This is a genomic window from Xanthomonas sp. AM6 (assembly GCF_025665335.1).
Taxonomy (GTDB): Bacteria; Pseudomonadota; Gammaproteobacteria; order Xanthomonadales; family Xanthomonadaceae; genus Xanthomonas_A.
Window position 1 is genome coordinate 522,501 of sequence record NZ_CP106869.1, and the last position, 113,865, is coordinate 636,365.

Here is a 113,865-nt window from a genome sequence, read left to right on the forward strand (position 1 = left end):
GTTCGATCCCGACTGGCTCCACCACTGACAAGACTTTGGGTCTGTAGCTCAGGTGGTTAGAGCGCACCCCTGATAAGGGTGAGGTCGGTGGTTCGAGTCCTCCCAGACCCACCACTCTGAATGTACGAAGCACACTAAATTTAAGATGCGCCAGCAGTGAGGCTGGGGTATGTTCTTTTAAAATTTGTGACGTAGCGAGCGTTTGAGATCAACTATCTCGACGTGTCGTTGTGGCTAAGGCGGGGACTTCGAGTCCCTAGAAATTGAGTCGTTATAGTTCGCGTCCGGGCTTTGTACCCCCGGACTCAGCATAGCCTCGAGGCAACTTGAGGTTATATGGTCAAGCGAATAAGCGCACACGGTGGATGCCTTGGCGGTCAGAGGCGATGAAGGACGTGGCAGCCTGCGAAAAGTGTCGGGGAGCTGGCAACAAGCTTTGATCCGGCAATGTCCGAATGGGGAAACCCACTGCTTCGGCAGTATCCTGCAGTGAATACATAGCTGCTGGAAGCGAACCCGGTGAACTGAAATATCTAAGTAACCGGAGGAAAAGAAATCAACCGAGATTCCCTAAGTAGTGACGAGCGAACGGGGACTAGCCCTTAAGCTGGTATGGTTCTAGAAAAACAACCTGGAAAGGTTGGCCATAGAAGGTGATAGCCCTGTATTTAAAAGGGCCATTCCAGTGAAGACGAGTAGGGCGGGGCACGTGAAACCCTGTCTGAATATGGGGGGACCATCCTCCAAGGCTAAATACTCCTGACCGACCGATAGTGAACCAGTACCGTGAGGGAAAGGCGAAAAGAACCCCGGAGAGGGGAGTGAAATAGATCCTGAAACCGTGTGCGTACAAGCAGTAGGAGCTCGCAAGAGTGACTGCGTACCTTTTGTATAATGGGTCAGCGACTTACTGTTCGTGGCAAGCTTAACCGTATAGGGGAGGCGAAGGGAAACCGAGTCTGATAAGGGCGCATAGTCGCGGGCAGTAGACCCGAAACCGGGTGATCTAGTCATGCCCAGGGTGAAGGTCAGGTAACACTGACTGGAGGCCCGAACCCACTCCCGTTGCAAAGGTAGGGGATGAGGTGTGATTAGGAGTGAAAAGCTAATCGAACCCGGAGATAGCTGGTTCTCCTCGAAAGCTATTTAGGTAGCGCCTCGGACGAATACTGCTGGGGGTAGAGCACTGTTATGGCTAGGGGGTCATCGCGACTTACCAAACCATTGCAAACTCCGAATACCAGTACGTACTATCCGGGAGACACACGGCGGGTGCTAACGTCCGTCGTGAAAAGGGAAACAACCCAGACCCACAGCTAAGGTCCCAAATTCACTGCTAAGTGGAAAACGATGTGGAAAGGCACAGACAGCCAGGAGGTTGGCTTAGAAGCAGCCACCCTTTAAAGAAAGCGTAATAGCTCACTGGTCGAGTCGGTCTGCGCGGAAGATTTAACGGGGCTAAGCAGTGAACCGAAGCTTGGGGTGCATCGCGATAAGCGATGCGCGGTAGAGGAGCGTTCCGTAAGCCTGCGAAGGTGGATTGAGAAGTCCGCTGGAGGTATCGGAAGTGCGAATGCTGACATGAGTAACGATAATGCGGGTGAAAAACCCGCACGCCGAAAGCCCAAGGTTTCCTTGCGCAACGTTAATCGGCGCAGGGTGAGTCGGCCCCTAAGGCGAGGGCGAAAGCCGTAGTCGATGGGAAGCAGGTTAATATTCCTGCACCTCGCGTAAGTGCGATGGAGGGACGGAGAAGGTTAGGTGTACCGGGCGTTGGTTGTCCCGGGGAAAGGCGGTAGGTTTGGATCTTTGGCAAATCCGGGATCCTTTAAGACCGAGCACCGAGACGAGTCTTTTAGACGAAGTCACTGATACCACGCTTCCAGGAAAAGCTCCTAAGCTTCAGCTTACGCAGACCGTACCGTAAACCGACACAGGTGGGTAGGATGAGAATTCTCAGGCGCTTGAGAGAACTCGGGTGAAGGAACTAGGCAACATGGCACCGTAACTTCGGGAGAAGGTGCACCCTTTTTGGTGGCTCATGCGAGCTATAGCTGAAGAGGGTCGCAGAAACCAGGCCGCTGCGACTGTTTATCAAAAACACAGCACTCTGCAAACACGAAAGTGGACGTATAGGGTGTGACGCCTGCCCGGTGCTGGAAGGTTAATTGATGGGGTCAGCCGCAAGGCGAAGCTCTTGATCGAAGCCCCAGTAAACGGCGGCCGTAACTATAACGGTCCTAAGGTAGCGAAATTCCTTGTCGGGTAAGTTCCGACCTGCACGAATGGCGTAACGACAGCGGCGCTGTCTCCACCCGAGACTCAGTGAAATTGAAATCGCTGTGAAGATGCAGCGTTCCCGTGGCAAGACGGAAAGACCCCGTGAACCTTTACTATAGCTTTACACTGAACGTTGAGTTCGTCTGTGTAGGATAGGTGGGAGGCTATGAAACCATGGCGCTAGCTGTGGTGGAGCCATCCTTGAAATACCACCCTGTCGTGCTTGACGTTCTAACCTAGGTCCGTAATCCGGATCGGGGACCGTGTATGGTGGGTAGTTTGACTGGGGCGGTCTCCTCCTAAAGAGTAACGGAGGAGCACGAAGGTACGCTCAGCGCGGTCGGACATCGCGCACTGTGTGCAAAGGCATAAGCGTGCTTGACTGCAAGATCGACGGATCAAGCAGGTACGAAAGTAGGTCTTAGTGATCCGGTGGTTCTGTATGGAAGGGCCATCGCTCAACGGATAAAAGGTACTCCGGGGATAACAGGCTGATACCGCCCAAGAGTTCATATCGACGGCGGTGTTTGGCACCTCGATGTCGGCTCATCACATCCTGGGGCTGTAGTCGGTCCCAAGGGTATGGCTGTTCGCCATTTAAAGTGGTACGCGAGCTGGGTTCAGAACGTCGTGAGACAGTTCGGTCCCTATCTGCCATGGGCGTTGGAAGTTTGAGAGGGGCTGCTCCTAGTACGAGAGGACCGGAGTGGACGAACCTCTGGTGTTCCGGTTGTCACGCCAGTGGCATTGCCGGGTAGCTATGTTCGGAAGCGATAACCGCTGAAAGCATCTAAGCGGGAAGCGCGCCTCAAGATGAGACTTCCCGGGGCACAAGCCCCTTAAGGAACCATGTAGACTACGTGGTTGATAGGTCAGGTGTGTAAGTGCAGCAATGCATTGAGCTAACTGATACTAATGATCCGTGCGGCTTGACCATATAACCTCAAGGTGCTTCCAAGCATCCCTTAGCACGACACACGTCGATAGCTATCCAATCGCTCGCTACGTCACACCCTATGAGAGGCTGGCGCCAGTTGCCTTCTTCGACCACGCACATCCGTGCCCCGTCCGAAGCAAGCAACCCGGCGACACTCCAACCGTCTCCCTGGTGAAATTAGCGCTGTGGAACCACCCGATCCCATCCCGAACTCGGAAGTGAAACGCAGCTGCGCCGATGGTAGTGTGGCTCAAGCCATGCGAGAGTAGGTCATCGCCAGGGGCTTTACCCCAAATCCCCGTCCCTCCAAGGACGGGGATTTTTTATTGGCCGCCAGAAACCTCCACGAAAGCACAGCACAGGCGCACGCGCCGGCGCTCAGTCCGACTGCGCGCTCACCACGCTGCCGTCCGTCGGATCCGCGTACACCTCCACCCGCTGACCCGTCGACGTGTGCGCCTGCGCTTCCCACAGCCCATCCTCGTACTTGAGGTCGTGCACCTGCGAGTAACCTGACGCCGTCAGCGCCGCGCGCACCTCCGCTTCGCTCAGCTTCGACGGCACCCCTTCCGCATAGACACGGCCGCCGCGCGGGCCCACCCGCACCTCGCCGCGCTTGCCGTCGCCGCTCGTGCCCTCCGTCTTCCACAAGCCGTCCTCGAAGTGCAGCTTGTCCAGCTTGGTGTAGCCCTGCGCGCTCAGCAGCGCCTGTACCTGCGCCTGGGTCAGGGGGGCGCTCCCTGGGGTAGGGGCCGGCGATCTCGCTCAGCTTCGGCGGCGCCTGTTGCAGCGACTCCATCTGCGGCTCTGCTGCGTCAGCGGCGGATTACCGGGCCGGAGCCGGAGATTGCACAGCCCCACGTACACGAAGTTTGCGACTGCAGCGTCGTCGCACACCACTTGAACAGCAACATGCGAGCCACTTCCGGCATGGCAGTTGGCCAGCGGTGGTGCATGCAGCGAGCCTGCGCACCCTGCGGCAGTGAGCTCTAGGGCGATCCAGGCGCTTGCATGCGGCCCCAGTCTGCTTGGCGATCCGCTGGCGATGAGTCGCTTCGTTCCATCGACGATGCGTGCTTTTAATGCGGGTGGGCTTAGACTTTTTGCCCGCCATGCCAGCTTTCATGCCCGTTGCCGGCTACGACACCTCGGCGGCCGACAACCCGCACTCCTTTTCGCCCACCAAGAGAATCCCCATGAGCCAAGCCAATGGATACGCCGCCCTGGCGTCCGATCAGCCGCTGATCCCCTATGCGTTCCAGCGCCGCGCGAATGGACCGCACGATGTCAGCATCGAGATCCTCTACTGCGGCGTCTGCCATTCCGATCTGCATACGGTGCGCAATGAATGGCAGAACACGCAGTATCCCTCCGTGCCTGGCCATGAAATCGTCGGGCGTGTGACGGCGGTCGGCGACCAGGTCCAGGCCTTCAAGGTCGGCGACCTGGCCGGCGTCGGTTGCATGGTCGACAGCTGCCGGCATTGCGCGTCCTGCGCCGATGGCGAAGAGCAGTATTGCGAGAACGGCTTCGTCGGCACCTACAACGGCCCGATGTTCGGCGGCGAGAACACCTATGGCGGCTACTCCGACCATATCGTGGTCGACCAGAAGTACGTGCTGCAGATCCGCCATCCGGAAAAGGACCTGGCCGCGGTGGCGCCGCTGCTGTGTGCCGGCATCACCACGTATTCGCCGCTGAGCCACTGGAAGGCGGGGCCGGGCAAGAAGGTCGGCATCGTCGGGTTGGGTGGCCTTGGCCACATGGCCGTGAAGATCGCGCACGCGATGGGCGCGCATGTGGTGCTGTTCACGACCTCGGCGAACAAGAAGGACGACGCGCTGCGCCTGGGCGCCGACGAAGTGGTGGTGTCCAAGCTGCCGGAGGAGATGGCGGCGCACAGCAACAGCTTCGACTTCATCCTCAACACCGTCGCCGCCTCGCACGACCTGGATGCGTTCCTGACCCTGCTCAAGCGCGACGGCACCATGACCCTGGTCGGCGCACCGGCCGAGCCGCATCCGTCGCCGACGGTGTTCAACCTGATCCTGAAGCGCCGGCAGCTGGCGGGGTCGCTGATCGGCGGCATCCGCGAGACCCAGGAGATGCTCGATTTCTGCGCCAAACACGGCATCGTGTCGGACATCGAGACGATCGAGATGGCGCAGATCAACCAGGCCTACGAGCGCATGCTCAAGGGCGACGTGAAGTACCGTTTCGTCATCGACATGGCCAGCCTGGAGAAAGCCAAGCAGGCGGCCTGATCCGGGCCGCATGCGGGCGCCAGCCTGCGTGCGATGCCGATAGAGGCAACTAAAACGCGCCTGGACACGCGAGTGTCCGGGCGTTTTTATGCGCCTGCTTCAGTGCTTCGCCGCGCTGGGAATCCTTCCTTTGGCCGATTTCAGCTCGTGGGAGCGGCTTCAGTCGCGACTGAAGTCGCTCCTACAAGAAACAAGTGACAGGGCCGGGCGGCAGCGGCTGCCCGAGGTGCCGAAGCGCCTGGAGCGGAAACGACAACGGCGCCGCAGCGCCGTTGTCGTGGCCATTGCCGAGCGGACGTCAGCCGATCATTTGCCCGGCGCCGCCGATGCCGGCTTGGCGTCGCCCATCATCTTGTCGCGAGCCGCCTTGAACGGGTTGTCGGCATACCAGTTCGGCCATGCGTCGCCCGCAGCGAGTTCCTTGCCGACGCCGTAGACGGCCTGCAGGTCGTCCATCACGCCGTCGAGTTTCCAGCTGGCGGGATCGTACTGGTCGGCCGGCGTGTGGTAGCGGTGCTTGCCGTAGTCCTCGGCGGCGCGCTTGCCGGCATCGATGCCGCCGTCGATCAGGTCTTCGCCGCCGTCGATGTACAGCGCCGGCACGCCGGCCTTGGCGAAGTTGAAGTGATCGGAGCGGAAGTAGAAACCGCCCTGCGGCGCGGATTCGGCATGCAGTACGCGGCCTTGCGCGGCGGCGATCGGCTTGAGCAGGTCCTCCAGTTCGGAGCTGCCGAAGCCGTTGACCACCAGGTCCTTGGCGCGGCCGGCGACCGGCATGGCGTCGAGGTTGATGACGCCGGCGATCTTGTTCAGCGGGAAGGTCGGGTGGGCGACGTAGTACTTGGAGCCGAGCAGGCCCGACTCCTCCAGCGTCACCGCCAGGAACACCACCGAGCGCTCCGGCTTGGGCTGCTGGTGCGCGAACGCGTCGGCGACCTCGAGGATGCCGGCGACGCCGGTCGCGTTGTCGACCGCGCCGTTGTAGATGTTGTCGCCGGCTTCGCCCTCGTGCTTGCCGAGGTGATCCCAGTGCGCCATGTACAGCACCGCCTCGTCGGCGCGGCTGCCGCCGGGCAGCACGCCGACCACGTTGCGCGATTTCTTCTCGGAGATCGTGCTCTTCAGGTCCACCGACAATTTGGCCTTCAGCGGCACCGGCTTGAAGCCGCGCTTGCTCGCGTCCTTGTAGGCCTGCGCCAGGTCCAGCCCGGCGTCGGCGAACAGCTGCTTGGCGGTTTCGGCGGTGATCCAGCCCTGGGCCGGGATGCGCGGCTCCGGATCGTCCTTGGCCGGCAGGTCGTACTGCGCGCCGGACCAGGAGTTCTTCACCACGTCCCAGCCGTAGCTGGCGCCGGGCGTGTCGTGCACGATCAGCGCGGCGACCGCGCCCTTGCGCGCGGCTTCCTCGAACTTGTAGGTCCAGCGCCCGTAATAGGTCATGCGCTTGCCTTCGAACAGCGACCCGTCCTCGGTGTGGAAGCCGGGGTCGTTGACGAACATCACCACCGTCTTGCCCTTCCAGTCCTGGTCCGCGTAGTCGTTCCACTTCTGCTCCGGCGCGTCCACGCCGTAGCCAACGAACACCATGTCGCTGGCGTCGATCTTGACCTCGGTCTGGCCGGTGCGGGTGCCGATCACCATGTCGGTGCCGAACTTCAGTTCGCGCGGCTTGCCGTTCTGTTCCAGCTTCAGCGTGGTGTTCGGATCGGCGGTGGTCTCGGTCATCGCCACGTCCTGGAACCAGCTGTCGCCGTTGCCCGGCTGCAGGCCGATGCGCTGCATCTGGTCGCGGATGTAGGCGACGGTCTTGTCCTCGCCGGCAGTGCCGGGGCCGCGGCCTTCGAACGCATCGGAGGACAGCGTCTTGACCAGCTCGCCGAAGTCGGCCGGGGTGATCTCCGGAGCGAAGGCATGGGCCGCGGCGGCCACCGGCGCGGGCGGCGGCGGCGCGGCATCGGCGGCCGGGGCCGGCGTTTCGCGCTTGCACGCGGTCAGCGCGGCGGCCGCGGCCAGGCACAGCACAAGCTTGCGGGACATGGGGGCTCCTGGGGGTCTGAGGAAGCCCGATTCTATAGGCAAGTCCCGCGCGCGCGCCGCCGGCAGCAGCGCGGGTCGGCGCGGCGGCGGATCAGTTGTCCGGCGCGGTGTCGCCGTCGAACGATTGCGCGGTGGCGCCGGTGATCGGCCCGGTCTTGGCGCTGCGGTGCACGTACAGCGTCACTTCGCGTTCGAAACGCAGCGGCCCGTCGATCACCGCGCGCGGGCCGATGATGATGCGCGGCTTGCGCGCCGGCTTGAACGACATGCTGAAGCTGGGCTTGGTGATCTCGATGCCGCCGCTGATGTGCGAGTCGTGGCCGACGGTGACGTCGCCGTTGACCGTCTCGATGCCGCCTTGCAGTTGCGTGGCGACCAGGCCGATGCTGCCGTTGACGCTCTCCACGCCGCCGCCGACGCGGCCGCCGCGGTCGACGAAGATGCCGCCGTTGACCGTCTCGATGGAACCGGAGATCTGCGCCTGCTGGCCGACGCGGATGCCGCCGTTGACCGTGGACAGGGCCTTGGTCTGCGCGTTGTCGGCGATCTTGATGCCGCCGTTGACGGTTTCCACGTCGCCGACGGTCGCGCCCGATTCGATGGTGATGCCGCCGTTCACCGTCTCCAGGTCGCCGTACTGCTTGCCGGATTCGGCGGTGATGCTGCCGTTGACCTTGCTGATGCCTTCGGCCGCCGCGGCGGGGCCGGCGATCAGGGCCAGCGCCAACAGGACCGATAAATGCGTACGCTTCATCACCCACCTCCAGAACGCCGGCCAGTCGCGGCATCAATCGTGGGGCGATCACAACACGCTTCGCTACAATCCGCACCTGCCTGAAGTCATTGGACCCGCCCTTGCCCGCGACCGTTTCCGCTCCGTTGCGTCCCGACTCGCCCAGCGCGGCGGGGCGGCGCCCGCCCGGGCTTCGGCGCGCCGTGTTGTGCCGGTTGGCGGCGGCCGCGCTGCTGCTGTTCGCGGCGCCGGCGCTGGCGCAGAACCCGCGCGAGGCCGAGCGCCGGTTGGAGAAGGTGCGCAACGAACTGAAGAGCGTGGCCGAGGAGCGGCGCGAGCTGGAGGGCAAGCGCGGCGACGCCGCGCGCCAGCTGCGCGAGGCCGACGAAAAGGTGGCCACGACCGGGCGCAGCCTGGCGCAGACCCAGCAGGCGCTGCGCCAGCACCAGCAGACCCTGGCCGAACTGGAGCGCAAGCGCGACTCGCTGCGCGCCGGCCTGGTGCGGCAGCGTGCCGAACTGGCGCAGCTGCTGCGCGCGGCCTACGCGATCGGCGGCAATGCGCCGTTGAAGCTGCTGCTGGCCCAGGATCGGGTGGCCGATGCCAACCGGCTGCTGGCCTATCACCGCTATCTGCAGCGCGAGCGCGCGCAGCGCATCGCCACGCTGACCCACGAGCTGCAGGCGCTGGAACAGGTGCAGCGCGACCTGGCGGCGCAGCGGCAACAGCTGAGCGCCGCGCAGCGCCAGCAGCAGGAACAGGCGGCGGCGCTGCAACGCGACCGCAAGCAGCGCGCCAGCCTGGTCTCGGAGCTGGACCAGCGCTACCAGGACCGCAGCGAGCGCGAGAAGGCGCTGGGCCAGGACGCCAAGGCGCTGGAAACGCTGCTGGCCAATCTGCGCGCGGCGGCCGCGCGGGCCGAGGCCGAGCGCCGCGCGGCGGCCAAGCGCGCGGCCGCCGAGCAGGCCGCGCAGGCCAAGGCCGCGGCGAAGCACCCCTCGCGCGGCGGCAGCAAGGTGCCGCCCAAGGTGGTGGCTTCGGCGCCGGCGCTGAAGGTCGGCGGCCTGGGCTGGCCGCTGTCCGGCGACCTGATCGCGCGCTACGGCGGCAAGCTGCCCGACGGGCGCACCAGCAACGGCGTGCTGATCGCCGCGCCGGCCGGCAGCACCATCACCGCGGTGGCCGACGGCACGGTGGTGTTCTCCGACTGGATGACCGGTTACGGGATGATCCTGATCGTGGACCACGGCAACGGCTACATGAGCCTGTACGCCCACAACGACGCGCTGCTGCGCGACCCCGGCGCGCAGGTCAAGCGCGGCGACGCGGTGGCCAAGGTCGGCAATTCCGGCGGCCAGGGGCGCCCGGCGCTGTATTTCGAATTGCGCCGCAACGGCCAGCCGGTGGATCCCTCGTCGTGGTTGCAGCGCCGTTGAGCGCTGGCGAACTCGTCGCGGTGTGACCGGAGCCATTTCCACAGGAATTTTTGCGGGCTGGGTGGGTTCGCTGTGGGACAGGGGTTTCGGCCCCGGTGCGACCCGAAGACCATTCAACGCGGATTTAGCCCGCTTTCGCGCATAATCCGGACAGCTGCGCCGTGCGCGCGCAGGCCATCCCCAATCGGAGTGCTTCATGCGCGTAGTCCTGTCCGCTGCCCTGTTGCTTGCCCTGGCGCCGCTGCCGTCGATGGCGCAGAGCGCCGGCGAGCAGACGCCCACGGCCCCGGCGGCCAGCGCCGACGATCCGGACGCCACCGAATCGGCCACCTCGCGCGTGCCGCTGGACGAGATCCGGCGCTACGTGGCGGTGTACAACGCGGTGAAGGAAGCCTACGTCGATCCGGTCGACGACAAGAAACTGATGCAGTCGGCGATCCGCGGCCTGCTGCTGGACCTGGACCCGCACAGCACCTATTTCAGCAAGGAAGACGCCGAGGCCTTCGACGAACAGGCCACCGGCGCCTACGACGGCATCGGCGTGGAATTGCTGCAGCTGCCGGACAACACGCTCAAGGTGGTCGCGCCGATCGACGACACCCCGGCCGCGCGCGCCGGCGTGCGCTCGGGCGACATCATCGTGGCCATCGACGGCAAGCCGATCAGCGCGGTCAAGGCGATGGAGCCGTTGCGCGGCGAATCGGGCAGCAAGGTGGTGCTGACCATCGTCCGCGAGAAGGTGGACAAGCCGTTCGACGTGACCCTGATCCGGCAGACCATCCGCGTGGCCAGCGTGCGCAGCCGCATGCTCGAGCCGGGCTACGGCTACATCCGCATCAGCACCTTCCAGGCCGATACCGGCGCGGATTTCCACAAGCAGCTGCAGCAACTGCAGACCCAGGCCGGCGGCAAGCTGCGCGGCCTGGTGCTGGACCTGCGCAGCAACCCCGGCGGCCTGTTGACCGCGGCGGTGCAGGTGGCCGACGACGTGCTCGACAAGGGCACCATCGTGACCACCCGCGGGCGCATCTCGGTCAGCGATTCCAAGTTCGACGCCACCCCCGGCGACGTGCTCAACGGCGCGCCGATGGTCGCGCTGGTCGATGCCGGGTCGGCCAGCGCCTCGGAGGTGCTGGCCGGCGCGCTGCGCGACAACAAGCGCGCGCGCATCGTCGGCAGCCGCACCTTCGGCAAGGGCTCGGTGCAGACCGTGCTGCCGCTGGACAACGGCGACTCGGTCAAGCTGACCACGGCGCGCTACTACACGCCCAGCGGCAAGTCGATCCAGGCCAGCGGGATCGTGCCGGACGTGGTGCTGCGCCCGGAAGAGGGCAAGGACGACGCGGACACGCCGGCGGTGCTGGCCGACTACAGCGAAGCGACGCTGCCCGGCCACCTGCACGGCGACGACGAAGGCGCCGAAGGCTACAGCGCCGGCGACGTGCTGCCCGGCGATGCGCCGATCGCGCAGGCGCTGGCCGAACTGAAGCAGCCCGGCGCGGTGGCCAAGGCCGCGGCGGCCAAGCCGGCCAAGAAGGCCGCAACGCCGAAGCCGGCGGCTTCCACGCCGCCGGCCTTGAAACCGGCGGCACCGAAGACGGATACGCCGGCGGCCAAGCCGGCGACCGACGCAACGCCGGGGAACTGATCTCGCCCGCTCGCTGGCGCCAGCAAGGCGCCGCCCGCAGCCTGCAGGGGAGGCCGCTCCCTACGCGCGCCGGCCATGAAGCAAAGCGCGCGCATGGGCAAGGCGCGATGGTCGCCGCCATCGTGCCGTCGACGGTCTGACGTAACGACCATGGCGGACGATCACGCCGTGCGCAGCAGCGCGCGACCGGTCTCTCGGTTACCGCGCCTGCGGAGTGGCCAGGTGCTGCGGCGTGCCGGCGGCGAAGGCGAGGATGTTGTCGAATGCCGCGCCGAAATAGCGTTCGTAGCTGGACTGTTCGACATAGCCCAGGTGCGGGGTCGCCAGCACCCGCGGATGGCGCAGCAGCGGGTCGTCGCGATCCAGCAGCGGCTCGCTCTCGAACACGTCCAGCGCCGCCTGGCCGGGACGGCCGGCATCCAGCGCCGCGAGCAGCGCGCCGGGCGCGATCAGCTCGGCGCGGCTGGTGTTGACCAGCAACGCGTCGGACTTCATGCGCAGCAGATCGTGCCCGGTGATCGCATGGCGGGTGGCGTCGACCAGGCGCCGGTGCAGGCTCAGCACGTCGCTGCCGGCGAACAGCGCAGCGCGGTCGGCGGCGATCTCGAACCCATCGGCGCGCGCCTGCGCGCACGAGGTGTCGCCGCCCCACACCTGCACGCGCATGCCGAACGCGCGCGCGTAGCCGGCCACGCGCTGGCCGATCTTGCCGTAGCTCCAGATGCCCAGGGTCAGTCCGCACAGGGTGCGCCCCAGCTGCGCATCGCCGGTCGCCTGCCAGCGGCCGCCCTGCAACGCGGCGGTGTAGGCGGGAAGCCGCCGGCTCGCCGCCAGGATCAGCGTCCACGCCAGTTCCGCCGGCGCCACCGGCGAACCGACGCCTTCGGCCACGGCGACGCCGCGTGCGCTGCAGGCGGCCAGGTCGATGTGGTTGCCGACGCGGCCGGTCTGGCTGATCAGCCGCAGCCGCGGCATGCGCTCGAGCAATGCCGCATCGACGCGGGTGCGCTCGCGGATCAGGACCAAGGCTTCGGCGTCGGCCGCCTGTGCGGCGAACGCCGCGTCGTCGTCGCGGTGCAGCGCGGTGGCGACCTCGACGTGGTGGCCATGCAGGCGCTGGAAGCAGCGCAGGTGCCGGACCGCGTCCTGGTAATCGTCCGCGATCAGGATGCGCATCGGCTCAGCGCGGTTTGCCCGGCATCGGGAACGGGGTGATCACCTTTTCGCCGGTGGTCGCGTCGCGGATCGCCGACTGGCCCTTCTTCTCCACTTCCTCGATGCGCACGATGCTCTGCATCGGCAGGTGCAGCATCTTGGTGTCGCCGAATTCCTCGCGCAGGCGCTCTTCGGTGGGGTCGATGACCAGGCCGTCGTGCAGGTCGAACACCAGCGCGCCGATCTCGCTGAAGCCCCACAGGTGGCTGCTGCCCACGTGCTGCGCGTACAGCTCGTACACCTTGCCGTGGTTGAGGAACGTCACTTTGTACAGGGGCTTGGCCATGCGCGAAGTATAGAGCGCGCTGGCGCCGCGGCGTGGCGCTCAGAAGCCCTTGCGCTTGCGCAGGCGCCGCGCGATCGCCGCGCGCACGTACAGCCCGTAGGCCATGCCGAAGGCGAAGCCGGTCAGGTGCGCCGACCAGGCGACCATGCCGAACGCCGGGCCGATGTAGGCGAACACCACCTGCAGCGCCGCCCAGGTGCCGATCAGCAGCGAGGCCGGCGCGCGCACGAATTCCAGGAACAGCCCCAGCGGCAGCACCACGCCGAGCTTGGCGCGCGGGAACAGCGCCAGGTAGGTGCCGATCAGCGCCGATACCGCGCCGCTGGCGCCGATGATGACCCGGTCCGGGGTGCCGATCGCGAACACCGCGGCCAGGTTGGAGATGGCGCCGCCGCCGAGGAACAGCAGCAGGAAGCGCCACGGCCCCAGCACGCGCTCGGCCGGCAGGCCGAAGATCAGCAGGAACACCAGGTTGCCGAGCAGGTGCGACCAGTCCGCGTGCAGGAACAGCGCGGTGAACAGGCGCAGCACGCTGCCGTCCTGCACCGTCGCCAGCCAGTCGCGCGGGCTGGCCACCCCGGCCGAGAGCGCGCCCCAGTCCAGCCACAGCGTCGCGCGGGCCTGGTTGGGGCGGCTGATCGACCACAGGAACGCCAGCCACATCGCCGCGAACAGCAATGGCGTGGCCCAGCGCAGCGTGGTCCGGTCGCGGGAGGGAATGGAGACGAACATGCCTGTACCGGGGAACGCGGCCTGTAACGATACCGGCTCCCTTCGGCTGAACGCACGCCTACTCCGCCCGAAACTGAACGGGGCCTATTGTTATTGTTCGGTTAACGCAGCGGGGTATACTGCATACGGCGTCGTATGTCGGGAGGGGAATCCGGCGCGCAGTCCTGGCTTGCTCAGCCGGGGATGCGCAGGCGCGAACACAGACATTTTCGTCTTCCGGAGAGTGACAAGCCATGCAAAACGCAACCCAGTTCGTCCGTTTCACCGCCCTGGCCGTCGGCATCGTCGGCGCCCTGACCATCGGTCAGGCGCACGGCGCCGCGTTCCAGCTCAAGGAAAACAGCGCCAAGGGCCTGGGCCGCGCCTTCGCTGGCTCCGGCAGCGCCCCGGGCGATGCCTCGATCATCGCCAACAACCCGGCCGGCATGCGCCAGCTCGACGGCAAGGTGTTCCAGGCCGACGTCAGCGCCATCCAGTTCTCCGCCAAGTACGACGGCACCGGCACCTATGCCACCCGCGCGCCGATCTCCGGCGGCGACGGCGGCGACGCCGGCATGATCGCGCCGGTCCCGGCGGCGTATTTCCACCTGCCGTTCGGCGAGAACAACAACATGCACTTCGGCACCTCGCTGACCGTGCCGTTCGGCTTCAAGACCGAATACGACCGCGACTGGGTCGGCCGCTACAACGGCGTCAAGACCGAGCTGCAGGCGATCGACCTCAACCTCGCCTTCTCCTACGACGTGAACCCGTACGTGTCGTTCGGCGCGTCGGTGTTCGCCGAGCGCCTGGACATCGAACTGTCCAACGCCATCGACCTGGGCAGCGTGCTGGCCGGGCGTCGCGTGCCGGGCTTCGCGCCGGGCAGCGCCGACGGCTTCTCGCGCATCAAGGGCGACAGCACCGAGGTCGGCTACACCCTGGGCGGCCTGTTCAGCATCGACGAGAACACCCACATCGGCTTCAGCTACCGTTCGAAGGTCGAGCACAAGATCACCGATGGCGATGCCGACTTCACCACCCCGGCCAACGCCGCCACCGTGCTGGGCATCGCCGCGCCGGGCACCTTCGTCGATACGAAGGGCCGCGCCACGGTGACCCTGCCGGCCAGCGCGACCGCCAGCTTCACCCACAACATCAACGAGCAGTGGACGGTGATGGCCGACGTCACCCGCACCGCCTGGGGCAAGTTCGACCAGGTGACGGTGGACTTCGCGTCCAACCAGCCCGACAGCGTGCTGAACTTCGCCTACAACGACACCACCTTCGTCTCGATCGGTGCCGACTACCGCATGAGCGACACGCTGACCCTGCGCGGCGGCCTGGCCTACGACGAAACCCCGACCAGCAACGAGCACCGCGACGTGCGCGTGCCCGACGCGAGCCGCAAGTGGGTCTCGCTGGGTCTGAGCTGGCGTCCGTCCGAGCAGGCCGAGTACAGCTTCGGCTATACCCACCTGTTCACCAGCGATCCGAGCATCAACTCGACCACCGCCACCGGCAACACCCTGGTCGGCAGCTACGACGTGAGCGGCAACGTGCTGGCGGCGTCGGTGAACTACAAGTTCTGATCCGGCCGGTACTGCAGTGAACCGCCGCGGCGCTGGCCGCGGCGAATAGAAAAGCCCCGCTTCGGCGGGGCTTTTTTTGTTCTGCGGTCCGAATCCCAGCGTGTGCGGCTGATTGCTGGAGAGCCTGGTCGGGGCCCTCGCGACACGGCCTGTCTGGCCTGGGGTCAATGCATTGGCATGGCGGAAGGACGTATGCGGATGCGGCAACGGACTGTCGATCCGTCGCCAGGCAGGCTGAGCTGTCGTGTAGGAGCGGCTTCAGCCGCGACAGGCATTACCGGTAATGCCTGTCGCGGCTGAAGCCGCTCCTGCAGAAATGCCGCAGGAACCTCGCGGACGATCAGTCGCCCAAGGTCAGCAGCGACGCGTTGCCGCCTGCCGCGGTGGTGTTGACGGTCACCACCTTCTCGGTCGCGAAGCGCAGCAGGTAGTGCGGGCCGCCGGCCTTGGGGCCGGTGCCGGACAGGCCCTGGCCGCCGAACGGCTGCACGCCGACCACCGCGCCGATCTGGTTGCGGTTGACGTAGACGTTGCCGACCTGCACCCGCGCGGCGATGCGCTCGATGGTCTCGTCGATGCGCGAATGCACGCCCAGGGTCAGGCCGTAGCCGGTGGCGTTGATCTGGTCGATCACCGCGTCGAGCTGGTCGGCCTTCCAGCGGATCACGTGCAGCACCGGCCCGAACACCTCGCGCTGCAGCTGCGCCAGCGATTGCAGTTCGTAGGCGCGCGGGGCGAAGAAGCTGCCGTGCGCGGTGCCCTCGTCGCTGGCGGCCACCGCGATCAGGCGCGCTTCGCGGTCCATGCGCGCGGCGTGGTCGGTGAGCAGTTGCAGCGCGTCGGCGTCGATCACCGGGCCGACGTCGGTGGACAGCAGGCCCGGGTCGCCGATCTTCAGTTCGGCCATCGCGCCGGCGAGCATGGTCATCACCTTGTCGGCGATGTCGTCCTGCACGAACAGCACGCGCGCGGCCGAGCAGCGCTGGCCGGCGGAGATGAAGGCGCTGGAGATCGCGTCCTTGACCACCGCCTCGGGCAGCGACGAGGAGTCGGCGATGAACGCGTTCTGGCCGCCGGTCTCGGCGATCAGCACGCCGATCGCGGCGTCGCGCGCGGCCATGGCGCGGTTGATCGCGCGCGCGGTGTCGGTGGAACCGGTGAAGGCGACGCCGGCCACGCGCGGGTCGCGGGTCAGCGCGGCGCCGACGGTGGCGCCGTCGCCGGGCAGGAACTGCACCGCCGCCTCCGGCACGCCGGCCTCGTGCAACAGCTTCACCGCGGCATGGCCGATCAGGTTGGTCTGCTCGGCCGGCTTGGCGATGACGCTGTTGCCGGCGGCCAGCGCCGCGGCGACCTGGCCGAGGAAGATCGCCAGCGGGAAGTTCCACGGGCTGATGCACACGAACACGCCGCGGCCGTGCAGCTGCAGTTCGTTGGATTCGCCGGTCGGCCCGGGCAGGCGCTCGGGCGCGCCGAACTGGGCGCGCGCCTGGCCGGCGTAGTAGCGCAGGAAATCCACCGCCTCGCGCACTTCGGCCACGCCGTCGGGCAGGGTCTTGCCGGCTTCCTTGACGCACAGCGCGATGAACTCGGGCATGCGCGCTTCCAGCAGGTCGGCGGCGTGCTCAAGGATGGTGGCGCGGCTGGCGGCCGGAGTGCGGTTCCAGCCGGGCTGCGCGGCCACCGCGTTGGCCAGCGCCTTCTCCACGGTGGCGGCGTCGGCCGGCTGCCAGCGGCCCACGGTCTGGCGGCGGTCGGCGGGGTTGGTCACCGGCAGCGGCTCGCTGGCGATCACCGCGCCGGGCACCAGCGGCGCGGCCTGCCAGGGCTTGATCGCGGCGTTGAGCTGGTCGGCCAGCGCGCGCAGGTCGTTGTCGTTGGCGAGGTTGGCGCCCATGGAATTCTTCCTGTTGTGGTTCTGGCTGCGCAGCAGGTCGGCCGGCAGCGGGATCTTCGGGTGCGGGATGGAGGCGAACGCCGACACGGCCTCGACCGGATCGCGGATCAGGTCCTCGATCGCCACGTCCTCGTCGGTGATGCGGTTGACGAAGCTGGAGTTGGCGCCGTTCTCGAGCAGGCGCCGCACCAGGTACGGCAGCAGGTCCTCGTGCGAGCCGACCGGCGCGTACACGCGGCACGGCACGCCCAGGCGGTCGGCCGGGATCACCTCGGCGTACAGGTCGTCGCCCATGCCGTGCAGCTTCTGGTGCTCGTAGTCCTTGCCGCCGGCGATGGCGCGCACCGCGGCGATGGTCTGCGCGTTGTGGGTGGCGAACATCGGGTACAGCGCGTCGCTGTGCGCGAACATGCGCCTGGCGCAGGCCAGATAGGACACGTCGGTGTTCTGCTTGCGGGTGAACACCGGGTAGCCCGGGTGGCCCTCGACCTGCGCGCGCTTGATCTCCGCGTCCCAGTACGCGCCCTTGACCAGGCGTACCGGGATGCGGCGGCCGACGCGGCGCGCCAGGTCGGCGAGGAAGTCGATCGTGTACGGGGTGCGCTTCTGGTACGCCTGCACCGCCAGGCCGTAGCCTTCCCAGCCGTCCAGCGACGGATCGGAGAAGGTGGCCTCGATGATGTCCAGCGACAGCTCCAGGCGGTCGGCCTCCTCGGCGTCCACCGTGTAGCCGATGCCGTAGGACCGGGCCAGCTGCGCCAGCTCCAGCACGCCGGGCACCAGCTCGGCCATCACCCGCGCGCGCTTGGCGTGCTCGTAGCGCGGATACAGCGCCGACAGCTTGATCGAGATGCTGGGCGCGGCGAACACGTCGCTGCCCTTGTACGACCCGTTCGGGCCGCTGCGGCCGATCGCGTGGATCGCCTGGCGGTAGGCGTCGAGGTAGCGCTGCGCGTCCTTCATGGTCAGCGCGCCTTCGCCGAGCATGTCGAACGAATAGCGGTAGTGCGCGTTGTCGCCCTTCTTCGAGCGCGACAGCGCCTCGCCGATGGTGCGGCCCATCACGAACTGGTGGCCCATGATCTTCATCGCCTGGCGCACCGCCAGGCGGATCACCGGCTCGCCGACGCGGCCGATCAGGCGCTTGAACGCGCCGGCCACGTCGGCGCGGGTCAGGTCGTTGATCTGCACCAGCTTGCCGGTGAGCATCAGGCCCCAGGTGGAGGCGTTGACCAGCACCGAGTCGCTTTCGCCCATGTGCTTCTTCCAGTCCGCGTCGCCGAGCTTGTCGCGGATCAGCTTGTCGGCGGTCTCCTGGTCGGGGATGCGCAGCAGCGCCTCGGCCACGCACATCAGCAGCACGCCTTCCTCGCTGCCCAGGTCGTACTGGCGCATGAAGGCCTCGATCGCGCCCTGGTCCTGGGCGCGGGCGCGCACGCGGGTGACCAGGTCGGCGGCCAGCGCCTGCACCTTGGCCTGGTCGGCGGCGGGCAGGCGCGCCTGCTCGAGCAGTTCGCGCACGTGTTCGGCTTCGTCCTTCAGCCACGCGACGGTGATCGCGGCGCGCAACGCCTGGGGCGCGGGCGGAAGTTCGGGGGCAAGCAGCGGCGAGGGAGACGCGGACGGCATCGCCGGGGAGAGACCGGCGCCAGACAGAGCGTTCATGCAGGGAGGACCAGGGAAGATGCGCCCATTTTATGTCAGCGCCCGCTCGCGCAGCGCGTCGGCGACTGTGCGCGATCCCGCATCCGGTGCCGCGTCCGAACGCCTTTGGCCAGAATCTGGTTGCAATGCAGCATTTTTTATGATGAACCCGCGCTTGCCGGCACGCAGGCCCCGGGGCTACCATCGAAGCGTTACCCGCGGCTCGGCATGCGCGGCAGCTCGGAAGCGCGGTTCGACATGATCGAAATGTTTCCGTCTACGTCGGAGGGGTCGGGTACGCAGCTGCGGCTGCGACCGCCGCGGGCGCTCAGCGCCCGGCAATTCGTCGTGCTGTTCGCGGCGCTGGCCGGGGCGATGTGGGCGGTGGCGGTGTTGGGGTGGTTCGCCGGCAACGTGTTTGCGCCGGCGTTCGCCCTGTTGCACAGCATCGTGGTGGCGCTCGCGCTGCGCTGGTCCTGGCGCAGCGGCGAACGCGAAGAGGACATCCGGGTGGGTCCGGGCTGTGTGGAAGTGACCCGCACGAATGCAGGAACGCCGGCGTTCCGCGCCCATCCGCATTGGGTGCGGTTGCGGATCGAAGGCGACGACAGGGTGGTGCTGGCGTCCAGCGGCAAGCAGGTCCGGGTCGGCGAGTTCCTCGGCCCGGGCGAGCGCCGCGAGCTGGCGCAGACCCTGGAAGGCTTGCTGGCGGCCGCGACCGGCCGCAACCGATGACGCTCCAAGGGGTCTAGGCAATGAAGCAACGCGGCAGATGGAAGCAACAGGCGGTCAGGGGCGGGATGGCATTGGCGGCGGCGCTGGCCGCACCGCTGGCGTGGGCTCAATCGGCCGACCCCAAGCCGTGGCAATTGAACATGGGCCGCGGCGTCACCCAGAGCGCGCGCAATGCCTACGACGCGCACATGGTCGCGTTGTGGGTATGCGTGGTCATCGGCGTGCTGGTGTTCGGCGCGATGGCCTATGCGATGTTCAAGTTCCGCAAGTCCAAGGGCGCGGTCGCCGCGCAGTTCAGCCACAACACCAAGGCCGAAGTCGTCTGGACGGTGATCCCGGTGCTGATCCTGATCGTGATGGCGTGGCCGGCCACGGCCAAGCTGATCGCGATGTACGACACCCGCGATGCCGAGATGACGGTCAAGGTCACCGGCTACCAGTGGATGTGGCGCTACGAGTACCTGGGCGAGAACGTCGCCTTCACCAGCCGCCTGGAACGCGGCTCGGACCGCATGCGCCAGAGCGGCCAGGTGCCGACCCTGGAAAGCAATCCGCACTACCTGCTGGACGTGGACAACCGGCTGGTGCTGCCGGTGAACACCAAGGTGCGCTTCGTGATCACCGCCGACGACGTGATCCATGCCTGGTGGGTGCCGGCGCTGGGCTGGAAGCAGGACGCCATCCCCGGGATCATCAACGAGGCCTGGACCAGCATCGAGACCCCGGGCGTGTACCGCGGCCAGTGCGCCGAGCTGTGCGGCAAGGACCATGGCTTCATGCCGATCGTGGTCGAGGCGGTGTCCAAGCAGGACTTCCAGAAATGGCTGGCCTCGCGCAAGCCGGCCGCCGCCGCGCCGGCCGCGCCCGCACCGGCCGCTGCGCCTGCGCCGGCTGCGGCGCCGGCCACGCCGGCGGCCCCGGATGCGCCCGCGCCCGAGGCCACCGCGCCGGCCGCGCCGCCGCAGGCCGCGCTGCCCCGCCTTCGTTCCGGCTCGCACCTGACCGTGCAAGCCGCCTGATCTCCTGCATTCCTTTTTCGAGGTAGCCGCCATGGCCCATTCCGCAGTCGATCACCACGACGAGCACGGGCATCAGCAGAGCTTCGTGGAACGGTGGTTCTTCTCCACCAACCACAAGGACATCGGCACGCTGTACCTGCTTTTCAGCTTCACGATGTTCATCATCGGCGCGGCGATGAGCGTGGTGATCCGCGCGGAGCTGGCGCAACCGGGCCTGCAGTTCGTCAAGCCCGAGTTCTTCAACCAGATGACCACCGTGCACGCGCTGGTGATGATCTTCGGCGGGGTGATGCCGGCCTTCGTCGGCCTGGCCAACTGGATGATTCCGCTGCAGATCGGCGCGCCGGACATGGCCCTGCCGCGCATGAACAACTGGTCGTTCTGGCTGCTGCCGGTGGCCTTCACCCTGCTGCTGCTGACCCTGTTCCTGCCCGGCGGCGCGCCCGCCGGCGGCTGGACGCTGTACCCGCCGCTGTCGCTGCAGGGCGGCTACAACGTGGCCTTCAGCGTGTTCGCGATCCACGTCGCCGGCATCAGTTCGATCATGGGCGCGATCAACATCATCGCCACCGTGCTGAACATGCGCGCGCCGGGCATCGACCTGCTGAAGATGCCGATCTTCTGCTGGGCCTGGCTGATCACCGCGTTCCTGCTGATCGCGGTGATGCCGGTGCTGGCCGGCGCGGTGACCATGCTGCTGACCGACAAGTTCTTCGGCACCTCGTTCTTCAACGCGGCCGGCGGCGGCGACCCGGTGATGTACCAGCACATCTTCTGGTTCTTCGGCCATCCCGAGGTCTACATCATGATCCTGCCGGCGTTCGGCGTGATCAGCGAGATCATCCCGACCTTCAGCCGCAAGCCGCTGTTCGGCTACCAGGCGATGGTCTACGCGATCGCGGCGATCGCGTTCCTGAGCTTCATCGTCTGGGCCCACCACATGTTCACCGTGGGCATGCCGCTGGGCGGCGAGATCTACTTCATGTTCGCCACGATGCTGATCTCCATCCCCACCGGGGTGAAGGTGTTCAACTGGGTCAGCACCATGTGGGAGGGCTCGCTGACCTTCGAGGCGCCGATGCTGTGGGCGGTCTCGTTCGTCATCCTGTTCAGCATCGGCGGCTTCTCCGGGCTGATGCTGGCGATCGTGCCGGCCGACTTCCAGTACCACGACACCTATTTCGTGGTCGCGCACTTTCACTACGTGCTGGTCACCGGCGCGGTGTTCGCGCTGATCGCCGCGGTGTACTACTGGTGGCCGAAGTGGACCGGGCGCATGTACAACGAGGGCTGGGCCAAGTTCCACTTCTGGTGGACGATGCTGTTCGCCAACCTGCTGTTCTTCCCGCAGCACTTCCTCGGCCTGGCCGGCATGCCGCGGCGCATCCCCGACTACAACGTGGTGTTCGCCGACTGGAACCTGATCAGCTCGATCGGCGCGTTCGGCATGTTCGTCACCCCGTTCCTGATGGCCGGGATCCTGCTGGCGTCGCTGCGCAGCGGCGCGCGCGCCGAGGCGCGTTCGTGGGAAGGCGCGCGCGGCCTGGAGTGGACCGTGCCGTCGCCGGCGCCGGCACATACCTTCACCCTGCCGCCGGTGCTCAAGCCCGGCGACCTGGCCCACGACGACATCAGCCACTGATGACCGCACAGCCGCCGCTCGACGACCTGGCCCTGCGCCGCAAGCGCGCCGTGCGCACCGCGCTGGTGGTCGGCGCGGTCGCGCTGCTGATCTACGCCGGCTTCATCCTGTCCGGGGTGCTGGGCCGATGAACGCGCCGGCGCCTCGCGTGCACAGCAGCGCCGGGCTGTTCAAGCTGGTCGCCGTGGCGCTGGCGGTGTTCGTGCTGACCTTCTCGCTGGTGCCGCTGTACCGCATCGCCTGCGAGAAGGTGTTCGGCGTGCGCCTGGAGCGCGGGCCGGGTGAAGGTCCGCAGGCGGGCAAGCCGTTGCTCGGCAAGCGCACGGTGAAAGTGGAATTCGACGGCGGGGTGAACTCCAAGCTGCCGTGGTCGTTCCACCCGGAGCAGCTGACCATGGAGGTGGTGCCCGGCGAGCTCAACGAGGCGCTGTACTACGCGCGCAACGACGGCGAACGCGCGATCGTCGGCAGCGCGGTGCCGTCCGTGGCGCCTTCGCGCGCCTCCGGCTACTTCACCAAGACCGAGTGCTTCTGCTTCACCGCGCAGACCCTGCAGGCCGGCGAGAAGCGCGACATGCCGGTGCGCTTCATCGTCGACCCGAACCTGCCGCGCGACATCACCACCATCACCCTGTCGTATACCTTCTTCAAGAACGATGCGCTGAGCGCGGAACTGGGATCGCCGAAACTGGCCGGTTCCGTGCACGCAGCCCCTTGACCCGACCCGGAACGCCCGCCATGGCCCAGCCCAGCACCGACGCCACCGCCTATTACGTGCCCAGCCAGAGCCGCTGGCCGTTCATCGGCTCGATCGCGATGTTCGTGACCATGATCGGCGTGGCCAGTTGGCTCAACGACGCGGCCTGGGGCAAGTGGACCTTCTTCGCCGGCATCGCGATGCTGGTGGCGACCCTGTTCATGTGGTTCGGCGACGTGATCCGCGAGTCGATCGCCGGCCACTACAACCGCCAGGTCGACGTGTCCTTCCGCATGGGCATGGTCTGGTTCATCTTTTCCGAAGTGATGTTCTTCGGCGCGTTCTTCGGCGCGCTGTTCTACACCCGCACCTTCATCCTGCCGTGGCTGGGCGGCGAGGGCGACGGGGTGATGACCAACGCGCTGCTGTGGGACGGCTATTCGGCGGCCTGGCCGACCAACGGCCCGGGTGCGGTCGGCGGCCAGTTCCAGACCATCCCGGCCTGGGGCCTGCCGCTGATCAACACGCTGATCCTGCTCAGCTCCGGCGTGACCCTGACCATCGCCCACCACGCGCTGAAGGCCGGGCACCGCGCCCGCCTGCTGGTGTTCCAGGGGCTGACCGTGTTGCTGGGCTGCGTCTTCCTGTTCTTCCAGGCCGAGGAGTACATCCACGCCTACAAGGAACTCAACCTGACCCTGGGCTCGGGCATCTACGGCTCGACCTTCTTCATGCTCACCGGCTTCCACGGCATGCACGTGCTGCTGGGCACGATCATGCTGCTGGTGATGTGGCTGCGCTCGGCGCGCGGGCATTTCAGCCGCGACAACCATTTCGCCTTCGAAGCGGCGGCGTGGTACTGGCACTTCGTCGACGTGGTGTGGCTGGCGTTGTTCCTGTTCGTCTATGTACTTTGAGAACTGGGAATCGGGAATCGGGAATAGGAACAGCGGAAGCGCGCCGCTCTTGCGATTCCCGATTCCCGATTCTCCATTCCCGACTCGGCGGCCTCAGCCGCCGAGTCCATGCGGCTTGATCACCCCGGTGTAAATGCCCAGGATCACCAGCAGGATCAGGCCCACCGATAAGCCGATGCGCCAGGTCAGTGCGTTCACCGTGCGCTTGCTCTGGCCGCGGTCCACCAACAGGTAGTACAGGCCGGCGCCGAGGTTCCACAGGATGACCAGCAGGAAGGCGACGATCAGCAGGGTTTTCAGCGAGTCGTTCATGGGCGTCTCGGTGCGCGGTATCGCCGCATTATGACCCTCGCCGCGTCCCCGCGGGTCGCCGCGCGCCCGCGCCGCATGTCGCTGTGGCTGGGCTGGGCCATCGCGCTGGCGGTGGCGCTGGGGTTCTGCGCGCTGGGCCGCTGGCAATTGCTGCGCATGCACGAGAAGCAGGCGCTGCTCGCGCAGGCTGCGCACGTGCGCGACCGCCCGCAGGCGCTGGCCGATGCGCTGCGCACGCTGCAGCCGGCGCAGCTGGCCTGGGTGCACGGCAGCGGCCGCTTCCTGCCCGGGCAGGTGCTGCTCGACAACCAGCTGCGCGAGGGCCGCAGCGGGGTCAAGGTCTACCAGCCGTTCCTGGCCGACGGCGCGCGCGCGCCGCTGCTGGTCGAACTGGGCTGGCTGCCATTGCCGGCCGATCGCGCGCTGCCCGAACCGGTACCGCTGCAAGGGCATTACGCACTGGCCGGGCTGCTCGGTCCGGCGCCGTCGCACGGGCTGGCGCTGGGGCCGGCGCTGGTCGCCGCGCCGGCGCCGCAGCTGTGGCTGGCGATGCGCATCGAGCCGGCGGCGATCGGCCAGGCGCTCGGCCGGCGCGACATTTTGTCGCAGGTGCTGCGCCTGGATCCGGCCCTGCCGCTGGGCTATCCGCGCGACCTGGAGATGCTGCCGAACACGCTGCCGCCCGAGCGCCACTTGGGTTACGCGGTGCAATGGTTCGGCCTGGCGCTGGCGGTGCTGATCACCGCGGCGCTGCTGAGCTGGCGCGCGCGCAAGGGACGGGGCGGGCGCTGAGCGCCCGCGCATGAGAAAATCCCCTGCATGAATGCCTCCCCCTCGGCCCCGCGCCAGGCGGCCCCGCGTGGCCGCTGGACGTTGATCGCGCTGTTCGCCCTGTTCTTCGGCTCGATGCTGGTCGCCGGCGCGCTGCGTTTTTCCGGCTGGCAGCCGCCGGGCAGCCGCAACCACGGCGAACTGCTGAAACCGCCGGGCGACCTGCGCGCGCTGCAGCCGCGGCTGGAGGACGGCAGCGCCTATGCCTGGCAGCCGCAGCAACGCCTGTGGCGCATCGCGCTGGCGCCGCCGCGCGAGTGCGACAGCGCCTGCGAAGCGCTGGCGCGCGATCTGCACAAGGTCTGGCAGCTGTTCGGCCACGACGCCGACCACGTGCAGATCCTGTGGATCGGCACGCCGCCGCCGGCGGTGCGCGCGTTGCCGCAGGTGCGCGTGCTGCGCGCCGACCCAGCGCTGCTGGCCGGCCTGCCGCGGGTGCGCGATGCCGCCGGCGTGCCGGTCTACGTGATCGATCCGAACGGCTTCGTGGTGCTGCGCTACGCGCCGGGCTTCGACCCGGCCGGGCTGCGCGCGGATGTGGCGAAGCTGCTGAAACTCCTGTGAGCCGCGCCCTATGAACCTGTTCGCGCCGCCGGCGCTGTTTCGGCACTTCCACCGCATGGCCTGGCTGGCGGCGCTGTTCACCGCCAGCACGATCATGTTCGGTTCGTTCGTGCGCCTGTCCGACGCGGGCATGAGCTGCCCGGACTGGCCGACCTGCTACGGCCGGGTGACCTGGCCGCAGAGCAGCGGCGAGGCCAACGCGCACGCGGCCAGCAAGATCCGGCCGCTGGAGACGCACAAAGCCTGGCGCGAGCAGGTGCACCGTTTCCTGGCCGGCGCGCTGGGCGTGGAAGTGCTGGTGCTGTCGCTGCTGGCCGCGCGCCGGCGCCGGCTCGGCATCGCGCAGGTCGTCGGCGCCGCGGTGCTGGTGGCGCTGTCGATCCCGCTGTACATGTCCGGCTGGCCGACGTGGGCGATGGCGCTGGCCGCCGCCGGCGAGGCGATCCTGCTGCTGGCGGCGCTGCGCTGGTCCAATACCGACCTGGCGCGCGCGGCGGTGCTGACCCTGGCGGTGGTGATCTTCCAGGCGCTGCTGGGCATGTGGACGGTGACCTTGCTGCTCAAGCCGATCGTGGTGATGGGACATCTGCTCGGCGGCCTGCTGATGTTCTCGCTGCTGGTGTGGATGGCCTGGCGCGCCACCCACCTGCCGATCACCCTGGCCGATGCGGCGCGGCTGAAGTGGCTGCTGCGCATCGGCGTGGCGGTGCTGGCGGTGCAGATCGCGCTGGGCGGCTGGGTCAGCGCCAACTACGCGGCGCTGGCCTGCGGCGGCGGCAGCTGGTCGGCCGACAACTTCCCGCGCTGCGTCAGCCAGTGGTGGCCGCCGCACGATTTCCGCGAGGGCTTCACCCTGTGGCGCGGCATCGGCGTGGACTACGAAGGCGGCGTGCTCGACGGCGCGGCGCGCATCGCGATCCAGATGGCGCACCGGATGATGGCGGTGGTGGTGGCGACGTACCTGCTGTGGCTGGGCTGGCGGCTGAGCCGCTCGCCGGGCATGCGCGGCTGGGCGGCGGCGCTGGCGCTGCTGCTGGTGGCGCAGGTCGGCCTGGGCATCCTCAACGTCAAGCTGGCGCTGCCGCTGCCGGTGGCGGTGCTGCACAACGCCGGCGCGGTGGCGCTGCTGTTCGTGCTGGTGTCGCTGCTGGCGCGGCTGCGGGCGCCGCAATGAGCGCCAGGGGCGTCCACTGGCGCGACTACTGGGACCTGACCAAGCCCAAGGTGGTGGCGCTGATCGTGTTCACCGCGCTGGTCGGCATGTGCCTGGCGATTCCCGGCGTGCCGAGCTGGCTGCAGGTGCGCACCGGGCTGATCGGCTTCTTCGGCATCTGGCTGGCGGCCTCGGCCGCGGCGGCGATCAACCAGTTGCTGGACGCGCGCATCGACGCGCAGATGGCGCGCACCTCGTGGCGGCCGCTGGTGGTGGGCAAGGTGCTGCCGTGGCAGGTGCTGCTGTTCGCCACGGCGCTGACCGCGCTGTCGATGGCGATCCTGGTGATCTGGGTCAACACCATCACCGCGGTGCTGACCTTCGCCTCGCTGATCGGCTACGCGGTGATCTACACCGTGTTCCTCAAGCGCACCACGCCGCAGAACATCGTCATCGGCGGCCTGGCCGGCGCGGCGCCGCCGCTGCTGGGCTGGGCCGCGATCACCGGCATGCAGGGCCAGTGGGACTGGGCGTACGCGTCGCTGCTGGTGCTGATCATCTTCGTGTGGACGCCGCCGCACTTCTGGGCGCTGGCGATCTTCCGCCGCGCCGACTACGCCAAGGCCTCGATCCCGATGCTGCCGGTCACCCACGGCGTGGCGCACACGCGCAGGCAGATCCTGGTGTACACGCTGCTGCTGGTGGTGGTGACGCTGCTGCCGGTGGCGGTGGGCATGAGCGGCGTGTTCTATCTCGGCGGCACGCTGGTGCTGAACGCGGTGTTCGTCTGGTACGCCTGGCGCATGCTCGATCCGCCGGACGAGATGTTCTCGATGCGCATGTTCGGCTACTCGATCGTGTACCTGATGGCGCTGTTCGCGTTCCTGCTGGTGGACCACTGGCTGATGCCGGCATTGGCGATGCCGCTGCCGACCGGCGCATGAGCGGCGAACGCCTGCGCCGCGTCGCGCTGCTGGCGCTGGCGGCGCTGCCGTTGCCGGCATGGGCGTGGGACACGCCCGAGCAGGCGATCGACGCCTATCTGGCGTTCGAACTGGGCGGCGGCCGGCTGCAGGCGTGGCCGTTCGCGCGCTACATCGTGGCCCCGCGCGGCTACGACGAGCCGGGCTGGGACGTGCTGCACGCGGTGCGCGGCTGGCAGCGCGGCGCGGTGCGCTGCGACGAGCCCGCGCGGTGCGAGGTCGTGGTGCTGTTCGAATACGCCGACACCCTGGCCTTGCCCGCGTCGTGGCAGCTGATGCCGCATCCGCACGGCGGCAGCGAGCGGCTGCGTTACACGTTGCAGCGCCAGCCCGCGCCGCACGGCTGGCGCGTGGCCTCCACGCTCGGCCCGCCACGGGTGAAGATGGCGGTGGTGGCGACGCTGTGGCCGGACGCCGCCGCCGAGTGAGCCGCGCGCGCAGGCGCGCCGGCGCGGCGTGCAGCCAACGGCCTGCCGTGGATCCCGCGATGCCGCGGCGCGCTCAGCCGGCCGCGTCGCGCCCGGCCGCATCGCCGTCGCGCGCATAGCGCTGCGCGACGAAGGCGCAGACGATCAGCTGGATCTGGTGGTAGATCATCACCGGCAGCACGATCGCGCCGAGGCTGCCGCTGGCGAACAGCACCTTGGCCATCGGCACGCCGGTGGCCAGGCTCTTCTTCGAGCCGCAGAACACGATCGGGATCTCGTCCTGGCGGGCGAAGCCCAGCCGCCGTGCGGCGAAGGTGATCAGGCCCATCGCCAGCGCCAGCAGCAGCGCGGCGACCAGCGCCACGCCGAGCAGCGCCGGCAGCGGCGTCTTGCGCCACAGGCCTTCGATCACCGCGGCGCTGAAGGCGGTGTACACCACCAGCAGGATCACGCCCTGGTCGGTGTAGCGCAGCACCGCGCGGCGCCGCTCCACCCAGGCGCCGATCCAGCGCCGCAGCAGGTGGCCGGCCACGAACGGCACCAGCAGCTGCAGCATGATCTTGCCCATCGCCTCCAGCGGGTTGGCCATCGCGCTCTGCGCGCCGGCCAGCAGGCCCATCAGCAGCGGCGTCAGGAACACGCCGAGCAGGCTCGACAGCGACGCGCTGCACACCGCCGCCGGCACGTTGCCGCCGGCCATCGAGGTGAACGCGATCGACGACTGCACCGTGGACGGCAGCGCGCACAGGAACAGCACGCCGATGTACAGCTCCGGGGTCAGCAGCCAGTGCGACAGCGGCTTGAGCAGCAGCCCCAGCAGCGGGAACAGCACGAAGGTGGCGGCGAGGATGGTCAGGTGCAGGCGCCAGTGCAGCGCGCCGGCGACGATCGCCTCGCGCGACAGGCGCGCGCCGTGCAGGAAGAACAGCGCGGCGATGGCGATGTCGGTGACGTCGTCCATCACCGCCGCGGCGCGGCCCTGCACCGGCAGCAGCGAAGCCAGCAACACGGTGCCGAGCAGGACCAGGGTGAAGGGTTCGATGCGCAGGCGGGCGAGCCAGTGTCTGGTCATTGCGTGGTGGGGACGTCGGGGAGAGGGTCATTCTAGGAAGCGCGGTAGACGGATGCGAATCCGTGCGCAGGTGTAGACAATTCGCAGACAGGTTGCGCTGCATGGCGCTCGGGCGCGAATCGGTGCATTAGATTGCCCTGGCCCAGTCGACGGGCCCCGGCGAGCCGCCGCATTCCGGCGATCGACGCGCGCCATTCCACGGAAACGCAAGGGATAAGGAGCAGGTCCATGCAATACGATCAGTATCAGACCGTGTTCGCGCTCTCCAGTCTGGCCAACTGGATCGGAGGCCGCACCGGCACCGCGCAGACGCTGCAAGCCGACTACCAGCAGATGCTGCTGGCGACGCTGGCGTCGCCCGCGGCGCAGGCCGCCATCGGCAGCTGGGAACTCGTCTGGGGGCCGCAGGTGTGGCAGGGGGAGGATTCGGAGCTTGCGGACAATGCGCTGTACGTCGCCAAGGCCAGCGGCGTGCCCGGCATCGAGGGCGATGTCTACGTGGTGGCGATCTGCGCCACCAATCCGAGTTCGCTCTACGACTGGCTGGTGGAGGACTTCGACGTGGCCTCGGTGGTGAACTTCACCCGCTACGATCCGCTGCGCAAGGCTCCGCCGAGCAGTTCCATGCCCTGGTTCTCGGCAAACATTCCCTACATCTCGATGGGGACCGCGCTGGGGGTGTGGCATCTGCTGCAGATGGTCAGCCCGGCGGCGGCGAAGGCGCCCGGCACGGGTCTGTGCGATTTCCTGCAGGCCGCCGCGAGCGCCGATGCCACGGTGATCTTCGCCGGCCACAGCCTCGGCGGCGCGTTGTCGCCGACCGCGGCGTTCTGGCTCAAGAACGCCGGCAAGCTCGACGGCTACAAGGCGGTGTACTGCTATCCCACCGCTGGCGCCACGCCGGGGAACGCGGCGTTCGCGCAGGCGTATGCGGCGGCGCTGCCGTCGCCGCCCGGCGCCAGCGGCTACCGGACGTGGAACCGCGACCTGTGGAATACGCGCGACGTGGTGCCGCACGCCTGGGACATGGGCATGCTGTCCCAGATCAAGACCCAGCTGTATGGCAATGCACCGATCACCGACATCGATCTGGCGGTCGACGTCGCCATCGCCAATGCATGGGCGTCGGGCATCGCCTACAGGCAGATCGCCAACCAGCCGCTTCCCGGAACAGTGAACGGCGATGCGCCGAACGACCTCAGCACGTTCCTGTCGCAGGTGAAGTTCCAGCATACCGAGGCCTACGAAGCGCTGATCGCGAACTGGCTGGAGCCGGTCGTGCCGTCCTCGCATGCGCTGCAAACCGCGGCGCGGGATACGCAGGCGGATGCGCTGGTCGCGCGCCTGCAGGGAGAGCGCGAAGCGCGTGCCGCCCGCGCCGCCGAGGCGCGCGCGGCGCTCGCTGCGGGCGGCTCGGCCGCTCCGGCGGCATAGGGCGCGGCCACGTCGGCGCGGGGGCGGCGGCCGTCGCGCCGGAGCGGGGCCGGGCAGGCGGATCAGTGCAGCGACGCGCGCGCCTTCAGCAGCTCGCGCAGTTCGTACTTGTCGGTCTCGTCCAGGCCCTGCGCGCGCTGCTTGGCCTGCAGTTCCTCCAGCCGCTGCTGCAGGGTCTGCCGCTCCAGTTGCACCACCACGTCGTGCAGCTCCTGGCGCCAGCTGGCGGTCTCGCCGGGAATCTCCTGCACCGCCAGCTTCTGCAGCGCGGCCAGTTCCTCGCGTTCGTGGAAGTGCTCGAGCAGCGCGCCGGTGGTGATCTCCGGGCGCGTGTGCACAATTTCCAGCAGCTCGATCATCAGTTCGATGCCGGGCAGGCGCAGGCCGGCGAACGGGTAGGGCGGCGGCAGGTCCAGCGCCAGCGCGGGCGTGTGCAGCAGGCGCACGATCGCCTCGCGCACCAGGCTGCGCTTCTGCGTGGGCCGCATCGCGCGCGGCGGCGGCTTGGCCGGCTGTGCGGCGGCGGGCGCGGGGCCGCCGATGCCGGTGATCTCGGCCAGGCGCTGGCGCATCAGGTCGCCGAAGGCGCCGTCGGGAATCTGCGCCAGCATCGGCCGCGCGCGCTCGGCCAGGCGCGCCTTGCCGTCGAGCGTGGCCAGGTTGACCTCGCGCGAGAGCTCGTCGAAGAAGAACTGCGACAGCGGCGTGGCCTGCTGCAGGCGCGCGGCGAAGCCGTCGGCGCCTTCCTTGCGCACGATGCTGTCCGGGTCCTCGCCGTCGGGCAGGAACAGGAAGAACGCCTGGCGCCCGTCCTTCATCCGCGGCAGCACCGATTCCAGCGCCTTCCAGCCGGCGCGGCGGCCGGCGGCGTCGCCGTCGAAGCAGAAGAACACGTCCGGCGCGTTGCGGAACAACAGCTCGGCGTGCTCGGAGGTGGTCGCGGTGCCCAGCGTCGCCACCGCCTGGGTGACGCCGAACTGGAACAGCGAGACCACGTCCATGTAGCCCTCGACCACGATCAGCCGCTCGATCTTCTGGTTGGCCTGGCGCACCTGCCACAGGCCGTACAGTTCGCGGCCCTTGTGGAACAGCGCGGTCTCCGGCGAGTTCAGGTACTTGGGGCCGTCGTCCTTGTCCATGACCCGGCCGCCGAAGGCGATGACCCGGCCGCGGCGGTCGAAGATCGGGAACATCACCCGGTCGCGGAACTTGTCGTAGACGTGGCCGCGCTCGTTCTTGGAGAACAGCCCGGCGCGTTCGAGCAGCTTGTGGCGGCGCTCGTCGGTGCCCAGCGCGTCCTTCAGCGCGCTGTAGCCGTCCGGGGCGTAACCGATCTGGAAGCGCGCGCGGTTGTCGGCGTCCACGCCGCGGCCGTCGAGGTAGCCGCGCGCCTTGTCGCTGGCCTCGAGCTGGCGCTGGAAGAACTTGGTCGCCGCCTCCAGCGCCGAGTACAGGTCGCGGTGGTCGTCGCCGGCGGCCTGCGCGGCGCCGCGCTGCTGCGCGTCGCGCGGCACTTCCATGCCGGCGCGCTTGGCCAGTTCGTCGACCGCGTCGAGGAACTCGAGGCGGTCGTAGTTCATCAGGAAGCTGATCGCGGTGCCGTGCGCGCCGCAGCCGAAGCAGTGGTAGAACTGCTTGGTCGGCGAGACCGTGAACGAGGCCGAGCGCTCGTCGTGGAACGGGCAGCGCGCCGCGTATTCCTTGCCCTGGCGCTTGAGCGGCACGCGCGTGCCGACCACCTCGACGATGTCGGTGCGGGCGAGCAGGTCGTCGATAAACGCGTCGGGGATGCGGGCCATGGGCGATAGGATGCCATGCGCCCGCGCCTGGGCCACGGATCGCGCCGCGAATCCCCGCTGCGCGGCGCTAGAGCGGCGGCGGAATCGCCGTGATCGCGCTGGCGTCGATCCCGGCCGCGGCCAGCTTGCGCCGCGAGCGCAGGCGTTCGTCGATCACCGCGGTGATCAGCGCGCCGACGAAGAACACCACGGTGGCGTAGTAGATCCACACCAGCAGGATCACCAGCGCGCCCATCGAGCCGTAGGCGCTGCCCGGCGCGGCGGTGGCGATGTACAGGCCGATCGCATAGCGCCCGGCCACGAACAGGCAGGCGGTGATCGCGCCGCCGATCACCGCCTGGCGCCATTCCACGCGCCGGTCCGGCAGGTAGTGGTAGAGCACGGCGAAGGCCAGCACGTAGATCGCCAGCGTCGAGACGTAGCCCACCGCCGGCAACAGCGACGGCATGCGCGCGAACAGCACCTGCACCACCGTGGTCAGGATCATCGAGATCAGCAGCAGAAAGCCCAGCCCCAGCACCACGCCGAAGGAGAACACGCGCTTCTTCAGCCAGGCCATGACGCCTTCCAGGCGCTGCTTGTCGGTGCGGAAGATCAGGTTCAGCGCATTCTGCAGCTGCGCGAACACCGCGGTGGCGCCGACGAACAGCAGCAGCGTGCTCCACAGCCCGGCCAGCGAACCGACGCTTGGCTGGTTCTTGGCGTTGTCGATGATGGTCTGCGCCACTTCGCGCGCGCCGTGCCCGGCCAGCTGCCCGATCTGCTCGATGAAGGCCTGCTGCGCCTGCGGGTACAGCGAGGCGGTCAGCCACAGCAGCAGCACCAGCAGCGGCGCCAGCGACAGCAGCGCGTAGAACGACAGCGACGCGGCCTGGGTCATCACGTCGATCTCGACGAAGCGCCGCAGCAGCGCCGCCGGCAGGCTCTGCTGCAGGCGCTCGAGGTGTTTTTGCAGGCGGGTGGGCGACAGCGACAGGGACATGGGATCGGCACGGCCTACGGCGGGCGCGCGGCATCGCGATGCCTGCGATGCCGGTCCCGCGCTGCGCGAAAAGTGTCGCGGGGTCGCCGGTGTTGTAGCAGCCGGCCGCCGAAAGGCGGGTGAAACCCGCCGCCGCGATCAGCCGGCCAGCTGCTGCTTGACCAGCGCCGAGACCAGGCCCATGTCGGCCTTGCCGGCCAGCGTCGGCTTCAGCACGCCCATCAGCTTGCCCATGTCGGCCGCGCCGCTGGCGCCGGTCTGCGCGATCGCGGCCTGGATCGCGGCGACGATCTCCGCCTCACCGAGCTTGGCCGGCAGGTAGCGCTCGATCACCACGATCTCCTCGCGCTCGACCGCCGCCAGGTCCTCGCGCCCGGCCGCCGCGTACTGGCTCACCGAGTCCTTGCGCTGCTTGACCATCTTGTCCATCACCGCCAGCACCGCGGCGTCGTCCATCTCCACGCGCTCGTCCACTTCCTTCTGCTTGATCGCGGCGTTGATCAGCCGGATCACGCCCAGGCTGTGCTTGTCGCCGGACTTCATCGCGGCCTTCATGTCGTCGGTGAGCTGCTGCTTGAGGGTCATGAGGGGCTCCAGGGGGAAGGGAAACGAAGGGGGTCATTCTAGGCGCTGCGCATCTGCACGCCGCGGCGCCTGCGGGCGCCAGCGCAGTGCGCCATGCGCGGTCCGGGCCGCGCGGCGGCCGGCAGGGGCGGGATCCGTGCGGCGGAGCATGAATCCGGACCACACAAAAAGCCGGCGACGCTTGCGCGTGCCGGCTTCGTGGGCTTACCGTAGCGGATGCCGAAACCGGCACAACCCGCTACCGCAAACCGCGATCCTCAGTACAGACGCTGACGCTTGGTGACGTCGCGAGACGTCCGGCGCAGCTGGCGCTTCACCGCGGCTGCGGCCTTGCGCTTGCGTTCCTGGGTCGGCTTTTCGTAGAACTCGCGCTTGCGGGTTTCGGCCAGCACGCCGGCCTTTTCGCAGGTGCGCTTGAAGCGACGGAGCGCAAACTCGAAGGGCTCGTTCTCGCGGACTTTGACGCTGGGCATGGAATCTCCGGGACACAATGGTGACCGGGTCACGCCCGGCGAGCCGCACATTATAGCGACTGATTTCCTGGCTGCAAGCGGGGCGTTTGCCTGCCGCCGATTCGGCCCCACAATGCAGGCATGAGAGTCCTCGGCATCGAATCCAGCTGCGACGAAACCGGCGTCGCCGTCTACGACACCGCCCTGTCCGGCGCGGCCGCGCTGCGCGCGCACGGGCTGTACAGCCAGATCGCGCTGCACGCCGAGTACGGCGGGGTGGTGCCGGAGCTGGCCAGCCGCGACCACGTGCGCAAGCTGCTGCCGCTGATCCGCCAGACCCTGGCCGAGGCCGGGCTCGGCGTGCGCGACCTGGACGGGGTGGCCTACACCGCCGGCCCGGGCCTGGTCGGCGCGCTGCTGGTCGGTGCCGGCGTGGCCCGCGCGCTGGCCTGGGCGCTGGAGGTGCCGGCGATCGGCGTGCACCACATGGAAGGCCACCTGCTGGCGCCGCTGATGGAGGATCCGGACCCGGTGCACGGCGTGCCGGCGCCGCCGTTCGTGGCGCTGCTGGTGTCCGGCGGGCATACCCAGCTGATCGCGGTGGAGGCGATCGGCCGCTACCGGCTGCTCGGCGAGACCCTGGACGACGCCGCCGGCGAGGCCTTCGACAAGACCGCCAAGATGATGGGCCTGCCGTACCCGGGCGGCCCGCAGCTGGCCGCGCTGGCCGCGCAGGGCACGCCGGGCCGGTTCCGCTTCGCGCGGCCGATGACCGACCGCCCGGGGCTGGATTTCAGTTTCTCCGGGCTCAAGACCCAGGTGCTGCTGGCCTGGCGCGGCAGCGACCAGAGCGAGACCACCCGCGCCGACATCGCCCGCGGCTTCGAGGACGCGGTGGTGGAGACGCTGGCGATCAAGTGCGCGCGCGCGCTGCAGGCGGCCGGCAGCGACACCATCGTAGTCGCCGGCGGCGTCGGCGCCAACCTGCGCCTGCGCGCCAAGCTGCAGGCGATGGCGCAGGCCCGCGGTGGCCGCGCCTGCTTCCCGCGCCCGGCGCTGTGCACCGACAACGGCGCGATGATCGCCTTCGCCGGCGCCCTGCGCCTGCAGGCCGGCCAGCACAGCGACGCCGCGGTGCGGGTGACGCCGCGCTGGGACATGGCGGCGCTGCCGCCGTTGGCGGCGGCGCGGGTGTCGGGATTGGGGATTGGGGATTCGTAAAAGCGGTTCCCGTGCCGTTTTTGCCTGCCTCTGCCTTTGCGCCTTTGCTCTTACCATTCCCGAATCCCCATTCCCGAATCCCGGCTCCTCATGGACAAAGTCTTCATCGAAGGTCTAGAGATCGACGCCCTCATCGGCATCTACGATTGGGAGCGGCGGATCCGGCAGACGCTGCGCTTCGACCTGGAGATGGGCTTCGACAACCGCGTGCCGGCGGCCAGCGACGACATCGCCGATACGCTCAACTACAAGGCGGTCAGCAAGCGTCTGGTGGAGCTGGTCGAGCAGTCCGAGTTCGGCCTGGTGGAAACGCTGGCCGAGCGCTGCGCGGCGGCGGTGCTGGCCGAGTTCGACGTGCGCTGGCTGCGCCTGAAGCTGAGCAAGCCCGGCGCGGTGCGCGGCGCGCAGGCGGTGGGCGTGATCATCGAGCGCAGCCGCGACGGCGGCTGAGCGCGGCGCGCGTCGGCGCGGCCGCTTGACGCTCATTCCGGTTCCGTGCATGTTGCTGTGCAACGCAACATCGGGCCGATCGCGCCCGCTGGCGTACACCGACGGGGCACGATGGACTGGAGCAAGTACCGCACGGCCACCTACGACGAGCTGATCCAGGCCGATGGTCAGCCGCGCCCCGCCGCCCGCCGCGTCATCGAGTACCTGTCCAGCCTGAGCGGACGCGAATTGTCCGAACGCCAGCTCGCCGCCGACGTCGCCGCGCGGGTCATGGGCATCACCTTCACCGTCTATTCGGACGGCCGCAACGTCGACCGCACGCTGCCGTTCGACCTGATCCCGCGGGTGATCCCGCTGCGCGAATGGGAGCGCACCGAGGCCGGGCTGAAGCAGCGCATGCGCGCGCTCAACCTGTTCATCGGCGACGTCTACGGCGCGCAGCGCATCATCAAGGACAAGGTGTTCCCGGCGATGCTGCTGGAGCACTCGGTGAACTTCCGCCCGCAGTGCGTGGGCATCGCGCCGGCGCTGGGGGTGTGGGCGCACATCTGCGGCTCGGACCTGGTGCGCGACGCCGACGGCACGCTGTACGCGCTGGAGGACAACCTGCGCATTCCCAGCGGCGTGTCGTACATGCTGGAAAACCGCATGGTCGCCAAGCGGGTGTTTCCCGAGCTGTTCGAGACCAGCGCGATCCTGCCGGTGGACGAGTATCCGGCGCAGCTGTACGACACCCTGGCCGCGCTGTCGCCGCGCCCGGGCGACCAGCCGGTGATCGCGCTGCTGACCCCGGGCATCTTCAACAGCGCGTATTTCGAGCACGCCTACCTGGCGCAGGCGATGGGCATCGAACTGGTCGAGGGCGACGACCTGTTCGTCGCCGACGACGACTGCACCTACATGCGCACCATCTACGGGCCGCGCCGGGTCGACGTGATCTATCGCCGGGTCGACGACCTGTTCATCGACCCGGAAGTGTTCCACCCCGATTCGGTGCTCGGCGTGCCCGGGCTGATCCGCAGCTGGCGCGCCGGCAAGGTGGCGCTGGCCAATGCGCCCGGCGCCGGCGTGGCCGACGACAAGGTGGTGTTCGCCTACGTGCCGAAGATGATCCGCTACTACCTGGACGAGGAGCCGATCCTGCCCAACGTGCCCAGCTACCTGTGCCACGACGACAAGGACCGCCAGTACGTGCTCGAGCACCTCGAGCAGCTGGTGGTGAAGCCGGCCAACGAATCGGGCGGCTACGGCATGCTGATCGGGCCGCGCTCGACCAAGCGCCAGCGCGACGAATTCCGCAGGCTGATCCAGGCCGACCCGCGCAACTACATGGCGCAGCCGACGCTGGGCCTGTCCACCGCGCCGATCGTGACCGAGGTGGGCCCGGCGGCGCGGCACCTGGACCTGCGCCCGTTCATCCTGTCGCGCGAGGACGTCTACGTCACCACCGGCGGGCTGACCCGGGTGGCGATGGAGGAAGGCTCGCTGGTGGTCAATTCCTCGCAGGGCGGCGGCGCCAAGGACACCTGGGTGGTGGACTTGGACGAGGAGCTGGACTGATGCTCTCGCGCGTCGCCGACAACCTCTACTGGTTCAGCCGCTACGTGCGCCGCGCCGAGACCACCGCGCGGCTGGTCGGCGTGGGCAGCCTGCTGCAGCTGGACCTGCCGCGCTCGGTGCGTTTCGCCTGGCGGCCGATGATCGACACGGTCGGCGCCGGCGAGATCTTCAACATCTGGTTCCCGCATGCCGGCGACGATGTCGGCGACGCCGACGTGGTGCGCTTCCTGCTGCTGGACGAGCGCAATCCGTCCTCGCTGCGCAGTTCGGCGCGGCAGGCGCGCGAACTGCTGCGCGGCATCCGCGACACGCTGCCGCAGGAAGTGTGGGAGGCGGTCAACGACCTGCACCTGTACATCGACGCCAACGGCGAGCGCAGCGTCGGCCGCCGCTACCGGATGGAGTTCCTCGGCCACGTCACCGACGCCTGCCTGAAGGTGTCCGGCCTGCTCACCGCCAACGTCAGCCGCGACATCGGCTTCCAGTTCCTGCGCCTGGGCACGGCGATCGAGCAGGCCGACATGACCACGCGGATCATCGATGCCGGCGCCTCGGGCCTGATCACCCCGCGCAAGGCCGACGATCGCGAGGCCTACCAGAACATGCAGTGGATGAGCGTGCTGCGCTCGCTGGCCGCCTACCAGATGTACCGGCGCCACGTGCGCCAGCGCGTCACCGGCGAGCACGCGCTGCGCTTCCTGCTGCAGAACCACGATTTCCCGCGCAGCGTGCATTTCTGCCTGAGCCGCGCCCAGCACATCCTGCCGACCATGCCGCCGCGGCCGAACGTGGAGCGCGCGCTGATGCGGATCAACGGGCTGGTGCGCAATGCCGATCCGGCCTACCTGGCGCGGCATAATCCGGCCGAGTTCATGGACGAGATCCAGACCCACCTGGGCTACCTGCACGGCGCCATCGCCGAGGCCTACTTCAGTTCGTGAGCGCCCGTGCGTGGCGGCGGCCCGCGCGCAGGCGATCGACGGCTGCGTCGCAAGGTGGGTGAGACGCAACCCGGCCTGTGGCGCAGCGACAGGGCCGTGCGAGCGAGGCGTCTTCCGGTGGCGCATTCCGTGCCTGCGTCGGCACCAGCTGCGGCCGGCCGGGTGGCGCAAAACGGTTGGGCGGTGGGATTCGGGGGCGTATGGAGCAGGGGGCGCGCGCCAGCCGGTCGGCGGTAGACAGGTTTGCTGAATAGGCGGATCCGGCGCCGGGATTTGCTCTTTCCGCTGGCCGGAGAGCTAGAATTGACGGCTATGTAAACGTTTTCTCAAAGGACCCCATGGCTTCGGATCGTATCGAATCGCTCATCGCCCGCATGACCGTCGAGGAGAAGGTCGGCCAGCTCGGCGTCTTCGCCGACATGGTGCGCCCGTTCGCGCCGGACGTGAACCCGGAAGCCAACGTCAGCAATGCCGACGAGGTGCTGCAGCAGGTGCGCGCCGGCCGGGTCGGCTCGCTGTTCAACGGCGTGGGCGCCGAACTGGGGCGGCGCATCCAGCGCACGGCGCTGGAAGAGAGCCGCCTGGGCATCCCGGTGATCCTGGCCGCGGACGTGATCCACGGCATGCGCACCGTGTTCCCGATCCCGCTGGGCGAGGCCGCCAGCTTCGAGCCGGAGCTGGCCGAGCGCACCGCGCGCGCCACCGCGGTCGAGGCCACCGCCGCCGGCATCCACTGGACCTATGCGCCGGCGGTGGACATCGCCCGCGACCAGCGCTGGGGCCGCGGCGCCGAGGGCGCGGGCGAGGACGTGGTGCTGGGCTGCGCGTTCGCCGCCGCGCGCGTGCGCGGCTTCCACGGCCCGGACCTGCGCGCGCACGACGCGCTGCTGGCCACGCCCAAGCATTTCGCCGCCTACGGCGCGGTCGCCGCGGGCATGGAATACAACAGCGTGGACATCGCCCCGCAGACCCTGCGCGACGTGCACCTGCCGCCGTTCCAGGCCGCGTTCGGCGCCGGCGCGCTGAGCGTGATGACCTCGTTCAACGACATCAACGGCGTGCCGGCCAGCGCCAACCACGAGCTGCTGACCGAGATCCTGCGCGGGGAATGGAAGTTCCCCGGCGTGGTCATCTCCGACTACACCGCCGACATGGAACTGATCGCGCACGGCTATGCGGCCGACGAGCGCGACGCGACCAAGAAGGCGTTCCTGGCCGGCATGGACATGAGCATGCAGAGCGGCTTCTACGCCGCGCACCTGCCGTCGCTGGTGGAAGACGGCGAAGTGCCGATGGCCGCGCTGGACGCGGCGGTGCGGCGGGTGCTGGCGCTGAAGGAGGCGATCGGCCTGTTCGACGATCCCTACCGCTCGCTGGACCCGGCGCGCGAGGCCGACCAGTCGCACATCGCCGCGCACGATGCGCTGTCGCGCGAGGCGGCGCGGCGTTCGATCGTGCTGCTGAAGAACGACGGCCCGGTGCTGCCGCTGCGCAAGCAAGGGCAGAAGATCGCGCTGATCGGTCCGTTCGCGCAGGACCGCGAGAACATCGAGGGCTGCTGGACCCTGTTCGGCGACAAGACCCGCTACGTGACCCTGGAAGCCGGCGTGCGCGCGGCGCTGGACGACGCCGACGCGCTGAGCGTGGTGCCGGGCTGCGAACTGGAAGCGCCGCTGGACGGCGGCATCGACGCCGCAGTGGCCGCCGCGCGCGCCGCCGACGTGGTGGTGCTGGCGCTGGGCGAACCGCAGCGCTACAGCGGCGAGGCGCAGTCGCGCACGCAGATCGTGCTGCCGCCGGCGCAGCAGGCGCTGGCCGAGGCGGTGGCCGCCACCGGCACGCCGCTGGTGGTGCTGCTGCGCAACGGCCGCGCGCTGGCGCTGCAGGGCGCGGTGCGCGACGCCGCGGCGATCGCGGTGACCTGGTACCTGGGCACGCAGACCGGCCCGGCGGTGGCCGACGTGCTGTTCGGCGACTACAACCCCTCGGCGCGGCTGCCGGTCAGCTTCCCGCTCGACCCGGGCCAGCAGCCGTACTTCTACAACCACCCGCGCACCGGCCGGCCGGAACTGCCGACGATGAGCGAGTTCAAGGCGCGCTGGCGCGAGATCCCGAACGCGCCGCTGTATCCGTTCGGCCACGGCATCGGCTACACCCGCTTCGCCTACGGCGCGCCGCAGCTGGATCGCGTCCAGCTGGGCTGGGACGACACGCTGACCGTGACCACCCGCATCGACAACGTCGGCGAGCGCGCCGGCGAGGAAGTGGTGCAGCTGTACGTGCACGACCGCGTCGCCAGCCGGGTGCGCCCGGTGCGCGAACTGAAGGGCTTCCGCAAGGTGCTGCTGGCGCCGGGGCAGGGCGTGGACGTGGTGTTCACCCTGGACCGCCGCGCGCTCGCCTTCAGCGGCCGCGACGGCCGTTTCGAGGCCGAGCCGGGACTGTTCGACCTGTGGGTGTGCGCATCGTCGGCCAGCGGCGAGCCGGTCAGCTTCGAGTTGCTGGCGCAGGCGTAAGGCTTGGGCGTTCTTCCACGCAGGCGGCGCCGCCCCGCCTGCGCGCTGCGCGGCTTGGTGGGAGTCGCCACCGGCCTGGGATGTCGGCCTGGCCAACGTGTGCCGCTGGCCGCAGCGCGGGCGCCGGGCCTGGCCGGTGCTGTCTACCGTGCGAGCGCGGGACGTGATCGCGGCCACGGCTTGGCCGCTGCATGCTTGCCGTCCACGCCTGGTTTGCTAGGTTCGGCCTTCGACCCCATCCGATAGGTGCGCGTCATGCAACGTTCTTCCCTGGGTTTGGCCTGTGCGTTGGCAGTGAGTCTGGCCGTGTCCGCGGCGCACGCCGCGCCGGCGACCAAGACCGCGGAACGGCGCGGCGACTGGCCGTTCTCGGCGACCCCGTTCGCCACCTTCAACGAACCCTGGGCGATGAGCTTCCTGCCCGACGGCAGCGCCCTGGTCAGCGAGAAGCGCGGCACGCTGAAGCGCTTCGACCCGGCCAGCGGCCGCACCGGCACGGTCAGCGGCGTGCCCGCGGTCGCCTACGGCGGCCAGGGCGGCTTCGGCGACGTGCTGCCGCATCCCGGCTTCGCCCAGAACGGCTGGGTGTATCTGAGCTACGCCGAGGCCGGCAGCGGCGACACCCGCGGCGCGGCGGTGGCGCGCGCCAAGCTGACCCTGGACGGCAACGGCGGCGGCGCGCTGTCGCAGCTGAAGGTGATCTGGCGGCAGCAGCCCAAGGTGTCCGGCGAGGGCCACTACGGCCATCGCCTGGCGTTCGGGCCGGACGGCAAGCTGTGGATCAGCTCCAGCGAGCGGCAGAAGTTCGATCCGGCGCAGGACATGGGCGGCAACCTGGGCAAGATCGTGCGCCTCAACGACGACGGCAGCGTGCCGGCCGACAATCCGTTCGCGCGCCGCGGCGGCACCGCGGCGCAGGTGTGGTCGCTGGGCCACCGCAACGTGCTCGGCCTGGCCTTCGACGCCAAGGGCCAGCTGTGGGAGCACGAGATGGGCCCGGCCGGCGGCGACGAGCTGAACCTGATCCAGCGCGGTGCCAACTACGGCTATCCGATCGTCTCCAACGGCGACCACTACGACGGCCGGCCGATCCCCGACCACAACACGCGCCCGGAATTCGCCGCGCCCAAGGTCAGCTGGACGCCGGTGATCTCGCCGGCCGGGTTCGTCATCTACAGCGGCAGCGTGTTCCCGCAGTGGCGCGGCAACGGCTTCATCGGCGGGCTGTCCTCGCAATCGCTGGTGCGGATCGAATTCAACGGCGAGAACGCGCGCGAAGCGGCGCGCTACGACATGCGCAAGCGCATCCGCGAAGTGGAGCAGGGCCCGGATGGCGCGCTGTGGCTGTTGGAAGACGGCAGCGGCGGGCGTTTGTTGAAGCTGCAGCCGTTGGAGAGCTAGGCGTATGCGCTGGCGTGCCCGTGCGGAGCGCGTCGGCGATTGCAGGTAGCCGTGGGTTTGCCGGTCTATGGCTTACGGGTGCTGTGGGTCGCGGCTGAAGCCGCTCCTACATGGGGCGCTGCCAGGGACGTTTTGTCGCCTTGATTTGCGCAGCCGAAGACCATGGTCAGATGGATGCAGCCGACAAGGCGCTCCTGCAGGAGGGGCTCCGGCCCCGACCTGGGCATCCACGCGCAATAGGCCTCGCAATGAAGCCACGCGTGACGTCAGGAAAGTCTCGCAATCTGTTCGCCGATAACTTCGCGCGAACGCAGCGCTTGGAAGAGCCTGCCGACGCGTCAGCGACGGCAGGCGCTCCACGCGCAACCCTCAATCCTGGCCGGCCCGCTCCCAGGCACGGCGCACCGCGTGGCGCGCCTTGCTCCAGCTCAGCGTCTGCGAGCCCTTGGTGCTGTCCCAGTCGCGATGCAGTTCGGCTTCCACCTGCTCGTAGGCGCGGTTCAAGTTGCGCACGCGCGCCTCGTGTCCGGCGTGGTACGCCGGCTCGTAGTCCTCGAACCGTTCGCCTTCGCTGTAGTACGGCTCCTCGGCGAAGCGCTCGCGCCAGTACTGCGAGACGAGGCTGCGGTCGTCGTCGTTGGGTTCGCGGCCGGGGATCTGATAGGGAACGCTCATCGTCGTCTCCTGTTCTGGATGTGGCAGCGACGTTAGCGGCGACGCCGTTAATGCGGTTCCAGTGCCGCGTGATCGGTGCATGAAGCGCGCCTGCGTTCCCGGTAGCGACGCGGCCCGGCAGTCATCGACGCTTTGCATCTGCGTGGGCAATCGACGCCGCCACGCTGGAGAATGGACACTGCGTTCCACCGTTCCACCGTTCCACCGTTCCGCCGGCCGTCCGGGCACCGGCTGCACGCGCCGGGCCGATGGCTTACGATCGCGGCACCGCCGCTCGCCCGCTTGTCCGCAGGGATCCCATGGCCGCCTCCGGTATCGCCTTGTTCACCCCGTACCTGGCCACGGCCGGCATCGGCTGGCTGTATTACCGGCGCATCCGCCGCTATTTCGGTCGCCAGCCCTGGCAGCCGCGGCGGACCGTGGCGCGGCTGGTGCTGCTGGCGCTGGCGACGGCGGCGCTGGCCTACCTGGCGGCGGTGTTGCCTTCGGTCCGTATCGGCATGGCCCTGGGTGTCGTGGGCGGCGCGGCGCTGGGCCTGTTCGCCCTGCGCCATACGCGCATCGAACTGCTCGACGGCAAGCGCTGCTACACGCCCAATCCCTGGATCGGGGCCGGGCTCAGCGTGCTGCTGATCGGGCGCCTGGCCTGGCGCTGGGCCAGCGGTGCGTTCTCCGGCGGCAGCGCGCAGACGCTGCAGAACGCCAGCCCGTTGACCCTGGCGATCGCCGCGGCGCTGATCGGCTACTCGCTGGTGCACAGCGGCGGCCTGCTGCTGCGCATGCGCGCGCTGGCGCAGCCGCCGCGTTCCTAGATCCGAAGCGACGCGCGCCGCGGCGCCGCGTCCTGCGTCACTGCGCGGCAGCGGCGGACTCGTAGGGCAGCGCGGTCGTGCCGGCGTCGCGCAGCGCGGCATCGGCGGCATCGAGCTGCGGCGCCTCGCCTTCGATCACCACCAGGACGCGGCCGGCCTCGATCTCCTCCTCGAAATTGCGCCGTACCGGATCAGGCACGGTGGCGCCGACCAGCGCCGAGGACCAGCTGCCGACCAGCGCGCCGGCGATGGCCATCACCCCGGCGCCGGCCAGGGTGATGCCCAGCGGCGGCACCGCGATGGCCGCCAGGCCGGCGAGCAGGCCGGCCGCGCCGCCGCCCATCGCGCCGCGCGCGGCCGCCGGCAGGGTGTCGGTCTTGACGTCCTTGCGCTCGTCGGGGATCGCGTCCAGTTCGATGTCGCCGCGTGCGATCAGCGACAGGTCGTCGTTGTCGATGCCGGCGCTGCGCGCCGCTTGCAGGGCGCGGGTGGCGGTGGCCACGTCGGGGGCGCTGTAGACACGGCGTAGTTTCATCGCGGACTCCGGCATCGATCGAGGCGGACGCCCAGGGTCGAAGCGACGCGGTTACCCGCGCGTGACAGCGGCGCAAGGCCGTGTGAAGGCCGTTGTGCTGGCGCCGTTCAACTCGGCCACGGGCATGCAGGTCGCGACCGATACCGGCACGGGTCGGATCCGCGCCTCGCGCATGCGCCGCTGCAGGCGCATGCGGGCAGCGCGCTAGGCCGCCTTGCGCGGGAAACGGTAGAACAGCGCCCCGACCAGCAGCGCCACGCCGGCCGCGGCCAGGTTCTGCCAACTGGCGCTGAGCAGCAGCGCCAGCGCCAGCAGCAGCGCCGCCAGCGGGATCAGCGGGCCACCCGGCAGGTGCAGCGCGCCGGGGCGATCGCGGTAGCGCCGGGCCAGCACCAGCACCGCCGCGGCGGTGCCGATGTAGGCGAACAGGCGGGTCACCATCGACAGCAGCGCCAGCTTCACGAAGGTGCCCGACAGCGCCAGGGCCAGCGACAGCACGCCCTGCAGCACGATCGCCGCGGCCGGGGTGCGGAAGCGCGGATGCACCCGCGCCAGGAACGCCGGGCCGTAGCCGTCCTGGGCCAGCGCGAACAGGAAGCGCGGCCCCAGCATCACCGTGTTGCTGGTGGTGCCGAGGATGGAGATGGTGGCGCCGACGGTGAGGATCAGCGCCAGCGCCTCGCCGCCGAAACCGCTGGCGGCGTCGGCCAGCGGCGTCGGCGACTGCGCCACGTTGGCCAGCGTGCCCTGCGCGACCACCTGCACCGCGGCATAGATCAGGGTGACGGTGACGATCATCGTGATCAGCGCGAACGGCACGTCGCGGCGCGGATTGCGGTACTCGCCGGCGGCAGCGGGGATGTTCTCGAAGCCGGCGTAGGCGAACAGCAGCAGCAACGCCGCCTCGCCCATGTTGCCGAAGTCGCGCGGGTCCGGCGCCTGGCCGGAGAACGCCCACGACCAGTCCACGTAGAAGATGCCGATGGCCACGAACAGCAGCAGCGGCACCAGCTTGCCGATCACCAGCGCCACGCCGGTGCGCGCGGCCGACTTCACCCCGATCACGTTGATCGCGGTGAGCAGGCCGAGCGAGCCGACCACGATCGCCAGGCGCGCGCCGCCGCCGGCCGCGGCCGGCCAGAAGCGCACCACCGCATCGGCCAGGCCGTTGCCGAGCGCGGCGGCCGAGCTGATCCGGGTCAGCCAGATCATCCAGCCGATCTCGAAGCCGGCGAAGCGGCCGAACGCCTCGCGCGCATACAGGTAGCTGCCGCCGGGCTCGTCGAAATAGCTGGCCGCCTGCGCGTAGCACAGCACCAGCAGCGCCACCGCCAGCCCGGCCAGCAGCACCGCCCACAGGCTCATCGGCCCGAGCAGCGCGGCGGTGGCGGCCGGCAGCAGGTAGATGCCGCTGCCGATCACGTCGTTGATCGACAGGCCGACGATCTGCCAGCGGCTGACCGCGCGGACCAGGCTCGGTTCGGGCGCGGTACTCATGGCGCCGGCTCCAGCGCGGGCAGCGCCCAGGCGCTGCGCAGGCGCGCGTAGTCCTGGCGCGGCAGCAGCACGAACAGCGGTGCGGCGCCGGGCTGCAGCCAGGCCAGCAGGCGTTGCATGTCGGCCGGCTCCATCGCGGTGCAGCCGGCGGTGGCCTCGCCCGGCGCGCGCCACAGGTGGGCGAAGATGCAACTGCCGGCGCCGGGCCGCGCCTGCGGGTTGTGGCCGATCACGAAGCCTTCTTCGTAGCGGCGGTCGCCGTCGTGGTGCAGGTCCAGGCGCATCGGTTCGGTCGAGCCGGCCACCGCCTCGGCGCCGACCCGCTCGGCGTCGACGATGCGGTTGTACAGCGGCGAATCGGGCACGTCGATGCAGTAGCTGCTCTGTTGCATCGGCTGGTACGGCAGGGCGCTGTCGATGCGCTGCGCGTAGCCGAAGGCCTCGCCGATGGTGAAGATGCCGGCCGGGCTGCGGCCGTCGCCTTCGCGCTTCTGCGGGCCGTCGGCCTGCGCCGGATGCAGGCCCAGGCCCCAGGCGCTGCCGTTGCGGCCGAGCGCCACGTCGAAGCGCCGGCCGTGCGCGCGCCAGCCCTGCGCGTCGCGTTCGAACGCCTGCAGCTGGCCGCGTGGGCTGTCCCAGTCCGGCGCCACCACCAGCACCAGCTGGCGCGCCTGCCGCAGCGCCGGCGGCGCCGCGTCGCCGTTGCCGGTCTCGGCCAGGCAGGTGCCGGCGACCGCGGCGCACAGCAGCATCAGCGATGCCAGCCACGCGCGGCGGGCGCTGCCGGTGCGGGTCGGGGTGGGGAACGTCGGCATGCGCATCTCCGGTCGCGATCAGGCGTCGAGCAGGTGCTGGACCCGCTCCAGGTTCTCCGCCAGCTGCCGGCGGCGGTCGGGGTTGTTCTGGCACAGCAGCACGAACACGAAGTCGAGCAGGTGCTGCAACGCTGCACGGTACAACAGTTGTTCGATGTGCGGCGCCGGATCGTGCGCGGACACCGCCAGCGCGGCATCGGCGTGCGCGCGCAGCGGGTTGGCGGTGTGCCGGGTGATCGCCACCACGCGCCCGGCGCAGGCCTGGAACTGGCGGCTGATCTGCGCCAGCGCCGGCAGCTTGCCGAACTCGGAGAACAGCAGCAGCACGTCGTCCGGGCGCGCGGCCGACAGGTTGGCCATCATCAGGATCGGGTCGGCATGGTGCACGGTGAGCACGCCGAGCAGCGACAGGCGCATGGCGAACTCGCGCGCGAACAGCCCGTCGTCGCCGAGCCCGCAGACGAACACCTTCGGCGCGGCATCGAGCAGCGCGACGATGCGCTCGACCTGTTCGCGCGGGTTGAGCAGGCGGGTCTCCTCCTCGGCGGCGCGCTTGCTGCGGCGCAGGGCCTGCTCCAGGTGCAGGTAGGCGTCGTCGGGCGGTTCGGCGCCGGCCGGCGCGGCGGCCGCTTGGCCGTCGCCGTTGCGGGCGATGGCGTCGCCGATCGCGTACTTGAGGTCGGGATAGCCCTTGAAGCCGAGCTTCTGGCTGAACTTGACCACGCTGGACTGGCTGATGTCCAGGGCGCTGGCGAGCTGTTGCGAGGAGTAGTCGCGCAACAGGTGGGCGTTGTCGAGGACGAAGTCGGCGATGCGGCGTTCGATCGCGGACATGCGGCCGCGCTCGGCACGGATTTTCAGCAGGGGCGGCATGGGGGGCTGTCGTCGGAGTGGCCGGTCGAGGCAAGGGCACGGGGAGGCGATTGGCGGATCACATCGCGCTGCACCTGGCAGCCATGTTCGGTGCGACGAGCGCGGCCGCGATTCGGTCGCGCTCGGAGCGTGCGATGGCAGGGTCGTGGTATCTGCATGTTGGTCGCTACGCTCTCATGTGCGCCCTTCGGGTTTTTCCCCGGTCCATCCGCCGCTGCGGAAGGGAACCCGGTAAGTCAAAAGCAACAGCAGAGCAACAGCAACAGCAACAGCAACAGCGGTGACGCGTGGCGTTTCAAGCAACCGCCGCGATCGCGATGGAAACGACCACACGGCGCCGGCCTCGCGCAGGCCGGCCTCGCGCATGGCCGCGCATGCGCCGACGGGCGTGCATCAGCCGCGCGGCGGCAGCAGTTCCAGGCCGCGGATCTCGCGGATGCCCAGGCCCGGCGCGTCGGTGATGGTGATCTCCGACTCGTTGAAGATCACCCCGCCCTCCACCGGGTCGAACAGGCCCAGCGACGGACCGTCCAGGTCCACCTTGGTGATGATGTCGGCCTTGGCCACCGCCAGGTGCACCGCCGCCGCCACGCTGATGCTCGACTCGATCATGCAGCCGATCATGCACTGCACCCCGTACAACGCCGCGATGTCGGCGATGCGGATCGCGTTGGACAGCCCGCCGGTCTTCATCAGCTTGATGTTGATGATGTCCGCGGCGCGGCGCTGGATCAGGTCGAACACCTGCGCCGGCGCGAACACGCTTTCGTCGGCCATCACCGGCGTGTTCACCCGCTCGGTCACGTACTTCAGCCCGTCCAGGTCCCACGCCTTGACCGGCTGCTCCAGCAGTTCCAGCGCCACCCCGGCGTCTTCCAGCGTGCGCATCGCGTGTACCGCCTGCTTCGGCGTCCAGCCCTGGTTGGCGTCCAGGCGCAGCAGCGCGCGGCCTTCGACCGCGGCGTGGATAGCCTTGACCCGTTCGATGTCCAGGCCGATGTCCTTGCCGACCTTGATCTTCAGCGAGGCGAAGCCGCGTCCGATCGCCGACAGCGCGTCGGCCACCATCTTGTCGATGTAGTCCACGCTGATGGTGATGTCGGTGGTGATCGCCGGGTCGCCGCCGCCGAGCATCCGGTACAGCGGCGCGCCGTACAGCTGCGCCCACAGGTCGTAGACCGCGATCTCCACCGCGGCCTTGGCGCTGCTGTTGCGCTCCAGCGCGCCCTGGATCAGCCCGGTGAGCCGGTTGAGGTTGGCCACGTCCTCGCCGAGCAGGCGCGGCTTGATGAAGCGCTCGATCGCCTCGATGATCGAGCCGTGGGTGTCGCCGGTGATCGGCGCGGTCGCCGGCGCTTCGCCGTAGCCGATGTGGCCGCTGTCGGTGTGGACCAGCACGATCACGTCCTCGACCGTCTCCACGGTGCGCAGCGCGGTCTTGAACGGGGTCTTCAGCGGCACGCGCAGCATGCCCAGTTGGAGGTCGGTGATCTTCATTCGGCGGGGACCGGGCGGACGCGTTGGATGCGGGTGATGCGGTCGATGAAGGGCGTGCCGTCGCCCAGCAGCAGCGGCTCCAGCGGCGTCACCGAGACGCCGTTCAGGCGCGCGCGCTGCAGCTGGCCGGAGGCGTCGCGGTAGCTGGCGCCGGCCACGTCGTGGATCACCCAGGTATGGCCGCGGTCGTGGCCGATCACCATCATCACGTGGCCGGGGATGTACACCAGGTCGCCGACCTGCAGCTGCGCCAGCGCGCGTTGCCGTTGCGCCAGCGGCGCGGCGGCGGCGTAGGGCACCGCGGCGAGGCTGGGGCTGCGCGCCTGGTCGCCGGTATTGCGCGGCAACCCGATGCCCAGGCTGCGGTAGACGTCGGAGACGAAGCCGCTGCAGTCGCGCGCGTCGTAGTCGTTGCCCCAGCCGTAGCGCTCGCCGAGGAACTTGAACGCCTGCCGCAGCAGGTTGCGGTGGGTGGCCGGCAGCGGCGCGGTGGCGACGTCGGCGCCGCGCGGTACCAGCGCGGGCGCCAGCCGCAGCCGGCCATCGGCCTCGCGCAGCGGCAGTTGCACCACGTACGCGGCCAGCGGCGACTGGCCATTGACCGCCTGCTGCGCGGGCCAGTCCTCGAGCAGCGGCAGGGCGCTGCCCATGTCCAGCGACAGGTGCGAGGCCGCCGGCAGTTCGGGAGTGAACGCGGTCAGCGCGCGCGCGCCGGTGACCACCAGCCGCGGCGTGCGCCGTGCGTAGTCCAGCACCGCGGCGCGCTCGCCTTCGGCCACGCGCTCGCGTTCGACCCATGCCGCGTAGTTCGGCGCCAGCACGAACAGCCATTGGCCATCGCGGCTGGCGTGCAGGATCGCCACCGCGGTGCCCGGATACAGCGCCGATTCCTGGAAGCGGTCGATGTCGTGGTCGTCGCGGCCGCTGAACGCGCGTTGCTGGGTGGGGAAAGTGCGCAGGTCGGCGCGACGCACCACCAGCGCGTAGCGCGGCGTGACCTGTGCGGGAATCGCGTCCAGGGCCAGCGCGGACTGCAAGGCCGCCAGCCGCGTGGCGTCGAGCGCGGCGCCGTCCGCGTCGTAGAGCGTGCGCGCCGGCGCCGCCGACAGCGAACGCACTTGCGTGCGCACCTGCTCGGCCGTGTAGCGTTCCGGCAGCGCCTGCAAGTCGTGCATCGACGCGTCGTGGCGCAGCAGGTGCGCGTTGAAGGCCTGCACCTGCGGCGCGTCGAGCAGCGGGCGCGGCGCAGCGGGCAGGCGCGCGATCCAGTAGTCCGCCTGCAACTGGCTGGCCTGCAGCTGGAACGGCACCGCATCGACGGTGCTGGCCGCGACGGCGGGGCCGCTCAGCGCCGCGGCCAGCAGCAAGCACAGGCCACGCATCGTGTTCATCGGACCCCGGGAGATGGAAAGAGTGGCGACGGCGGCGCGTCGGCTCCGGAATATTCTTTTCCTCGATCCGGCTTGTCAAGAATAGTTTATTGACAGGCCGTTTTGCGCCGTGTTACACCCGAAAGACAGGCGCGGGGGACCGATGGCGACAGCCGCCGGTTCCGCCAGGCAGCGAGACGACGGCCCGCGGTTTTTCGGGCGCACGTCGCAGGGGTCGCTGTCCGGTCCGCGCGCCTGGGGGAAGTAGCGAATGTAGAGGATGGCGCCGTGCTGCGGCTGCGCGCCAGCCTGTCCGCGTGGATGCCCAGGGAAGGCGACCGGCTGCTGGCCTGCGTCGACTCCGGTCACCGTCGTCAGCGTCGTCGATTGCAGGAGAGAGCCGCGTGCCCAGCCGAGCCCCGCATTTCCGTTGCCACGTCCGAGCGTCCCGCCTGGCCCTCGCGTTGCTGGCCGGCGCCGCATTGCCGCCGCTCGCCGCGGCGCAGGACGCGCCGGCCACGCGCGACCTGGACAAGGTCACCGTCACCGGCTCGCGCATCGCGCGCTCGCAGGTGGAAGGCCCGGCGCCGGTGACCGTCATCACCGCGCAGGAGATCCAGAAGCAGGGCTTCAGCACGGTGTGGGAATCGCTCGGCACGCTGACCCAGTTCAGCGGCAGCGCCTTCAACGAGAGCGACCAGACCGGCAGTTCGCCCAACGGCCAGTACCTCAACCTGCGCGGCCTGGGGCCGGGTTACCAGTTGATCCTGCTCAACGGCAAGCGCATGGCCGATTACCCGCAGTCCTACAACGCCAACGGCACTGCGGTCAGCCTGGGCAGCATTCCCGCCGCGGCGGTGGAGCGCATCGAGGTGATGAGCGGCGGCGCCTCGGCGATCTACGGCTCCGATGCGGTGGCCGGCGTGGTCAACATCATCACCAAGCGCGATTTCAGCGGCGACACGCTGCGCCTGCGCGGCGGCACCACCACGCGCGGCGGCGGCGACAGCGGCCAGCTGCAATGGAGCGGCGGGCGCACCGGCGACCGCTGGAGCCTGACCTACGCGTTCGAGCGGCTGGACCGCGAAGCGATCGTCGCCAGCCAGCGCGATTTCATGGATTCGTACGACGACCATCCGGCCAACAAGGCCGACCCGTCCAGTCCCAACGCCTCGATCTCCGGCGTCTACCTGCGTCGCGGCAATACCTATCTGTGGCCCAGCGGCGGCAGCCTGTCCACGTCGGCCAGCGCGCTGGACGCGGCGTGTGCGGCGACCAATCCGGCATTCAGGCCGTACAAGACCGCCGACAGCCTGGCCGCGCCCAACCGCTGCGGCGCGTTCGGCTACTACGAAGGCCGCTCGGTGCAGAACGGCTACGGCAAGACCTCGGCCTACCTGTCCGGCAGCTTCGATGTCAGCGGCGACGTCACCGCCTATGCGCAGGTGCTGGCCAACCGCTCCAAGGACGAAAGCTCCAGCCAGACCCACTACTACATCGGCGAGGGCGCATTCACCGTCTACGATCCGGACCTGGGCCTGGTCACCGCGCAGCGCATCTTCCTGCCGTCGGAAGTGGGCGGGATCAAGAACATCGAGTACGACGAGAAGTCCTGGAACCTCAATGCCGGCGTGCGCGGCAAGCTGTTCGACGGCCGCTTCGACTGGGACGCGAGCGTGTCGATGTCGCGCTACGACATCACTACGTGGCGCCCGCGCTTCCTCACCAACGCGGTGCGCGACCACTACATGGGGCCTGTGCTGGGCCATCGGCCCGACGGCACCGAGATCCGCGAGTTCTACGCCGACAGGCTGTTCGCGGCGGGCAGCGCGGCGCTGTACGACCAGCTCACCACCGAGGTGGTCAGCCGCGGCGAATCCAGCACCGACCAGGCGCAGTTCGTGTTCAGCGGCGACCTGTTCGAGCTGCCGGCCGGCATGCTGCAGATCGCCACCGTGCTGGAGGCGGCGCGGCAGAAGTACGACCTCGCCCCGGATCCGCGCACCACCGTGGACTACACCGGCAGCGAGCGCATCTACAACCTGACCCAGACCCCGGGCGGCGGCCCGCGCGACCGCTACGCCGCCGGCCTGGAACTGCGCGTGCCGCTCTTCAGCCGGCTCAGCGCGACGCTGGCCGGGCGCTACGACAAGTACGACGACATCACCTCCGTCGACGACGCCACCACCTGGCAGGTCGGCCTGGAATGGCGGCCGTTCGACAGCCTGCTGCTGCGCGGCAGCCACGCCACCAGTTTCCGCGCGCCGGACCTGCTGTGGATCTACGCCGGCACCAGCGCCAACAATCCCACCGTCACCGACGAATACCTGTGCCGCCGCGACGGCCTGGATCCGTTGTCCGACGCCTGTTCGGCCGCGCACGAGTACCAGACCTTCTCCACCCAGTCGTCCAACCCGCTGCTGGAAGAGGAGAAGGGCAAGTCGACCACGCTGGGTTTCGTGTGGGACGTGCTGCCGGCGCTGTCGCTGAGCGCGGACTACTACCGTATCGAACTGGAAGGCCGGGTCGAGTCGATCTCCAGCGAGACCCTGCTGGAGAACAACGCCAACTGCCTGCTCGGCCGCGACCGCGCCGGCAACGCGGTCGATACCGCATCGGCCGCCTGCCAGTTCTACATCCAGTCGGTGACCCGCAGTCCCGGCACCGACCTCACCGCCGAAGGCCAGATCACCGCGTTCGAGACCTTCCCGATCAACCAGTCGCTGATGCGCACCGACGGCGTGGACGCCAACCTGCGCTACAGCGTCGCGCTCGGCGACTGGGGCACGCTCGGCCTGCAGGCCGGCTACACCCACGTGCTGAAGATGGAGGTGGCGCAGTTCGCCGGGGCCAAGCCGGTGGACGTGATGAACGACGTCGACTACCTGGCGTTCCGCACCCGCAGCAACTGGCGCGTGAACTGGAGCATCGGCGACTGGTCGACCAGCCTGTACGGCTACCGCTACGGCTCGCGTCCCAACTACGCCGAGACCGGCCGCGTGGCGCCGTACGTGGTCTGGAACGCGGACATCGCCAAGCAAATCACCGACAAGGCCACGCTCGGCATCAGCGTGCTCAACGTGTTCGACCGGATCCATCCGCGCGACGACACCTACACGACCTGGCCGTACTTCCCGCGCGTGTACAGCCCGATCGGGCGCCAGCTGTACGCCAACTTCACCTACACCTTCTGAGCGGGCGTGCGGAACGACGGCGCCATGCGGGACACGGTGGGGACGAAGGCGGCACGTTGCGGAGCCCGCGCGGCGCGTATGTGCGGATGGCTGTTCGCCGCCTGCGCGATGGCGCCGGCATTCGCCGCGGCCGCGCCGGACACGGCGGCCGCGCCACCGCGTGCCGAGCTCGACCGCCTGTTCGAGCAGGCGCTGAGCCGCTACCGGCCGCCGGGGCTGGCGGTCGGCGTGATCGAGAACGGCGAGATGGTGTACGCGCGCAGCGCCGGCGAACTGCGCGCCGGCAGCGGCGAGCGCATCGACGGCCAGACGCTGTTCAAGATCGCCTCCAACAGCAAGGCGATGACCACCGCGCTGCTGGCGCGGCTGGTCGATGCCGGCAAGCTGCGCTGGGACGACCCGGTGACCCGGCACCTGCCGGAGTTCCGCATGTACGACCCGTGGGTCACGCGCAACATCCAGGTGCGCGACCTGCTGATCCACAACAGCGGCCTGGGCCTGGGCGCCGGCGACCTGATGCTGTGGCCGGAGCCCAACGATTTCACCCGCGCCGACATCGTTGCCGGGCTCGCCCATCTCAAGCCGACCCACAGCTTTCGGTCGCACTATGCGTACGACAACCTGCTGTACGTGGTCGCCGGCGAAGTGGCCGCGCGCGCCGGCGGCAAGCCCTACGCGCAATTGTTGCAAGAGCAGGTGTTCGCGCCGCTGGGCATGCGCCGCTGCCAGGTCGGAGCGTGGGAGCGCGATGCGGTCGGCAACGTCGCCCAGCCGCATATGCGCCAGGGCGAGGCCAACATCGTGGTGCGCGCCGATGCGGCGCGGATCCCCGATTCGCCCTCGATGGCGGCCGGCGGCGTGCGCTGCAGCCTGGACGACATGCTGGCGTGGATGCGCGCCTGGCTGGCGCCTGCTGGCGACACCGCAGCGTGGCTGTCGCCGGCGCAGCGCCAGGCGCTGTGGACGCTGCACACGCCGATGCCGGTCTCCGCGCAGATGCGCGAGTGGGACGGCACGCGCCTGTACGGTTATGGCTACGGCTGGCGCCTCGCCGACGTGGACGGACAGTGGCAGGTCGCGCATACCGGAACCCTGATGGGCATGTATTCGGCGCTGGTGCTGTTGCCGGACCGGCGCAGCGGCTTCGTCATCCTCAGCAACGGCGAGGGCGCCGCGATGCGCACCGCGCTGGGCGAGGCGCTGCTCAAGCGCTTCACCCGCCCCGGGCAGCCCGCGCTGGATGTCGCGCACTACGCGGCGTTGCTCGAGCGCGCGCGTGCGCAGGCCGGCGCGCGTGCGCGCGCCGGCGCCGGCACGTCCGCGCGCGTGCCGGTGGCCGCCACCGTGGCGCGCGACCGGCAAGGCGTGTGGCGCGATCCGTGGTTCGGCGAGGTCGCGCTGTGCCCGCAGCAGGGAATGCTGCGCTGGCAGGCGCGCAAGTCGCCGCTGTTGCGCGGCCGGGTCATGCGGACCGGCGCGCGCTGGCTGGTGGATTGGGACGCGGCCAGCGTGGATGCCGAACCGTGGCTGGACTTCGTGGCCGGCACCGATGGCACGCCGCGGATGCGCCTGGCGCACGTCGATCCGGATGCCGACTTCAGCTACGACTATGCCGATCTGGACTTCGTGCGCGTGGGGCCATGCCCCGATCTTGCGGAGGAAACTCCAGTGCCGACGCTTCGGCGGTGACGCCCGTCGGGACTGAAGCCTTCCACAGAATTTCGGCAACCCCCCTCCGGTTCGCCAAACTTCTGGATACTGCGGTTGCCTGCGCTTGTCGCTTACCTGCCAGATGCCCGGAAACCCCCATGACCCGATCCTGCCCCGCACCCGTATCGTCCTCCATCCGCTGGCTGGCGCCGCTGGCGCTGGCCGCCGTGCTCGGCGCCTGCGCGCATGCGCCGCAGCGCAACCCGCTGGCCGAGTGGGTGCCGTCGCCGAACCAGGACCTGCGCCGGCCGATCCTGATCGTGATCCACTACACCGACCAGGAGTCGGTGCAGCGCAGCCTGGACACGCTGCGTTCGCACAACAGCAAGGGCAAGGTCAGCGCGCACTACCTGATCGGCCGCGACGGCAAGCGCTACCAGCTGGTCAGCGACGAGCGCCGCGCCTGGCACGGTGGCGCCGGGCGCTGGGGCACGATCACCGACATCAACTCCGCCTCGATCGGCATCGAGCTGGACAACGACGGCAAGACGCCGTTCGCGCCGGCGCAGATCGACAGCCTGCTGCTGTTGCTGGAGGACCTGTGCACGCGGCTGCGCATCCCGCGCACGCAGGTGGTCGGGCACGAGGACTTCGCGCCCACGCGCAAGGTCGATCCGGGTCCGCTGTTTCCGTGGAAGCGCCTGGCCGAGGCCGGCTTCGGCCGCTGGCCCGCCGCGGACACGCCGCCGGCCCCGCCCGGTTTCGACCCGTGGCAGGCGCTGGCGCTGATCGGCTACCCGCTCGACGACCGCGCGGCCACGCTGCGCGCCTTCCACCACCACTACCGCGGCAACGACGCCACCACGCTCGATGCCGAAGACCTGCGCATCCTCTACGCCCTGACCCAGCCGGCGCTGGCGCGGCCGCAACCGCAGCCGGCCCCGGCAGTGGAGTCGGACGTGCCGTAGCGGCGCCCGCCTGCATCGGGTCCTTGCGAGCAGGGGGTTGGACCGACACGCGTGCCGCTGCGCATCCACTGGACCGGCGCACGTTCTTGGTAGCATGAGCGCGCCAAGAACTCCAAAAGGACTCAGTGTTATGAGGCTCGCAAAGACAGCCCTGTGGGCGGCGACGTTGCTGCTGGTCGGCGGGTGCACGGACAAGGCTGCCGACCCCGCGCCGGCGGGCACGCAGGCCGCGCCTGCGGCCACCGCGGCCGCCGCGCCTGCGCCCGCTGCAGCGCAACCCGAGCCGGTCCAGGTCGAAGTGCCCGCGCCCGGCCAGGTACTGGCCGACATCTATGGAATGAAGGGCGACGGATCGGCGTCCTATACGATCGACAACGGCGCCCTGGCCAGCTTCTGGTACGGCTACCGCTTCGACCTCGGCGGCAAGCACTACTACACCGGCTTCGCCAACGCCGGCCCAGGGAAGTACGGCACGTCCGAGGAAGAGAACGATCCGGATCCCGCCGTCGGCGTCAGCATCAGCCAGGCGACCTACGTACTCGACGATGCGGACGGCAAGCCGGCCTGGACGCTGTTCCATGCGCAGCAGTGGGCCGGCGATTTTGGCGCCTACGAAAAGGCCGACACGCTGGACCCCAAGCGCAAGCCGCAGGGTACCGAGACCAAGGACGGCCACCTGCTGCTGGCGCTGCCGACCACGCGCTTCGCCGACGGCATCACCAGCTCGGGCTTCGCCGTGTTCACCTTCGATCCGAACAAGAACGACCTGGGCGACTACAAGGGCTGGGTCTACCTGGGCACCGTGGCCACCGGCGAGGACAACGGCGCGGCCTGCGACGACCAGGGCACCATGAAGTGCGCCTCCAGCACCGGCACGCTGAGTTTCGAGGCGCCCAAGAGCGGGCCGCTGCCGAGCCTGCGCGTGGCCATGAGCGGCACCGCCATCGCCGGCCCCGGCAAGGTCCGCACCCTGGGCGCCGCCGACGTGGTCACCTATACCTACGACCAGGCCAGCGGCAAGTACGTGCCGCCGCTGGATCGCTGAACACCCGCCGACCGGCCCGTGTCCGGGCCGGTCGGACGCGGCTCGGGAGCGGCGCCGACCGCTAGTCGCCGGCAATGGAACTGGTTAAGATGCCGGCACGGGGCCTGATGATCAGGCGAGTCATTCGCGAGCGGCAATGGATGCTGCACTCGCCCGAAATGCCGGAGTGGATCGCCGGCTTGCGGTTCGCCATGCGCGCATCGCCATCGCCGCCCCTGCTTTGGGGCCGGATTGCAATCCACCGTGTTCTGTCCGAAGCCGCGCCTGCGGGGAGTTGCGTCCCGCGGGTCGCGCTGTGTCCGCGATGCGCAGAGGCGGCATCGGGGGCGCCGCGTGTGGCGTGTCGGGATTTGCGGGTGGGGTTTTCCGGCTTCTTCAACGAATGACAGGATGTTCTGCACATGGCCAATGACAACAAGCTTGCCGTCGCGACCGAGGCGCCGCCCTATCCGGGCAGCGTGCTGTATCTGATCTACGGCATGGACGGGGACGGCGCGCTCTCCTACGAGATCGACAACGGCGCCGTGGCCAGCTTCTGGTGCGGCGAGCATTTCGATCTGGGCGGCAAGCACTACTACACCGGCTTCGCCTACGCCACGCCCAACAAGTACGGCAACGACGAGGAAGAGACCTTCCCGGATCCGGGCGCGGGCGTGGCGATCAGCCAGGCCACGTTCCTGCTGGTTGCGCCAGGCACCGAGCGGCCGTGGATGCTGTTCCACGCGCAGCAGTATGTCGGCACCTTCGGCGGCTACGAGCGCGCCGATGCGGTCGACGAGAAGCGCAAGCCGCAGCAGCACGTGCTGGACAACGGCCACTTGCTGCTGGCGGTGCCGACCTCCAGCTTCGGCAACGGCGTCACCAGCCTGGGCTTTGCGCTGTTCACCTTCGATCCGGACAAGAACGACCTGGGCGACTACCAGGGCTGGGTGTACCGGGGCACGGTCGCGGCCGGCGAGGACAACGAGGCCAGCAGCGACGAAGAAGGCACGGTCCCGCACGTCTCCAGCGTCGGCACGTTGAGCTTCCAGACGGTGCCCGGCGAGCCGATGCCGGCCGTGCACGTGGCGCTGCGCGGCACCGCGATCGCCGGCCCCGGCCGCGCGCGCATGCTCGATGCGTCCGATGCGGTGGTCTATGCCTACGACCAGGCGAGCGGGCAGTACCAGCCCAAAGCAAGCGCATGAATCCGCCGGCGCGCCGATCCGCGGATCGGCGCGCCGGCAGCAGCAAGAACCGCACTACCCGCAGTCCCCGAATTGTTTTGTTGACCGCGCACTAACAAGCTCACGGACGAGCTCGGTTGACCTTGTCGGCGCACGTCGCCGTATATCAACCTCAAGGAGTAACACGAGATGGCACGCGATTACACGAAAGCCGAGAACCTCGACATCATCGAGCGAGAGGCCAAGGAACGCCACATTCCGGTCGACGATTTCATGCGCTTCGCCTATATCGAAACCGGCGGCAAGTTCGACGAGCAGGCCAGCCGCGGCCCCAACAGCGCCAAGGGCCTGTTCCAGTTCACCCCTGGCACCGCCGAAGCCTATGGCATCCGCGGCCGCGAGCTGGATGCGGTGGCCAACACCGACGCGGCGGCGCGCCTGTACCAGGACAACCAGCGGTCGTTGACCCGGCAGCACGACCGCGACCACCGCCCGTACCTGTCCGGCAAGCCGCAGCCCGATGGCCTGGACATGTACATGGCGCACCAGCAGGGCGCCGGCGGCTACCGTTCGATCCAGGCCGCCGTGGCCACCGGCAGCTTCGCGCGCGAAGACACGCGTTCGAACATCCTCAACAACGTGCCACGCGAAAAGGATGCGGCCGGCGCCAGGCAGTTCGAGGCCTACACCGGTTCCTCGCTGGCCGAGTTCAAGAAAATGTCCGACCAGGACATGGCCAAGACCTTCCTGAAGTACTGGGACACCAAGTTCGACCACATCGCGATCCCGGAAAAGGGCATCAAGCCGGTCGCCGAGGGCCAGGCCCAGCAGGCCGCCGCGCCGGCGCGCACGCAGGCGCAGCCGGCCGCGGCCGCCAATCAGGGCGACCACGACGGGATCAAGCTCACCGCCGCGCACGCGATGGGCGTCAAGTACGACGACGTGCAGTACGCGATCAACATCAAGGGCCACAAGCTCTACCACCCCGGCGTGGACGGCAAGCACCTGGAGCAGGGCTACATCGATTGCTCCGGCTGGGTGTCCGAGTTGCAGAACGCCACGATGCGGGAGATCAACCAGAAGGCCGGCCGCGACGTCTTCGGTCGCCAGGACATGCTGGCGCAGGGCATGAACGGCTCCGGCGGCATCGTCAAGAAGGCATTCGACAGTTCCGGCGTGCTGCTGCAGGGCCAGGACGTGTTCAAGCCCGGCGCGCTGAAGGAAGGCATGGTGATCGGCGTGGACGCCGGCAACACCAAGCACGAGCACTGGAAGGGCATCGACCACATCCTGATGGTGGTGCGCGACCCGAAGAGCGGCGAGTTGCAGGTCAGCCAGTCCAGCGGCAGCAAGGGCGTGAACACCATGCCGCTGGACGATTACCTGGCCGCCAACAAGAACGCCAAGCTGTTCGCCTCCGACCCGCTGGCCAAGGCGCGCGACCTGCTGCAGGACCGGCAGCAGACGCAGTCGCAGGACCACAGCAAGGGCCAGGATGCGCGCACGTCGCTGAAGCCGGGCGAGCAGGGCCCGGACGTGAAGGCGATGCAGCAGAGCCTGATCGAGCTCGGCATCAAGGACAACAGCGGCAAGCTGCTGAGTGGCACCGGCTACTACGGCGACAGGACCAAGGAAGTGGTGGCCAACCTGCAGCGCGAGAAGGGCATCGAGCCGACCGGCATCGCCGACAAGGTCACGCTCGAGGCGCTGAGCAAGCTGCAGGCGCAGAGCAAGACCGGCGCCGAGGCCAAGGCGGCCAATCCGGCCGTGGCCGAAGCGCAGCGCGCCGACAATCCGCTGTTCAAGCAGGCGGTGGAGCAGTTGCAGAAGCATGGGCCGAACGGCGGCTTCAACAGCCGCGAGGAAATGCAGCGCGCGGCCGGGCAGGTGGCGTTCGAGGCTAAGGTCGGCGGCATGTCGCGCATCGACGACGTGGTGCACAGCACCGACGGCAAGGGCCTGATCGCGGTCGAGCGCAACCCGAACAACCCGCACGACGTGAACCGCGCCTACGTGGACAAGCAGCATGCCGCGACGGTGCCGCTGGAGCAGAGCCAGCAGCAGCTGGCGGCCGAGACCCAGCGGCAGGCGCAGGAGCAGCAGGCCCAGGATCAGCAGCGCACCCAGGCGCAGTCGACGCAGTCGCCGACGCGCTGATCCACGCCGCCGCAGCGGCTGCCGCCGACAGCGATGTCGGACGGCAGCCGATATCGGCGCTCATCGATCGTTGGGCGTCCGACAGGTGCTTCGCTTGCTGGCGCCGCATGTCGGCCTGCAAGTGCACGTTCGCGTTGCGACCACGCGCCGCGCTCGGATGGACACGGTATCGACGATCGTTTAGAACTGCGCTCCCGCATACGCATCACGACAAGGCGAATTCCGACAATGGCCATGCTCAAGGTTCTCCATGTTTCCTGCCTGCTGGCGCTATGCGGAGTGACCGCGGCGTGCAACGGTGGCGCGTCCGCTCCGGCGGCGACCGCCGCCGATGCTCCCGCACCCGCAACCGCGCCGGCAGCGGCGCCGCCTGCCGGCGATGCAGCGGCGGCAAGCCCGCAACCGTCGGGCCCGCAGGCTTCCCAGGCGCAGGCTGCGGCCGCGCCATCATCCACCTCAGGAGCGACACCCGTGCTGCGACCGTCCTATGACGAATGCATCAGCGCCGCCGCAGGCGCGACACCTGCGATGCAGGACTGCATCGCCGCCGAATACGAGTACCAGGATGGCCGCCTGAACACGGTCTACAAGGCGTTGATGGCCAAGCTGGGCGAGGACGAACAGAAGACGCTGCGCGAGCAGCAACGCAAGTGGATCGCCGATCGCGACGAGAAGTGTTTCTACGATCCGGACAGCGGCCAGGCCGGGCGCCTGGACGCCGCCGAGTGCCGTCTCGACATGACGGCGAATCGGGCCGACGAACTGGAAGCGCGCTGATCGCTGCGCGGCTTTCTTGCAATGCGACTTTCTAGACAAGGAGATGGACGATGAGCGACAAGGATTGGGAACTGGGTCAGACCTCCAAGCACTACGAGACCGGCGGACGCGGCGCGAGCACGGTGTCCTCGGGCATCGATGATCCCGGCGGCGTGTCCTACGGCTCGTACCAGATGACCTCGCAGGTCAAGACCAAGGAAGGCAAGGTCATCGTCGGAGGAACCGTTGCGGCCTTCGTCAAGGACAGCAAGTACGCCGACGACTTCGCCGGCCTGAAGCCCGGCTCGGCCGAGTTCAGCGCGAAGTGGAAGGAACTGGCCAAGACCGACGACAGCTTCGCGCAGGAGCAACACGACTACATCAAGCGCACGCATTACGACAAGCTGGTGGACCGGCTGCAGGACAAGGGCATGGACCTGTCCGGCCGCGGCCCGGCGGTGCAGGATGCGCTGTGGAGCACCGCGGTCCAGTACGGCCCGGGCAGCGACAAGAAGCCGGGCGGATCGGGCGTGTTCCTGAAGGGCATCGAAGAGAAGTTCGGCAAGGACTACGACCTGTCCAAGCTTTCCGACAAGGACATCGTCGGCGCGGTGCAGGACTACAAGGCCGAGCACGTCAAGGAGCTGTTCCCGCGGGTGGAGAAGCAGAAGACCCTGGATTCGCTGAAGAACCGCGCCGAGAACGAGAAGGCGGACCTGCTCGAACTGGCCGACCCGAGCAAGAAGATCGGCAAGCCGAGCGAACAGTCCGGCACGCACCACGACCGGGCCGCGCCGGACAAGTCCCGCAGCAACAGCCCGCATGCGGAGAACGGCGACGGCGTGCTGAAGCGCAACGAGCAGGGCCCTGCGGTGAAGGACCTGCAGGAGAAGCTCTCCAAGCTCGGCTACATGGACGCGAAGGACGCCGTCGGCACCTACGGTCCGAAGACCGAGGCGGCGGTGGAGAAATTCCAGCAGGACCACCGCCTCAAGGGCGTGGACGGCAAGGCCGGCCCGGAGACGCTCGCCGCCATCGACAAGAACCTGCAGAAGCAGCAGGGCGTGGAACAGCTGCGCCGCGACAATCCGATGTTCGACCAGGCGGTCAAGCAACTGGAGAAGCAGGGCCCGAACGGCGGCTTCGGCAGCCGCGAGGAGATGCAGCGCGCGGCCGGGCAGGTGGCGTTCGAGGCCAAGCTGAGCGGCATGTCGCGCATCGACGACCTGGTGCACAGCACCGACGGCAAGGGCATGATCGCGGTGGAGCGCAACCCGAACAATCCGCTCGACGTGAACCGCGCCTACGTGGACCGGCAGCAGGCCGCCGCGGTGCCGCTGGAGCAGAGCCAGCAGCAGCTGGCCGCCGAGACCCAGCGCCAGGCGCAGGAGCAGACCCAGGAGCAGCAGCGCACCCAGACGCAGTCGCCGCCGACGCGTTGATCCGTGCCGCAGCGGCTGCCGCCGACAGCGATGTCGACGGCGGCCGCTGCCGGTTCGGTGGAGCGGCGGGCCAGCCGCTGCATGTAGTTCCAACGGTTGATTGGCGTGCGGATGCCGGTCGCTGCATCGACCGGCATGCAGGATGTGCTGGCACCGATCGATACCGCGCTGAAGTGATCCGGCGCTGCATCGATGTGCATCCTCGCGGTGCTGAAGCAGCCGCGACGTCGAATTTTCGCTGCGTGAGCGAAGCAGGCATGGCGGCGCCCGCCTGCCGGTGCCGATGTCGAGGCACCTTCCAGCGCAGCGACTCGCCAGTTGGGCGACCTGCCCGACGCGTCCTCTCCAATCCAACGGCGCATGCGGGCCGTCCTGTCGCGATGGCCTATGCTGCACAGATGCCGCACACCGCCGCCGCCACTCCGCATCCCGTGCCGCTTCGTAGCCGCTGGACACCGCCTGCGCGATGGGCCGCGCGCGCAGTGTTGGGCGCATGCGTCGCCGTCTGGGCGGGCGGCGCGATGGGCGCGGCGGCCAGCCCGGTCCTGTCCCCGGCGACCACACCCGCGCAAGCCGGGCTGGTGGACGTGCACGCCGTCGCGCCGGAGATCGCGCTGGACATCCGCTATGCCGGCCACGACAACTTCACCGGCCGCCCGGTGCCCGGCTACGACGCGCCGAAGTGCTACCTGCTGGCACCGGTCGCGCAGGCGCTGGCGCGGGTGCAGCAGGCGCTGCGCGCCGAGGGCTACCGCCTGCAGGTGTTCGACTGCTACCGGCCGCACCGCGCGGTGCGCGCCTTCGTGGCCTGGGCGGGCGACCTCGGCGACCAGATCGCCAAGGCGCGCTACTACCCGCACCTGGACAAGCGCGTGCTGCTCGGCGACTACATCGCCGAGACCTCCGGCCACAGCCGCGGCGCCACCGTGGACCTGGGCCTGCTCGATTGCCGCAGCGGCCAGTGCGCGCCGCTGGACATGGGCACCGGCTTCGATTTCTTCGACCCGGCCGCGCATACCGACGCGCCCGGCATCGGTGCCGCTGCGCGCGCGAACCGCCAGCGCCTGCTGCGCGCGATGGCCGCGCAGGGCTTCGCCAACTATCCGCTGGAATGGTGGCACTACACCTTCCAGCCCGAGCCCAGTCCCGGCACCGCCTACGACGTACCGGTACGCTAGGCGCTCCGTTTCGCTGCACAGGCCAAGATCATGTCCGGCATGCAACGCTTCATCGACCTGCAGTGCCCATATTGCGGCGAATGGATCGACCTGGCGCTGGACCCGTCGATCGAGGCGCAGCAGTACGTGGAGGATTGCCAGGTCTGCTGCCGGCCGATGCTGGTGACGGTGCGCTGGGACGAGGACGGTGCGCCGGTGGTGACGGCGAGTGCCGAGAACGAGGGGTAGCGCTTTCGTCTGGGTGATTCGGGAGTGGGGATTGGGATTTGCAAAAGCGGATCGATGAGCCTTTGGCCTGCCGGCTCCCGATGCTCGCGCTGACTAAGCGGTAGGGCGCTGCAACGGACTGAGCTGCAACCGCTCCTCTATCAGCGCCTCGACCAGATTGCTGATCGCGATCGCCAGGGCTGAACGAAGCTTGGCAGCGCGGCGCGCGGCATGGCGGCGACGTCGCTCAGCGTCCAATCCGCTTCATCCCGTCGTCTCCGCGCTCCGCCCAGCACGCATGCGCCCGCACATCGCCAGCAACACCGCCTAGACTGGCGCTTTCCACACGGACGCACCGCATGAACCTGCCGCTGCACTTCGGCCTGCTGGGCTCGCTCGAAGCCGGGCTGATCGCGCTCGTGGTCGGATTCCTGATCTATGCGCTGTGGCACCGCCTGTGCCGCTGGCTGCAATGGTCCGAGGGCCATGCGCTGGGCTGGTCGTGCCTGATCGCGGTCGCCGCGTCCGCCGGGATCGATTGCTGGAACCTGTTCTACACCGGCATCGTGCGCCTGGAGTCGCCGTTGTACGCGCGGCTGGCGCTGGCCAGCATCCACGATCCGAACGAACTGGGCACGCGCGTGGTGCTGGAAGTGTCCGGCGCGCTCGCGGGCGTGGCCGCGGCATGGGTCGCGTTCAGTTCGCGTTCAAACGAAGATTCCGGCGACAGCGGCCCCGAATCCGCGTGAAAAACACGGTTTTTTTCCAACCGCCAAACATCTCGAACGCGCGGCTTACTCCTCGCTCACCCGGCACTAACCAAGGCGGTAACGGGTGTTTGCCACGCGGTGGTTAACGAAGCGTTTGCCGGGGTTTTTCGTACTGGAATGGATTCAGCCTGGCACCGGCACGGTGTGGCCATGCACCGGATTCGACCGGGCATGCCACAACCGAGAGAGCACAGGAGACCACCCATGAACATTCGCAACCGCACCCCGCTGATCGGTACCGCCGCCATCCTCGCCGCCGCACTGGCCCTGCCGGCCTTCGCCCAGGACGCGCAGAGCGATGCCGCCGCCCAGGCGCCGGCCACCAACGCGAGCGCGACCGGCCAGCCCGCACAGTCCAGCGCCTCGGGCGGCGGCCAGACCTGGGCGGACGTCGATACCGACAGCGATGGCGCCATCAGCAAGCAGGAGGCGCAGGTCAACGCAGGTCTCAGCCAGATCTTTTCGCAGGCCGACGCGGACCACAACGACAAGCTGACGCCGGACGAATACAAGGCCTACGTGGCCAAGCAGCAGGGCGGCGCCGGCAGCAACGGCAAGTAACGCAGGCGTCGGAACCGTGAAGCGCCAAGGCGGGATGCGCGCAGACGAGCGCGCATCCCGGCCTGGCCGATGACTGCAGGCGACTGCGGTCGTCGCGCCGATTCGAACGAGGCGCATGCGTGAGCCACATGCGCGAGGAAGGGCGGCCCTGGGGCCGCCCTTCTGCTGTATGTCCTTGCCAGAAACGAGCGCGCGATCGTCCGCCGCGCACACGGTGTAGGGTAGCGGTCCGCCGACCGAGGAGGCCGCCATGGCCCTTTTCCGCCGTTCGCTGCGCCTGTGCCTGGCGCCGCTGTTGACCAGCCTCGCCGCGGTTGGCGTGGCCGCGCCGCAGCAGGAACCCGCCGCGCCCGCGTTGCCGTTGCCCGTGCCGATGCCCGCGCCCGATCCATCGGAGGCTCCGCTGCCGCCATTGCCGGCGCCGCCGGCGTCGACCTTGCCGGTGCCGGCCGCGCCCGCCAGCGATGCCGGCGCCGTGGCCGGCGCGCGCAGTTTCGCCGCGCTGGACCTGGACCGCGACGGCCGCATCGGCCGCGCCGAGGCCGCGGCGGACCCGGTCCTGCGCGAAACCTTCGACACGTTCGATGCCGATGCCGATGGCGCGTTGTCGCGCGAGGAGTACGCGCACTACCAACCCGGCCCTGGCGACCCTGCGGCGCAATGAGCGCCGCTGCTATGCTTGTGTAATGCCTACGCCTACCGCCCTGCGCTCCTCCGCCATCGCCCTGGTCGGCTTCGACGGCGACGACACCTTGTGGAAAAGCGAGGACTACTATCGCGACGCCGAAGCCGCGTTCGAAGCCATCCTCGGCCAGTACCTGGACCTGCGCGACGCCGGCACGTTGCAGCATCTGCTGGCGGTGGAGCGGCGCAACCTGAAGGTGTTCGGCTACGGCGCCAAGGGCATGACCCTGTCGATGATCGAGGCGGCGATCGAGCTGACCGAAGCGCGCATCTCCGCGCGCGATGTGCAGCGCATCGTCGAGATCGGCCGCGCCACGCTGCAGCATCCGGTGGAGGTGATCGCCGGCGTGCGCGAGGCGGTGGCCGCGATCGCCGCCGACTTCGAGGTGGTGCTGATCACCAAGGGCGATCTGTTCCACCAGGAGGCGAAGATCGAACAGTCCGGGCTCGGCGCGCTGTTCCCGCGCATCGAGATCGTCTCGGAGAAGGATCCGAAGACCTACGCCAAGGTGCTGGCCGAATTCGGCATCGGCGCCGAGCGCTTCGTGATGATCGGCAACTCGCTGCGCTCGGACGTGGAGCCGGTGATCGCGCTCGGCGGCTGGGGCATCCACACGCCCTATGCCACCACCTGGGCGCACGAGGCCGAGCATGGGCTGTCCGCCGACGAGCCGCGCCTGCGCGAGGTGGCGATGGCCGCGGACTGGCCGCAGGCGGTGGCCGAACTGAACCGGCATGCGGCGGCGCAGCGAGGCTTGCCGCAGGCGTGAAGGCGCTCACCGCAGCCGTCCCGGCAGCGGATCGCTGCCGAGCGCGCTGCGTCGTCGACTCAGCGGCGCGGTGGGTTGTCGGCACTCGCTTGCGGCAGCGCCGGCTGGCGCAGTCGGCAGGTAGCGCAAAAAGCAGGTGACTCGCGCGGTATCGGATGCCGCGCCTTGGGCTGTGGCGGTGGCCTGCGCCGCTCGTCGAGCAGGGTGTCGCTGGGTCGCCACCCGCCGTGATACCGCCCGAACGGTTGGCCATCAGGCTCAGGAAATCGGGCCGGCTTCTCGACCGCCGGTCCAGTCCGTTTTCGTCGTAACGGCCGTCGGCGCCGATCCTCCATCCAGGGAGATCTTGCGCCGAGCGCACGCCAGGCGTTCCGCCAGAGCGGCGGGCACGGCGACTTCCATGGCGACTTCGACCCTGGCAGCGGCGTCGGACCGTCAGCTCCGATTCCTTCTCGCCGTAGTGGCCCACATCGTCGGCGCCGATCTTCCATTCAATGCGCATGGGCTGGGCGGCGGCCACGCGCTGCACCAGATTGACGGATGTGGCGGCCTCATGACGACCGCGAGCCCCTGACAGCGCTGCCGGCATCCGGCAGAATCGGCGCATGCTCCTGCGCCTGCGCTCCGCCTGTCTGATCCTGCCGCTGGCGCTGTGCGTGGCGGGCATGGCCATGGCCCAGGACGCGCCGGCGCCGGCCGCCGCCGCCGCGAATGCCGACGCGCCCGGCAGCGGCGACGCCTGGATCGACCGGCAGTTGCTGGACATCGACCGCTACGCCGCGCGCTACCCGGACAGCTTCCTCGACGAGGTGGCGCGCTACGCGCAGCTGCCGCGCGGTTACGCCGAGGCGCTGCTGCGCGAACGCCGCTGGCCGCCGCGCGACATCTACTTCGCCTGCTTCCTGGCCAAGGCCGCGGGGCTGCCGTACCGCGACGTGGTGCGCGCGCGCGCGGCGGCTGGCCCGGCGGCGAGCTGGGCCGACGTGGCGAACGCGCTGCAGGTCGAACCGGGCTCGCTGACCTACCGCGCGCTGCGCCACGCCATCGTCGCCAGCTACGACCATTGGGATCGCCCGATCGTGCTGGACGCGCTGCTGCGCCGCCAACTCGGCGACCGCGCGCAGCGCGACCAGGCGGCGGCGCAGTAGGTGGCGACGCCGCGAGGAACTCCTGGCGGGGCGTAAGTGACGCGGCGGCTGCCTGGATGCTGGCCGCGCCGGCACTCCAGCGAAGTCCCTGTGGTCCCTATGGTCCCTGTGGGAGCGACTTCAGTCGCGACGAGCGAACACCGAAGCCACAGGTTCCCATGCCATTCGGGACCGTCGGCCCGGCCCAGGTATGTGCCGAGTTCACCGCGTCGCGACTGAAGTCGCTCCCACAGGGGCTGCGGCCGGTCCGTGAGCGGCAATGGCCGAGCGGCCACCACTGTGCTTGCTCCGATACCGTCCCGGATCGACTTCCGATCCAGCATCTCGCGTTACTTGCGCATCCAGCCTGCGCCGCGTTCGGTCTTGGAAGTCACTCCCCCAGGGGCGTTGCGGCCAGTGTGTGCCGAGTTCGCCGCGTTGCAGCTAGGTCGCTCCCACAGGGCTGCGGTCAGTCTGGCAAGTGGTATGGCCGCTGCCAGACTGCCGTTCCCGCTCCGATACCGCCCCGTGGCCCAATTTCCGATCCAGTACCTCGCCTGGGCTTCCGCAGCGGGCGTGCCGCACTCCGTCCAGGATGCTGGCCAACATGCTGCAATCCCCGCACGACTGGCCGCGCCGCCGCCGCGGCGCGAGAATAGGCGTTCTGCCGGACCTGTCGCCCGGCGCCACCCCGCTCCGGACCGCCCGATGACCACTGCCTTCGTTTCGCCCGATGCCATCCGCAGCCTGTTCGCGCAGGCCATGTCCGACATGTACCGCACCGAGGTGCCGCTGTACGGCACGCTGATGGAGCTGGTGGCGCAGGTCAACGCGGCGACATTGGCGGCCGATCCGGCGCTGGACGCGCAGCTGCAGCGCAACGACGAGCGCGCGCGGCTGGATCAGGAACGGCATGGCGCGATCCGTGTCGGCAGCGCCGCGGAGCTGGCCACGCTGCGCCGGCTGTTCGCGGTGATGGGCATGCATCCGGTCGGCTACTACGACCTGTCGGTGGCCGGCGTGCCGGTGCATTCCACCGCGTTCCGTCCGCTCGACGCGGCGGCGCTGGCGCGCAATCCGTTCCGGGTGTTCACCTCGCTGCTGCGGCTGGAGCTGATCGAGGATCCGGCGCTGCGCGCGCAGGCGGCGCAGATCCTGGCGCAGCGGCGCATCTTCACCGATGGCGTGCTGCAGCTGATCGAGCGCTGCGAACGCGACGGCGGCCTGGGCGAGGCCGATGCGCAGCGCTTCGTCGCCGAGGCGCTGGAGACCTTCCGCTGGCACGGCGATGCGACCGTGCCGCTGCCGACCTATCGCGCGCTGAGCGACGCGCACAAGCTGATCGCCGACGTGGTCAGTTTCCACGGCCCGCACATCAACCACCTGACCCCGCGCACGCTGGACATCGATGCGGCGCAGGCGGAGATGCTGCGCCGGGGCATCGACGCCAAGGCGGTGATCGAAGGCCCGCCGCGCCGGCGCTGCCCGATCCTGCTGCGCCAGACCAGCTTCAAGGCGTTGGAGGAAACCGTGCGCTTCCCGGCCGGCGACGGCGCCGCCGAGGCCGGCACCCACACCGCGCGCTTCGGCGAGATCGAACAGCGCGGGCTGGCTCTGACCGCGAAGGGCCGCGCGCTGTACGACGCGTTGCTGGAGCGCGCACGCGCCGCCGAGGGCAGTGCCGGCGGCGACTACGAGGCGCGCCTGCAGGCCGCGTTCGCCGATTTCCCTGACGACTACGCCACGCTGCGCCGCGAAGGCCTGGGCTATTTCCGCTACGCGCTGACCGACGCCGGCCGCGCCGCCGGCGCCGCGGCAGTGGCCGGCAAGCCCGCCGAAGCGCTGATCGCCGATGGCCTGGCCAGCGCCGACCCGATCGTCTACGAGGATTTCCTGCCGGTCAGCGCCGCCGGCATCTTCCAGTCCAACCTCGGCGGCGGCGAGCAACGCGCCTATGCCGCGCACGCCAACCGCGCCGCGTTCGAGCAGGCCCTGGGCGCGCCGGTGCACGACGAGTTCGCGATCTACGCCGGCATCGAACGCGCCTCGCTGGAAGCCCTGCAGGGCTGAGGTGCTTGAGCCCCTCTTCCCTCGGGAGAGGGGGGTGGGTGAGGGTACGGCGCTGATCCCTCGCGGCCCGGCTAGTGCGATGCCGCCGGCTGCACCGCGGCGCGCGCCAGGCGCCGTTCGCGCCGCCGTGCACGGCGCGCCCGCCAGCGTTCGCGCAGGCAGGAGAAGATCACGTACAGCGCCGGGGTGCTGAGCAGGGTCAGGCTCTGCGAGATCAGCAACCCGCCGATCATCGCGATGCCCAGCGGGCGGCGCAGTTCCGACCCTTCGCCCAGCCCCACCGCCAGCGGCACCGCGGCCAGGATCGCCACCATCGTGGTCATCATGATCGGGCGGAAGCGCACCACGCAGGCCTCGCGCACCGCGTCCAGCGGCGACTTGCCGTGTTCGCGCTCGGCGACCACGGCGAAGTCGATCATCATGATCGCGTTCTTCTTGACGATGCCGATCAGCAGCACCAGCGCGATCATCGAGATCACCGACAGCTCGGTGCCGGTGGCCCACAGCGCCAGCAGCGCGCCCATGCCCGCGGCCGGCAGCGTGGACAGGATCGTCACCGGGTGCACCAGGCTCTCGTAGAGCATGCCCAGCACGATGTACACCACCACGATCGCCGCCAGCACCAGCACCAGCATGGAATTGGGCTGCAGCTGCACGCCGAAGCCGCCGCCGTCGGCGATGCGGATGTCGCCGGGCATGCGCAGGCCATCGACGGTGGCCTTGATGATCGCGTCGCCTTCGCCGGTGCTCACCCCGGGCGCCAGGTTGTAGCTCAGGTCCATCGTCGTGTACTGGTTCTGATGGGTGATCTGCGGCGGCGCCAGCCCCGGCACCTGGTGCGCCACCGCGGTGAGCGGCACCATCGCGCCGCTGCGGGTGGGCACGTAGATCCGGTCCAGCGCCGCCGGCGTGGCGGTCTGGTCGGGCAGCGCATTGACCACCACGCTGTACTGGTTGAGGTCCGAATAGATGGTGGAGATCTGGCGCTGGCCGAACGCGCCGTACAGCGCGCCGTCGATCGCGCCGATCGACACGCCCAGGCGCGCGGCCTGGGCGCGGTTGATGACGATGTTCTGGCGCAGGCCGGCGGTGTCCACGTCGGTGCCGACGTCGCGCAGCTTCGGGTTCTGTTTCAGCGCCGCCTGCAGCTTGGGCAGCCACTCCTGCAGCTGCGCGTTGTCGTTGCCCTGCAGCGAGACGCGGTACTGCGCGCCCTGGCTGGTGCCGCCGCCGCCGTCGCTGGGCAGGTCCTGGATCGCGCGCAGGCGCAGCTGCAGGTCCGGGTAGCGGTCGGCCTTGGCGCTGAGCCGCGACAGCACCTGCGCGGTGGTTTCGGTGCGGCCTTCGTCGCGGCGCTTGAGCTCGATGTTGAAGCTGGCGCTGGAACCCTGGCGGCCGCTGCCCAGGCGCGCGCCGACGATCTTCACCGCCGGGTCGGACATCAGCATGTCGGTGATGCGGCGCTGGCGGTTGACCATGTCGGCGAAGGACACGGTGGCGCTGGAACTGGCGCGGCCCCAGATCAGGCCGGTGTCCTGCGCCGGGAACGAGCCCTTCTTCACCGCGCCGGCCAGGAACACGGTGGCGGCGATCAGCAGCAGCGGGGTCAGCGCCAGCAGCAGCGCGTGGCGCAGCGAGAAATCCAGCGCGCGGGTGTACACGCGCAGCATGCCGGCGTGCACGCGGTCCAGCCAGGCGCCGAAGCGGCTCGGCCGCTCCGGTTCGGCATGCGCGGACAGGAAGCGGCTGCACAGCGCCGGGGTCAGGGTCAGCGACACCACCGCCGAGACGCAGATCGCCGCGACCAGGGTCACGGTGAACTCGCGGAAGAACGCGCCGATCATGCCGCTGGCGAACAGGAGCGGGATGAACACCGCCACCAGCGAGGCGGTGATCGAGACGATGGTGAAGCCGATCTCGCGCGCGCCGGCCAGCGCCGCGTCCAGCCGCGACATGCCCTCGTCGAGGTGGCGCATGATGTTCTCGATCACCACGATCGCGTCGTCGACGACGAAGCCGATCGCGATCACCAGCGCCAGCAGGCTCAGGTTGTTCAGGGTGAAGCCCATCACGTACATCGCCAGCGCCGCGCCGGCCAGCGACAGCGGCACGGTGGCCGCGGCGATCAGCGTCGGCGCCAGCCGGCGCAGGAACAGCGCCATGGTCAGCACCACCATCGCCAGGCTGATCAGCAGCGTGGCCTGGACCTCGTTCAACGAGGCGCGGATGGTCGGGGTGCGGTCGAAGTAGGCGGACATGGTGGTGCCCGGCTGCAGGTAGCCGCGCAGCATCGGGATCTGCGCCTTGACCCGGTCCACCGTCTCCACGATGTTGGCGCCGGCGCGGGTGAACACGTACATCACCACCGCCGGCTTGCCGCCGAACCAGGCCGCCTGGTAGGCGTCCTGCTGGCCGTCGTAGACGTTGGCCACGTCGCGCAGGCGCACGGTGCGGCCGTCCTGCTGCGAGATCACCAGCTGGCCGAAGTCGGCGGCCTTGGCCACCGAATCGTTGGCGACGATCGCAGTGGTGGAACTGCCGTCGCTGAGGAAGCCGGTGGGCGAGGTCACGTTGGCCGCGCGCACCGCGTTGCGCAGGTCGTCCGGGGTCAGCCCCATCGCGTTGAGCGCGCGCAGGTTCACATCCACCCGCACCGCCGGCGTGGACGCGCCGCCGATGTCGACCGAGGCCACGCCGGTGATCTGGCGCAGGCGCTGCGCCAGCAGCGAATCGGCGACGTTGTACAGCTCGTCGGCCGACTGCGTGTCCGAGGTCAGCGCGATGGCGATGACCGGATCGTCGTTGGGATTGGCCTTCTGGTAGCGCGGCGTGGACAGGCCCGAAGGCAGGTCCGCCTGCGCGGCGTTGATCGCGGTCTGCACGTCCTGCGCGGCCGAGTCGATGTCGCGGTCGCTCTGGAACACCATGAACACCTGGCTGTTCCCCTCCGAACTGGAGGAGCGCATGGTGTCGATGCCGGGCAGCTGGCCCAGGTGCCGCTCCAGCGGCGCGGTGACCGTGGCGGCCATGGTCGAGGCATCGGCGCCGGCCTGGCTGGCCTGCACGAAGATCACCGGGATCGAGATGTTCGGCAGCGCCGCCACGCCCAGGCGCAGGTAGCACATCATGCCGATCACGAACAGGCCGATGGCCAGCAGCGCGGTGCCGATCGGGCGGCGGATGAAGGGGCCGGAGAGGTTCATGGGGCCGGGATGGGGGAGTGGGGATTGGGGATTCGGAAAGCAGGGCGCTTGCGCATCGCTCGCGCGCGCGAACGGTCAGGCGTCGTGGCGCAGCGCAGGTCGCGAACGCCGTGCGGGTCCCGATTCCCGATTCTCGATTCCCCGGCCCTCATGCCAGCCGCTCCGCCGCCGCACCGCGCCGCGCCGCGCGGCGTTCGCGCCACGCGCGCAACCGCTCGGAGGCGCGCTCCATGTACAGGTAGATCACCGGCGTGGTGTACAGCGTGACCAGCTGCGACAGCAGCAGGCCGCCGACGATGGCGATGCCCAGCGGCCGCCGCAGTTCCGAGCCGATGCCGTCGCCCAGCGCCAGCGGCAGCGCGCCGAGCATCGCCGCGGCGGTGGTCATCATGATCGGGCGGAAGCGCAGCAGGCAGGCGCGGCGGATCGCGTCGTGCGCGTCGGCGCCCTCGCGGCGCGCGTCGATCGCGAAGTCGATCATCATGATCGCGTTCTTCTTGACGATGCCGATCAGCAGCACGATGCCGACGATGCCGTCCACCGACAGGCTCAGCCCGCACAGCATCAGCGCCAGCAGCGCGCCGACCCCGGCCGGCGGCAGCGTGGAGATGATCGTCAGCGGATGGATGTAGCTCTCGTAGAGCACGCCGAGCACGATGTAGATCAGCACCACCGAGGCCAGCAGCAGCCACACGATGTCGGTCTGGCTGCCGGTGTACTCGGCGGCCTTGCCGATGAACTCGGCATGCAGCTGCGGCGGCAGTTGCAGCTGTTCGTTGGTCTCCTCGATCGCCGCCACCGCCTGCGACAGCGAATAGCCCGGCGCCAGGTTGAACGACACCGTCACCGCCGGCAGCTGCTGCTGGTGGCTGACCACCAGCGGCGTGGTGGTCAGCTTGGCCTGCGCCAGTGCGGACAGCGGCACGGTGCCGCCGCCGCCGACGGTGATGCCGGTGTTCTGGTTGCCGATGCCGGTGGCGGTGGAGGAGTTGCTGGAGGTGGTCTGGCCGAAGTTGGTGGCGTTGCTGGCGGTCAGCGCGCCGCTGCCGTTGCTGGCCACCGCCAGCTGGTGCAGCAGCGCGGTGCTGGTGCGGAACTGCGGCGCCACTTCCAGCACCACGCGGTACTGGTTGAGCTGGGTGAAGATGGTGGAGATCTGGCGCTGGCCGAAGGCGTCGTACAGGGTGTCGTCGATGGTCTGCATCGGCACCCCGAGCGCGCTGGCCTTGTCGCGGTCCACGCTCAGTTCCAGCGCGCGGCCCTGGTTGGCCAGGTTGTTGTCCACGTCGGCCAGTTCCGGGCGCTTGCGCAGCGCCTCGGTCAGGCGCGTGGCCTGGGTCGCCAGTTCGGCGCTGTCCACGTCCGACAGCGAGTACTGGTACTCGGTCGCGGCCACGCGCGTGTCCAGGGTCACGTCCTGCACCGGCTTCAGGTACAGCGCCACGCCCGGCAGCCCGGCCACGGCCTTCTGCAGCCGCGGCAGCACCTCGTCCAGGCCGTCGCGGTCGCCGCGGGTCTTCAGCACGATGCTCAGCTGGCCCTGGTTGAGGGTGGGATTCATCGAGCCGGCGCCGATGAACGCGGCCACGCCGGTCACCGCCGGGTCGCGGCGCAGCGCCTCGGCCACCGCCTGGGTGCGCTGCTGCATCTGCGGGAACGCCACGTTCTGGTCGGCCTGGACCACGCCGGTGATCAGCCCGGTGTCCTGCTCGGGCAGCAGGCCCTTGGGGATCACCACGTACAGCACCACGGTCAGCACCATCGTCGCCAGCGCGATCGCCAGGGTCAGCGGCTGGTGCCCGAGCACCCAGTCCAGGGTGCGCTCGTACAGCGCCACGGTGCGCGTCCACACGGTGGTCTTGCCGGCCGCCGCGGCGCGCTCGTGCGCGTCCTCGCCTTCGGGCAGCGCGTCGGGCTTGAGCAGGTAGGCGCACATCATCGGCGTCAGCGTCAGCGACACCAGCATCGAGATCACCACCGCGATCGACAGCACCCAGGCGAACTCGTGGAACAGGCGCCCGGTCACGCCCGGCATCAGCAGCAGCGGCAGGAACACCGCCACCAGCGACACGGTCAGCGACAGCACGGTGAAGCCGATCTGCTTGGCGCCGATCTCCGCCGCCTCCGGCCCGCTCTTGCCATGCTCGATGTAGCGCACGATGTTCTCGATCATCACGATCGCATCGTCGACCACGAAGCCGGTGGCCACCACCAGCGCCATCAGCGACAGGTTGTCCAGCGACATGCCGGCGAAGGCCATCACCGCGAAGGTGCCGGCCAGCGACAGCGGCACCGCCACCGACGGGATGATGGTGGCCCACAAGCGGCGCAGGAACACGAAGATCACCGCCACCACCAGGCCGATGGTCAGGATCAGGGTGAACTTGACCTCGTGCACCGAGGCGCGGATGGTCTCGGTGCGGTCGGAGAACACGTCCAGGCGCACGCCGCTGGGCAGCACCGCCTGCAGCTGCGGCAGGATCGCGCGGATCTGCTCCACCGTCTGCACGATGTTGGCGCCGGGCTGGCGGCGCACCTCCAGCAGCACCGCCGGCTTGCCGTCGGCCCAGGCGGCGAGCTGGTCGTTCTCCACCCCGTCCACCACCTGCGCCACGTCCGACAGCCGCACCGGCGCGCCGTTCTTGTAGCTGATGATGGTGTCGCGGTAGTCGGCGGCGCTGGACAGCTGGTCGTTGGTGCCGATGCTGTAGGACTGGGTCTTGCCGTTGAGCGACCCCTTCGGCGCGTTGACGTTGGTCTCGGTCAGCGCGCTGCGCAGCGCCTCCATGGTCAGGCCCATGTTCGACAGCTGCGCCGGGTTGACCTGGATGCGCACCGCCGGGCGCACGTTGCCGGCGATCGACACCAGGCCCACGCCGGGCACCTGCGACAGGCGCTGGGCCAGGATCGAGTCGGCGTAGTTGTTGACCTCGCGCAGCGGCAGCGTATCGGAGCTGAGCTTGAGGGTGAGGATCGCCGCATCGGCCGGGTTCACCCGGTTGTAGACCGGCTGGTAGGGCAGCGAGGAGGGCAGGGTGGACTGGCGGATCGCCGCCTGCACGTCCTGCGCGGCGATGTCGATGTCGCGGTCCATCGCGAACTGCAGGATGATCGTGGACAGCCCCGCCGACGAGTCGGAGGTCATCATCTGCAGCCCGGAGATCTGGCCCAGCTGCCGCTCCAGCGGCGTGGTCACCAGCGAGGCCATGGTGCTGGCGTTGGCGCCGGGGTACTGCGTGGTCACCACCAGGCTGGGCGCGTCGATCTCCGGCAGCGCCGACACCGGCAGCTGCCGGTAGCCGAGGATGCCGAGCAGCAGCACGCCGGCCATCAGCAAGGTGGTGGCGATCGGGCGGCGGATGAAGATCGTCGAAAAGCCCACGGGGGTGTCCTTGCTCGGAAGTCGGGAGGAAGCGGTCGATCTGCGGCGGGTCGAGCGGCGCGCTGCCCGCGGCCGGCGCTAGGGCGCCGCGTGTGCGGCGCAAGCGGACGCGGGGCGCCAGGCCCCGTGCCGTGGCTCAGCGCGGTCCGCCGCCGCGACGGCCGCCGCCGTCCTTGCGCTGCTGCTTGTGCTCGGCCGCCTTCAGTTCGGCCTCGGTCGGCTGCGGCGGCGCCTGGCCCGGCTTCAGCGCGGTGACCTTGGCGCCCGGCTTGAGCCGGAACTGGCCTTCGGTGACCACCCGCTCGCCGGCCTTCAGGCCCTGCACTAGCTGCACCTGGCTGTCGCCCACTTCCACGCCCTGCTTGACCGTCTGCATCTTGACCGTGTTGTCGGCCTGCACCACGTACACGTAGTCGCCGTCGGGGCCGCGCTGCACTGCCTGGGTCGGCACCACCACGCCGTTGGCCAGGGTGCGCAGGGTCAGCCGCACGTTGACGAACTGGCCCGGCCACAGCGCGTTGTCGCCATTGGGGAACTCGGCGCGGACCTTGAAGGTGCCGGTGTCGCTGCTGATCTGGTTGTCGACCACGTCGACCCGGCCGTCGCCGGCGATCACGTGCGCATCGGTGCGGTCCAGCGCCGCCACCGTCAGCGGGCCGGCCGCCTGCGCCTCGCGCAGGCCCTGCAGCTCGCGCTCGGCCAGGTTGAACACCACGTAGATCGGATGGATCTGGGTGATGGTGACGATGCTGCTGCTGGTGCTGACGATGTTGCCCACGTCCACGCCGCGCAGGCCGGTGATGCCGTCGATCGGGGCGAGGATGCGGGTGTACTGCAGCTGCACCTGCGCCGCGCGCATCTGCGCGTCGTTGGCCGACACCGCCGCCTCGTACTGCGCCACTTGGTTGCGCTGCGTGTCCAGGTCGGTCTTGGCCACGTACTGGCGGTAGGCCGGCGAATCGGAGCGCTGGAAGGTGGAGCGGGCGGTCGCCAGCAACGCCTGGTTCTGGCGCTTGCTCGCCGCGGCCTGGTCGTAGCTGGCCTGCAGCGAGCGCGGGTCGATCTGCGCCAGCAGGTCGCCCTTCTTCACTTCCTGGCCCTCGCGGAAGTTCAGGCTCATCAGCTGGCCGCCGACCTGCGGATTGATGGTGACCGTGTTGAGCGCGGTCACCGTGCCGTTGGCGGTGGCGTAGATCGGCACCGCCTGGCTGCTGGCGGCGACCACGGTGACCGGCACCGGCGCGGTGTCGTCGGCATCGTCGGCCATGCCTGCACCGCCCGGGCGATGAGCAGGGCCGCCGCGCAGGAAGTGCGCGCCCACGGCCACGAGGAGCACCGCTGCGACGATCAGCAGCGCAATCTTCCAGAAACGCGACATCCGGGGGAACTCCTGTGGCGAGGCGGGGCGGGGGACCCTCCCGCAGTGGCTGGTGCGACAAGCGGTGAAGCATATCGCCGGCGCACTGCGATTGGACCATGACTGAAGGGATGGGCGCGCACGTCGGCGGCAACGGTCGCTGGCAACGGCAACGCACCGGCGCGGTCTCGGTTGACACGGATTCCTAAGGGTTTTTTCGCCGCGGCCGGGCATTGGCCGATGTATGCGCGCCGCCAATGCAATACATTGACTGAACGCCCCCGCACGCAACCCACCGGAGATCGTCCATGCCGCGCCTGTCCCGCCTGCTGTCCGCGATGCTGCTCGCCGTCCCCGCCCTGGCCTGCGCCCAGTCCGCCGAACGCCCGGAGGTGACGGCCGCCGCCGCCAAGCTGCAGGCCAAGGTGGTCGACTGGCGGCGCGATTTCCACCAGCACCCGGAGCTGTCCAACCGCGAGCAGCGCACCGCGGCCAAGGTCGCCGAGCGGCTGCGCGCGCTGGGCCTGAAGCCGCAGACCGGGATCGCCCACCACGGCGTGGTGGCGATCATCAAGGGCGCGCTGCCGGGCCCGAAGATCGCCCTGCGCGCGGACATGGACGCGCTGCCGGTGACCGAGCAGACCGGCCTGCCGTTCGCCTCCAAGGCCACCGGCGAGTACCGCGGCGAGACCGTCGGGGTCATGCACGCCTGCGGCCACGACGCCCACACCAGCATCCTGCTGGGCGTGGCCGAAGCGCTGGTGGCGATGCGCGCGCAACTGCCGGGCGAGGTGATGCTGGTGTTCCAGCCCTCCGAGGAAGGTGCGCCGGGCAACGAGGAGGGCGGCGCCTCGCTGATGCTCAAGGAAGGCCTGTTCCGCGACTTCAAGCCCGAGGCGATGTTCGGCCTGCACGTGTTCTCCAGCGTGCAGGCGGGCAAGATCGCGGTGCGCGGCGGTCCGCTGATGGCCGCCTCGGACCGTTTCAGCATCAAGGTCACCGGCCGCCAGACCCACGGCTCGGCGCCATGGAACGGCATCGACCCGATCGTCGCCAGCGCCGACCTGATCGGCGCGGCGCAGACCGTGGTCAGCCGCCGCGCCAACATCTCCAAGCAGCCGGCGGTGCTCAGCTTCGGCGCGATCAAGGGCGGCATCCGCTACAACATCATTCCCGACGACGTGGAGATGGTCGGCACCATCCGCACCTTCGACGAGGGCATGCGCCAGCAGATCTTCGCCGACCTGAAGACCGTCGCCGAGCACACCGCCGCCGCGCACGGGGCCAGGGCCGAGGCGCACGTGCCCGACCAGGACGGCAACCCGGCCACGGTCAACGACCCGGCGCTGACCGCGAAGATGCTGCCCAGCCTGCAGGCGGTGGTCGGCGCCGGCAACGTCTACGAACCGCCGCTGCAGATGGGCGCCGAAGACTTCTCGTTCTACGCGCAGCAGGTGCCGTCGCTGTTCTTCTTCGTCGGCGCCACCGGCCCCGGCATCGACCCGGCGACCGCGCCGAGCAACCACTCGCCGCAGTTCCTGCTCGACGAATCGGCGCTGGACGTCGGCCTGCGCGCGCTGCTGCAGGTGTCGTTGGACTATCTGGGGGTGAAGCGGTGATTGGGGATTGGGGATTGGGGATTCGTGAAAGCGGTTGTCCTGGGCGGAGATAGCGCACCCCCGGCACTTCTGGAGTCGGATGGAGTGGCCAGGGCGCAGCGCGCGCGGCGCCGCCTTTGCCAATCCCCAATCCCGACTCCCCGATCCCGGCCCCATACACCTGCCAGCCAGATCGCGCCCGTTAGACTTGGGGCATGAACACCCCCCAGGATTCCAGTCTCGGCCGCGAGGTCGCCTATCCCTCGCAGTACGATCCCGCGCTGCTGTTCCCGATCCCGCGCGCTGGCGGCCGAGCCGAGATCGGCCTGGACGCCGCGCCGCTGCCGTTCTTCGGCCTCGACCGCTGGCATGCCTACGAGCTGGGCTGGCTGGACGCGCACGGCAAGCCCTGCGTGGCCACCGCCACCTTGCAGGTGCCGTGCACCTCGCCGCAGCTGATCGAATCCAAGTCGCTCAAGCTCTACCTCAACTCGCTCAACGCGATGCGCTTCAACAGCGCCGAGGCGGTGCGCGCCTGCATCGTCACCGACCTGTCGGCGCGCGCCGGCGCCGACGTGACCATGGAGTTCGGCCTGCCGCCGGTGGACCCGCTCGGCGACGGCGAGTCGCTGGACGCGCTGGACATCGCCATCGACTGCTATGGCCCGCCGCGCCCGCAGTTCCTGCTTGCCGCGGCCGACGACATCGTCGAGGAGACGCTGAGCAGCGCGCTGCTCAAGTCCAACTGCCCGGTCACCGGCCAGCCGGACTGGGCCACGCTGAGCGTGCGCTACCGCGGCGGCCGCATCGACCGCGAAGGCCTGCTGCGCTACATCGTCAGCTTCCGCGAGCACGCCGGCTTCCACGAGCAGTGCGTGGAGCAGATCTTCCACGACCTGCTGACCTGCTGCCGGCCGCAGTCGCTGCAGGTCGAGGCGCGCTACACCCGCCGCGGCGGCCTGGACATCAATCCCTGGCGGGCCACGCCCGACGTGGCCGAGCCGATCGCCTTCCATCGCGACCCGCGCCAGTAGCGAAAGGCTGAATAGCGCCGGCGCCGTTCACGGCTGCGCGATCCGCTTTTAACAAATCCTGTGCAACCGTGGCCGCATTCCATCCATGCACGGAACCACACGCGATGAACAGCGATAAGCGCGCCGATTTCTCGGCAGTCACCGCCAAGGTGGACACCACGGCGGACGTCACCCCGAAGGCCGATTTCTCCGCCGTGCAGTCGCACGTGGACACCACGGCCGAACAGGTGCAGCAGGTCTACGTGGTCAAGCAGGGCGACTCGTTGTCCAAGATCGCCAAGCTGCACTACGGCGACGGCAACGCCTGGACCCGCATCTTCGAAGCCAACCGCGACGTGCTCGACGACCCGGACAAGATCTATCCGGGCCAGACGCTGAAGCTGCCCGCCCGCGCCTAGCGCGGGCCTTCGCCGGACGCATTCGCCCTCCGCCATTCCTTCCAAGGAGCACCACTTACATGAAGATCCATTCGAAGACGTTGACCTCGCCGCTGCTGCTGGCCCTGGTCGGCACCCTGGCCTTGGCCGGCTGCAAGAAGCAGGACCAGAGCCAGAACGCGACCCCGGATCCGACCTCGTCCGCACCGACCGAGAGCATGCCGGGCCCGGCCGATACCGCCAAGACGCCCGAGCAGACCGCGCCCGCCGCGGCGAACGCCGGCACGGTGACGGTGTCCGCGGTGACCGTGGGCAACACCGCCGGCGCCGACAAGGCGGTGGCGCCGCTGACCACGCTCGGCAGCAAGGACAAGATCATCGTCTCGGTGAAGACCGAAGGCTCCTCCACCAACACCAGCGTCGGCGCCAAGCTGCTGTTCCAGGACGGCCAGACCGCCGGCGAGCGCACCGAAACTCTGACCACCGCCGGCGCGGAAACCACGAATTTCGAATTCACCAACGGCAAGGGCTGGCCGGCCGGCAAGTACAAGGCCGAAGTCACCGTGAACGGCCAGGCCGCCGGCACGCCGCAGGAATTCGAGGTCAAGTGATGCGCCTCGCGCACAGGTAAGCAACGCAGTCACGGATCGCGCCCGCCGTCTCTCTCCCGGCCGGCGCGGTACGCTGGGCGCAGCCGCGAGGCTGCGCCCTTTTTTGTTTGCGGTCGCCGATGCACCGGCACGGTGCCCAGGCACTGCCGCTTTGCAGGATTCACAGGGCGGCCGCGCTCGATCGCACGCCGCGCTGCGCAGCGTGAGGCCACGCGCCGGCGGCACCATGCGCCGGCGAATGGCTTCCCGCTTGCGCGCTGCGAATGTCGCCGCATCTACCGCGCCGCACCGCGCATCCATACGCATGCGCAGGGAAGGCGCACGCCTTGCGCCGCAAGCGATGGCGAAGTTTGTCCCACGAGCCAACGCAAGCCATCGCGGCCGCGTCGCGCCGCACGCAGTGCGCGCAGACGGGTTGTTCGACGCCGACAGTCTCCACCGTTCCATGCAAACGCTTTCTCCGGCCCGCGGAAAACGCGACAATCGGCGGCCGTCATGCCATCGCCGTCGCGGGGTTTCCTGCGTCGAAAGCGCTGTGCTGCGCACGCCGCCCGCGCCGTGCCACCCGCAGCCTTTTCGCGGCAACGCGTCCTTCCCGAATCGCAAGAGAGCCTACGTCACTCATGTCGAATACGCCCAAGATCCTGTACACGCTCACCGACGAAGCCCCGTACCTGGCGACGCAGTCGCTGCTGCCGATCGTCGCCGCCTTCGCCGGGACCGCCGGCATCGCCGTGGAAACCCGCGACATCTCGCTGGCCGGCCGGCTGATCTCGCAGTTCCCCGAATACCTGCGCGAGGACCAGCGCATCGCCGACGACCTGGCCGAACTGGGCCAGCTGGCGACCACGCCGGAGGCCAACATCATCAAGCTGCCCAACATCAGCGCCTCGGTGCCGCAGCTCAAGGCCGCGATCAAGGAACTGCAGCAGCAGGGCTACGCGCTGCCGGACTACCTGGACGAGCCGCAGGACGACAAGCAGAAGGAAGCCAAGGCCCGCTACGACCGGGTCAAGGGCAGCGCGGTCAACCCGGTGCTGCGCGAAGGCAATTCCGACCGCCGCGCGCCGCTGTCGGTGAAGAACTACGCGCGCAAGCACCCGCACCGCATGGGCGCGTGGAGCGCGGACTCCAAGTCGCACGTGGCGCACATGGACGCCGGCGATTTCTACGGCAGCGAGCGTTCGGTGCTGATCGAGCAGGCGGGCAACCTCAAGATCGAACTGGTCGGCAACGACGGCACCACCACCGTGCTGAAGGAGAAGACCGCGGTGCAGGCCGGCGAGATCGTCGACGCGGCGGTGATGAGCAAGCGCGCGCTGAGCGGCTTCGTGCAGGCGCAGATCGCTGATGCCAAGCAGCAGGGCGTGCTGTTCTCGCTGCACCTGAAGGCGACGATGATGAAGGTCTCCGACCCGATCATGTTCGGCGTGGTGGTCGGCGCGTTCTACCAGGACGTGCTGGACAAGCATGCCGATGCGCTGAAGCAGGTCGGCTTCGACCCGAACAACGGCATCGGCGACCTGTACGCGCGCATCGCCACGCTGCCGGACGCGCAGCGCCAGCAGATCGAGGCCGACCTGCAGGCGGTGTACGCGCAGCGCCCGGCGCTGGCGATGGTCAATTCCGACAAGGGCATCACCAACCTGCACGTGCCCAGCGACGTGATCGTCGATGCGTCGATGCCGGCGATGATCCGCGACTCGGGCAAGATGTGGAACGCCGAGGGCAAGCTGCAGGACACCAAGGCGGTGATCCCGGACCGTTGCTATGCCGGCGTCTACCAGGCGGTGATCGACGACTGCAAGCAGCACGGCGCCTTCGATCCGGCGACGATGGGCAGCGTGCCCAACGTCGGCCTGATGGCGCAGAAGGCCGAGGAATACGGTTCGCACGACAAGACCTTCCAGATCGCCGCCGCCGGCACGGTGCGGGTCAGCGATGCCGGCGGCAAGGTGCTGCTCGAGCATCCGGTCGAGGCCGGCGACATCTGGCGCATGTGCCAGGTCAAGGACGCGCCGATCCAGGACTGGGTCAAGCTGGCGGTCAGCCGCGCGCGCCTGAGCGACACCCCGGCGGTGTTCTGGCTGGACCCGCAGCGCGCGCACGATGCGCTGATGATCCAGAAGGTGGAGCGCTACCTGCAGGACCACGACACGAACGGCCTGGACATCCGCATCCTGTCGCCGGTGGAGGCGACCGCGTTCTCGCTGCAGCGCATCCGCCAGGGCCAGGACACCATCTCGGTCACCGGCAACGTGCTGCGCGACTACCTCACCGACCTGTTCCCGATCATGGAGCTGGGCACCAGCGCCAAGATGCTGTCGATCGTGCCGCTGATGGCCGGCGGCGGCCTGTTCGAGACCGGCGCCGGCGGCTCGGCGCCCAAGCACGTGCAGCAGTTCGTCGAGGAGAACTATCTGCGCTGGGATTCGCTGGGCGAGTTCCTGGCCCTGGCCGCGTCGCTGGAGCACCTGGGCCAGCGCGAGCGCAACGCGCGCATCGGCGTGCTGGCCAAGACCCTGGACCAGGCCAACGGCCAGTTCCTGGACAACGACAAGTCGCCCTCGCGCAAGGTCGGCGAACTGGACAACCGCGGCAGCCACTTCTACCTGGCGCTGTACTGGGCGCAGGCGCTGGCCGCGCAGGACGAGGATGCCGCGCTGAAGGCACGCTTCGCGCCGCTGGCCAAGCAACTGACCGAGAACGAGGCCGCGATCGTCGCCGAGCTCAACGGCGTGCAGGGCAAGCCGGTCGACATCCAGGGCTACTACCGCCCGAACCTGGAGCGGGTCAGCCAGGCGATGCGGCCGAGCGCGACGTTCAACGCCGCGCTGGCGACGCTGTCGGCCTGACGCGGACGCGTGCCACGGGGACGGGCCATGCCGGCCCGTCCCCGCTGGCGACCGGCGTGCCGAGCGCCGCGCAATCCCGGAAAAACATCGTGCGTCCTTGTCGAGACGCGGCGTCCTGGGACGTCGTGATTGGGTAACGTCGGCCGAGCGTGGCCACGCACCGAAGGAGCGCGGGATGAGAAAGATCATTGTGGGAGCGTTCGTCAGCCTCGATGGCGTCATGCAGGCCCCGGGCGGGCCGGACGAGGATCCGATCGGCGGTTTCAGGCACGGCGGCTGGGCCGCCCCGTATTTCGACCCGACGCTGGAAGGCTCGGTGGGCGAGATGTTCGCCAGGCCGTTCGACCTGCTGCTCGGGCGCAAGACCTACGACATCTTCGCCGCGCATTGGCCGTATGTCGGCGCGGACGATCCGATCGGCCCCATGTTCGGCCGGATCAACAAGTACGTCGCGACCCGCAATCCGGCGCTGGAACTCACCTGGCAGAACAGCCACGCGCTGCGTCCCGACGCGGTTGCCGCGGTCCGGCAACTGAAGCGCGAGGACGGTCCGGACCTGCTGACCCAGGGCTCGACCGACTTCCTGAAGACGCTGTTCGACAACGACCTGGTCGACGAGCTCAACGTGTCGTTCTTCCCGCTGGTGCTCGGCGCCGGCAAGCGGCTGTTCGGCGGCGCCTTCCACGGCGCCTTCCAACTGGTCGCATCGACGGCGTCCGCGTCCGGCGTCGTCGTCAACCGGTACGTCCGCGCCGGCGACATCGTCACCGGCTCGTTCGAATTCGAGCAGCCGACCGACGCCGAGCTGGAGCGCCGGCGCCGGTTGACCTGAGGCAATCCGCCGCGCGGCCGAGCGCGGCTGCAGCGCCGTCGCGCGACCGGCCGGCGGTGCGTGCTGTCACGCGTAAGCGCCGCGCGGGCGTGCGTCCGCGGCGGTCAGCGGAACGGCGAGAGCGCGGTCATCGCCCGCAGCAGCGCCGAATGACCGCGCGAGGCCGCCGGGGCCGGCTCGCCGGGCGCGGCCTGCGCTGCACCGGCGGCAGGCGCCGGTGCTGCCGGTCCGGGACCTGCCGGTCCGGCCTGCGCTGCCGCCAGCGAACGCGCCAGCTCGGCATTGGCGATATGCCCGTGGTGGAACAACAGATCGCTGTAGATGCTCATCGTGGTGCTCCTGGCTTGAGTGGAATCGACGATAGGCGCAAGCTGGGCCTTGAAAAAGCGACCATTCCGCAAGTCAGACTTGAATTGGATTCAACATGGCGCGTCCACCGCTGCATGCCCTGCAAGGTTTCGTCAGCGTCGCCCGGCTCGGCAACCTGTCGCGTGCGGCGAGCGCGATGCACCTCACCGTCAGCGCGCTGAGCCACCAGATGCGCGTGCTGGAGCAGCGCCTGGGCTATCGGCTGCTCGACCGGCACGCGCGCGGGGTGACGCTGACTGCCGACGGCCGGCGCCTGCTCGAACGCATCGGCCCGCACCTGGACGCGATCGGCGAGGCGCTGCAGCCGTTCGCCGCACGCCGCGACGACGTGCTGACGATCAGCCTGACCCCGTCGATGGCCTCGGCCTGGCTGGTGCCGCGGCTGGGCGATTTCCTGGCGCGGCATCCGCACATCGAGATCAATCTGCTGTCCGACCAGCGCCTGGTCGATTTCGAACGCCAGCCGCAGATCGATGCGGCCTTGCGAATCGGCGGCGGGCAGTGGCCGGGGCTGGTGGTCGAGCCGCTGTTCGACGAGTGGCTGGTGCCGATGGCCAGCCCGGCGCTGATCGCGCGGATGGGCGCGCGCAAGCGCGTGCCGCTGGCGCAGTGGCCGCTGATCGGCGATCCGGACGGCGAATGGGAGCGCTGGTTCGCTGCCGCCGGCGAAACGCCGCCCGCGCGCTACGTCGCGGTCTTCGACGATTCCGAGTCGCACCACCGCGCGGCGCTGGATGGCGTCGGCGTGGCCCTGGGCCGCGTCACCCGCGCGCGGCTGATGCTCGACGCCGGCCAGTTGGTGTCGCTGTCGCCGCACCAGGTGAAGGCGACCTGGTCGCACTACCTGGTGTATCCGCAGCGCTCGGCCACGCATGGCGGTTTCCTGGCGTTCCACGGCTGGCTGCGCGCGCAGGCCGACGAACACCAGCGGCACACGCAGGCGCTGGCGGCGCCGGCCACGGGCAAGCGCCGCCGCGCGCGCGGGTAGACTGCGGCCATGACCATCGCGCCCGATCCGCCCGTGCCCATGCAACCCCGCGCCGACGCCGTGGCGCGGACCATCCGCGATGCGTTCGAGGACTACCACGCGCGCTTCGCGCAGGTCAGCCGCCGCGCCCGCCGCCGCTTCGAGACCCGCGACTGGAACGCCGCGCGCAACGACGCGGTCGAGCGCATCGCGCTGTACGACCAGTGCATCGGCGAGTGCATGCTGCGCCTGCGCACGCTGCTGCTCGGCCAGACCCACGACCGCGCGCTGTGGGCGCAGGTGCGCGACAGCTTCGCCGCGCAACTGCACGGGCTGATCGACCAGGAGCTGTACAAGACCTTCTACAACACGCTGACCCGGCGCTTCTTCCGCACCCAGGGCGTGGACACGCGGATCGAGTTCGTGGCGCTGGACATCGAGCCGACCGACGCGATCACCCACCCGGTGGCGCGGCACAACTACGTGGTCTCCGAGACGCGGCCGGTGGATGCGTTCGTGCGCGTGCTCGGCGACTACCCGTTCGACGTGCCGTACGCGCACCGCACGCGCTGCGCCGCGGCCATCGCGGTGCGCCTGCAAGACGACCTGGCGCACTGGGGCGAGCATCCGGTGCGCGGCATCGAATTGCTGGAGACGGTGTTCTACCGCGAGCGCCGCGCCTACCTAGTCGGGCGCGTGTTCGGCGAGCATCGCTTCTCGCCGTGCGTGATCGCGCTGGTCAACGACGCCGACGGCCTGCGCGCCGAAGCGGTGCTGACCAAGCGCAACGACGTGGCGCAGCTGTTCGGCATCTCGCGCAGCTACTTCCAGGCCGATCTGCCCACCGTCGGCGATGCGGTGGTGTTCCTGCGCAGCCTGTTGCCGCACAAGCCGATCGACGAGCTGTACACCATGCTCGGCCGCGCCAAGCAGGGCAAGACCGAGCGCTTCCGCACCTTCTTCCGCCACTTCCAGGCGCACCCCAACGAGCAATTGGTGCATGCCGAGGGCACGCCCGGGATGGTCATGGCGGTGTTCACCCTGCCCAGCTACCCGCTGGTGTTCAAGCTGATCCGCGACCGCTTCGCCTATCCGAAGACGATGAGCCGCGAGCAGGTCGAGGACAAGTACGCGCTGGTGTTCAACCTGGACCGGGTCGGGCGCCTGCTCGACGCGCAGCCGTACCGTTCGCTGCGCTTCCCGCGCGCGCGCTTCGCCCCGGCGCTGCTCGACGAACTGCTGCAGGGCTGCGCGCGCAGCCTGCGCGAGGACGGCCAGGACCTGATCTTCGAGCTGTGCTACGTGCAACGCCGGCTGCGCCCGCTGAACCTGTACCTGCGCGAGCAGACCGCCGAAGCGGCGCGCGAGGCGGCGCTGGACTACGCGCAGGCGATCAAGGACATGGCGCGCAACAACATCTTCCCCGGCGACATGCTGCTGAAGAACTTCGGCGTCTCGCGCCAGGGCCGCGCGGTGTTCTACGACTACGACGAACTGTGCCTGGTCACCGACTGCACGTTCCGCGACTGGCCGCAGCCGCGCAACGAGGAGGAGGCGATGTCGGCCGAACCCTGGTTCCACGTCGCCGCGCGCGACGTGTTCCCGGAGCGCTTCGCGTTGTTCATGGGCCTGCCGGCCGCCTCGCTGGAAGCGGTCAGGCGCGTCCACGGCGAATTGTTCGACCCGCAGTGGTGGCGCGATCTGCAGGCGCGGCTGCGCGAGGACGACTATCCGGACGCACCGCCGTATCCGGAGTCGCTGCGCCTGGCCTGACTTGCCCGCGTCGGCCGGCTGCGCTGTAATCGGCGCCTCATCCATGCAAGGACAGCGCACGATGCATCGTTTATCCGGAATCTCGACGTGGCGCTGGTGCGGCCTGCTGCTGGCGCTGCTGGCGGCCACCGCGGTCGCCGCCGGCACCGGACCGGGCGCGGTGCGCAAGCAGGCCGAGAGCAGCATGCTGGTGACCGGCAAGATCGACATCGAGGCCGACGGCGCGGTGTCGGCGTTGGCCATCGATCGCGAAGAGAAGCTGCCGGGCGGCGTGGTCGCCTTCGTGCGCGCTTCGGCGAAGCAGTGGAAGTTCGAGCCGGTATTGCGCGAGGGGAAGCCGGTGCCGGCGCGCGCGCCGATGACGCTGCGCATCGTGGCCAAGCGCCTGCAGGACGATGCCTATCGGGTGGAGATCCGCCATGCCAGCTTCGCCACCTACGACCACGACGATCGCAGTGCGGTGACGTCGCTGCAGATGGCGCCGCCGTCCTATCCGGAGGCGGCATACCGCGTCGGCGCCTCGGGCTCGGCGTATCTGCTGCTCAAGGTGATGCGCGACGGCACGGTCGCCGATGCGGCGGTGGAGCAGGTCAACCTGCGGATCGTGGCCTCCGAGAGCGAGATGAAGAAGCTGCGCGACATCTTCGCCAGGAGCGCGCTGGCGGCGGCGCGCAAGTGGACCTTCCGCGCGCCGACCGAGGGCAAGGCCGTGGCGGCGCCGTACTGGGTGGTCCGCGTCCCGGTCGACTACGCACTGCGCGACCAGCCCACCGAAAACACGTCTGGCGGCTACGGGCGCTGGATCAGCTACATCCCCGGTCCGCGCGAGCGTGCGCCGTGGGCCGACGCCGAGGACGCGGCGGGGTTCTCGCCCGACGCACTGGCGGCCGGCGGCGTGTACATGGTCGACAACAACGGCCCGCGCCTGCTGACGCCGCTGCAGGGCAGTTGAGCGGCGCCAGGCAGCGTTGCCTTCGCGGCCCGCCGATCCACCGTCCATAACAAAAACGCCCCGCGGAGGCGGGGCGTTTTCTTGTCCGGCTCGTCGCTGCGGCGGCTCAGCGCTTCATCGAACCGAAGAACTCGTCGTTGGACTTGGTGTTCTTCATCTTGTCCAGCAGGAATTCCATCGCTGCGATCTCGTCCATCGGATGCAGCAGCTTGCGCAGGATCCAGATCTTCTGCAGCAACTCCGGCTCGATCAGCAGGTCTTCGCGGCGGGTGCCGGAACGGTTGATGTCGATCGCCGGGTACACGCGCTTCTCGGCGATGCGGCGGTTCAGGTGCACTTCGCTGTTGCCGGTGCCCTTGAACTCCTCGTAGATCACCTCGTCCATCTTGCTGCCGGTCTCCACCAGCGCGGTAGCGATGATGGTCAGCGAGCCGCCTTCCTCGACGTTGCGGGCCGCGCCGAAGAAACGCTTCGGGCGGTGCAGGGCGTTGGCGTCGACGCCGCCGCTGAGCACCTTGCCGGAGGACGGCACCACGTTGTTGTAGGCGCGGGCCAGGCGGGTGATCGAGTCGAGCAGGATCACCACGTCCTTCTTGTGCTCGACCAGGCGCTTGGCGCGTTCGATCACCATCTCGGCGACCTGCACGTGGCGCGCGGCCGGCTCGTCGAAGGTGGAGGAGATGACCTCGCCGCGCACGGTGCGCTGCATTTCGGTCACTTCTTCCGGCCGCTCGTCGATCAGCAGCACGATCATGTGCACGTCGGGATGGTTGGTGGTGATCGCCGTGGCCACCTGCTGCATCAGCATGGTCTTGCCGGCCTTGGGCGGGGACACGATCAGCGCGCGCTGGCCCTTGCCCTGCGGCGCCATCAGGTCGAGGATGCGCCCGGAGATGTCTTCGGACGAACCGTTGCCGCGTTCCAGGGTGAAGCGCTTGCGCGGGAACAGCGCGGTCAGGTTCTCGAACAGGACCTTGTTCTTGCTCGCTTCCAGCGGCTCGCCGTTGATCGTGTCGACGATCGACAGCGCGAAGTAGCGTTCGCCGTCCTTCGGGAAGCGGATGCGGCCGGACAGGTGGTCGCCGGTGCGCAGGTTGAAGCGGCGGATCTGGCTGGGCGAGATGTAGGTGTCGTCCGGGCCGGCCAGGTAGCTGGCCTCGGCCGCGCGCAGGAAGCCGAAGCCGTCCGGCAGGATCTCCAGCACGCCGTCGGCGGCGACGCCTTCGCCGTGGCGGGTCAGCACCTTCAGCAGCGCGAAGATCACGTCCTGCTTGCGCGCGCGGGCCACGCCGTCCTGGATGTTGAGCTGCTCGGCGATGTCCAGCAGCTTCTGCGCCGGCATCCGCTTCAGGTCGCTCAGCGAGTAGATCGGGAAGCCTTCCGGCACGTTGGCGTGCGGGCGCGGCACGAACACCTCGTTGGCGCCGGTGTCGTTGGGCAGGCCGTTGTCGGGGTAGCGCTCGCGGCCACCACCACCACCGCCGCCGCCGCCGTTGCGATCGCGATCGCGGCGATTGCGGAAGCGGTCGCGGCGATTGCCCTGCTGGTTGTTCTGGTTCTGGTTGTTCTGGTTCTGCGGATTCTGGTTGTTGAAGCGCGGGTTGCCGCCTTCGCGCGCCTCGCGCGCTTCGCCGCCGTCGTTCTGGTTGCCGCCGCCCTGGCCCTGGGCATCGCCGCCGGAGGCGGGAGCGGACTGGGGCGAGGACGTGGCCTGCGCCTGCGCGTGTTCCTGCGGCGCGGCGCGTTCCTGGCGTTCGGGGCGTTCCTGCGGCGCGGAGCGCGGCGCCTCGGCCTGGGCCGGCGCCGGGTTCAGCGGCAGGTTCGGCTGCGCCGGCGCGCCGTGCTCGGCTCCGCCTTCGGCGCCGGCAACGGCCTTGCTGACGCGGGGCTTGCGCGCGCGCTTCTCGGCGGGGGCGTCGACGCTCCCGGGTTCGGTGGTGGTGTTATCGGACAAGTGGTGATTCCTCGCTATGAGTGCGAGCGCCCAGCGTGGGGGCAAACGGGTTGGGAAGGGGTCTAGAAGAGAATCTTCCAGAGGGGGTGCGGTGCGCGAATGCCACCGGATACGCCGACACTATCATCGCCGCGCAACCACGGCAAGCGGGCGTTACCGGGCGATTCAGCCGGCCGGCGGCGGCGCCGCGGGCCGGTACGACAGCGGCCGCTCCGATCCGGAACGGCCGCGGGCGGGCGCCTCAGGCGGCCGCGCCGCCCAGGGTCTTGTCGATCATCTGGGTCAGCTGGCCCTTGCCGACCGCGCCGATCTGGGTGGCCTGGACCTGGCCGTCCTTGAACAGCAGCAGCATCGGGATCGAGCGCACGTGGTACTTGATCGCGGTGGCGCGGTTCTCGTCGACGTTGACCTTGGCGACCTTGAGCTTGCCGTCGTAGGTGTCGGCCAGGTCGTCCAGCACCGGGGCGATCATCTTGCACGGGCCGCACCATTCCGCCCAGAAGTCCACCAGGACCGGTTCGCCGGATTGCAGCACGGCGGTATCGAAATCGGCATCGCCGACGTGTAGGACCTTGTCGCTCACTTGGGGTATCTCCTGGGGCAATGCGACCAGCCGGACCGGGTGGCCGCCGCATTGCGGTAAACTGGGGCATTGCGCGGCGAAATCAAGGGATTCCCCCTGTCGCGCGACCCGGCATGGAAGTCGCCAGTGTGCGACGCTGCCGGGGCCGATGCAAGCCGCGACCTTACGCTTCGGGCGGGGTGGCCTGACGAAGATGGAATGATGAGCGACAAACCGCTGACCGATGTGACTTTTTCCGCGTTCGAGCTGCAACCGGCGCTGCTGGCCGGGCTCGAAGGCGCCGGCTTCACCCGCTGTACGCCGATCCAGGCGCTGACCCTGCCGGTGGCCCTGCCGGGCCGCGACGTGGCCGGCCAGGCCCAGACCGGTACCGGCAAGACCCTGGCGTTCCTGGTGACGGTGATGAACCGCCTGCTCAGCCGCCCGGCGCTGGCCGACCGCAAGCCCGAGGATCCGCGCGCGCTGATCCTGGCCCCGACCCGCGAACTGGCGATCCAGATCCACAAGGACGCGGTCAAGTTCGGCGCCGACCTCGGCCTGCGCTTCGCGCTGGTCTACGGCGGCGTGGACTACGACAAGCAGCGCGAGCTGCTGCAGCAGGGCGTGGACGTGATCATCGCCACCCCGGGCCGGCTGATCGACTACGTCAAGCAACATAAAGTGGTGTCGCTGCACGCCTGCGAGATCTGCGTGCTCGACGAAGCCGACCGCATGTTCGACCTGGGCTTCATCAAGGACATCCGCTTCCTGCTGCGGCGCATGCCCGAGCGCGGCACCCGGCAGACGCTGCTGTTCTCGGCCACCCTCAGCCACCGCGTGCTGGAGCTGGCCTACGAGCACATGAACGAGCCGGAAAAGCTCGTGGTCGAGACCGAGAGCATCACCGCCGCGCGCGTGCGCCAGCGCATCTACTTCCCCTCCGACGAGGAGAAGCTGACCCTGCTGCTGGGCCTGCTGTCGCGCAGCGAGGGCGCGCGCACCATGGTGTTCGTCAACACCAAGGCGTTCGTCGAGCGCGTGGCGCGTTCGCTGGAGCGCAACGGCTACCGGGTCGGCGTGCTGTCCGGCGACGTGCCGCAGAAGAAGCGCGAGACCCTGCTCAACCGCTTCCAGAAGGGCCAGTTGGAGATCCTGGTCGCCACCGACGTGGCCGCGCGCGGCCTGCACATCGATGGCGTCAAGTACGTCTACAACTACGACCTGCCGTTCGACGCCGAGGACTACGTGCACCGCATCGGCCGCACCGCGCGGCTGGGCGAGGAAGGCGACGCGATCAGCTTCGCCTGCGAACGCTACGCGATGAGCCTGCCGGACATCGAGGCCTACATCGAGCAGAAGATCCCGGTCGAGCCGGTCACCGCCGAACTGCTGGTGGCGCTGCCGCGCACGCCGCGCGCGGCGGTCGAGGGCGAGGCGGGCGAGGTCGATGCGGATGCCGACGAGAGCATCGGCGACATCTTCCGCGAAGCGCGCGCGCAGCGCGAGGCCGACGAGCAGCGGCGCGGCGGCGGCAGCCGCGGCAAGCCGGGCGCTGGCCGTAGCGGCCCGGGCGGCGGTGCCGGCGGCCGTGGCGAATCGCGTGGTGCCGACGGCAAGCCGCGGCGGCCGCGCGCGCCGCGTCCGGCCGAGGGCGATGCCGCGGCTGCGGCGGTCGCGGCGGCGCCCGTCGCTGCCGCTGCCGAGGCCGTCGGGGCTCCGGTCGCCGCACCCGCGCCGAAGCCGGTGCGCGCGGCCGCCGAGGGCGCACCTGCGGTCGATGGCGAACGTCCACCGCGCAAGCGCCGGCGCCGCCGTGGCGGCCGTCCGCTGGAAGGCGCCGAGGCTGCTGCCGCGGTCGCGACCAGCGACGCGCCGGCCAAGCCGGTGCAGGTCAGGGCCGCGCGCCAGGGCGAGCGTGCCGCGGCGCCGGCCGCCGCGGCGAACGATTCGTTCCTGACCCGCCTCGGCCGCAAGCTGCGTTCGCTGGTCTCCAGCTCCTGATGGACCGACGCTCCACCGTTCGCGGCGCGCGCACGGTGGACGAAAACCCGGGCCGCTCCGGCATAATCGCCGGATGAGCGTCCTGCGGTTCGACAATGTCAGCAAACAGTACGCCGGTGGCCACGAGGCGCTGGTGGACGTCAGCTTCCAGGTGGAGGAGGGCGAGATGCTGTTCGTCACCGGCCACTCCGGGGCGGGCAAGAGCACCTTGCTCAAGCTGATCCACCTCAGCGAGCGCCCCTCGCGCGGCGCGGTGCTGTTCGGCGAGCGCAACCTGCTCAAGGTGCGCGGGCGGCGCGTGCCGCTGCACCGGCGCGAGGTCGGCGCCGTGTACCAGGACCACCGCCTGCTGATGGACCGCAGCATCGCCGAGAACGTGGCGCTGCCGCTGATCCTGCGCGGCACCCGCCGCGCCGAGATCGGCAAGCGGGTGCGCTCGGTGCTGGAGCGGATGGGCCTGGGCCATCGCGAGAAGGCGCTGCCGTCGCAGCTGTCGGCCGGCGAGCAGCAGCGCGTCGGCATCGCCCGGGCGATGGTCGGCGAACCGCGCCTGCTGGTCGCCGACGAGCCGACCGGCAACCTCGACCCGACCCTGGCCGCCGAGATCATGCAACTGTTCGCCGAACTGCCGGCGCGCGGCACCAGCGTGCTGGTGGTCAGCCACGACCTGGCGCTGCTCAAGCAGATGCGCAAGCGCGTGCTGATCCTGGACCACGGCCGCCTGGTCGACGACATCTCCCCGCAGGACCTGGCCGAATGAGCACCCGCAACGCCGCCGGCGCCGCCGCGCCCTCGCGCCTGGGCGTGTGGTGGGACCACCACCTGCACAGCATCGTCTACAGCCTCGGCCGGGCGATGCGCAAGCCGTGGGCGACGCTGCTGACGATGGCGGTGATGGCATTGGCGCTGGCGTTGCCGCTGGGGCTGTCGATCGCGCTGGACAACCTCAAGCACTTCGCCGGCAGCGTGCAGCAATCGCGCGACATCAACGTGTTCCTGAAGACCGGGGTCGATGCCGCCGCCGCCAATGCGCTGGCCGGGACCCTGCGCGGCCGCGCCGACGTCGCCGCGGTGGCGCTGCGCACGCCCGAGCAGGGCATGGCCGAACTGCGCGACAGCGCCGGGCTCGGCGAGGCGCTGGACGCGCTCGACGACAACCCGCTGCCGACGCTGCTGGTCGTCACCCCGGCCGCGGCCGACGACGCGCAGCTGGCGGCCGCGCTGAGCGCGCTGCCGCAGGCCGACCTGGTGCAGCACGACGCGCTGTGGCGCAAGCGCCTGGACGGCTGGCTGCGCTTCGGCGAGCGCCTGGTGCAGGTGCTGTCGGTGCTGCTCGGCGCCGGCGCGGCGCTGGTGGTCGGCAACACCGTGCGCCTGGACATCCAGTCGCGGCGCGAGGAGATCGGCGTGCTGCAGCTGCTCGGCGCCAGCGACGGTTTCATCCGCCGCCCGTTCCTGTACCTGGGCGCCTGGTACGGCTTCGGCGCAGGCGTGATGGCGCTGGGCCTGATCGCCGCCTCCGGGCTGGCGCTGGGGCCGCCGCTGGCGGAACTGGCCGACAGCTACGGCAGCCATTTCGCGCTGCACGGCCTGGATGCCCTGCACTCGGCCTTCGTGCTGCTCGGCACCTTGCTGCTGGGCTGGCTCGGCGCCTGGCTGGTGACCGGCCACTTCCTGCGCCAGACGCGTCCCACCGACACCTGAGGCGCGCATGTCCCGGCACGATCTCAAGCACCTGATCAGCGACGCCCCGCGGGTGATGGTGGTCGACGGCTCCAAGCTGGTGCGCAAGCTGATCGCCGACGTGCTGCACCGCGAACTGCCGGATGTGGAAGTGGTCGGCTGCGCCAGCATCGCCGAGGCGCGCGCGGCGCTGGCGGCCGGCCCGGTGCACCTGGTCACCACCTCGCTGGCGCTGCCCGACGGCGATGGCCTGGCGCTGGCGCGCAGCGTGCGCGAGGCCGCCGGCCAGGCCTACGTGCCGGTGATCGTGGTCTCCGGTGACGCCCAGCAGCACCTGGTCGAGCGCCGCTTCACCGAATACGTCACCGACTACTTCGACAAGGCGCTGGGCCACGAGGCGCTGGCGACCTTCATCCGCGGCTACGTGCAGCCGCAGCCGGTGGCCGGCGCCACCATCCTCTACGTCGAGGACAGCCGCGTGGTGGCCGAGGCGACCAAGCGCATGCTCGAGCGCCAGGAACTGCACGTGGTGCACGTGCTGACCGCCGAGGACGCGTTCGCGCTGCTCACCGCCGAATCGCTGGGCCGCACCACCCGTCGCATCGACCTGGTGCTGACCGACGTCACCCTGAAGGGCGAACTCAACGGCCGCGACGTGGTGCAGCGCATCCGCATCGACTTCGCCTACGGCAAGCGGCGCATGCCGGTGCTGGTGATGACCGGCGACAGCAACCCGCACAACCAGTCCGAACTGCTGCGCGCCGGCGCCAACGACCTGGTGCAAAAGCCGATCGAGGAGCGCCTGCTGGTCACCAAGGTGCTGTTCCAGCTGCGCCTGGCCAAGCTCAGCGACAACGCCGTGACGTTCTGACCATCGACCTGCCGAACCTGCATGACATGAGTAGCGAAGACGAGACCCGGATCCAGCTGGAACCCTCCTGGAAGGCGCAGGTCGGCGACTGGCTGCTGCGCCCGGAGATGCGCGAACTGGCCACGTTCCTGCGCCAGCGCAAGGCGGCCGGCGCCCGCATCTTCCCGCCGGGCCGGCAGATCTTCGCCGCGTTCGAGGCCACCCCGTTCGACCGGGTCGAGGTGGTGATCCTCGGCCAGGACCCGTACCACGGCTACGGCCAGGCGCACGGGCTGTGCTTCTCGGTGCTGCCCGGGGTGCCGGTGCCGCCGTCGCTGCTGAATATCTACAAGGAGATCGAGGACGACCTGGGCATCCGCCGTCCCGACCACGGCTGCCTGCTGCCATGGGCGCAGCGCGGCGTGCTGCTGCTCAACGCGGTGCTGACCGTGGAGGAGGGCCGCGCCGGCGCCCACCAGGGCAAGGGCTGGGAGGGTTTCACCGACCACGTCGTGGAGACCCTCAACCGCGAGCGCGAGGGCCTGGTGTTCCTGCTATGGGGCAGCTACGCGCAGGCCAAGGGCAAGGTCATCGACACCCGCCGCCACCGCGTGCTGAAGGCGCCGCACCCCTCGCCGCTGTCGGCGCACCGCGGGTTCCTGGGCTGCAAGCACTTCTCCGCGGCCAACGACTACCTGCGCCGCCGCGGCGCCCAGCCGATCGACTGGAGCCTGCCGCCGCGCGCGGCGCTGGAAGTGGCGGCGGCCAGCGCCTGAACCGCGGTTCGACGGCCTCGTTCGACCCTCGCCGGATGTACGGAAATTTCGCAGGCCGGATGCTAGGTTTGGCGCTCGTAACCGGTTACGTCTGCTTCCCCACAGCGTTCCAGTGGTCTCCGTCACAGTCCCATTCCTGATTCGAGTGTTCCATCAGCGGAACGCAGGAACTTTTTACTGTACCCAGCAGTCCAATTAGTTGACTGCTAAGATGAGCCCCTATGAGCCAGACCATACCTGCCACCGCGCTGGTGGCCAACAACCTCCCGATCCCCAGTCCGCTCGGTTCGCTGGATGCCTACATCGGCGCCGTGCACCAGATCCCGGTGCTGACGTCCGAAGAGGAACGCGAACTGGCGGTGCGCTACCGCGACCAGGAAGACCTGGATGCGGCGCGCGAACTGGTCCATTCCCACCTGCGCTTCGTGGTCCACGTGGCCCGCGGCTACAACGGCTACGGCCTGCCGCTGGGCGACCTGATCCAGGAAGGCAACATCGGCCTGATGAAGGCGGTCAAGCGCTTCGACCCGGAAATGGGCGTGCGCCTGGTCAGCTTCGCGGTGCACTGGATCCGTGCCGAGATGCACGAGTACATCCTGAAGAACTGGCGCATCGTCAAGGTCGCCACGACCAAGGCGCAGCGCAAGCTGTTCTTCAACCTGCGCAAGTCCAAGACCCGCCTGGGCTGGATGAACGCGGCGGAAGTGACCGCGGTCGCCAAGGACCTGAACGTCTCCGAGCGCGAGGTGCTGGAGATGGAGTCGCGCCTGTCCGGCCGCGACATCGGCTTCGACGCGCCGTCCGACGACGACGACGACCATGCGCCGCCGTCGCCGGCCGCCTACCTGATGGCCGCCGAGGAAGATCCCTCGCAGGCCTACGAGCGCGCCGACAGCGAGGACAACCAGCTGCAGCTGCTGCGCGAAGGCCTGGCCGAGCTGGATGCGCGTTCGCGCGACATCATCAAGCGCCGCTGGCTGGACGCGGACAGCAAGATCACGCTGCAGGAGCTGGCCGACGAGTACGGCGTGTCGGCCGAGCGCATCCGCCAGATCGAGGCGAACGCGCTGAAGAAGATGAAGGCGCTGTTCGTGGCGTGATCGATCCCGCCGACGCCCGCGGTTCATGCGGGCGGTCAGGTGCAGCGAAGCAAGAAGGCCCGGTTTTCCGGGCCTTTTCGTTGGTGGGACGGCCGGGCTTGCGGACAGCGTTCGCGCAGTCGGGTGGTGCGGCCGGATCCGGCCAGGATCCGCATCGCGATCGCTCCGCGACTGCCGCCAACTTCGCGAAGCTGCGGCACTTCTCTCGGAGCAAGCGGGAGCGCCGAGCATCGCGATGCGCGCGCCACCATCGCCATCGCCGCGCTCACGGCTCCGGCGGGCGCGCCACCGGCAGGTGCCAGCCGTAGCGGATCGCCATGAAGCGCAGGCCGAAGCACAGCGTGGCGCCGACCGCCAATCCCCATGGCTGCGGCAACTGCAGCGCGTGCGCCGCGGCGACCACGCCGCCGCCGAGCAGCGCGGCCACCGCGTACAGCTCGGCCTGCAGCACCACCGGCGTGCGCGCCACCAGCAGGTCGCGGACGATGCCGCCGCCGATGCCGCTGAGCATGCCGAGCAGGGTCGCGCTGAGCGGGCCCAGGCCGAACGCCAGCGCCTTGCTGGTGCCGTACACCGCGAACAGCGCCAGGCCGAGCGCGTCGAAGATCTGCACCGGGTTGCGCAGGCGTTCGACCGTGTTGTGGCTGTAGAAGGTCAGCAGCCCGGCCAGGCAGGCCACGCCGAGGTAGCGCGCGTCGCCGAGCGCGGCCGGCGGGGTGGCGCCGATCAGCACGTCGCGGGCGATGCCGCCGGACACCGCGGCCGCGCACGACAGCACCAGCACGCCGAACAGGTCCAGGCGGTGGCGCACGCCGACGGTGGCGCCGCTGATCGCGAACACGAAGGTGCCGAGCAGGTCGAGCAGGAACAGGAAGGTCGCCAAGACGGCACTGCGCAGCGGCAAGGGGCGGCTAGGATCGCAGCCGCGCCGCGGGGTGTCACGCGGCCGGCGGCGGCTGCGGCGGCTGCGGCGGCGCGGTCGGCGCAGGTGGTGCCGGATCGCGTTCGTCGTCGCCGAGGATGATCCGCGCCGCGCGCTGGTAGCTCCAGTACGCCCAGGCCCAGTTGAGCAGCACCACCAGGCGGTTGCGGAAGCCGATCAGGAAGAACACGTGCGCGGCCAGCCAGAACCACCAGGCCAGCAGGCCCGACAGTTGCAGGCGGCCCAGGTGCACGATCGCGGCCATGCGCCCGATGGTGGCCAGGTTGCCGTAGTCGGCATAGCGGAACGGCGCGTCGCCGCGCTCGCCGCGCAGCCGTCGCAGCAGATTTTCGGCGACGTGCCGGCCCATCTGCTTGGCCGCCGGCGCCACCCCGGGCACCGGCTTGCCGTCGGCCTGCTGCAGGGCGGCCAGGTCGCCGGCGACGAACACCTCCGGATGCCCGGGGATGCTCAGGTCCGGCTGCACCTGCACGCGGCCGCTGCGGTCCAGCGGCACCTCCAGGGTCCGCGCCAGCGGCGAGGCGGCCACGCCGGCGGCCCACACCACGGTGCGCGCGGGCACGAAGGTGCTGCCCAGCCGATAGCCGCTGGCGTCGATGTCGGCGACCGGCACTCCGGTCAGCACTTCCACGCCGAGCTTTTCCAATTGCCGTTGCGCCTTGGCCGACAGCCGCTCCGGGAACGAGGCCAGCACCCGCGGGCCGGCTTCGATCAGCCGCACCTTGGCCAGCGCCGGGTCGATGTGGCGGAATTCGTGCTTGAGCGTGTGCCGTGCGATCTCGGCCAGGGTGCCGGCCAGTTCCACCCCGGTCGGGCCGCCGCCGACGATGGCGAAGCTGAGCCAGGCCGCGCGCGCGGCGGGGTCGGTCTCGGCCTCGGCGCGCTCGAACGCCAGCAGCAGGTGGCGGCGCAGGTGCAGCGCATCGTCCAGGGTCTTCAGGCCGGGCGCGTGCCTGGCCCATTCGTCGTGGCCGAAGTAGGCATGGGTGGCGCCGGTGGCGACCAGCAGGTAGTCGTAGTCGAGCGTCTCGCCGCCGGCCAGCTGCACCTGCCGCGCCTGCTTGTCCAGACGCACGACCTCGCCCAGGCGCACTTCCACGTTGTCCTGCCTGCGCAGGATCTGCCGCAGCGGCGCGGCGATGTCCGGCGAGGACAGCCCGGCGGTGGCGACCTGGTACAGCAGCGGCTGGAACAGGTGGTGGTTGCGGCGGTCGATCAGGGTGATGCGCAGCGGCGCCCTGGCCAGCGCGCGGGTGGCCCACAGCCCGGCGAAACCGCCGCCGACCACGATCAGGTGCGGCACGGGGGCGTCAGCCATGCGGGATTCCAAGCGGACGGGAGGGCGAAACGCATGCTGCCGGCGAGGCGGCAGCGACGGCTGCGGCGGCATGCGCGGCGCGCGCCGGGCAACCGGCGCCCTCGCGGCGGCCGACGCACCATGCAGGAACTGGGGGTTGGAACTGCATGCCCCTATAGTAGCGCGATGGCAGGCGCAGGCAGGGATGCGGGGGGCGCATGGTAATGCGGGCGACAGCAACGGATCGGCCCCTCGCGGTGCCCGGCGCGGCGGTGCCGTCGCGGTTGGGCGCGCTGCTGTTCGCGGCGAAGGCGCGGGTGCTGCAACTGCGCCGCGCGCTGCGCGACCTGCGCGGCGGGCCGCGCAGGCACCGCCGCGACGCGGGGTTGCCGATCGCCGAGCAGGCGGTTTCCGAATCGGTCACCGCGCTATGGCCCGACACGGAGGAGACCTCGCCGTCGCTGGTCGCCGGCAAGATCCACAACCTGCGCCTGGCCGCGCGCCTGCTGCACGGGGTCGAAGTGCCGGCCGGCGCGACTTTCAGCTTCTGGCGGCAACTGGGCCGGGCCACGCGCCGGCGCGGCTTCGCCGCCGGGCGCGAACTGCGCGAAGGCTGCCTGGTGCCGTCGATCGGCGGCGGCCTGTGCCAGCTGTCCAACGCGATCTACGACGCGGCGCTGCGCCAGGGCCTGGAGATCGTCGAGCGGCACCGGCATACGCAGGTGATCGCCGGTTCGCTGGCCGAGCGCGATCGCGATGCGGTGGTGTTCTGGAACTACGTCGACCTGCGCCTGCGCGCGGCGTCGGCGTGGCGCCTGGACGTGTGGCTGGATGGCGAGGCCCTGCACGTGCGCATCGTCGGCGGCGCGCCGGCCGCCGCGGCGCTGCCGCTGTCGCCGCTGCGGCGCATGCCGGCCGCGACCGCGACCAACGACTGCACGCGCTGCGGCCGGGAGCAGTGCCATCGGCATGTGCCGGCGTCCGCGGCGCACGGCCTGCGCCGCACCTGGCTGGTGGACGAGGACTGGCCGGAATTCGCCGAGGACCGGCGGCGGCGCATGCAGCCGGGCGATCGGGTGCTGGCGCTGCGCCGGCGCAGCCTCGCCGCGGTGCATGCGGCCTTGCTGCAACGCTGGTGGCTGCGGCGCGGGCTGCCGTTGCCGCAGGTGCGGCAGCGCGCGCAGCGCATCCGCCTGCGCGCGCTGCAGCGCCGGCTCGGCGCGCAGGATGTCGACCTGGTGGTGCCGCAGAGCCTGTTGCCGGGCCTGTGGCTGGCCGGCGAACTGCAGGGCCGGCGCTGGGACGCGTGCATGACCGCCTTGCCGATGCACCTGCTGCAGGCGCGCCTGGACGCGGCCGCGCAGCGGCATCCCGACAGCGCCACGCTGCGCGATTTCCGCGCCGACCCGCAGCTGGTCGAGGCCGAGCGCGCGGCCCTGGCGCAGGCACGGCACTGGATCACGCCGCATCGCGAGCTGCTGGCGTTGGCGGGTGGACGCGGCATCGCGCTGGCGTGGCGGCGGCCGCCGTCGGCGACGGTTGCGCCTTCCAGCGGCGATGGCGGTACGGCGCAGATCCTGCTGGCGGCCTCGGCGCTGGCGCGCAAGGGCGCGTTCGAACTGCGCGAGGCATTGCGCGGCCTGCCGGTGCAATTGCTGTTGCCGCCCGGCGCGCAGGAGACGCCGCGGTTCTGGAGCGGCTACGACGTGCGCCGGGTCGCGACGATGGCCGACGGCGTGCAGGCGGCCGCGGTGGTGGTGCTGCCGGCCTGGATCGAACAACAGCCGCGCGGCCTGCTGCTGGCGTTGGCGCTGGGCAAGCCGGTGATCGCCACCGCCGCCTGCGGCCTGGGCACGGACGACGGCACGTGGCAGTGCGTGGACGCCGGCGACAGCGCCGCGCTGCGCGCGCGGCTGCTGCAGGTGCTGGCCGCGCGCAGTTGAGCGATGGCGCCGGCGCGCAGGCGGCCGCGCTCAGTACAGGTCCTGCGGATCCACATCCAGCGACCAGCGCACGCGCCGCGCCTGCGGCAGCGCGTAGATCGCCGGCATCGCCGCGTCCAGCACCGCGTGCAGCGCGCGCCGGGTCGGCGCCGACAGCAGCAACTGGGTGCGCTGGAAGCCGGCGCGGCGCGGCATCGGCGCCGGCATCGGCCCGAAGCGCTGCACCTGCGCCTGCTCCGGCAGCAGCGCGCGCACCGCCGCGAGGAAGGCATTGGCGTGTTCGACCTGCTTGGCCTCGGCGCGCAGCAGCGCCAGGTGCGCGAACGGCGGGAAGCCGGCGGCCTCGCGCTGCGCCAGCTCGGCCTCGGCGAAGGCGTGGTAGCCGCCGTGCACCAGGGTCTCCAGCAGCGGGTGGCCGGGGTGGTGGGTCTGCAGCCAGACCTCGCCCGGGCGCGCGGCGCGGCCGGCGCGCCCGGCGACCTGGATCAGCTGCTGCGCCAGTTTCTCGCTGGCGCGGAAGTCGGCCGAGAACAGGCCTTCGTCGATGCCGACCACCACCACCCGGGTCAGCTGCGGCAGGTCGTGGCCCTTGGCCAGGATCTGCGTGCCGACCAGGATTCCCGGCTGCGTGCCGAGCGTGGCCAGTTGCGTCTCCAGCGCGTCGCGGCGCTGGGTGGTGCCGCGGTCGATGCGCAGCACCGGCACGTCGGGGAAGGCCTGCAGCAGGCGTTCTTCCAGGCGCTCGGTGCCGATGCCCTGCGGTTGCAGCGCCAGGCTGCCGCAGTCCGGGCAGGCCAGCGGCGCCGGCTGGCGCGCGCCGCAGTGGTGGCATTGCAGGCGGCGGCCGCCGGCATGCACGGTCATCGGCGTGGCGTGCAGCGGGGTGCTGCAGCGCTGGCATGGCGCGGTCCAGCCGCAGTCGTGGCAGAGCAGCACCGGCGCATAGCCGCGGCGGTTCTTGAACACCAGCACCTGGCCACCGTCGGCCAGCGCGCTGCCGATGCCGGCCAGCACCTCCGGCGACAGGCCGTCCTGCAGCGGGCGCTTGCGCACGTCGAGCACACGCACGGTGGGCGGCCGCGCGTCGCCGGCGCGACGGGTCAGGCGCAGGTGCGCGTAGCGGCCGCCGGCGGCGTTGTGCAGGCTTTCCAGCGACGGCGTGGCGCTGCCCAGCAGCACCGGCACGTCCAGCGCCTTGCCGCGCACCAGGGCGAAGTCGCGGGCGTGGTAGCGGATCCCGTCCTGCTGCTTGTAGCTGCCGTCGTGCTCCTCGTCGACCACGATCAGCCCGGCCTGCGGCAGCGGCACGAACACCGCCGAGCGGGTGCCGACCAGCACCCGCGCCTCGCCGCGCCAGGCCGCGGCCCAGACCCGCGCGCGCTCGTTGTCGTTGAGCCCGGAATGCAGCGCGTGCACCGGCACGCCCAGGCGCGCGCGGAACCGCGCCAGGGTCTGCGGGGTCAGGCCGATCTCCGGCACCAGCACCAGCGCCTGGCGGCCGCGCGCCAGGCAGGCGGCGATGGCCTGCAGGTAGACCTCGGTCTTGCCGCTGCCGGTGACCCCGTCGAGCAGGAACGGGGCGAAGCCGGGTGCGGCGACCACCGCGTCGATCGCCGCCTGCTGTTCCGCGTTCGGGATGGGGCCGGGCTGCGGCTGCGGCGCCGCGGCGCTGGCCGGCACCGCGATGCGTTCGGTGAAGCCGCGCTTGCCCAGGCTGCGCGCGGCGCTGCGCCAGTCGTCCATCGCCTGGTCGAGCCGGTCCTCGTCCAGCGGGCCGTCCGCCAGCAGGGCGGCGAAGCGGTGCGGACGGGTGCCGGGGCGGGCGCGATGGCTGGCGCCGGCCTCGGTCAGGCGCCAGGCCCAGGCGTGGGTGTCGGGCAGCGCCTCGCCGCGGCGCAGGGTCACCGGCAGCGCGGTCGCCAGGACCTCGCCCAGCGGGGCGTGGCTGTAGCGCGCCAGCCAGTGCAGCGAGTCGGCCAGTTCGCCGTGCAGCAGCGGCACCGGGTCCAGCCAGGCCAGCGCCGCGCGCAGGCCGTCGCCGTCCTCGACCTGGCCGAGTCCGGCGACCACCCCGCTCAGCTCGCGGTTGCCGAACGGTACCCGCAGCCGGCGGCCGACGTCGCCGGTGGCGGCGGCGCTGCCGGGCGGGGGCAGGTAGTCGAACAGCTGCGGCAACGGCAGCGGCAGGGCGACGCGGAGGGTGGTGGCAGGGGACGGCATCGGCACTAGTCTAGCGGCCGGGGAACCGGGTCCAGCGGCCGCCGCCGTGGCGGCCGCTGGTGGTGCGAGTTGCGCGCGATAGCTGCCGCCAAAGTGATAAACAAGTCGTAAATCGTTGCCCCGCTTGGAGAATCGAATTTATCCACACGCGCTGTGGATAAAGCTGTGCATGAGCGGCATGCTCCACGCCGTGAAGAAGGATTCACAAGCTTCTGCCACAAGTTGGACAAAAAAGCGCCAATCCAATAAACCTGATGGATAACAACAACTTGGCCGTGAAACATGGCTGCAACATGATTTCCCTGGGGACTTGACAGGGGCGCCGGGCGCGCTCCCGGCACGCTGTGCACAACCCGCCGCCGCGATCGGCCCGGCTGGCGCCTGAAGCAGCCGATCACCGCGCCGTTGTCAAGCGCGCGGCGCGGCGGCGGCCTCGCTATCATCGCGCCGATGATGGAGTTCCGATGACCGCCGCGCCCCCTTCTGACGGCGCGGTCGCAGCGCCCGCCCTGGCCGCCTTCCTGCGCGGCATCGAACGCCGTGCTGCGGTGCTGGCCGAGCTGCAGAGCGGCAGCGTGGAACGCGGCACGCCGGCGCTGGCCGCGGCAATGCGCGCGTTCCGCAGCCACGCCGCGACCCTGCCGATGGCCGACTGGCCGCTGCGCTTCTGGAAGCTGCTCGCCGCGGTGCCGTCGCTGCGCCAGGCCGCCACCGCCGCCGGCAGCGACTGGCCGGCGCCGCTCGCGCACCTGGGCGCGGTGGAGGCGGCCGACCGCCTGGCGCTGCTGCTGCGGATCGTGGCCGGGCTGGACGAACCGATCGCGGCGCAGGTGCTGCACCAGTCCACCCAGGACTACCAGCAGGCCCTGGCGCGGGCCTGTCCGCGCGATGCCGGCGGCCGCCCGGACGCTGCCGGCTGGCGCGCGTTGGCCGATGCCGCCCAGCAGCACCTGCGCGACCTGCCGCCGGCGCGGCTGCAGGCGCTGGCCCAGCTGCGCGACGCGGCGATCGCCGGCACCGTGCCCGGGCCCCCGGCGGCGTCCGCGTCCGCACCCCTCGCGTCCGCCGCGCCGGCCCGCGTCCGCCGCGCTCCGGCGGCGCGCGGCCTGACCCGGGCACGCCTGGCGGCAGCGGTGATCGTGGTCGTGGCCCTGGCGCTGGTCGGCACGCTGTGGTGGGACCGGTCGCCGTCGCGGCGCACGGCGGCGGGCGGCGGCGCGGGCTCGGGCCTGGCGCTGGGCGACACCGGGCCGGTGCAGGTCGAGGAACTGCCGGCCGAGTCCGATGTCGCCACCGCGCCGCCGCTGCCGGCCGCGCCGCCGGCGCCGCTGCCGGAACCGGCGGTCTACGACCTGGACTTCTTCGCCTGGTACGCGGCCGGCGCGCCGCCGGCACGGATCGAGCGCAGCGCCCCGAGCGCGGAGGAGGCCGCCGCGGCCGCCGCCACGCCGCCCGCGGACGGCGCGCCCGCGCCCGCGGCCACGGCGGTCGCCGCGCCGCCGGCGCTGACCCCGGCGCAGCTGCGCGAACGCCAGGCCGCCTGGGACGCGCTGAACGCCCCGGTGCAGGCGCGCCTGCGGCAGGTGGCCAACGCCTTCGCCGGCCTGCCGGTGGAGCAGCAGCACACGCTGCGCGCGCAGTTCGCCGCGCTGGATGCGCTGGAGCGCCACGGCTGGCTGCTGGGGCCGGAACTGGGCAGCGAGTACTGGGCGCTGCAGCCGCTGTTCGGCTATGTGCCCGACGCCCAGCGGCAGGCGCTGCTGGGCCTGCTGCGCACGCTGCCGGCCGAGCAGCGCGAACACCTGGCGCTGCTGTCGCAGCGCACCCCGCCGCAGGACCGCGCCGCCCTGCGCCGCGACCTGCTGGCGCAAGCGGCGGACACCCGCGCCGCCTGGCTGCGCCAACGCGCCACGCGCTAGCCACGCGCGTCACCGCATCCCGCTCCCCAAGTCCCGAGTCCCGCCAACGCCTGCACCAAACAACCGCACGGGTTAAACTGCGCCCCCTCCGCCACCCGGCGCCGGCGCCTTCCGCGCGGCCGCAGTGGCGAGATCGCCAGAGTCTTGCAATGTCTTCGTCCTCCACCCCGGCCTCGGTCCGGGGCCGCGAACTGCGCAGCACCGCGCAGCTCGCCCTGCCGCTGGTCCTGGGGCACATCTCCGCCGGCCTGATCAGCTTCGTCGACAACGTGATCGCCGGGCACCACGGCACCCGCACGCTGGCCTCGGTGACGGTCGGCACCGCGCTGCTGTGGCTGCCGATGATGATCCCGATCGGCACCCTGATCGCGCTGACCGCCTCGGTCTCGCAGCTCGACGGCGGCAAGCGCCATGCGCAGATCGGGCCGATGTTCCGCCAGGCGCTGTGGCTGTCGCTGGGCCTGGGCGTGCTGATGTTCGCGTTCCTGAGCGTGACCCCGATGGCGCTGCCGCAGATGGGCATCGCCGCGGAGATCGTGCCCGGCGCGCGCGATTTCCTGCACGCGATCCGCTGGGGCGTGCCGGCGATGGTGCTGTACTTCTGCATGCGCTATCTGAGCGAGGGCATGCACTGGACGCTGCCGACCATGCTGCTCGGCTTCGGCGGGCTGCTGGTGCTGGCGCCGCTGGGCTACGTGCTGACCTTCGGCCTGTTCGGGCTGCGCGAGCGTGGCGCCGGCGGGCTGGGCATGGCCTCGGCGATCATGATGTGGCTGCAGGCGCTGTGCTTCGCCATCTACCTGGCGCGCTCCAAGCGTTTCGCGCCGCTGCGCCTGTTCGCGACCTTCGAGGCGCCGGACCTGCGCGCCATCGGCGGGCTGCTGAAGACCGGGTTGCCGATCGGCATCACCATCCTGATGGAGGGCGGGCTGTTCATCGTCACCGCGCTGCTGATCGCGCGGCTCGGCGAAGTGCCGGCGGCCGCGCACCAGATCGCGATCAACGTGGCGCAGCTGTGCTTCATGGTGCCGATGGGCGTGGCCGAGGCGACCACGGTGCGGGTCGGGCGCGCCGCCGGCGGCGGCGACACGGCAGGCGTGCGCGGCGCGGCCTGGGCCGGCTATACGATCGTGCTCGGCACCCAGGCGCTGTCGGCGCTGGTGCTGCTGTTCGGCCACGACGCCATCGTCGGCGTCTACACCCGCGACATCGCGGTGGCCGGGCTGGCCTCCACGCTGCTGCTGTACGCGGCCGCGTTCCAGTTCCCCGACGGGGTGCAGGTGCTGTCGGCCGGCGCGCTGCGCGGGCTCAAGGACACCCGCGTGCCGATGCTGCTGGCGCTGTGCTCCTACTGGGGCCTGGGCATGCCGCTGGGCGCCGGCCTGGGCCTGTGGCTGGGCTGGGGGCCGCAGGGCATGTGGATCGGGCTGATCCTGGGCCTGAGCGCGGCGGCAGTGATGATGGCCGCGCGCTTCCGGCTCAGCAGCGGGCGCCTGCTCGCCGCCGCGGCACCCTGACTTCAGGCGCATGTGCGGCGCCGGCGCAGCCGGTATGCTGCACATGCGCAAGACGCTTACCTTCCGGAGTTTTCCATGAACCAACCCGTGCGTCGCAGCCCCATCGCCAACTTCTTCGTTGGCCTATGGGATGTGATGAACTTCACTCGCCGGCTGATCCTGAACCTGGTGTTCTTCGGCTTTCTGCTGCTGGTCCTGCTGGTGATCGTGTTCGCGATGGCGCGCGGCGACGGCGGCAAGGCGCTGCACGACCGCACCACGCTGTTGATCGCGCCGGAAGGCACCGTGGTCGAGCAGTTCAGCGCCGATCCGGTCAGCCGCGCGCTGACCAAGGCGATGGGCGACAAGGGCGCCGAGGAGATCCAGCTGCGCGACCTGCTGCGCGCGCTGGAAGCGGCCAAGACCGACCCGAAGATCGAACGCGTCGCGCTGCGCCTGGACAAGCTGCAGCCGGGCGGCTTCGCCTCGGTGCGCGAAGTGGCCGCGGCGCTGCAGGACCTGCGCGCCTCCGGCAAGCAGGTCGTGGCCTACAGCGACAGCCTGAGCCAGTGGCAGTACCTGCTGGCGGCGCAGGCCAACGAGGTCTACCTGGACCCGATGGGCTCGGTGGTGCTGGAAGGCCTGGGCCGCTACCGCCAGTACTTCCGCGAAGGCCTGCAGGACAAGCTCGGCGTGGACGTGCACCTGTTCAAGGTCGGCGAGTACAAGTCCGCGGCCGAGCCGTACGTGCTCGATGCGGCGTCGCCGGCATCCAAGGAAGCCGACCTGTTCTGGATGAACGACGTGTGGCAGCGCTACCTGGCCGACATCGCCAAGGCGCGCAAGCTGACGCCCGAGCAGATCGCCGCGGGCATCGACACGATGCCCGAGGGCATCGCCGCGGCCGGCGGCGACATGGCCAAGTTCGCGCTGCAGCAGAAGCTGGTGGACGGCCTGAAGACCCGCGAGGAGGTCGAGCAGCTGCTGACCAAGCGCGGCGTCGCCGACGACGATGCCGACACCGGCTTCCGCAACGTCGGCCTGGACGGCTACCTGCAGCAGCTGGACCTGCGCCGTTCGCCGGTGGATTCGCGGCCGCAGGTGGCGGTGGTGGTGGCGGCGGGCGAGATCAGCGGCGGCGAGCAGCCGGCCGGGCGCATCGGCGGCGAGTCGACCGCGGCGCTGCTGCGCGAAGCGCGCGACGACGAGGCGGTCAAGGCGGTGGTGCTGCGGGTGGATTCGCCGGGCGGCGAAGTGTTCGCCTCCGAGCAGATCCGCCGCGAGGTGGTGGCGCTGAAGGCGGCCGGCAAGCCGGTGGTGGTGTCGATGGGCGACCTGGCCGCGTCCGGCGGCTACTGGATCAGCATGAACGCCGACCGCATCTACGCCGACCCGTCGACGATCACCGGTTCGATCGGCATCTTCGGCATGATCCCCAACCTGGCCCGCAGCCTGGACAAGATCGGCGTGCATACCGACGGCGTCGGCACCACCCGCTTCGCCGGCGCGTTCGACGTCACCCGGCCGATGGACCCGGCGGTGGGGCAGGTGATCCAGTCGGTGATCAACAAGGGCTACGCCGATTTCACCGGCAGGGTCGCGCAGGCGCGCAACAAGCCGGTCGAGGCGATCGACCAGGTCGCGCGCGGCCGCGTGTGGAGCGGCGCGCAGGCCAAGGAACGCGGCCTGGTGGATGCGTTCGGCGGCTTCAAGGACGCGGTGGCCGATGCCGCCGCGCGGGCCAAGCTGGGCGAGCGCGACAAGTACCGCGTGCGCTACATCGAGAAGGCGGCCACGCCGTTCGCGCAGTTCGTCAGCGGCTTCGCCGGCAGCCGCATGGGTGCCTGGATGCTGGGCGATTCGGCGCTGGCGCACGCGGTGCTGGCGCGGCACATGCCGGAGCTGGATACCCAGCTGCGCTTCGTGCAGGACGCGACCGACAAGCGCGACGGCGCACCGGTCAAGGCGCTGGCCTACTGCTTCTGCGGCCTGTGATCCGGGCCTGAGGCAAGCGCGTCCGCCGGTGCGCGGGCGCGCCGCAAGCGACGAAGAACGCCGGCCGATGCCGGCGTTTTTTATTGCCCGGTGGCGGCGTCGATCGCCGCGTTCTGCGCCGCCGCGGCCTGCTCGGTGCCGGCCTGCGCCTGTCTGGCGCGGTCCAGCGGCTGGGCGATCGCCGTGCGCAGCGCGGCGGCCTGCGGCTCGGGTGGCTTGTCCGCCGGTTTCGGCGGCGCCGGCTTGCAGGCGGCCAGCGCGGCCAGCAGCGACAGCGCCAAGGTCATCGAGCGCAATGAACCGTGCATAGGGGCGACCTCGTTGGGCGTGGGCGTTATCCTACGCCCACCCCGGCGCAGACAGGCAAGGCGATGCAGCAACGTTGGCGGCTGGACGGACAGACCGCACTGATCACCGGCGCCAGCGCCGGCATCGGCCTGGCGATCGCGCGCGAACTGGCCGGCTTCGGCGCCGAGCTGATGCTGGTGGCGCGCGACATCGACGCGCTGGAGGCGGCGCGCGACGAACTGGCCGACGCCTATCCGCAGCGCCGCATCCTGGCGCTGGCCGCCGACGTGGCCGACGACGAGGACCGGCGCGAGATCCTGGACTGGGTCGAGGACCATGCCGACGGCCTGCACCTGCTGGTCAACAACGCCGGCGGCAACTTGAGCAAGGCCGCGGTGGACTACACCGAGGACGAGTGGCGCGGCATCTTCGAGACCAACCTGTTCTCCGCGTTCGAGCTGTCGCGCTACGCGCATCCGCTGCTGGCGCAGCATGCGGCCGCGGCGATCGTCAACGTCGGCAGCGTGTCCGGGCTGACCCACGTGCGCAGCGGCGCGCCGTACGGCATGACCAAGGCCGCGCTGCACCAGCTGACCCGCAACCTGGCCGCCGAATGGGCCGAGGACGGGATCCGGGTCAACGCGGTGGCGCCGTGGTACATCCGCACGCGGCGCACGTCCGGGCCGCTGTCCGATCCGGACTACTACGAGCAGGTGATCGAGCGCACGCCGATGCGCCGCATCGGCGAACCGGAGGAAGTGGCTGCCGCGGTCGGCTTCCTGTGCCTGCCGGCGGCCAGCTACATCACCGGCGAATGCATCGCGGTGGACGGCGGGTTCCTGCGTTATGGGTTCTAGGGCAGTTGCTGCTGCCGCTCATCGTCGCCGCAGCGCGCGGCCTTAGTCGCTGGCCGCACGCGGCAACCCCTGCAGGAGCGGCTTCAGCCGCGACGGGCGTTACCAGGAAAGCTCCGGTCGCGGCTGAAGCCGCTCCTACAGGCGCGGCGTCCGCGTCGCGTGCGCCAGCCTAGTCCTGCGCGCCGCAACTGCTCGCGTCGAGCAACTGCTGGCGGCGCACGTATTCCTGCCGCAGCTGCTCGGCATGCTCGGGCACGGCGAAGCGCCAGTGCGTTTCGGCTTCGGCCACGTAGCTCTTCCAGGCATCGCAGGTGGCGGCCTCGGGCAGCGCGTCGCAGCGGTCGCGGAACACTTCGCAGGCGCTGCCGCCGGCCTTGTCGGGGCTGCCGTCCAGGCCGACGGTGCGCAGGGGCACGCAGCGCGGCGCCGGCTCGGCGACCTCGCCGACGTAGCGCTGCTGCTCGCGGGTGACGCAGGCATACAGCGGAGGCGGCGGCAGGCGCGGGGCAGCCGCGGCGGCCGGCGCTGATGGAGGACCGGATGCGGCGGCGGTCGCTGCGGGTGCGGCCGTCGCCGTGGGTGCCGCCGTCGTTGCAGATGCGGCCGTTGCTGCAGATGCGCCCCCCGGCGTTGGCGCTGGCACCGATGATGCAGCTGGCGCAGCGCTCGGCACGTAGGCCGGCGCGCGCCCGACGCCCTGCATGATCTTCTTCTCCTGGCGCATGCCCTTGGGACACGGCTGGTTCTGCAGGGTCAGGCCGCCGTGGGCATCGGTGCAGCGATAGAACACCACCTCTTCGGCATGCGCGGCGCCGGCGCAGGCCAGCAACGCGGCGAGGCGGACAAGGCGCCGCATCTCAGCTGCCGCCGCAGTCGCGGTCCATGCGCGCGTCGATGCCGCGCTGTTCGGTTTCCAGCGCGCGGCGCTCGCTCTGCAGCGCGCTGTTGTAGCGGCGGATCAATTCCCAGCGGCGGTCGCTCAGGCGCGCGCACACTTCCTGTGGCGGCAGCGCGTTGCAGGTGTCGCGGACCAGGGTGCTGCCGGCCGGCACTATCACGTTGCCGCCTGTGGGATAGACCGGTCGCGGGGGCCGTGGGCGACCGCCTTCGCCGCCACCGTGGTGATGGCCGTTGCCGTAGCCATTGCCGCCGACATAGCCCATCGCCCACAGCGGCACCCAGCGCGGATTGCCCTCGTTGTCGTCGCTGGTGTAGCGCTCGCCCTCGCTGGTGACGCATTCGTACATCGGCTGCGGCGGTTGCACGGTGACGATGCGGATCTCGCGCTGCGGCAGCGGCGCCGGCGCGGCCGCGGCGCGCGCCGGATCGGTGCTGAGCGTGGTGGTCGGGCGCGGCGGCGGATCGCGCGGGCGCTGCATGTCCAGCACCTGCTGCTGGCGCGCGTTCTCGCACGGTGCGTTCTGCAGGCTGACCGCGCCGCTGCTGCCGGTGCAACGGTAGATGCGCACCGAGCCCTGCGCGCCGTCGCTGCGCGCGGTCTGCGCGCCCTGCGCCCAGGCGGCGCCGGCCAGCGGCAGCAGCGCGGTCAGGAGCAGGGCAGGGCGGGCGATGGCGGGCATGGGCGCATCTTGCGCGCCTTCGCCGGCCAGGGAAAGTGCGGGCCGGGGCAGCGCCGCCGCGCGCCGGGCGAAGAGGCAGGCCGGACCGCGCCGTCGGCTTCGCGCTGCTGCGGGCCACGTGCCGCAGCGCCGAACCCTGCGCTCGGCGCTGCGCTGGCCGAGGGGGGTCGGTCCCCCCCGGCCATACCGCGTTCGCCGCTGCCGATGCACGCACGGCCGACGCGCGCGCGGCTGGCGGGGCGGGCGGATCTTGCCGTTCGGCGGGCGGCATGGGCGGCGGGCCGGCCGGCACGCACGGGCCGGCTCAGGCGCGCAGGATCTCGCCGCTGACCGCGTCGCGGATCGGGGTGGGCTGGGCCAGGTCGCCGGTGTCGCCACCGACCACGCCGTCGAGCGCGGCCAGCAGCTGCGGGTCGAGGTCGGCGCGCTGCCGTGCCGGCGGCTCGCCGCCGCGGTTGGCGCTGGTCGACACCAGGGCGCCGCCCCAGGCGCGGCACAGCGCGGCCACCTGCGGATGCGCGCTGATTCGCACCGCGATGCCGCGGTGCGCGCCGGTGACCCAGCGCGGGGCGTGCGCCGCGGCCGGCAGCACCCAGGTATGCGGCCCCGGCCAGCTGCCCAGCACCGCGGCCAGGCGCTCGGCCGGCAGCGCCGACAGGTCCAGCAGCGGGCGCAGCGGCTCCAGTTCGGCGGCGACCACGATCAGGCCCTTCTCCACCGGCCGCTGCTTGATCCGCAGCAGCCGGGTCACCGCCGCTTCGTCGTGCGGATCGCAGCCCAGGCCCCACACCGCTTCGGTGGGATAGGCGATCACGCCACCCCGCTGCAGGACGGCGACGGCTTGGCTCGGCGACAGGTCGGTCATGCGCGCATCATGCGGCAGGCCGTTGCCGTGGGG

93 protein-coding genes, 2 tRNA genes and 2 rRNA genes (1 of these 97 cut by a window edge) are annotated in these 113,865 nt (G+C 69.9%); 63 read left to right on the forward strand and 34 right to left on the reverse strand.

Annotated elements, in window-relative coordinates:
- The 4 genes from OCJ37_RS02265 to rrf form a co-directional block, all read left to right on the forward strand.
- A tRNA-Ala gene (locus OCJ37_RS02265) sits at positions 1-24 on the forward strand (it extends 52 nt beyond the left edge of the window).
- Positions 25-37: 13 nt separating this feature from the next.
- A tRNA-Ile gene (locus tag OCJ37_RS02270) sits at positions 38-114 on the forward strand.
- A 224-nt stretch (positions 115-338) separates the two neighbouring features.
- A 23S ribosomal RNA gene (locus OCJ37_RS02275) occupies positions 339-3,217 on the forward strand.
- Between the two features lie 167 nt (positions 3,218-3,384).
- Positions 3,385-3,499 (forward strand): 5S ribosomal RNA (gene rrf / locus OCJ37_RS02280).
- 96 nt (positions 3,500-3,595) lie between these two features.
- Here rrf and OCJ37_RS02285 read toward each other — a convergent pair.
- The gene (locus tag OCJ37_RS02285; RefSeq protein ID WP_317633225.1) at positions 3,596-3,946 is read right to left on the reverse strand and encodes a PepSY domain-containing protein; all 351 of its coding nucleotides are present in this window, start codon (positions 3,944-3,946) and stop codon (positions 3,596-3,598) included.
- 467 nt (positions 3,947-4,413) lie between these two features.
- Between OCJ37_RS02285 and OCJ37_RS02290 the strand changes: the two genes are divergently transcribed.
- On the forward strand, positions 4,414-5,481 hold the full coding sequence (locus OCJ37_RS02290; protein WP_263113550.1) for an NAD(P)-dependent alcohol dehydrogenase: 1,068 nt from the start codon (positions 4,414-4,416) through the stop codon (positions 5,479-5,481).
- Between the two features lie 306 nt (positions 5,482-5,787).
- Here OCJ37_RS02290 and OCJ37_RS02295 read toward each other — a convergent pair whose 3' ends face one another.
- Complete coding sequence (locus tag OCJ37_RS02295; RefSeq protein ID WP_263112100.1) at positions 5,788-7,518, reverse strand: M28 family metallopeptidase; 1,731 nt, start codon at positions 7,516-7,518, stop codon at positions 5,788-5,790.
- 91 nt (positions 7,519-7,609) lie between these two features.
- Complete coding sequence (locus tag OCJ37_RS02300; protein ID WP_263112101.1) at positions 7,610-8,272, reverse strand: DUF4097 family beta strand repeat-containing protein; 663 nt, start codon at positions 8,270-8,272, stop codon at positions 7,610-7,612.
- An 89-nt stretch (positions 8,273-8,361) separates the two neighbouring features.
- Between OCJ37_RS02300 and OCJ37_RS02305 the strand changes: the two genes are divergently transcribed.
- Positions 8,362-9,687 (forward strand): murein hydrolase activator EnvC family protein, encoded by a 1,326-nt coding sequence (locus OCJ37_RS02305; protein ID WP_263112102.1) that lies wholly within the window; start codon positions 8,362-8,364, stop codon positions 9,685-9,687.
- A 196-nt stretch (positions 9,688-9,883) separates the two neighbouring features.
- Complete coding sequence (locus OCJ37_RS02310) at positions 9,884-11,335, forward strand: S41 family peptidase (RefSeq protein WP_263112103.1); 1,452 nt, start codon at positions 9,884-9,886, stop codon at positions 11,333-11,335.
- 198 nt (positions 11,336-11,533) lie between these two features.
- On the opposite strand, the gene OCJ37_RS02315 is transcribed toward OCJ37_RS02310, so the two are convergent.
- Genes OCJ37_RS02315 through OCJ37_RS02325 form a run of 3 tightly spaced genes read right to left on the reverse strand, consistent with a single transcriptional unit; the run spans position 11,534 to position 13,568 of the window.
- The gene (locus OCJ37_RS02315; protein WP_263112104.1) at positions 11,534-12,511 is read right to left on the reverse strand and encodes a D-2-hydroxyacid dehydrogenase family protein; all 978 of its coding nucleotides are present in this window, start codon (positions 12,509-12,511) and stop codon (positions 11,534-11,536) included.
- Between the two features lie 4 nt (positions 12,512-12,515).
- The gene (locus OCJ37_RS02320) at positions 12,516-12,836 is read right to left on the reverse strand and encodes a DUF1820 family protein (protein ID WP_263112105.1); all 321 of its coding nucleotides are present in this window, start codon (positions 12,834-12,836) and stop codon (positions 12,516-12,518) included.
- Between the two features lie 39 nt (positions 12,837-12,875).
- Positions 12,876-13,568, reverse strand: coding sequence for a rhomboid family intramembrane serine protease (locus tag OCJ37_RS02325; protein ID WP_145708760.1), 693 nt, complete (start codon positions 13,566-13,568; stop codon positions 12,876-12,878).
- A gap of 233 nt (positions 13,569-13,801) precedes the next feature.
- On the opposite strand from OCJ37_RS02325, the gene OCJ37_RS02330 reads away from it, so the two are divergent.
- Positions 13,802-15,139: an outer membrane protein transport protein gene (locus tag OCJ37_RS02330; RefSeq protein WP_263112106.1), complete on the forward strand. Its 1,338-nt coding sequence runs from the start codon at positions 13,802-13,804 to the stop codon at positions 15,137-15,139.
- 340 nt (positions 15,140-15,479) lie between these two features.
- On the opposite strand, the gene putA is transcribed toward OCJ37_RS02330, so the two are convergent.
- Positions 15,480-18,701, reverse strand: coding sequence for a bifunctional proline dehydrogenase/L-glutamate gamma-semialdehyde dehydrogenase PutA (gene putA, locus OCJ37_RS02335; protein WP_263112107.1), 3,222 nt, complete (start codon positions 18,699-18,701; stop codon positions 15,480-15,482).
- Positions 18,702-18,938: 237 nt separating this feature from the next.
- On the opposite strand from putA, the gene OCJ37_RS02340 reads away from it, so the two are divergent.
- From OCJ37_RS02340 to OCJ37_RS02365, 6 genes are read left to right on the forward strand one after another with little or no spacing between them, the layout of a single operon-like run.
- A complete protein-coding gene (locus OCJ37_RS02340; RefSeq protein ID WP_263113551.1) occupies positions 18,939-19,415 on the forward strand; it encodes a DUF2244 domain-containing protein in 477 nt (158 codons plus the stop codon).
- Positions 19,416-19,435: 20 nt separating this feature from the next.
- The gene (gene coxB, locus OCJ37_RS02345) at positions 19,436-20,434 is read left to right on the forward strand and encodes a cytochrome c oxidase subunit II (protein WP_263112108.1); all 999 of its coding nucleotides are present in this window, start codon (positions 19,436-19,438) and stop codon (positions 20,432-20,434) included.
- Between the two features lie 31 nt (positions 20,435-20,465).
- Positions 20,466-22,076, forward strand: coding sequence for a cytochrome c oxidase subunit I (ctaD, locus tag OCJ37_RS02350; protein ID WP_263112109.1), 1,611 nt, complete (start codon positions 20,466-20,468; stop codon positions 22,074-22,076).
- On the forward strand, positions 22,076-22,207 hold the full coding sequence (locus OCJ37_RS02355) for a hypothetical protein (protein WP_263112110.1): 132 nt from the start codon (positions 22,076-22,078) through the stop codon (positions 22,205-22,207). Before ctaD ends, OCJ37_RS02355 begins: the two co-directional genes overlap by 1 nt.
- Positions 22,204-22,794, forward strand: coding sequence for a cytochrome c oxidase assembly protein (locus OCJ37_RS02360; protein WP_263112111.1), 591 nt, complete (start codon positions 22,204-22,206; stop codon positions 22,792-22,794). Before OCJ37_RS02355 ends, OCJ37_RS02360 begins: the two co-directional genes overlap by 4 nt.
- Positions 22,795-22,814: 20 nt before the next feature.
- Positions 22,815-23,690 (forward strand): cytochrome c oxidase subunit 3, encoded by an 876-nt coding sequence (locus tag OCJ37_RS02365; RefSeq protein ID WP_263112112.1) that lies wholly within the window; start codon positions 22,815-22,817, stop codon positions 23,688-23,690.
- Positions 23,691-23,783: 93 nt separating this feature from the next.
- Here the strand turns inward: OCJ37_RS02365 and OCJ37_RS02370 are convergent, their stop codons facing one another.
- The gene (locus OCJ37_RS02370; RefSeq protein WP_263112113.1) at positions 23,784-24,002 is read right to left on the reverse strand and encodes a twin transmembrane helix small protein; all 219 of its coding nucleotides are present in this window, start codon (positions 24,000-24,002) and stop codon (positions 23,784-23,786) included.
- Positions 24,003-24,032: 30 nt separating this feature from the next.
- Between OCJ37_RS02370 and OCJ37_RS02375 the strand changes: the two genes are divergently transcribed.
- The 5 genes from OCJ37_RS02375 to OCJ37_RS02395 are packed head-to-tail and all read left to right on the forward strand — an operon-like array spanning position 24,033 to position 27,961.
- On the forward strand, positions 24,033-24,794 hold the full coding sequence (locus OCJ37_RS02375; RefSeq protein ID WP_263112114.1) for an SURF1 family protein: 762 nt from the start codon (positions 24,033-24,035) through the stop codon (positions 24,792-24,794).
- Positions 24,795-24,821: 27 nt separating this feature from the next.
- A complete protein-coding gene (locus tag OCJ37_RS02380; RefSeq protein ID WP_263112115.1) occupies positions 24,822-25,397 on the forward strand; it encodes an SCO family protein in 576 nt (191 codons plus the stop codon).
- Positions 25,398-25,407: 10 nt separating this feature from the next.
- Complete coding sequence (locus tag OCJ37_RS02385) at positions 25,408-26,571, forward strand: COX15/CtaA family protein (protein WP_263112116.1); 1,164 nt, start codon at positions 25,408-25,410, stop codon at positions 26,569-26,571.
- A complete protein-coding gene (cyoE, locus tag OCJ37_RS02390; RefSeq protein WP_263112117.1) occupies positions 26,568-27,494 on the forward strand; it encodes a heme o synthase in 927 nt (308 codons plus the stop codon). Before OCJ37_RS02385 ends, cyoE begins: the two co-directional genes overlap by 4 nt.
- The gene (locus OCJ37_RS02395) at positions 27,491-27,961 is read left to right on the forward strand and encodes a hypothetical protein (RefSeq protein WP_263112118.1); all 471 of its coding nucleotides are present in this window, start codon (positions 27,491-27,493) and stop codon (positions 27,959-27,961) included. The genes cyoE and OCJ37_RS02395 overlap by 4 nt, the downstream gene beginning before the upstream one ends.
- A gap of 73 nt (positions 27,962-28,034) precedes the next feature.
- On the opposite strand, the gene OCJ37_RS02400 is transcribed toward OCJ37_RS02395, so the two are convergent.
- Positions 28,035-29,033, reverse strand: coding sequence for a bile acid:sodium symporter family protein (locus tag OCJ37_RS02400; RefSeq protein WP_263112119.1), 999 nt, complete (start codon positions 29,031-29,033; stop codon positions 28,035-28,037).
- A 228-nt stretch (positions 29,034-29,261) separates the two neighbouring features.
- Between OCJ37_RS02400 and OCJ37_RS02405 the strand changes: the two genes are divergently transcribed.
- Positions 29,262-30,467, forward strand: a complete 1,206-nt coding sequence (locus OCJ37_RS02405) for a lipase family protein (protein ID WP_263112120.1) — start codon at positions 29,262-29,264, stop codon at positions 30,465-30,467.
- A 62-nt stretch (positions 30,468-30,529) separates the two neighbouring features.
- Here OCJ37_RS02405 and dnaG read toward each other — a convergent pair whose 3' ends face one another.
- The 4 genes from dnaG to rpsU form a co-directional block, all read right to left on the reverse strand.
- Entirely contained in the window at positions 30,530-32,266 is a 1,737-nt protein-coding gene (gene dnaG, locus OCJ37_RS02410) for a DNA primase (protein ID WP_263112121.1), read from the reverse strand.
- Between the two features lie 67 nt (positions 32,267-32,333).
- Entirely contained in the window at positions 32,334-33,248 is a 915-nt protein-coding gene (locus OCJ37_RS02415) for a YihY/virulence factor BrkB family protein (protein WP_263112122.1), read from the reverse strand.
- Between the two features lie 138 nt (positions 33,249-33,386).
- Positions 33,387-33,833: a GatB/YqeY domain-containing protein gene (locus tag OCJ37_RS02420; RefSeq protein ID WP_263112123.1), complete on the reverse strand. Its 447-nt coding sequence runs from the start codon at positions 33,831-33,833 to the stop codon at positions 33,387-33,389.
- A 257-nt stretch (positions 33,834-34,090) separates the two neighbouring features.
- Positions 34,091-34,306, reverse strand: coding sequence for a 30S ribosomal protein S21 (rpsU, locus tag OCJ37_RS02425; RefSeq protein WP_003465342.1), 216 nt, complete (start codon positions 34,304-34,306; stop codon positions 34,091-34,093).
- 120 nt (positions 34,307-34,426) lie between these two features.
- Between rpsU and tsaD the strand changes: the two genes are divergently transcribed.
- The 6 genes from tsaD (at position 34,427) to OCJ37_RS02455 (ending at position 42,374) form a co-directional block, all read left to right on the forward strand.
- Positions 34,427-35,506, forward strand: a complete 1,080-nt coding sequence (gene tsaD, locus OCJ37_RS02430; protein ID WP_263112124.1) for a tRNA (adenosine(37)-N6)-threonylcarbamoyltransferase complex transferase subunit TsaD — start codon at positions 34,427-34,429, stop codon at positions 35,504-35,506.
- Positions 35,507-35,596: 90 nt separating this feature from the next.
- Positions 35,597-35,956: a dihydroneopterin aldolase gene (gene folB, locus OCJ37_RS02435; RefSeq protein WP_263112125.1), complete on the forward strand. Its 360-nt coding sequence runs from the start codon at positions 35,597-35,599 to the stop codon at positions 35,954-35,956.
- 111 nt (positions 35,957-36,067) lie between these two features.
- Complete coding sequence (locus OCJ37_RS02440) at positions 36,068-37,516, forward strand: circularly permuted type 2 ATP-grasp protein (protein ID WP_263112126.1); 1,449 nt, start codon at positions 36,068-36,070, stop codon at positions 37,514-37,516.
- Positions 37,516-38,457, forward strand: coding sequence for an alpha-E domain-containing protein (locus OCJ37_RS02445; RefSeq protein ID WP_263112127.1), 942 nt, complete (start codon positions 37,516-37,518; stop codon positions 38,455-38,457). Before OCJ37_RS02440 ends, OCJ37_RS02445 begins: the two co-directional genes overlap by 1 nt.
- Positions 38,458-38,795: 338 nt before the next feature.
- Positions 38,796-40,973, forward strand: coding sequence for a glycoside hydrolase family 3 N-terminal domain-containing protein (locus OCJ37_RS02450; protein WP_263112128.1), 2,178 nt, complete (start codon positions 38,796-38,798; stop codon positions 40,971-40,973).
- A gap of 255 nt (positions 40,974-41,228) precedes the next feature.
- Positions 41,229-42,374, forward strand: a complete 1,146-nt coding sequence (locus tag OCJ37_RS02455) for a PQQ-dependent sugar dehydrogenase (protein WP_263112129.1) — start codon at positions 41,229-41,231, stop codon at positions 42,372-42,374.
- A gap of 369 nt (positions 42,375-42,743) precedes the next feature.
- Here the strand turns inward: OCJ37_RS02455 and OCJ37_RS02460 are convergent, their stop codons facing one another.
- A complete protein-coding gene (locus OCJ37_RS02460; RefSeq protein ID WP_263112130.1) occupies positions 42,744-43,049 on the reverse strand; it encodes a hypothetical protein in 306 nt (101 codons plus the stop codon).
- Positions 43,050-43,348: 299 nt separating this feature from the next.
- Between OCJ37_RS02460 and OCJ37_RS02465 the strand changes: the two genes are divergently transcribed.
- Positions 43,349-43,861 carry a CcdC protein domain-containing protein gene (locus OCJ37_RS02465; RefSeq protein WP_263112131.1) on the forward strand — a complete coding sequence of 171 codons (513 nt, stop codon included), beginning with the start codon at positions 43,349-43,351 and terminating at the stop codon, positions 43,859-43,861.
- Between the two features lie 37 nt (positions 43,862-43,898).
- On the opposite strand, the gene OCJ37_RS02470 is transcribed toward OCJ37_RS02465, so the two are convergent.
- From OCJ37_RS02470 to OCJ37_RS02500, 7 genes are all read right to left on the reverse strand, one after another.
- Positions 43,899-44,396, reverse strand: a complete 498-nt coding sequence (locus tag OCJ37_RS02470; RefSeq protein WP_263112132.1) for a hypothetical protein — start codon at positions 44,394-44,396, stop codon at positions 43,899-43,901.
- Positions 44,397-44,600: 204 nt separating this feature from the next.
- A complete protein-coding gene (locus tag OCJ37_RS02475; protein ID WP_263112133.1) occupies positions 44,601-45,893 on the reverse strand; it encodes an APC family permease in 1,293 nt (430 codons plus the stop codon).
- Positions 45,890-46,645, reverse strand: coding sequence for a L,D-transpeptidase family protein (locus tag OCJ37_RS02480; protein WP_263113552.1), 756 nt, complete (start codon positions 46,643-46,645; stop codon positions 45,890-45,892). Before OCJ37_RS02480 ends, OCJ37_RS02475 begins: the two co-directional genes overlap by 4 nt.
- Before the next feature lie 81 nt (positions 46,646-46,726).
- Positions 46,727-47,581 carry a MurR/RpiR family transcriptional regulator gene (locus OCJ37_RS02485; RefSeq protein ID WP_263112134.1) on the reverse strand — a complete coding sequence of 285 codons (855 nt, stop codon included), beginning with the start codon at positions 47,579-47,581 and terminating at the stop codon, positions 46,727-46,729.
- 174 nt (positions 47,582-47,755) lie between these two features.
- Positions 47,756-47,947, reverse strand: coding sequence for a hypothetical protein (locus tag OCJ37_RS02490; protein WP_263112135.1), 192 nt, complete (start codon positions 47,945-47,947; stop codon positions 47,756-47,758).
- A 27-nt stretch (positions 47,948-47,974) separates the two neighbouring features.
- Positions 47,975-49,078, reverse strand: a complete 1,104-nt coding sequence (locus tag OCJ37_RS02495) for a dipeptide epimerase (RefSeq protein WP_263112136.1) — start codon at positions 49,076-49,078, stop codon at positions 47,975-47,977.
- A complete protein-coding gene (locus tag OCJ37_RS02500; protein WP_263112137.1) occupies positions 49,075-50,469 on the reverse strand; it encodes a C40 family peptidase in 1,395 nt (464 codons plus the stop codon). The genes OCJ37_RS02495 and OCJ37_RS02500 overlap by 4 nt, the downstream gene beginning before the upstream one ends.
- A gap of 383 nt (positions 50,470-50,852) precedes the next feature.
- Here OCJ37_RS02500 and OCJ37_RS02505 point away from each other — a divergent pair, with 383 nt between their 5' ends.
- The 16 genes from OCJ37_RS02505 (at position 50,853) to OCJ37_RS02580 (ending at position 70,193) form a co-directional block, all read left to right on the forward strand.
- A complete protein-coding gene (locus tag OCJ37_RS02505) occupies positions 50,853-53,642 on the forward strand; it encodes a TonB-dependent receptor plug domain-containing protein (protein ID WP_263112138.1) in 2,790 nt (929 codons plus the stop codon).
- A gap of 78 nt (positions 53,643-53,720) precedes the next feature.
- Positions 53,721-55,331 (forward strand): serine hydrolase domain-containing protein, encoded by a 1,611-nt coding sequence (locus OCJ37_RS02510; RefSeq protein WP_263112139.1) that lies wholly within the window; start codon positions 53,721-53,723, stop codon positions 55,329-55,331.
- Between the two features lie 119 nt (positions 55,332-55,450).
- Complete coding sequence (locus OCJ37_RS02515; protein ID WP_263112140.1) at positions 55,451-56,260, forward strand: N-acetylmuramoyl-L-alanine amidase; 810 nt, start codon at positions 55,451-55,453, stop codon at positions 56,258-56,260.
- Positions 56,261-56,390: 130 nt separating this feature from the next.
- Positions 56,391-57,305 (forward strand): hypothetical protein, encoded by a 915-nt coding sequence (locus tag OCJ37_RS02520; protein ID WP_263112141.1) that lies wholly within the window; start codon positions 56,391-56,393, stop codon positions 57,303-57,305.
- A gap of 401 nt (positions 57,306-57,706) precedes the next feature.
- Positions 57,707-58,492, forward strand: coding sequence for a hypothetical protein (locus OCJ37_RS02525; protein ID WP_263112142.1), 786 nt, complete (start codon positions 57,707-57,709; stop codon positions 58,490-58,492).
- Positions 58,493-58,660: 168 nt separating this feature from the next.
- Positions 58,661-60,628 (forward strand): XVIPCD domain-containing protein, encoded by a 1,968-nt coding sequence (locus tag OCJ37_RS02530; protein WP_263112143.1) that lies wholly within the window; start codon positions 58,661-58,663, stop codon positions 60,626-60,628.
- 228 nt (positions 60,629-60,856) lie between these two features.
- On the forward strand, positions 60,857-61,405 hold the full coding sequence (locus OCJ37_RS02535) for a lysozyme inhibitor LprI family protein (protein ID WP_263112144.1): 549 nt from the start codon (positions 60,857-60,859) through the stop codon (positions 61,403-61,405).
- A gap of 50 nt (positions 61,406-61,455) precedes the next feature.
- Positions 61,456-62,826 carry a peptidoglycan-binding domain-containing protein gene (locus OCJ37_RS02540; protein ID WP_263112145.1) on the forward strand — a complete coding sequence of 457 codons (1,371 nt, stop codon included), beginning with the start codon at positions 61,456-61,458 and terminating at the stop codon, positions 62,824-62,826.
- Positions 62,827-63,347: 521 nt separating this feature from the next.
- Positions 63,348-64,004: a M15 family metallopeptidase gene (locus OCJ37_RS02545; protein WP_263112146.1), complete on the forward strand. Its 657-nt coding sequence runs from the start codon at positions 63,348-63,350 to the stop codon at positions 64,002-64,004.
- A gap of 30 nt (positions 64,005-64,034) precedes the next feature.
- Complete coding sequence (locus OCJ37_RS02550; RefSeq protein ID WP_263112147.1) at positions 64,035-64,232, forward strand: CPXCG motif-containing cysteine-rich protein; 198 nt, start codon at positions 64,035-64,037, stop codon at positions 64,230-64,232.
- Positions 64,233-64,570: 338 nt separating this feature from the next.
- Entirely contained in the window at positions 64,571-64,960 is a 390-nt protein-coding gene (locus tag OCJ37_RS02555; protein ID WP_263112148.1) for a hypothetical protein, read from the forward strand.
- A 225-nt stretch (positions 64,961-65,185) separates the two neighbouring features.
- Positions 65,186-65,542, forward strand: coding sequence for an EF-hand domain-containing protein (locus OCJ37_RS02560; protein WP_263112149.1), 357 nt, complete (start codon positions 65,186-65,188; stop codon positions 65,540-65,542).
- A gap of 250 nt (positions 65,543-65,792) precedes the next feature.
- The gene (locus tag OCJ37_RS02565; protein WP_263112150.1) at positions 65,793-66,206 is read left to right on the forward strand and encodes an EF-hand domain-containing protein; all 414 of its coding nucleotides are present in this window, start codon (positions 65,793-65,795) and stop codon (positions 66,204-66,206) included.
- 22 nt (positions 66,207-66,228) lie between these two features.
- A complete protein-coding gene (locus OCJ37_RS02570) occupies positions 66,229-66,996 on the forward strand; it encodes an HAD family hydrolase (protein ID WP_263112151.1) in 768 nt (255 codons plus the stop codon).
- A gap of 605 nt (positions 66,997-67,601) precedes the next feature.
- Positions 67,602-68,144, forward strand: a complete 543-nt coding sequence (locus OCJ37_RS02575) for a hypothetical protein (protein WP_263112152.1) — start codon at positions 67,602-67,604, stop codon at positions 68,142-68,144.
- A 687-nt stretch (positions 68,145-68,831) separates the two neighbouring features.
- Positions 68,832-70,193: a 2-oxoadipate dioxygenase/decarboxylase HglS gene (locus tag OCJ37_RS02580; protein ID WP_263112153.1), complete on the forward strand. Its 1,362-nt coding sequence runs from the start codon at positions 68,832-68,834 to the stop codon at positions 70,191-70,193.
- A 71-nt stretch (positions 70,194-70,264) separates the two neighbouring features.
- Here OCJ37_RS02580 and OCJ37_RS02585 read toward each other — a convergent pair whose 3' ends face one another.
- The 3 genes from OCJ37_RS02585 to OCJ37_RS02595 all read right to left on the reverse strand — a co-directional run bounded on the left by OCJ37_RS02585 (position 70,265) and on the right by OCJ37_RS02595 (position 78,156).
- On the reverse strand, positions 70,265-73,396 hold the full coding sequence (locus OCJ37_RS02585) for an efflux RND transporter permease subunit (protein WP_263112154.1): 3,132 nt from the start codon (positions 73,394-73,396) through the stop codon (positions 70,265-70,267).
- A 148-nt stretch (positions 73,397-73,544) separates the two neighbouring features.
- Positions 73,545-76,778: an efflux RND transporter permease subunit gene (locus OCJ37_RS02590; RefSeq protein WP_263112155.1), complete on the reverse strand. Its 3,234-nt coding sequence runs from the start codon at positions 76,776-76,778 to the stop codon at positions 73,545-73,547.
- Positions 76,779-76,914: 136 nt separating this feature from the next.
- Positions 76,915-78,156: an efflux RND transporter periplasmic adaptor subunit gene (locus OCJ37_RS02595; protein WP_263112156.1), complete on the reverse strand. Its 1,242-nt coding sequence runs from the start codon at positions 78,154-78,156 to the stop codon at positions 76,915-76,917.
- 287 nt (positions 78,157-78,443) lie between these two features.
- Between OCJ37_RS02595 and OCJ37_RS02600 the strand changes: the two genes are divergently transcribed.
- The 6 genes from OCJ37_RS02600 to OCJ37_RS02625 all read left to right on the forward strand — a co-directional run bounded on the left by OCJ37_RS02600 (position 78,444) and on the right by OCJ37_RS02625 (position 85,442).
- Positions 78,444-79,754 carry a M20 family metallopeptidase gene (locus OCJ37_RS02600; protein WP_263112157.1) on the forward strand — a complete coding sequence of 437 codons (1,311 nt, stop codon included), beginning with the start codon at positions 78,444-78,446 and terminating at the stop codon, positions 79,752-79,754.
- 194 nt (positions 79,755-79,948) lie between these two features.
- Positions 79,949-80,767: an NADPH-dependent 7-cyano-7-deazaguanine reductase QueF gene (gene queF / locus OCJ37_RS02605; protein WP_263112158.1), complete on the forward strand. Its 819-nt coding sequence runs from the start codon at positions 79,949-79,951 to the stop codon at positions 80,765-80,767.
- Between the two features lie 104 nt (positions 80,768-80,871).
- On the forward strand, positions 80,872-81,165 hold the full coding sequence (locus tag OCJ37_RS02610; protein WP_263112159.1) for a LysM peptidoglycan-binding domain-containing protein: 294 nt from the start codon (positions 80,872-80,874) through the stop codon (positions 81,163-81,165).
- Between the two features lie 59 nt (positions 81,166-81,224).
- On the forward strand, positions 81,225-81,755 hold the full coding sequence (locus OCJ37_RS02615; protein WP_263112160.1) for a hypothetical protein: 531 nt from the start codon (positions 81,225-81,227) through the stop codon (positions 81,753-81,755).
- Positions 81,756-82,378: 623 nt separating this feature from the next.
- Positions 82,379-84,610: an NADP-dependent isocitrate dehydrogenase gene (locus tag OCJ37_RS02620; RefSeq protein ID WP_263112161.1), complete on the forward strand. Its 2,232-nt coding sequence runs from the start codon at positions 82,379-82,381 to the stop codon at positions 84,608-84,610.
- A gap of 175 nt (positions 84,611-84,785) precedes the next feature.
- Positions 84,786-85,442 carry a dihydrofolate reductase family protein gene (locus OCJ37_RS02625; RefSeq protein WP_263112162.1) on the forward strand — a complete coding sequence of 219 codons (657 nt, stop codon included), beginning with the start codon at positions 84,786-84,788 and terminating at the stop codon, positions 85,440-85,442.
- Positions 85,443-85,546: 104 nt separating this feature from the next.
- On the opposite strand, the gene OCJ37_RS02630 is transcribed toward OCJ37_RS02625, so the two are convergent.
- Complete coding sequence (locus tag OCJ37_RS02630; RefSeq protein ID WP_263112163.1) at positions 85,547-85,771, reverse strand: hypothetical protein; 225 nt, start codon at positions 85,769-85,771, stop codon at positions 85,547-85,549.
- A 95-nt stretch (positions 85,772-85,866) separates the two neighbouring features.
- Here OCJ37_RS02630 and OCJ37_RS02635 point away from each other — a divergent pair, with 95 nt between their 5' ends.
- The 3 genes from OCJ37_RS02635 (at position 85,867) to OCJ37_RS02645 (ending at position 89,503) form a co-directional block, all read left to right on the forward strand.
- Entirely contained in the window at positions 85,867-86,799 is a 933-nt protein-coding gene (locus OCJ37_RS02635; RefSeq protein ID WP_263112164.1) for a LysR substrate-binding domain-containing protein, read from the forward strand.
- Between the two features lie 9 nt (positions 86,800-86,808).
- Positions 86,809-88,551, forward strand: a complete 1,743-nt coding sequence (aceK, locus tag OCJ37_RS02640) for a bifunctional isocitrate dehydrogenase kinase/phosphatase (RefSeq protein WP_263112165.1) — start codon at positions 86,809-86,811, stop codon at positions 88,549-88,551.
- Positions 88,552-88,612: 61 nt separating this feature from the next.
- Positions 88,613-89,503: an energy transducer TonB gene (locus OCJ37_RS02645; RefSeq protein ID WP_263112166.1), complete on the forward strand. Its 891-nt coding sequence runs from the start codon at positions 88,613-88,615 to the stop codon at positions 89,501-89,503.
- Positions 89,504-89,609: 106 nt separating this feature from the next.
- Here OCJ37_RS02645 and rho read toward each other — a convergent pair whose 3' ends face one another.
- Together rho and trxA are read right to left on the reverse strand one after the other, a co-directional pair.
- Positions 89,610-91,457, reverse strand: a complete 1,848-nt coding sequence (gene rho / locus OCJ37_RS02650) for a transcription termination factor Rho (protein WP_263112167.1) — start codon at positions 91,455-91,457, stop codon at positions 89,610-89,612.
- Between the two features lie 241 nt (positions 91,458-91,698).
- A complete protein-coding gene (gene trxA / locus OCJ37_RS02655; RefSeq protein ID WP_263112168.1) occupies positions 91,699-92,040 on the reverse strand; it encodes a thioredoxin TrxA in 342 nt (113 codons plus the stop codon).
- A gap of 201 nt (positions 92,041-92,241) precedes the next feature.
- Between trxA and rhlB the strand changes: the two genes are divergently transcribed.
- The 6 genes from rhlB to rpoH all read left to right on the forward strand — a co-directional run bounded on the left by rhlB (position 92,242) and on the right by rpoH (position 98,429).
- Positions 92,242-94,020: an ATP-dependent RNA helicase RhlB gene (gene rhlB, locus OCJ37_RS02660; RefSeq protein ID WP_263112169.1), complete on the forward strand. Its 1,779-nt coding sequence runs from the start codon at positions 92,242-92,244 to the stop codon at positions 94,018-94,020.
- Positions 94,021-94,093: 73 nt separating this feature from the next.
- Positions 94,094-94,780: a cell division ATP-binding protein FtsE gene (gene ftsE, locus OCJ37_RS02665; protein WP_263112170.1), complete on the forward strand. Its 687-nt coding sequence runs from the start codon at positions 94,094-94,096 to the stop codon at positions 94,778-94,780.
- Positions 94,777-95,724, forward strand: a complete 948-nt coding sequence (gene ftsX / locus OCJ37_RS02670; RefSeq protein WP_263112171.1) for a permease-like cell division protein FtsX — start codon at positions 94,777-94,779, stop codon at positions 95,722-95,724. The genes ftsE and ftsX overlap by 4 nt, the downstream gene beginning before the upstream one ends.
- A gap of 7 nt (positions 95,725-95,731) precedes the next feature.
- On the forward strand, positions 95,732-96,574 hold the full coding sequence (locus tag OCJ37_RS02675; protein WP_263112172.1) for a response regulator: 843 nt from the start codon (positions 95,732-95,734) through the stop codon (positions 96,572-96,574).
- 26 nt (positions 96,575-96,600) lie between these two features.
- Positions 96,601-97,329, forward strand: coding sequence for a uracil-DNA glycosylase (ung, locus tag OCJ37_RS02680; RefSeq protein ID WP_263112173.1), 729 nt, complete (start codon positions 96,601-96,603; stop codon positions 97,327-97,329).
- 221 nt (positions 97,330-97,550) lie between these two features.
- Positions 97,551-98,429 carry an RNA polymerase sigma factor RpoH gene (gene rpoH / locus OCJ37_RS02685; RefSeq protein ID WP_263112174.1) on the forward strand — a complete coding sequence of 293 codons (879 nt, stop codon included), beginning with the start codon at positions 97,551-97,553 and terminating at the stop codon, positions 98,427-98,429.
- Between the two features lie 265 nt (positions 98,430-98,694).
- Here rpoH and OCJ37_RS02690 read toward each other — a convergent pair whose 3' ends face one another.
- Both OCJ37_RS02690 and OCJ37_RS02695 read right to left on the reverse strand, forming a co-directional pair.
- Positions 98,695-99,312, reverse strand: a complete 618-nt coding sequence (locus tag OCJ37_RS02690) for a trimeric intracellular cation channel family protein (protein WP_263112175.1) — start codon at positions 99,310-99,312, stop codon at positions 98,695-98,697.
- Between the two features lie 55 nt (positions 99,313-99,367).
- Complete coding sequence (locus OCJ37_RS02695) at positions 99,368-100,690, reverse strand: NAD(P)/FAD-dependent oxidoreductase (protein WP_263112176.1); 1,323 nt, start codon at positions 100,688-100,690, stop codon at positions 99,368-99,370.
- A 251-nt stretch (positions 100,691-100,941) separates the two neighbouring features.
- Here OCJ37_RS02695 and OCJ37_RS02700 point away from each other — a divergent pair, with 251 nt between their 5' ends.
- The gene (locus OCJ37_RS02700) at positions 100,942-102,612 is read left to right on the forward strand and encodes a VanW family protein (RefSeq protein WP_263112177.1); all 1,671 of its coding nucleotides are present in this window, start codon (positions 100,942-100,944) and stop codon (positions 102,610-102,612) included.
- A 30-nt stretch (positions 102,613-102,642) separates the two neighbouring features.
- Here OCJ37_RS02700 and OCJ37_RS02705 read toward each other — a convergent pair whose 3' ends face one another.
- Entirely contained in the window at positions 102,643-104,832 is a 2,190-nt protein-coding gene (locus OCJ37_RS02705; RefSeq protein WP_263112178.1) for a primosomal protein N', read from the reverse strand.
- Positions 104,833-105,296: 464 nt separating this feature from the next.
- On the opposite strand from OCJ37_RS02705, the gene OCJ37_RS02710 reads away from it, so the two are divergent.
- The 3 genes from OCJ37_RS02710 to sppA all read left to right on the forward strand — a co-directional run bounded on the left by OCJ37_RS02710 (position 105,297) and on the right by sppA (position 110,242).
- Positions 105,297-106,751 carry a hypothetical protein gene (locus OCJ37_RS02710; protein WP_263112179.1) on the forward strand — a complete coding sequence of 485 codons (1,455 nt, stop codon included), beginning with the start codon at positions 105,297-105,299 and terminating at the stop codon, positions 106,749-106,751.
- Positions 106,752-106,900: 149 nt separating this feature from the next.
- Complete coding sequence (locus tag OCJ37_RS02715) at positions 106,901-108,268, forward strand: MATE family efflux transporter (protein WP_263112180.1); 1,368 nt, start codon at positions 106,901-106,903, stop codon at positions 108,266-108,268.
- A gap of 75 nt (positions 108,269-108,343) precedes the next feature.
- Positions 108,344-110,242, forward strand: coding sequence for a signal peptide peptidase SppA (gene sppA / locus OCJ37_RS02720; RefSeq protein WP_263112181.1), 1,899 nt, complete (start codon positions 108,344-108,346; stop codon positions 110,240-110,242).
- An 80-nt stretch (positions 110,243-110,322) separates the two neighbouring features.
- On the opposite strand, the gene OCJ37_RS02725 is transcribed toward sppA, so the two are convergent.
- Complete coding sequence (locus tag OCJ37_RS02725; protein ID WP_263112182.1) at positions 110,323-110,550, reverse strand: hypothetical protein; 228 nt, start codon at positions 110,548-110,550, stop codon at positions 110,323-110,325.
- A 63-nt stretch (positions 110,551-110,613) separates the two neighbouring features.
- Here OCJ37_RS02725 and OCJ37_RS02730 point away from each other — a divergent pair, with 63 nt between their 5' ends.
- On the forward strand, positions 110,614-111,387 hold the full coding sequence (locus tag OCJ37_RS02730; protein WP_263112183.1) for an SDR family oxidoreductase: 774 nt from the start codon (positions 110,614-110,616) through the stop codon (positions 111,385-111,387).
- 169 nt (positions 111,388-111,556) lie between these two features.
- Here the strand turns inward: OCJ37_RS02730 and OCJ37_RS02735 are convergent, their stop codons facing one another.
- The 3 genes from OCJ37_RS02735 to OCJ37_RS02745 form a co-directional block, all read right to left on the reverse strand.
- A complete protein-coding gene (locus OCJ37_RS02735; RefSeq protein ID WP_263112184.1) occupies positions 111,557-112,243 on the reverse strand; it encodes a DUF4124 domain-containing protein in 687 nt (228 codons plus the stop codon).
- Position 112,244: 1 nt separating this feature from the next.
- The gene (locus tag OCJ37_RS02740; protein ID WP_263112185.1) at positions 112,245-112,967 is read right to left on the reverse strand and encodes a DUF4124 domain-containing protein; all 723 of its coding nucleotides are present in this window, start codon (positions 112,965-112,967) and stop codon (positions 112,245-112,247) included.
- A 304-nt stretch (positions 112,968-113,271) separates the two neighbouring features.
- Entirely contained in the window at positions 113,272-113,832 is a 561-nt protein-coding gene (locus OCJ37_RS02745; protein ID WP_263112186.1) for an L-threonylcarbamoyladenylate synthase type 1 TsaC, read from the reverse strand.
- Positions 113,833-113,865 lie beyond the last annotated feature (33 nt).

What these genes read in the sequence shown, in the direction of transcription:
- OCJ37_RS02290 (WP_263113550.1), top strand. Translation starts at nt 4,414, where the DNA reads ATGAGCCAAGCCAATGGATACGCCGCCCTGGCGTCCGATCAGCCGCTG.
- OCJ37_RS02295 (WP_263112100.1), bottom strand. Translation starts at nt 7,518, where the DNA reads ATGTCCCGCAAGCTTGTGCTGTGCCTGGCCGCGGCCGCCGCGCTGACC.
- OCJ37_RS02300 (WP_263112101.1), bottom strand. Translation starts at nt 8,272, where the DNA reads ATGAAGCGTACGCATTTATCGGTCCTGTTGGCGCTGGCCCTGATCGCC.
- OCJ37_RS02310 (WP_263112103.1), top strand. Translation starts at nt 9,884, where the DNA reads ATGCGCGTAGTCCTGTCCGCTGCCCTGTTGCTTGCCCTGGCGCCGCTG.
- OCJ37_RS02315 (WP_263112104.1), bottom strand. Translation starts at nt 12,511, where the DNA reads ATGCGCATCCTGATCGCGGACGATTACCAGGACGCGGTCCGGCACCTG.
- OCJ37_RS02320 (WP_263112105.1), bottom strand. Translation starts at nt 12,836, where the DNA reads ATGGCCAAGCCCCTGTACAAAGTGACGTTCCTCAACCACGGCAAGGTG.
- OCJ37_RS02325 (WP_145708760.1), bottom strand. Translation starts at nt 13,568, where the DNA reads ATGTTCGTCTCCATTCCCTCCCGCGACCGGACCACGCTGCGCTGGGCC.
- OCJ37_RS02330 (WP_263112106.1), top strand. Translation starts at nt 13,802, where the DNA reads ATGCAAAACGCAACCCAGTTCGTCCGTTTCACCGCCCTGGCCGTCGGC.
- putA (WP_263112107.1), bottom strand. Translation starts at nt 18,701, where the DNA reads ATGAACGCTCTGTCTGGCGCCGGTCTCTCCCCGGCGATGCCGTCCGCG.
- OCJ37_RS02340 (WP_263113551.1), top strand. Translation starts at nt 18,939, where the DNA reads ATGATCGAAATGTTTCCGTCTACGTCGGAGGGGTCGGGTACGCAGCTG.
- coxB (WP_263112108.1), top strand. Translation starts at nt 19,436, where the DNA reads ATGAAGCAACGCGGCAGATGGAAGCAACAGGCGGTCAGGGGCGGGATG.
- ctaD (WP_263112109.1), top strand. Translation starts at nt 20,466, where the DNA reads ATGGCCCATTCCGCAGTCGATCACCACGACGAGCACGGGCATCAGCAG.
- OCJ37_RS02355 (WP_263112110.1), top strand. Translation starts at nt 22,076, where the DNA reads ATGACCGCACAGCCGCCGCTCGACGACCTGGCCCTGCGCCGCAAGCGC.
- OCJ37_RS02360 (WP_263112111.1), top strand. Translation starts at nt 22,204, where the DNA reads ATGAACGCGCCGGCGCCTCGCGTGCACAGCAGCGCCGGGCTGTTCAAG.
- OCJ37_RS02365 (WP_263112112.1), top strand. Translation starts at nt 22,815, where the DNA reads ATGGCCCAGCCCAGCACCGACGCCACCGCCTATTACGTGCCCAGCCAG.
- OCJ37_RS02370 (WP_263112113.1), bottom strand. Translation starts at nt 24,002, where the DNA reads ATGAACGACTCGCTGAAAACCCTGCTGATCGTCGCCTTCCTGCTGGTC.
- OCJ37_RS02375 (WP_263112114.1), top strand. Translation starts at nt 24,033, where the DNA reads ATGACCCTCGCCGCGTCCCCGCGGGTCGCCGCGCGCCCGCGCCGCATG.
- OCJ37_RS02380 (WP_263112115.1), top strand. Translation starts at nt 24,822, where the DNA reads ATGAATGCCTCCCCCTCGGCCCCGCGCCAGGCGGCCCCGCGTGGCCGC.
- OCJ37_RS02385 (WP_263112116.1), top strand. Translation starts at nt 25,408, where the DNA reads ATGAACCTGTTCGCGCCGCCGGCGCTGTTTCGGCACTTCCACCGCATG.
- cyoE (WP_263112117.1), top strand. Translation starts at nt 26,568, where the DNA reads ATGAGCGCCAGGGGCGTCCACTGGCGCGACTACTGGGACCTGACCAAG.
- OCJ37_RS02395 (WP_263112118.1), top strand. Translation starts at nt 27,491, where the DNA reads ATGAGCGGCGAACGCCTGCGCCGCGTCGCGCTGCTGGCGCTGGCGGCG.
- OCJ37_RS02400 (WP_263112119.1), bottom strand. Translation starts at nt 29,033, where the DNA reads ATGACCAGACACTGGCTCGCCCGCCTGCGCATCGAACCCTTCACCCTG.
- OCJ37_RS02405 (WP_263112120.1), top strand. Translation starts at nt 29,262, where the DNA reads ATGCAATACGATCAGTATCAGACCGTGTTCGCGCTCTCCAGTCTGGCC.
- dnaG (WP_263112121.1), bottom strand. Translation starts at nt 32,266, where the DNA reads ATGGCCCGCATCCCCGACGCGTTTATCGACGACCTGCTCGCCCGCACC.
- OCJ37_RS02415 (WP_263112122.1), bottom strand. Translation starts at nt 33,248, where the DNA reads ATGTCCCTGTCGCTGTCGCCCACCCGCCTGCAAAAACACCTCGAGCGC.
- OCJ37_RS02420 (WP_263112123.1), bottom strand. Translation starts at nt 33,833, where the DNA reads ATGACCCTCAAGCAGCAGCTCACCGACGACATGAAGGCCGCGATGAAG.
- rpsU (WP_003465342.1), bottom strand. Translation starts at nt 34,306, where the DNA reads ATGCCCAGCGTCAAAGTCCGCGAGAACGAGCCCTTCGAGTTTGCGCTC.
- tsaD (WP_263112124.1), top strand. Translation starts at nt 34,427, where the DNA reads ATGAGAGTCCTCGGCATCGAATCCAGCTGCGACGAAACCGGCGTCGCC.
- folB (WP_263112125.1), top strand. Translation starts at nt 35,597, where the DNA reads ATGGACAAAGTCTTCATCGAAGGTCTAGAGATCGACGCCCTCATCGGC.
- OCJ37_RS02440 (WP_263112126.1), top strand. Translation starts at nt 36,068, where the DNA reads ATGGACTGGAGCAAGTACCGCACGGCCACCTACGACGAGCTGATCCAG.
- OCJ37_RS02445 (WP_263112127.1), top strand. Translation starts at nt 37,516, where the DNA reads ATGCTCTCGCGCGTCGCCGACAACCTCTACTGGTTCAGCCGCTACGTG.
- OCJ37_RS02450 (WP_263112128.1), top strand. Translation starts at nt 38,796, where the DNA reads ATGGCTTCGGATCGTATCGAATCGCTCATCGCCCGCATGACCGTCGAG.
- OCJ37_RS02455 (WP_263112129.1), top strand. Translation starts at nt 41,229, where the DNA reads ATGCAACGTTCTTCCCTGGGTTTGGCCTGTGCGTTGGCAGTGAGTCTG.
- OCJ37_RS02460 (WP_263112130.1), bottom strand. Translation starts at nt 43,049, where the DNA reads ATGAGCGTTCCCTATCAGATCCCCGGCCGCGAACCCAACGACGACGAC.
- OCJ37_RS02465 (WP_263112131.1), top strand. Translation starts at nt 43,349, where the DNA reads ATGGCCGCCTCCGGTATCGCCTTGTTCACCCCGTACCTGGCCACGGCC.
- OCJ37_RS02470 (WP_263112132.1), bottom strand. Translation starts at nt 44,396, where the DNA reads ATGAAACTACGCCGTGTCTACAGCGCCCCCGACGTGGCCACCGCCACC.
- OCJ37_RS02475 (WP_263112133.1), bottom strand. Translation starts at nt 45,893, where the DNA reads ATGAGTACCGCGCCCGAACCGAGCCTGGTCCGCGCGGTCAGCCGCTGG.
- OCJ37_RS02480 (WP_263113552.1), bottom strand. Translation starts at nt 46,645, where the DNA reads ATGCTGCTGTGCGCCGCGGTCGCCGGCACCTGCCTGGCCGAGACCGGC.
- OCJ37_RS02485 (WP_263112134.1), bottom strand. Translation starts at nt 47,581, where the DNA reads ATGCCGCCCCTGCTGAAAATCCGTGCCGAGCGCGGCCGCATGTCCGCG.
- OCJ37_RS02490 (WP_263112135.1), bottom strand. Translation starts at nt 47,947, where the DNA reads ATGCGCGAGGCCGGCCTGCGCGAGGCCGGCGCCGTGTGGTCGTTTCCA.
- OCJ37_RS02495 (WP_263112136.1), bottom strand. Translation starts at nt 49,078, where the DNA reads ATGAAGATCACCGACCTCCAACTGGGCATGCTGCGCGTGCCGCTGAAG.
- OCJ37_RS02500 (WP_263112137.1), bottom strand. Translation starts at nt 50,469, where the DNA reads ATGAACACGATGCGTGGCCTGTGCTTGCTGCTGGCCGCGGCGCTGAGC.
- OCJ37_RS02510 (WP_263112139.1), top strand. Translation starts at nt 53,721, where the DNA reads ATGTGCGGATGGCTGTTCGCCGCCTGCGCGATGGCGCCGGCATTCGCC.
- OCJ37_RS02515 (WP_263112140.1), top strand. Translation starts at nt 55,451, where the DNA reads ATGACCCGATCCTGCCCCGCACCCGTATCGTCCTCCATCCGCTGGCTG.
- OCJ37_RS02520 (WP_263112141.1), top strand. Translation starts at nt 56,391, where the DNA reads ATGAGGCTCGCAAAGACAGCCCTGTGGGCGGCGACGTTGCTGCTGGTC.
- OCJ37_RS02525 (WP_263112142.1), top strand. Translation starts at nt 57,707, where the DNA reads ATGGCCAATGACAACAAGCTTGCCGTCGCGACCGAGGCGCCGCCCTAT.
- OCJ37_RS02530 (WP_263112143.1), top strand. Translation starts at nt 58,661, where the DNA reads ATGGCACGCGATTACACGAAAGCCGAGAACCTCGACATCATCGAGCGA.
- OCJ37_RS02535 (WP_263112144.1), top strand. Translation starts at nt 60,857, where the DNA reads ATGGCCATGCTCAAGGTTCTCCATGTTTCCTGCCTGCTGGCGCTATGC.
- OCJ37_RS02540 (WP_263112145.1), top strand. Translation starts at nt 61,456, where the DNA reads ATGAGCGACAAGGATTGGGAACTGGGTCAGACCTCCAAGCACTACGAG.
- OCJ37_RS02545 (WP_263112146.1), top strand. Translation starts at nt 63,348, where the DNA reads ATGGGCGCGGCGGCCAGCCCGGTCCTGTCCCCGGCGACCACACCCGCG.
- OCJ37_RS02550 (WP_263112147.1), top strand. Translation starts at nt 64,035, where the DNA reads ATGTCCGGCATGCAACGCTTCATCGACCTGCAGTGCCCATATTGCGGC.
- OCJ37_RS02555 (WP_263112148.1), top strand. Translation starts at nt 64,571, where the DNA reads ATGAACCTGCCGCTGCACTTCGGCCTGCTGGGCTCGCTCGAAGCCGGG.
- OCJ37_RS02560 (WP_263112149.1), top strand. Translation starts at nt 65,186, where the DNA reads ATGAACATTCGCAACCGCACCCCGCTGATCGGTACCGCCGCCATCCTC.
- OCJ37_RS02565 (WP_263112150.1), top strand. Translation starts at nt 65,793, where the DNA reads ATGGCCCTTTTCCGCCGTTCGCTGCGCCTGTGCCTGGCGCCGCTGTTG.
- OCJ37_RS02570 (WP_263112151.1), top strand. Translation starts at nt 66,229, where the DNA reads ATGCCTACGCCTACCGCCCTGCGCTCCTCCGCCATCGCCCTGGTCGGC.
- OCJ37_RS02575 (WP_263112152.1), top strand. Translation starts at nt 67,602, where the DNA reads ATGCTCCTGCGCCTGCGCTCCGCCTGTCTGATCCTGCCGCTGGCGCTG.
- OCJ37_RS02580 (WP_263112153.1), top strand. Translation starts at nt 68,832, where the DNA reads ATGACCACTGCCTTCGTTTCGCCCGATGCCATCCGCAGCCTGTTCGCG.
- OCJ37_RS02585 (WP_263112154.1), bottom strand. Translation starts at nt 73,396, where the DNA reads ATGAACCTCTCCGGCCCCTTCATCCGCCGCCCGATCGGCACCGCGCTG.
- OCJ37_RS02595 (WP_263112156.1), bottom strand. Translation starts at nt 78,156, where the DNA reads ATGTCGCGTTTCTGGAAGATTGCGCTGCTGATCGTCGCAGCGGTGCTC.
- OCJ37_RS02600 (WP_263112157.1), top strand. Translation starts at nt 78,444, where the DNA reads ATGCCGCGCCTGTCCCGCCTGCTGTCCGCGATGCTGCTCGCCGTCCCC.
- queF (WP_263112158.1), top strand. Translation starts at nt 79,949, where the DNA reads ATGAACACCCCCCAGGATTCCAGTCTCGGCCGCGAGGTCGCCTATCCC.
- OCJ37_RS02610 (WP_263112159.1), top strand. Translation starts at nt 80,872, where the DNA reads ATGAACAGCGATAAGCGCGCCGATTTCTCGGCAGTCACCGCCAAGGTG.
- OCJ37_RS02615 (WP_263112160.1), top strand. Translation starts at nt 81,225, where the DNA reads ATGAAGATCCATTCGAAGACGTTGACCTCGCCGCTGCTGCTGGCCCTG.
- OCJ37_RS02620 (WP_263112161.1), top strand. Translation starts at nt 82,379, where the DNA reads ATGTCGAATACGCCCAAGATCCTGTACACGCTCACCGACGAAGCCCCG.
- OCJ37_RS02625 (WP_263112162.1), top strand. Translation starts at nt 84,786, where the DNA reads ATGAGAAAGATCATTGTGGGAGCGTTCGTCAGCCTCGATGGCGTCATG.
- OCJ37_RS02630 (WP_263112163.1), bottom strand. Translation starts at nt 85,771, where the DNA reads ATGAGCATCTACAGCGATCTGTTGTTCCACCACGGGCATATCGCCAAT.
- OCJ37_RS02635 (WP_263112164.1), top strand. Translation starts at nt 85,867, where the DNA reads ATGGCGCGTCCACCGCTGCATGCCCTGCAAGGTTTCGTCAGCGTCGCC.
- aceK (WP_263112165.1), top strand. Translation starts at nt 86,809, where the DNA reads ATGACCATCGCGCCCGATCCGCCCGTGCCCATGCAACCCCGCGCCGAC.
- OCJ37_RS02645 (WP_263112166.1), top strand. Translation starts at nt 88,613, where the DNA reads ATGCATCGTTTATCCGGAATCTCGACGTGGCGCTGGTGCGGCCTGCTG.
- rhlB (WP_263112169.1), top strand. Translation starts at nt 92,242, where the DNA reads ATGAGCGACAAACCGCTGACCGATGTGACTTTTTCCGCGTTCGAGCTG.
- ftsE (WP_263112170.1), top strand. Translation starts at nt 94,094, where the DNA reads ATGAGCGTCCTGCGGTTCGACAATGTCAGCAAACAGTACGCCGGTGGC.
- ftsX (WP_263112171.1), top strand. Translation starts at nt 94,777, where the DNA reads ATGAGCACCCGCAACGCCGCCGGCGCCGCCGCGCCCTCGCGCCTGGGC.
- OCJ37_RS02675 (WP_263112172.1), top strand. Translation starts at nt 95,732, where the DNA reads ATGTCCCGGCACGATCTCAAGCACCTGATCAGCGACGCCCCGCGGGTG.
- ung (WP_263112173.1), top strand. Translation starts at nt 96,601, where the DNA reads ATGAGTAGCGAAGACGAGACCCGGATCCAGCTGGAACCCTCCTGGAAG.
- rpoH (WP_263112174.1), top strand. Translation starts at nt 97,551, where the DNA reads ATGAGCCAGACCATACCTGCCACCGCGCTGGTGGCCAACAACCTCCCG.
- OCJ37_RS02695 (WP_263112176.1), bottom strand. Translation starts at nt 100,690, where the DNA reads ATGGCTGACGCCCCCGTGCCGCACCTGATCGTGGTCGGCGGCGGTTTC.
- OCJ37_RS02705 (WP_263112178.1), bottom strand. Translation starts at nt 104,832, where the DNA reads ATGCCGTCCCCTGCCACCACCCTCCGCGTCGCCCTGCCGCTGCCGTTG.
- OCJ37_RS02710 (WP_263112179.1), top strand. Translation starts at nt 105,297, where the DNA reads ATGACCGCCGCGCCCCCTTCTGACGGCGCGGTCGCAGCGCCCGCCCTG.
- OCJ37_RS02715 (WP_263112180.1), top strand. Translation starts at nt 106,901, where the DNA reads ATGTCTTCGTCCTCCACCCCGGCCTCGGTCCGGGGCCGCGAACTGCGC.
- sppA (WP_263112181.1), top strand. Translation starts at nt 108,344, where the DNA reads ATGAACCAACCCGTGCGTCGCAGCCCCATCGCCAACTTCTTCGTTGGC.
- OCJ37_RS02725 (WP_263112182.1), bottom strand. Translation starts at nt 110,550, where the DNA reads ATGCACGGTTCATTGCGCTCGATGACCTTGGCGCTGTCGCTGCTGGCC.
- OCJ37_RS02730 (WP_263112183.1), top strand. Translation starts at nt 110,614, where the DNA reads ATGCAGCAACGTTGGCGGCTGGACGGACAGACCGCACTGATCACCGGC.
- OCJ37_RS02735 (WP_263112184.1), bottom strand. Translation starts at nt 112,243, where the DNA reads ATGCGGCGCCTTGTCCGCCTCGCCGCGTTGCTGGCCTGCGCCGGCGCC.
- OCJ37_RS02740 (WP_263112185.1), bottom strand. Translation starts at nt 112,967, where the DNA reads ATGCCCGCCATCGCCCGCCCTGCCCTGCTCCTGACCGCGCTGCTGCCG.
- OCJ37_RS02745 (WP_263112186.1), bottom strand. Translation starts at nt 113,832, where the DNA reads ATGACCGACCTGTCGCCGAGCCAAGCCGTCGCCGTCCTGCAGCGGGGT.